Raw genomic sequence first — 111591 nt, forward strand, 5'->3', positions numbered from 1 at the left:
GTCACGACGGCGCCCACGGGGATGTCGCCGGCTGCCGCAGCCGCTTCCGCGAGCTCGAGGGCCCGCGTCATGCTGCGGATGTCGCCAGCGGATGCCGTCAGGGTCACGGCACCAGCGTAGAGCCGAGGAGACGGGGACCGTCCGCGTAGGATCATTCACATGCGTGTTCACGTCGCCGACCACCCCCTCATCACCCACAAGCTCTCGGTCCTGCGCGACAAGAACACCACCTCGCCGGTGTTCCGCCAGCTCACCGAGGAGCTCGTCACCCTGCTCGCGTACGAGGCCACCCGCAACGTCCGCACCGAGCAGGTCGAGATCGAGACGCCCGTGACCCGGACGACGGGCCTCGCGATCGCCAAGCCGCGGCCCCTCGTGGTGCCGATCCTGCGCGCCGGGCTGGGCATGCTCGAGGGCATGACCAAGCTCCTCCCCACCGCCGAGGTGGGCTTCCTGGGGATGGCGCGCAACGAGGTGACGTTCGAGCCGACCACGTACGCCGAGCGCCTGCCCGACGACCTCAGCGACCGCCAGTGCTTCGTGCTCGACCCGATGCTCGCCACGGGCGGGTCGCTCGGCGCCGCGATCGACTTCATCTTCAAGCGCGGCGCGCAGGACGTCACCGCGATCTGCATCCTCGGCGCTCCCGAGGGCCTCGCCGCCATCGAGAAGCAGGTCGGCGACCGCGACGTGACCCTCGTCCTGGGCTCGCTCGACGAGCGTCTCGACGAGCGCGGCTACATCGTGCCCGGTCTCGGCGACGCGGGCGACCGCCTCTACGGAACCGTCGACTGACCCGCGCCCGCACCTCCACCCCACCCCACCCCACCCCGGGTATCGAGCGCACTTTCGCGGATGAGGCGCGGTTCAAGCTGCGCCTGTCGGTGGAAAGTGCGCCCGATAAGCGCGAGCCGCGCGTTTCAGACCGCTCCGACGAGGCGAGCGAACGCACTCATCCGCGCCACCCCCTCGGGCGTGCGCGGCAGATCATCGAGGATGCCGGTGCCGTAGACGATGTACGCCGTGTGCTGCGCGCGTGAGACGGCGACGTTGAGGCGGTTCTGCAGCAGCAGGAACTCCAGTCCCCGCGGTGCGTCGCGACCCGAGGATGCCGCGAGCGACACGATCGCCACCGCCGCCTCCTGCCCCTGGAAGCGGTCGACCGTTCCGACCGGCACCTCGGTGTAGCCCGCGGCGGCGAGCGCCTCCTCGACGAGCACCTGCTGTGCGTTGTACGGCGTGACCACGATGATGTCGCGCTGCCCGAGCGGACGCGGTGCGAGCGCCGGATCGGGCAGCCACGCGCGGCCGAGGAGATCGGCGACCAGGCGCACGACGACCTCGGCTTCCTCGGGCGAGGCGGTGGCATTGCGCCGGTGTGCGACGGGCAACGGCACGACGCCCGGAGTCACACCCGCGAGCATCCGGTCCGCGGTCGAGACGTGCGCGGCGAGACGTCCGTCATAGGCCAGCACGGAGACCGGCTCGGCGACCTCCGGCCGCATTCGCCGGGTCTCGGCCAGGAAGAACCCGCGGTCGGCGGGAATGACGTGAGCGCCGTCCATGATCCAGCCGAGAGCGGACGTATCGACCGGCTCGGGGTGCGTGCCCTGGCTGACCTGCGGCAGCTGCTGGGGATCGCCAAGCAGGAGGAGCCGGGATGCCGCGACCGACACCGCGATCGTCGAGGCGAGGGAGAACTGACCCGCCTCATCGATGACGAGCAGATCGAGGCTGCCGCGCGGGATGCGGCCCGCGTGGGTGAGATCCCATGCTGTACCGCCCACCACATAGCCGTCGGGACGTGTCGCGGTGAATTCGGCGACGCCGTTCTTCGGGATGACGGTGAAGGCCTCGTCACCGGTCGGCTCGCCCTTCACCGCCTTGGCGATCTTCTCGCGAGGCACGCCCGCCGCCGCGATGCGGTCGAGCATGTTCTCGACGACGGCGTGCGACTGCGCGACGACTCCGACGCGGTATCCGCGTTCGCCGACCAGACGCGCCACGACGTGCGACCCCACATAGGTCTTGCCCGTTCCGGGAGGGCCTTGAACGGCGAGATAGCTGCGGTCGAGGTCGAGGATGGCGCGCGAGATATCGGCGACGGGGTCGGATCCGTCGCCGGGCAACCCGCCGGAGAGCGTTCGCGGCGGCCGGCGCAGCAGCAGATCGGTCGCGGGATCGGTGGGCAGGTCGGGCGTCGCGGCGATCACCCCGTCGGCCCACGCATCGATCGCCGCCTGCTGGCTGCCCGCGGGAGGCGGGGCCGCGGGGGTCAGCGCGATCGGCAGCTCGGACCACATGTACGCCCCCGCGGCGAGCTCCTCGACGATCGCGCCGTCATCGAGCACCTCGACCACCCGGACGCGCCGGTCGGCGTGGATGAAGCGGGGCCGCGGTTCGGTCGGGAACGGCGCGGGCGACTCGTAGATCGCGAAGGGCGACGAATCGACGCTCAGCCGCGTGCCCGGCGCGACCTCGCCGCGGAGCTCGAGGATGCGCCGGTCGGTCCGGGCACCCTCGGGGCGATGCCAGTCTTCGAGCACCCGGCTGCGCTCCGCCGCGACGGCGACGACGTCGCGGGTGTCCTCCCACATCGAGAGCGGTTCGCGCAGGCGAAGGAAGTGCGTGGCCCAGAACGACTTCGCCTCGCGCGGGTAGTAGTCGATCGCCGCCGCCCCGAGCCGGAGCGCAACGGCGGCCGGAGCCTCGGCGCCGGCAGGATCGTCGGTGGCAGCGGCATCCGCGAGCCGTGAGAGAGCCGTCGCCCGCGGCGACGGCTCGTAGGCGCGCTCTTCGGGCTCGACGTCGGCAGACGGGCGGAGCTGCGCCTCGCGCGCGCGGTCGACGAGCCAGTCGCGCAGTCGACGCGTCGACACGCAGTCGTAGCGGTTGTAGTCGGCGAGGTCGGCGAGGATCGCGGCGGCACCGTCGGTGTCACCCGCCTCGGCGAGCGCCCGCGCCTCGACGTACCGGACGATCGAGTCGTCGCCCTTCTGGACATCGCTCGTCCGGACCTCGGCGCCCATGTAGAGGGGTTCGAGCTTCTTGATCGAGTACGAGCGCGAGCCCACGCGAAGCGCCCGGCGGACGATCGGATACAGGTCGACGAAGACACCGTCGCGCAGCAGCCGGTCGACCTCCGCTTCGCCGACGCCGTAGCGCGCGGCCATCGCGAGGAGATGCGTCGGCTCGTACGGCGCGTAGTGGTAGATGTGCATCGCGGGATGGGCGGCGCGCCGCACGGCGACGAACTCGAGGAAGGTCTGGAACGCCGCCTTCTCCTCGTCGAACGTGTGAGCCCACAGCGCGGAGTACTGCTCGCGCAGATCGACCCACCCGAACAGGTAGTCGATGCCCCAGTGGCGGCCCGCGCCCTCGGTGTAGAGCGGGTCGCCCTCGAAGTCGAAGAACAGGTCGCCGAGATCGGGCCGGGGAAGCGCGCCGAGGGCCTGCGGGAAGACGACCTCGTAGGTCGGCAGGGGCGCCGCGCTCGGGGCGGTCTCGGTCTCGCCGTCGGGCGCGGTCGTGACGCCGCCCGCCGGGCTGTCGAGCTGCAGCCGCGCCTGGGTGCGGAGCCCGGTGAACGTGTCCCACGACATCCGGGCCGGCGTCTCGCGTGCCGCCGCGAGCTCGTCGATGGTGGTGATGCCGGCGGCCCGCAGCCGCTCGCGCTGGATCGGCCGCATCCCGGCGACGAGCAGCAGGTCGCGCGCGGCCACGACCTCGAGATCGCAGGTCGCGCACCGTCCGCAGGCCGCGACCCGAAGGTCGCCGCGGTCGTCTCCCCACGCGATCGGCCGACCCTCGGCCCCCGCAGCGACGTCACGGTCGGCGATGAGCGAGCGCAGGCGCTCGCGGCGCAGGACGAACACCGGCGCGATGTCGGCCCGGGCGTGCCGTGACACCGTGCCGTCGCCGAGCAGCAGCTCGACCTGGTCGGCCACGCGCGCGCCCTCGCGGTCGAGCTGGACGGCATACGCCTCGAGCTGCATCAGCGCGGTGACGCGGGCGTGACGCGCGAGCTTGGTGTCTTGCACGACCCACCGGTCGTCGTCGTCGCGCAGCAGGAAGTCGGCGAACCCGACGAAGTCGGTGTCGGCGAACGCGGCCTGGTAGATCACCCGCGCGTCCGATGCGAGAGCCTCGCGCGTGAGCGCGACGGCCCGCGCCAGGCCCGCGGCATCCGATGATCGCGTCTCGGGGATCTCGGCCACACGATCACCGAATTCGGCGCGGTACGCGGCGAGCTGACGTTCTTCGTGCCGGTCGCCCAGACGGCCGGCCCGCTCGAGCGTCGGGTCGTCGGGCTCGTCGACGGCGGCGACGCGTCCGAGCTTGGCGTCGATCGCGCGCAGCCAGGCGAACTCGCACTCGGCCGCGGCCTTGAGGTCGCTCGCGCTCCAGACGATCCGGCCTTCGTCCTCGATGTATCGCATGATCCCCTTCCGTTCAATGACCCTAACCGCGGGGTGCGACACCGCCGGCGCCGGTGCCAGACTGAGGAGGGTGAACGAGTCGCTCCCCTTCGCCAGCGCGTACGCCCACGGCTTCGCGCGGATCGCCGCCTGCACCATCCCGGTGGCCATCGCCGATCCCGCCGCCAACGCCGAGGCCGTGCTCGCCGAGGCGCAGGCGTGCGACGCCGACTCCGTCGCGGTCGCGGTGTTCCCCGAGCTGTGCCTCACCGGCTACGCGATCGACGACCTCGTCCTGCAGGACGCCGTGCTGGATGCCGTCGACGCGGCGATCGAGCGCATCGTCGCGGCATCCGTCGACCTGATGCCGGTGCTGGTGGTCGGTGCCCCGCTCCGCCACCGCAGCCGCCTGTACAACTGCGCCGTCGTCATTCACCGCGGCGAGATCCTCGGCGTCGCCCCCAAGGCCCACCTGCCCACCTACCGCGAGTTCTACGAGCGCCGCTGGTACGCCGCCGGCGAGGAGTGGGACGGCGAGAGCATCCGCATCGGCTCGCACGAGACCGTGTTCGGGACGAACCTCCTCTTCGACATCCGCGACGTCCCCGGCCTCGTCCTGCATGCCGAGGTGTGCGAGGACATGTGGGTTCCGGTGCCGCCCTCGTCCCGCGCGGCTCTCGCGGGAGCGACGGTGCTCGTGAACCTGTCGGGCTCTCCCATCACGATCGGCCGGGCCGACGACCGCCGCACGCTCGTGCAGTCGCAATCGCTGCGGTGCCTCGCCGTGTACGCCTACGCCGCGGCAGGCCTCGGCGAATCGACCAACGACGTCTCGTGGGACGGCCAGACCATGATCTACGAGGGCGGCTCGCTCCTGGCCGAGACCGAGCGCTTCCCCGACGGTCCGCGCCGCAGCGTGGCTGACGTCGACCTCGACCGGGTGCGGCAGGACCGGTACCGACAGGGCACCTTCGACGACAACCGCCGCACGACGGGAACCGACTTCCTCACCGTCGAGACGTTCCTGCACCCGCCCGCCGCGGACATCGGGCTGCGGCGCACACTCGACCGCTTCCCCTTCGTCCCGGACGACCCCGCCCGCCTCGACCAGGACTGCTACGAGGCGTTCAACATCCAGGTCTCCGGACTCGAGCAGCGGATGCGGGCCATCGGCGGTCCCCGCCCCGTGATCGGCGTGTCCGGCGGGCTCGACTCCACTCACGCCCTGCTCGTCGTCGCCCGCGCGATGGATCGCATGGGTCGCCCGCGCAGCGACATCCTCGCGTACACGATGCCCGGATTCGCCACGAGCGACCACACGAAGTCCAATGCCGTCGCCCTTGCCGAGGCGATCGGCGCGACGATCGAGACGATCGACATCCGTCCCGCGGCGAACGAGCTCCTGCGCGGCATCGGACACCCCTACGCTTCCGGCGAGCCCGTCTACGACGTGACGTTCGAGAACGTCCAGGCCGGTGTCCGCACCGACTTCCTGTTCCGGCTCGCCAACCGCCTGAACGGCATCGTCATCGGCACCTCCGATCTCTCGGAGCTCGCGCTCGGCTGGGCCACGTACGGCGTCGGCGACCACATGAGCCACTACGCCGTGAACGTCGGTGTGCCCAAGACGCTCATGCAGCACCTCATCCGCTGGGTGATCGCGCACCGGGAGGGCACGGGAACCGACCTGACCGACGAGGCCGTGGCGGTGCTGCAGTCGGTTCTCGACACCGAGATCAGTCCCGAGCTCGTGCCCGCGGGCGAAGACGGCAAGGTGCAGTCCACGGAGTCGACGATCGGGCCCTACGCCCTCCACGACTTCGCGCTGCACCACGTCCTGCGCTACGGGTTCCGTCCGTCGAAGATCGCCTTCCTCGCCCAGCACGCGTGGTCGGATGCGGATGCCGGCGACTGGCCGGTCGGCTTCCCGCGCGACAGTCGCTACGCGTACGACCTCGCCGAGATCACGCACTGGCTGCAGGTGTTCATCAAGCGGTTCTTCGGCTTCGCGCAGTTCAAGCGCAGCGCGATCCCCAACGGGCCCAAGGTCGCCGCGGCGGGGTCGCTGTCGCCGCGGGGCGACTGGCGTGCACCGTCGGACGGCAACCCCGAGGCGTGGCTCGCCGAGCTCCGGCGGGCACTGCCCGACCTCGTCGACTGACCCGGGCCGACCGGGGAGGCGCGGATCAGGCCGTCGGCAGGGTTCCGTAGGCCAGCGTGATGAGCCACCCGTCGCGCGAGATGTCGACGAGGGTGTACTTCATCTTGCGATCCGGGATCCAGCCGCGGTGGCGGCCCGGGTCGAGCCGGACCTGTTCCGGTGCGACACGGACGCCGCGGCCGTCGGCCTCGAGCACCGCCTGCACGTGAACCCAGTGGTCGACGAGGTCGAGGGTGTCGGCGCCGGCGAAGAGCCGCGAGTGCTTGCGCATCCGGGCCAGGTCGGCGGGTTCGGGATGCGCGTCGCGGATGTCGATGCCCACCGGCAGTCCCGGGTCGCTGACCGCGACGACCGTCGCCGCGCGGAAGCTCGCCGTCGTGATCGCCAGCGGCACCTCGACGCCGTCGCGTGAGGCGATGAGGCGCGTGTGATAGCCGAAGCCGCGGGGCGCCTCGCGTTCGATGCGCACGTCCTTCTCGTCGCACCCGAGAGCCTGGGCGACGAGCTCGCGCGCGATCATCCGCCGCCGGTGATGGACCGTGATGGCGGGATCCCACCCGAGCCGCGCGGTGATGCCCGCGGGCGTATCGAGAAGTACCGTCTTCATGCCGTCGCTCCCGCCTCTGGATGGTCTGACCTCAGCTCGAGTCTAACGATCAGGCGCGAGGGCACCAGGGCGCACGACCGGGTCAATCCGGTTCCCGGCCCGCCCGGGCATTCGTCGACGAGACCTCGCCTAGGCTGGCGGGATGAGCCTCGACAACGGCGACGACAAGCGGCCGTCCTCCGCCCGCATCGCGATCTGGGTCGTGGTGGGCGGCATCGGCGCCTACCTGCTGATCTCCGGCATCCTCGGCATCCTCGCTCGGGGCGGTGCCTGACCGTGCGACGGCTCTTGGTCGTCGCCCACCGCGATGAGCTGATCGGGTTCCCCGCCGACATCCCGGGGTTCGACATCCTGCTCACGGGACCGGGCAAGCTGCTCGCCGCGCATGAACTGACCCGCGCACTCGACCGCACCGCGTACGACGAGATCGTCGTCGTCGGGACGGCGGGAGCGGTGGCCGGTGCTCTCGGGCCCGGCATCTACGAAGTCGGCGACGCCGTCCAGCACGACGTGTTCGACCTGGCCGGGGTTCGCGGCCGGCACCTCTCGATGCCCGAGCGCGTCGAGGCCGGCGGCACCGGGGTGCGCATCGCGACGGGTGACGTCTTCGTCGACGACGCCGAGGCGGTCGCCCTCATCCAGTCGCTGGGAGCCCAGCTGGTCGACATGGAGACCTACGTCTACATCTGGGTCGCGCAGCGCTTCGGCATCCCCATCCGCGTGCTCAAAGCGGTGTCGGATGATGCCCAGGACGGCGCGACGACCGGGTGGGACGAAGCCGTCGCCGCGTGCAGCCGCGCCCTGTACGAGCGGATCCGCGCCGACTACGGCGTCTGATCGCCGCTGCGCGCGAACAGCCGGCGCAGCAGCAGGAACACGACGAGGGCGACGACCGCGACGAGCCCGAGCTTGACCGCGAACACGGCCAGGCGCAGCACGATGTCGACGATCACCCACGCGACGAGGATCGCGGCGATCACTCCGACGACGGTCCAGAAAGTCCTCACGACGCCAGCCTAGTCGCGCTCGCTGAGCGCCTCCTGCCGGATGATGCTCGGGCCCTCGCGCGTCGCCTCGACGACGATCTGCGCGGCGAGCTGCTCCTTCATGCCCTCGACGTGACTGATGACGCCGACGGTCCGGCCGCCCGCGCGCAGCTCGTCGAGAGTGCGCATCGCGAGCTCGAGGGTCTCGGGATCGAGCGACCCGAAGCCCTCGTCGACGAAGAGCGTGTCGAGACGGATGCCGCCGGCGCGACCGGTGACGACCTCGGCGAGACCGAGCGCGAGGGCGAGGGAGGCGAGGAAGGTCTCTCCTCCCGACAGCGATTGCGGCGAACGCAGACGGCCGGTGTGCGCGTCGAGCACCTCGAGCCCGAGTCCGGATGCTGCGCCACGGGCCTGCAGCGCGTCGCTGTGATGGAGGGTGTACCGCCCTGACGACATGTCGCGCAGGCGCAGGTTGGCGGCGGCGACGATCTCTTCGAGCTCGGCCGCGAGCACGAAGGTCTCGAGATCCATCTTCCGGGTGTTGGGCGCACGGCCGGCGACGGTGTCGGCGAGGCGGGTCACCGTCGCCGTCCGCTCGGCGAGACCGGCCACCGCGACGAACGCGTCGTCGATGCGAAGGAGGAGATCACGCATCGTGTCGGCGGCGTTGACGGCATCGCGGTGCGCAGCGATCGCCGCGCTGCGGGCGCGGTCTCCGGCGGCGACCGCCTCCGCAGCGGCCTCGAGATCGGGCCGCTCGTCGGGAAGCCCCGCGGCAGCGAGCTCGAGTTCGAGCAGGCGGGCGCGCGTGGCCGCGACGTCCGCGGCGTGTTCGGCCACGCGCCGCGTGAGGGCGGTCCGCTCGGACTCGGGAAGCAGCGCCGCGCGCACCTCACCGACGTCGGCGAACACCGATGCCTCGATCCGCTGCGCGCGGTCGTTCGCCGCATCGGCCGCGGTCGCCTCGCTGTGAGCGAGCGCCCGCCGCCCCTCGAGCACCCCGCGCGCGAGGTCACGCTGCTCGGTCGCCGCCGCGATGCGCTCAGCGACCGTCGCGAACGGACCCCGCGCGTCGGCCACGTCTCTCTCCAGTCGGGTGAGCGTCGTGGTGGCCACGGCGGAGCGCTCGCGTGCATCGGCCAGGGCGGTCGCGAGGCGCGTGCGCTCCTCGGTCGCCTCCGCGTCGAGACGGTCGAGCACGTCGCGCTTCTCGGTGAGAGCGGTGACACGCTCGGCGGCGCGTTCGGCGGATGCCAGCTCGTCCCGCGCCTGAGCGAGCAGGCCCGCGAGCTCATCGCGCCCGCGTCCGCCCGCGCGCGCCGTCGCAGCGGCATGGTCTGCGCGAAGCAGGGCGGCGCGCTCCCCCGCACCGCGGGCCTCGGCTGCGGCAGCATCCCGCGCCGACTCGGCGTCGGCCAGATCGTCGTCCGTCACACCGTCGTCCGCCGGGGGCGCGGGATGCGGGTGCTCGAGCGCCCCGCAGACCGGGCAGGCCGCGCCATCGGTCAGCTCGGCGGCGAGCTCTCCCGCCCGCCCGGCCACCCGTCGCCGCAGCAGGTCGGTGACGGCGGCGGCCGCTGCCTCCGCGGCGCCGCTCGCACGCAGATAGGCTTCCTCGGCCTCGCCGAGCTCATCCGCGAGCCGTTCGGCCTCACCGGCCGCCTCGGCCTGAGCGGCGAGCTCGGCCACCCGGGCACGCTGCTCGTCGCCGCGCGCCGCCGCAAGGGTCGCCGCTGCGAGCTCGGTCGCGAGTCGTTCGCGCTCCGCGGGCAGGAGCGCGTGCTGCTCCTCGAGCAGCGTCGCCTGCTCCTCGAGAAGGGCGATCTCTGCCGCGGTCGCGTCTCGCGCATCGAGGGCATCCGTCAGCTCGTGCTCGCGCGCGAGCGCGTCCGTCCAGCGCGCGATGTCGCCCGTGAGGGTCTCGACGAGAGCGGCGATGTCGTCGTCGACGCTTCCGCCGGCCGCCGTCCAGCGCCTCTCGGCGCGCTCCGCCGCGACGCGGGCCTCGCCCGCCGCTTCGTCGGACCGGTCGGCCTGCTCCAGCGTCGCGCGGAGCGCTTCGGCGGCACGTGCACGCTCGAGTCGGCGTTCACCCGCGGCCACCTCGCCGGCGATCGCATCGAGGTCGTCCAGGCGTCGCCGCGCCGTGGCGAGGTCGTCGAGCACCCGCGCCTGTTCGACGAGCTCGGCGTGCGCCGCCACGAGAGCGGCCTGCCGCGACTCCGCCTGCTGGCGGAGCTCGTCGGCCTGCTCCACGCGATAATCGGCGCGACGGTGTGCTCGCTCGACGGCATCGCGTCGACCGGCGAGGTCGAGCGGGGCCGGCTCGTCCGTCGCACCGTCGTCGCCGATGGCGCTGCTCTGCTGCGTCATCGCCGCTTCGGCGAGCTCGAGAAGCGTACGCACCTGATCGCCGGCGGCGTCGAGCTCGCGCTGCGCCGTGCGCCGGCGTTCCTCGAGGTCGTCCTTGTACTGCTCGAAGCGCTTGGTGCCGAACAGGGTGCGCAGCAGCTGCTGCCGCTCGTCGTTGCGAGCGAGGAGGAACCGCGAGAACTTGTTCTGCGCCAGCAGGATGACCTGCTGGAACTGCTGCGCGTTCAGGCCCAGCACCTCGTCGAGCAGCAGGGCGACCTCGCGGGGTTTCGCAGCCCGCCCCACCCATTCGCCGTCGACGTGCTGCTCGAGCTCGGCGCGCGCGATCTCGGTCGTGAGCTTGTCGCCGCGCTTCGCGGGCCGCTCGTACTCCGGCGCCCGGGTCACGCGCCAGCGCTGCCCGCCGACGGTGAACTCCAGCCGGACCTCGGTGGGGTCGCCCAGGAAGCTGTGGTCGCTGCGGAGGCGCCGTTCGCCGTTGTCGTACCGCGGGACCGAGCCGTAGAGCGCGAAGCTCACCCCGTCGAGGATGCTCGACTTGCCCGCGCCGGTGCGGCCCGAGATGAGGAAGACGCCGTCGCGATCGAAGGCGTCGAAGTCGACGGTCTGCTTCTCGCGGAACGGACCGAAGCCGGTCAGCTCCAGGCGATGGAGCTTCACGCCATCGCCTCCACGCGGACCCGCTCGTCGAGGACGTCGGCCAGCAGCTCGCGCTCGCGCTCGTCGGCCCCGGCCCCCTCTCGGACGTGCACGAGGAACGCTTCGACGAGCTCGGCGTCGCTGCGCGCGGCGCGGACGCGGTCGACGTAGGTGCGCGCGACGCTCGGCGCGGCATCCGCCGGGGCGTGCACGACCTTCGCGCAGAACGGGAAGCGTTCCTGCAGGCGACGCATCGGATCGCGTTCGGGCAGCGTGTCGGTGTACTCGACGCAGACCCACGCGTCGGCATGCTGCTCGTGCGCGGGATCGGCGAGAACGTCGGCCAGCGGACCGCGGAGGGTGACCACCCGACGCGGGACCGGCAGCTCGAGCCATCGCGCATCGGCGAAGCCCTCGGCGTCGAGCTCGACCAGCCACGAGCCCCGGGGCTTGTCGCCCTCGCCGAAGCTGTAGTGGAGCGGCGCGCCCGCGTACCGGACGGCGGGAGCGAGCTGCTGACGTCCGTGGATATGCCCCAGCGCCATGTAGTCGACGCCCGAGAACGCGGACAGCGGCACGACGTCGAGACCACCCTGCTGGATGTCTCGCTCGAGGTGCGGCGTCGGCTCGACCCCTGCGGCGAAGCAGTGGGCGATGGCGACCGACCGGCCGCCGCGCACCGCCAGGTCGTCGCGCACGAGCCCCATCGCGCGATCGATCACGGCGGCCTGCGACCGGGCCTCGGGCCACAGGTGTCGCAGCAGCGCCGGCTCGAGGTACGGGATGCCGTAGAAGTGCACCGGCCCGTCGGCATCCGCGATCGTGATCGGAGTGCCCACGGCGGCCGGGTCGGTGAGGACGTGGATGCCCTCGCGCAGCAGCGCCGCCTGGAACCCGAGGCGGGCGGCGGAATCGTGGTTTCCGCTCGTGACGATGACGCGAGCGCCGGTGTCGGCGATACCGCGCAGCGTGTCGGAGAGGAGGGCGTAGCAGCCCGCCGCCGGCGCGGCCGAGTCGAACACGTCGCCCGCCACGACGACGACGTCGACCTCGTGCTCGCGCACCTGGGCGGTGAGCTCCTCGAGCACGCCCCGCAGCGCGTCGAGCGTCGAATGACCGTGGAAGGTCCGCCCGATGTGCCAGTCGGAGGTGTGGAGGATCCGCATGCCGACCAGGGTAGGAGGAGGGTCGGACATCGCCGTGGTGCCCCGCGGGGAAGCCGCCAGACTCAGGCTCGCGCCGCCCGCCGCCGGGAGGTGAGATCGGCGACGCCCAGCACGAGGGCGAGCGCGAGGAACAGGCCCACCGAGACCATCCCGAGGGCGTAGGCGTCGTGATAGACGTCGATCCGCGGCGTCGAACCGCCACCGAGGCGGTACACCGTGGAATAGAACAGCGACAGCGCGACCGCCGTTCCGACGGCGGTTCCGATGCGCTGCACGAGCTGACCAACGGAGCCTGCCAGGCCGCCTTGCTTCACGGGGATGTCGGCGAGGGTCAGGGTCTGATTGGGCGAGATGACGAGACCGCCGCCGAAGCCGCCGACCGTCAGCACGCCCGCCATCGCGAACTCGACGATCCCGGGCGGCACGAAGTATGCGACGAGGGCGAGCGCGACGACCGCCGCGAGCATGATGACCAGTCCCCCGACCACCAGCGGGCGCCCGACCCGCGTCACGATCCGGCCGCCGACGTACGAGGCGCCGGCGCTGGCGATGGCGTACCCGATCGACACCATTCCCGCGAACACCGGCTCGAGGCCCACCCCGAGCTGCAGGAAGAGCGTCGTGAGCAGGAACATGGCGGGGAGCGCCATGAAGTACACGGCCTGGATGAGCGTGCCGTTTCGATACGACGAGATCGCGAAGAGGTCGAGCGGGATCAGGGGGTGCTTGCCGGATGCCGCGTACCGCCGCTCCCACCACACGAACAGGGCGGCGAAGACGCCGAAGGCCACGAGCGACCACCAGCGCTGCGGGTCATCGCCCTGTGCGCCCGTGGTGAGGAGGAACGGGGCCATGAAGGCGATCACGACGAGCGCGAAGAGCAGGAGGCCGACCGGGTCGAGCTGCAGCCGGGCCGGCCGCGATTCCCGGGTCCTCGGAAGCAGCCAGATCACCCCGGCGAGGACGGCGAGGGTCAGCGGGACGTTCATCCAGAAGATGTACCGCCATCCGTCCTCGGCTCCGCCGAGCGCGATCATGAGGCCACCGAGCGTCGGGCCGAATGCCGTCGAGATGCCGATCGTGGCGCCGAAGAGCCCGAAGGCCTTCCCGCGCTCGGCCCCCTGGAACATCTCCTGGGCGAGACCGATGACCTGGGGCATCTGGATTCCGGCGGCGACGCCCTGCACGAGCCGGGCGGCCAGGAGCACGTCCGTGTCGGGCGCGAGCGCGCACACGACGCTCGTCACGGCGAAGAGCGAGAGCCCGATGACGAACAGCGCCCGTCGCGAGCGCTGATCGCCGATGCGACCGGCCGGTACGAGGGTGAGCCCGAAGGTGAGCACGTAGCCCGACACGATGAGCTGCAGCTCCGTCGAGCCCGCGCCGAAGGCCTTCTCGATCGAAGGCAGCGCGACGTTGACCTTGGTCAGGTCGAGGATCGTCAGCGCCGCAACCGCGACGCAGACCCAGAAGGCCCGCCACCGCTGGTGCGCCGACAACGGGATGCTCGCCGTGTCACTCATCGTGGGTCAGGCTATGCCCGGCGGGACGTGCCGGGCGCGGCCTTGCGCTGTCGGCCCGGGGCATTCGCGATGTCGTCCCTCAGTCGACGGCGAGGTCGTCGACGATCCGTGCGATCTCGTCGTCGTCGACGCTCAGGCCGACCTGCGAGATGCGCTGGCGCACGTACTGCTCGACCGTCGCCCGGTTCTCACCCGGAAGATCCGCGCGCAGCTGCGCGACGAGCCCGTCGAGGCGCTCCTGCTCGGTCGTGTCGTGCATAGACAGCGCCGGGCCGTCCTGCACCCCCGGAGGCGAGACCGGCGTGTCCTCCTTCGGAGGCGTCACGTCGCCGCCGGTGCCCGCGGCGGTCGCCCGCGTGCCGCCGCGACCCGTCTCGGGCGCGTCCTGCGTCGCGGAATCCGAGACGCTCGAGTCGATCTCGTCGGCCTGACCGCTCATCGCTGCTCCTCCTCGTCTGCCTGTTCGTCGGTGACGAGGTCGGGGTCCAGGCCCTGCTGGATCTCGGCGCTCTCGACGAATCCGTCCGCGCTGTCGCCGTCGGGCATCGGGACGTCGGCGGGGCTGTCCGCGTCGCGGACGGCGTCGTCTTCGGCTTCGCTCGCGGCGAGCGAGGTGGCACCGGCACCGTCGGGGTCGACGACGCCCTCGGGAAGATCGCGGTTCATGGCTGTCTCCTTCGATCGATCGCCCCAGTCTGGCCCCGGCATCCGTTCACGAGCACCGTCTTGACAGGCGTACGCCGAGCGACGTATCCCGGCCGCATCGGCACGACGCGGCGGTCAGCTGCGCGGCTTCAGGATGCCCGCGCGCTCGGGGTGGGCCTCGAACCAGTCGGCGACGTACCAGCAGACCGGGATGATCGTCCGGTCGCCGAGAGTCTCGATGTCGGCCACGGCGCGCTCGACGACCTCCGCCGCATAGCCGTGGCCGCGGAAAGTGGGAATCGTGTAAGCACGAGTGAGCGCCACGGTGCGCCCGTCGTCGCGGTAGTCGAGCACGCTGACGAGGTCGTCTCCCCGGTGCAGCGCGTAGCGCGAGGCATCCCTCTGGTTCGTGAAGGTCAGTTCGCTCATGGGCCCACGCTACGCCCGGCCGGCGGCAGCGAGGCCAGCCAGGCCTCGATCTCCGAGCGATCACGCAGCCGCACGATCCGCTCCCCCGCCGCGATGCGCCCGAGCATGCGCTCGCGCGTGACCGGATGGTTGGTCCAGGCGAACCGGATGATGTTCCGCTCGGGATGCCATCGGAAGAGGTTGCGCGCACGCTCCCGGTTCCCGTGCCAGAGCTCCTCCCGCCGCACCACACGGCGCAGCGTGCGCCCGATGACCTGGCGCATCACGCGTCGGCGCGGCAGGTCGAGCCAGACGACCGTGTCGGCGCCGTCCGGCGAGCCCGGATCGAGCATGTCGCCCAGACGCGACGTCCAGTTGCCGTCCGCGACCCACCCCTCCGGATGCTGCCGCACGAACTCCCGGACCCGGGCGCGGGCCTCGTCGAGGTCGCGCATCCGCCAGTCGGCGTCCCAGAAGACGGCGTCGAGCTCGAGCCGCGGCACCCCGGTCCGCGCCGAGACGCGGTCCGCGAGCACGCTCTTCCCCGAGCCGGAGGTGCCGACGATCCGGATCCGCGTAGCCACGATCGTGCACGGTAGCGACGATTGAGCAATCTGTCACATTCCGTCATCGAGCGACGCCCGACGCTGGTGTGTTTGACACATCCGGACACGGATCGTCATAATCAACCCCATGACTGACATCGCACGCACTCTGTCCGCCCGGGAGGCGAACGGAACTGCCGACATCATGATGATGTCGCAGCGTGCTGTCATGTGTTGCCGAATGTGCCGCTGACAGGTGAACCCCGCCTGATCCTCCGCCGCTTCTGAACGCGGCCGCGGATCCCCGAGTTCCGATGGACGGCCCACAACGCCGCATCCGGATGCTCGCTCACCGGCCCCCGCTGGGCCTCACGCAACGCACACCCGAACCCGCCGCCGGCTGCTGACAGCCCGGGTTCACGTTCCGAGGACGAACCTCCCATGTCGAACACCGCTCTTCTCGCCCCCGCCGCCCCCGCTCGTCACCTCCGCGCCGTCGAGACTCCTCCCCCGGCCGCCGCGGCCTCAACCGCACCCCGCGGCTTCGCCCTGTACGTCGGCATCGACGAGGCCAAGGCCGCCGCCGACGGCGTCTCGCTCTCGACCCTCGTCGAGGCGCTGCGCCGCACGCTGGGCGAGCTCGCCCCCCACGCCGAGACCTACGCGACCGTCGCCCTGGCACCCGTCGGCGCCGGCGGACGCGACGTCGACGTCGTCCGCCTCGCGCTGCACGAGCCCAGCGCGGTCGCCCGCACGAAGCAGGACGTCCCGGCGGAGGACCACGTCCCCGGCGGCGTGACCGTCGACATCTCGCGCAAGCGCGTCTTCATCGACGGCGAGTCGGCGGCCTTCACCTTCAAGGAGTTCGAGCTGCTGCAGTACCTCGTCCTCCGCGAGGGACGCACGATCGAGCGCTCCGAGCTCGTCGAGTCGCTGTGGAACAACGGTTCCGACGAGGAGGCACCGGGCGAGCGCACGATCGACGTCCACGTCCGCCGTCTGCGCGCCAAGCTCGGGCGCTACGAGGACATCGTGCGCACGGTGCGCGGCGTCGGCTACCGGTTCGACCGCCACGCCGACGTGGTCATCCGCTACGGCCACGGCACGCCGTCGCCCGACCGCTTCTGACTCGCGCCGCCTCACCCCGACGCCGATCGGCGTCGCTCACGGCGGGATGTCGGAGGTTCCGACGTAGGGTGTCGGCATGAGCGCGGTGACGACGGGGCCGATGCCGGGTCGCCGACCGGCGATCCGCGAGCGCGCTGCCGCGCCGGCGTCGCCGCCCCCGATCGAGACCGAGTACCGACCGGCTGCGCCGATCGACGTCGCCCGCGCCGTGCGTCACCAGCAGCACGGGGCCCACGATCCCACGATGACCACGTCGGGCGAGGTGATCTGGCGCGTCAGCCGCACGCCGCACGGCGTCGCGACGCTCGCCCTGCGGGTGAGCCGCTCGCTCGTGAGAGCAGCCGCGTGGGGTCCCGGCGCCCAGTGGGCGATCGAGCAGCTGCCGCGGCTGTGCGGCGGTCACGACGATCCCGAGGGTTTCGACGGGACGCGGCATCCGCTCATCGCCGACATCCACCACCGGCATCCCGACATCCGCCTCGGCGCGACCGACCTCGTCTTCGACGACCTCGCGAGCGCCGTCTTCGAGCAGAAGGTGACGGGCCTGCAGGCGTTCGGCGCCTGGCGCGCCATCGTCACCTGGTACGGCGAGCGCGCCCCCGGGCCCACACCGCGTCCGATGTTCGCGCCGCCCGCCGACTGGCACCTCATTCCGAGCTGGGCGTGGCATCGCGCCGGCCTCGAGCCGCCGCAGTCGCGCACCGTCGTGCGCGCGGCACAGCGGCGCGCATCGATCGAGCGCGCGGTCGCCGGGGCCTCCGACGGCGACGAGCGCGAGCACATCCTGACGTCCCTCCCGGGCGTCGGGCCGTGGACGTCGGCCGAGACCCGCATCCGTGCCTTCGGCGATCCCGATGCCGTCAGCGTCGGCGACTACCACCTGTGCCACACCGTGGGCTACGCCCTGACGGGCCACCGCGTCGACGACGACGGGATGCTCGAACTGCTCGAGCCGTGGCGGGGCCACCGGCAGCGCGTCATCCGGCTCATCTACGCGGGCGGCGTCTTCGAACCGCGCCGCGGCCCGCGGCTGCATCCCGAAGACCATCGCGACCGCTGACGCCGCCGCGTCGTAGGCTCGAGGCATGGCGAATCGGGGATGGCAGCGCGGACACACCTACTGGGCGCTCGGCGCAGCCCTCGTCTTCGTGCTGGGCTTCGTGTTCGGCCTCGTGATGAACAACGTGTGGCTCGGCCTCGTGCTCGCCGCGGCGATCTCGGTGGGATGGCTCATCGCCTACGAGTCGCGCCGCGGACGCAACGAGGGCGTCTACGACCGCGACGACGACGGCGCACAGCTCTGATCCGCCGCGCGAGCCGCTTCACCTGACACGTCCCGCCCCTTCCACACGCCGGATGCGGCCACGACTGCCAGGTGAACCATCTTTGGCAGGTCGCGGTCAGCGGAAGTACACCGCGAGCGGATACTCGCCGTCGTCGCGGACTGCGATCGGCGTCTGGAAAACGCCCTCCAGCACATCGGGGCGCATGATCTCGCTCGGTGTCCCCGCGCACGCCACCGTTCCCCCGGTGAGGGCGACGATGCGGTCGGCGTAGGCGGCGGCGAAGTTGATGTCGTGGATGACGACGACCACGGTCTTGCCCAATTCATCCGCTGCGCGCCGCAGCTGCCGCATCATCCCGACGGCGTGACGCATGTCGAGGTTGTTGAGCGGCTCGTCGAGCAGGATGCACTCGGTGTCCTGCGCGAGCACCATCGCGACGTAGGCGCGCTGGCGCTGCCCGCCGGAGAGCTGGTCCAGGTAGCGGTGCGAGAGGTCCTGCAGATCGAGGAAGCGCAGCGCTTCGTCGACGTGGCGCCGGTCGTCGGGGGTGAGGCGTCCCCCGGAGTGAGGGAAGCGCCCGAAGCCGACGAGGTCGCGCACCGTGAGCCGCGTGACGAAGTGGTTCTCCTGTCGCAGGATCGACACGACACGCGCCAGCTCGCGGCTCGGGGTGCGCGCGACATCGAGGCCGCCCACCGTGACGGTGCCCGTGGTCGGTTCGGTCAGGCGACCGACGATCGTGAGCAGCGTGGACTTGCCGGCGCCGTTGGGGCCGACGAGGGCCGTCACCCCGCCCGCCGGGATCTGCAGGTCGATCGGGCCGAGCACGCGGAGGCCCCCGTAGGACTTCGAGACGTCGGTGAGGGTGATCACAGCGCGCCCTTTCGCAGAAGGTAGACGATGAAGAAGAGACCGCCGACGAACTCGATGATGACGGTGAGCATGCCCGCGGCGTAGAACACGTGCCGCAGCACGAAGTAGCCGCCGAGCAGCGTCGCCGCCCCCAGCAGTGCGGCGAACGGCAGCACGACGGCGTGCCGGGACGATCCGGCCAGCTGGTAGGCGAGGGTCGCGACGATGAAACCGAAGAAGGTCATCGGGCCGACGAGCGTCGTGGAGACCGAGATGAGCACGGCCACGAGGATCAGCAGGACGGTGACCTCGCGCTTGTAGGCGAGCCCGAGGTTCGTGGCCACATCGCGCCCGAGCGTCAGCACGTCGAGACGTCGACGGCGGCGCCACACCACGACGAGGACGATCGCGACGATGACGGCGGCCCACGGCAGATACTCGGGGTTCGAGTTGCTCAGGTTGCCGAACAGCCGCGCCGAGAGCAGATCGAAGTCGCTCGGCGTCAGCAGCCGCTGCATCACCGTGGAGAGCGAGCCGAACCCGACCCCCAGCACGATGCCGATCAGCAGCATGATGTGCAGGTTTCCCCGCTTGCCGGCGAAGAGCCACCCGTAGAGGAGGGTCGCGAAAGCCACCATCAGCAGGCTCTGGAGAGCCACCTTCGCGAGACCGTCGGTGGCCGCGAGCGCAGCTCCCCCGAAGAAGAACACCAGGCCGGTCTGCATCACGACGTACAGCGCGTCGAACCCCATGATCGAGGGCGTGAGGATGCGGTTGCCCGTGGCGGTGTGGAACAGCACCGTCGCGACCGCCTGGCAGCACGCCACGATCGCGACCGTCGCCACCGTCGTGACCCGCAGATCCACGGCGAGCCAGTAGCCGCGTTGGGCCGGATCGAGGGGGATGTTCCAGGTCAGCAGCAGGACGGCTGCCGCGGCGACCACGACGGCGAGAACGACGAACCGCAGCCACACCCGCGGCCGCCGGTCAACGGGGGCCGGCGACGAGACGGCAACGGTGCCGCGCAGCGTCTCAGCCATCGTGCCCTCGCTGCCGCAGGAGCAGGCCGACGAACACGGCAGCACCGAGGACGCCGAGGATCATCGAGACGGGCACCTCGAACGGCATCCGGATGACGCGGCCGACGATGTCGCAGACGACGATGACAGCCACGCCGCCCAGGCACACCCAGGGAAGGTTCGCGCGGAGATTGTCTCCCCGCCACATCGACACGAGGTTGGGCACGATGAGCCCGAGGAACGGGAGGAAGCCCACGACGACGGTCGTGACCCCGGTCGCGACGGCGACGAGAGCCGTGCCGAGGAGGAGCACCCGGTCGTAGTCGACGCCGAGCGTCGTCGCGACATCTTTGCCGAGGCTCGCCGCCGTCAGCCGGTCGGCGAAGAGTGCGACGAGCACGACGACGATGCCGACGACCCACAGCACCTCGTAGCGACCGCGGACGACGGCGGTGAAGCTGCCCATGAACCACGTGCCCAGCATCTGCAGGGCGTTCGCGCTGACGGCGAGGTAGGTCGTGAAAGACGAGACGACGGCGCCGAGCATGATGCCGATGAGCGGCACGATCAGCGACGAGCGCAGCTGGATGCGGCGCAGGATCGCGAGGAAGACCATCGTGCCCAGGAACGCTGCGATGCTCGCGAAGACCATGCGCACGACCAGCGGCGCGTCGGGCACCAGGAGCACCGTGGCGAGGAGGCCGAGAGCTGCCCACTCGGTCGTGCCGGTGGTGGTGGGCTCGACGAAGCGGTTCTGGGTCAGCAGCTGCATGACGAGGCCGGAGACGGCCATCGCGCAGCCGGCGAGGACCAGGGCGAGCGTGCGCGGGATCCGCGTGATCCACAGCATCCCGGAGCCGACGCCGTCGGAGGTGAGGTCGTAGACGCCCACGAAGAGCGAGAGCACGATGAGACCGACCACGACGATGATCGCGGCCGGGAGGGCGAGACGCCCGCGGATGCGGGCGGGGGCGGTGAGCGCAGTCATGACGGATCAGGGGAGCCCCGCCCGGCGGTACCGGACGGGGCTCCCCGGGACGACGATCAGGCCGCCGCGGCGAACGCCGTCGCGATGTCGGCGTAGAGCTTGGTGTACGCCTGGATGCCCTCGTCGAGGTAGAAGCTCGGTGCGAGGTAGACGATCTGCCCCTTCTGCACGGCGGGGACGTTCTGCAGAGCCTCGGATCCCTCGATGAGCTCCTTCGCCGAGACGTAGCCGTCCTCGCCGAACATGGCGTCCCGATCGAGCACGATCAGCCACTCGGGGTTCGCCGCCGCGATCGCCTCGACGCTGATGTCGTCGCCGTGCGAGGCGTTCTCCGCTCCGCGGTCGATGCCGGGGACGAGCCCGAGCGTGGGGAAGACCGCACCGACCCCGCGCCCCTCCCCGGGCGCCGCGAACGAGATCTTGCCGCCCGAGGTGAGCAGGCCCACGACCGTGTCGGTGCCGTTGTAGGCCGCCTTCGCGTCGGCGACGGCGGCGTCGAGGTCGTCGGCGAGCTTCTTCGCGTCATCCTCCCGATCGAAGACCTGTCCGAGGATCTCGACCTGGCGCTTCAGCTCGGCGACCTGCTCCTCGCCCTCGCGAGCACTGGTCTCGATCGTCGCGGGCTGAATCGCCCTCAGGTCGTCGTAGATGTCGCGGAAGCGGTAGCCCCCGACGATGAGGTCGGGCTGCGCCGAGATGATCGCCTCGAGGTCGGGCTCGCGGTGCAGCCCGACGTCGAGCACGTCGTCGCCGCCGGACAGGTTGGGCCACAGGTCGTACATCAGCGGCTTGGGCGCCGCCACGAGGTCGATGTCCCAGTCGCTCAGCGTCTGGAACGTGGTGTTGTCGAGCGCGACGACGCGTTCGGGCGCGACGGGCACCTCGATCTCGCCGTGGTTGTCGGTCACGGTCACGGTCGCGGCCGAGGTCGCGACGCCGCCGGGCGCGGCATCCGGGCTCGCCGACGACGCACACCCGGCGAGGCCGAGCGCTGCGACGAGCGCGATCGAGACGAGTGCGGGACGGCGGAATGCATGGCTCACGTGACGTATCTCCTGGTGCGGTGCGTATCGGATGCTGGTCGACGGCGCGACCGGATGCCGGGATCGAGACCCCGACGGCTGTGTAGGTTAGCCTAACCTTCATGTCCGCATCGACCGCAACCCCCTCGTTCCGGATCGCTCGCCGAGCGCTCGACCTGCGTTTTCGCTTCGTCCGCCTGGCAGCCCGACAATGGCTCACTCCGGCCTACGTCCGGGTGCGGCTCGAGGGTGCCGATCTGCGGGACTTCGATTCCCCGGGCTGCGACGACCACGTCCGCGTCTTCTTCCCCGAGGTGGCCCCCGAGAGCATCGACGAGATGCGGGCGGCACCGAGCCGCGAGTACACCCCGCTCGCCTGGGACGCCGACGAGGGCTGGCTCGACCTCGAGTTCGCTCTGCACGGCGACGGCGTCGCGGCGGGGTGGGCGGCGACGGCGGAGATCGGGTCGACGATCGGCATCGGCGGACCGCGCGGATCCGCTGTGCTCGCCGGACGCCCCGACGGCTGGTTCCTGGCGGGAGACGAGACAGCCGTCCCGGCGATCCGCCGGTTCGCCCATCACATGGATGCCGCCGCCGTCGGGCGCGTGCTCATCGAAGTGCCCGACGCCGATCACGAGCTGCCCATCACCACGCCGCCGGGGGTCGTCGTCGAGCAGGTGCACCGCGGATCGGCATCCGCCGGCGCTGCCCTCGCCGCGCGCCTCGACGCGCTCGGCGACGAGGACCGACCGGCGGGCGCCGTGTTCGGTTTCGTCGCGGCCGAGCAGTCGATCGTGCGCTCCGCGCGGACGCTGCTCCTCGACCGCTGGCGCCTCGACCCCGAGCAGATCACCGTCAAGGGCTACTGGAAGCGCGGCGAGCCCGAGTATCACGCACCCCACTGAGCGTTCGGAGTCGGTTCATCTGGCACTCCCCGCCCCCTCCCCGCGCGGGATGCGGCCAGAACTGACAGGCGAAGACCGCGCCGCCCCGCACCGCTCCGCTAGCATCGCGGGATGGAGGCCGTCTCGACAGCACCGCTGCCGAACGCTTCGCTGCCCCAGGCGATGCGACGTTTCGTCGCGCACGCCTTCCGGCTGCGCGGCCGCGCGAGTCGCAGCGAGTACTGGTGGTGGATGGCGGTCGGTTTCGCCGTCGCCGTGGTCTTGCTTCTCGTGATCCCGCGGATGCTGTCGGGACGCTGGCCGCAGCTGGATCTCGCGCTGCACCCCTTCGGCTGGTGGGGATGGCGCGGCCTCGAGCTCTTCGGGCCGATCGCCCCGACGGATCCGCTCTCCACTCTTCTGGGCGTCTACCTCTGGGCCTCGGCCGTGTGGGTCGCCCTCACGGTCGTCCCCGGTTTCACCGTGGCGGTCCGGCGGCTGCACGACTCGAACCTCTCGGGATGGTGGGTGCTGCTGAACCTCCTGCCGGTGGGCGGCTTCGTCCTGCTCCTGCTCGCCCTGCGACGGTCGCGCCCCGAGGGCGCTCGTTTCGACGGGGATGCCGCACTGCGCGAGCGCGCCGCCGGCTGGCTACGGGCCGAGGTGGTGTGATGCCTTTCCTCTCCGTGCTCCCGATGCTGCTGTCGGTCGTCGGCGCCCTGTCGCTCGGCGACTCGAGCGGGCTCGCAGCGGCGACCGCGGTGGCGCTGCTCGCGATCGCGATCGCGGTCGTCTCGGTCTCGGCGACCGCCGCGACCACGGGGGCCGCGGGCTCGCGACGACCCCACCCCCGGCGGTCGATCTCACCCTCGACGCTGCTGGCGCAGAGCGACCCGGACGCTCCCGGAAGACGCCGCCCCCGCGCCCCGGGGCTCGCGGCTCCAGCCGCGTAGCCACGTCCGGAACGGCTCCACACCCGCGCGCACCCGCGCCCGATGCCTCGCGCATCGCGCCGTCCGGCGTCCCCTCGCGGCTGATCCCCGTGTTCAGCTTTCGTCGATCGGACTCCTCATGGACCTGTATTCCTTCCCGCCCCTCGCCGCCGCGCTCAACGCCGTGGCCTCGACCCTCGCCGCGCTGACCGCGGCACTCGAACCCGCACTCGGCGGCCTCGCCGCCGCGGCATCCGTCCTCCTCATCACCGTCGTCGTGCGCACGGCACTGATCCCGGCCGGCGTGGCCCAGGCACGCGCCGACCGCGCTCGTGCACGGCTCGCTCCCCGGCTGCGCGAGCTCCAGCGGCGTCACCGCAACGATCGCGAGAGGCTGCAGCGCGAGACGCTCAAGCTGTACCGCGACGAGAACGTCTCTCCGACGGCGGGCTGTCTGCCCCTGCTCGTGCAGGCGCCCGTCGTGGCGCTGCTGTACGGCGTGTTCATCCATCCCACGATCGCGGGGCACGCCAACGGGCTGCTCGCCGAGACGCTTCTCGGGGTCCCTCTCGGGTCGAGTCTCGCGGGCACCATCGCGTCGGGAGCCCTGCCACTCGCCGCCGCCCTCGTGTTCGGCGCCGTCATCGCCTCGATCGCGCTCGTCGGCGAGCTGACGCGGCGAGCCTTCCGGGTGACGGATGCTCCGGCCGCCCTGTCGGGAGTGCTCGGGGTCGCGCAGTTCGCGACGGCCGTCATCGCGGTGTTCGTCCCGCTCGCGGCGGGCCTGTACCTGGTGGTGACGGTCGCCTGGACGCTGGGGCAGCGGCTCATCCTCCGCCGCATTCTCCCGCCCGTCGCCGCGTGAACCCGTTCATCTGACAGGAGTGGCCCCCTCCCAGGCGCGGAACGGGCCACTTCTGTCAGGCGAGCGCCGCAAGGCGCGACTGAGACGCGACTCAGGCGCGGGCGGGCAGATTCTCCTCGAGGAACGCGAAGACCGTCTCGTACCAGACCCGCGCGTTCTGCGGCGAGAGGATCCAGTGGTTCTCGTCGGGGTAGTACAGGAACCGGTGCGGGCTCGTGCCGTCTTCGGCGGCGTGATGCTCGTTGAGGTCGGCCCACAGCCGCAGGCCCTCGCCGATCGGCACGCGGTAGTCGCGGTCGCCGTGGATGACGAGCATCGGCGTCCGGATGTCGGCGACGAAGCGATGCGGCGAGTTGGCGACCGCGCCCTCGGGGCTGAAGATGCTCTGCCAGTACGGCGCGAAGTCGGTCGTGCCGGCGAATTGGTCGAACGCCCACAGGCTCGCGTGGGTCACGATCGCGTCGAAGCGGTCGGTGTGACCCGCCACCCAGTTCGCCATGTAGCCGCCGAACGAGCCGCCCATCGCGGCCGTCCGGGTCTCGTCGATGTCATCGCGCGCGACGACGGCGTCCGTGATCGACATGAGGTCGGTGAAGGGCGCCGCACCCCACGCGTCCCACCCGCGCGCGATGAAGTCGAGCCCGTAACCGGTCGACAGCGCCGGGTCGGGCAGCAGCACGGCATAGCCGCGCGCCGCGGCCAGCAGCGGGCTCCACCGCCAGCTCCACGCGTTCCAGCTGTTGAGCGGTCCGCCGTGGATCCACAGCAGAAGCGGCGCCGGGCTTGCGGCATCCGCCCCCTCGGGCAGCACGAGCCAGCCGCGCACGCGGACTCCGTCGTCGGCGGTCGTCTCGACCTCGACCATCGAGGCGGTCGTGGCCGGCGACGGCGCCGGGTTCGCCAGCGGCGTGACAGAGCCGTCGGCGGCGACACGGACCGGATGCGGCGGCGTCATCCAATTGGAGCGGAGCGCGATGACGTCCGTGGTGCCCGAGACCGGCTCGACGTGCGTGTACGCGAAGTCGTCGTGCGTCGTCTGCGCGACGCCGCCCCCGTCGATCGGCACGATGAAGACCGGGCCGCGACCGTCGTGGTCGGCGGTCACGACGAGCGCCGCGTCGTCGTCGGAGAACCGGATGCTGCCGGGCCACCGGTCCCAGTCCGACGCCAGGCGCTGCGGGTCGGCACCGTCGAGGGCGCTCGCCCACAGCTCCTGATCGGCGGGCCCCTCGGGGGTGGACTTCGCCGTGCGGACGTAGGCGACACGGGCGCCGTCGCGGCTGATCGCGGGCATCTCGACGTCGACGTCGACCTCGTCGCGGATGACGCGCAGCTCGCCCGTCGCGGTGTCGATCGCGACGAGACGGTACCGGGCGTCACGCCCCTGCGGCTCGGGCACCGAGGCGACGAGGGTCGCACCATCGGGCGTGAGCGCCATCCCGGCCGTCGCGGCCGCGCGACCGCGGAGCAGGACGCGCGGGCGCGGCAAACCCGCGGGGTAGGGCTCGTCGGCGGCCTCCCCCGTTTCGGCGCCACCGCCGACGACCTCGTCGACAGCCTGGTCGGCGGTCGCGATGACGGCGGGCGCGTCGGCCAGCTCGTTCAGGTCGAGGGCGAACAGCGCGGGCTCGTGCGGACCCAGGTCGTGATCCCAGTACCGCACGGGGTACGTGTCGTGGATGATCGCCGAGACCTTGAGCTTCTTCCGCTCCGCCCGCAGCTTCGCGTCGGCCTCGATCGTGGCGGCCTCGGGAAGCAGCGACGACGCGATCACGATGCGGTCGGAGTCTGCCGCCGTGACGACCGCCGAGACGCCACCGGCCAGCCGGGTCACCGGGCGCGCCTCGCCGCCGGCGGCCGGGAGCAGCCAGAGCTGAGCGGGGGCGCCGTCCGCAGCGTCGTTGTCGGGGCGCGCCGAGACGAACAGCAGATCGCCGGAGGAGGTGAACACGGCCCCGGACTCGCCGGTCGTCGAACGGGTCAGCCGGCGCGGCGCACCGGTGCCGTCAGCGGGCACCGACCACAGCGAGCGCTCGTAGCCGGTGCGATCCTTCGTGAGGGTCGCGACCGTCAGCACGACGTGCGAGCCGTCGGGCGAGGTCGCGGCCGCGTCGATGCGGGGAAGGGCGTAGTAGTCGTCGAGAGAGTCGAACGGCGTCGTCATGCCTCCACGCTATCCGGCGCGGACTACATCTCCTCGTGGGTGTCGGGGTCGCCGTCCCAGAGCCGGCCGCGTTCGAGGGCGCTGATCGCGGCGATCTCGTCGCCGGTCAGCAGGAAGCCGAAGACGTCGGCGTTCTCGCGCTGGCGGGCCGGATCGGCCGACTTCGGGATCGGGGTCGACGACAGCTGCGTGTGCCAGCGCAGCACGACCTGGGTGCCCGTCACGCCATGGGATGCCGCGATGTCGGTGATCACCTGCTCGTTCAGCAGCTCGCTGCGCCGCGCCAGGGGGCTCCAGCTCTCGGTGCGGATGCCGTGCGCAGCATGGAACGCGCGCAGACCCGACTGCGGGAAGTAGGGATGCATCTCGACCTGATTCACCGCCGGGGCGACTCCGGTCTCCTCGATGAGGCGCGCGAGCATCGGCTCGGTGAAGTTCGACACCCCGACCGACCCGACCTGCCCCTCATCACGGAGCGCCAGCATCGCGCGGTAGGTCTCGAGCCACTTCCCCTGGCTGGGGTTCGGCCAGTGGATGAGGTAGAGGTCGATCTTCTCGACGCCCAGCCGGCCCAGCGACCCCTCGGCGCTGCGGATCGTCTCGTCGAAGCCGTGGTCGCGTCCCGGCACCTTCGTCGTGATGATCAGCTGGTCGCGGATGCCGCTGCGGCGCACGGCCTCGCCGACCTCCGACTCGTTCTGATAGTTCACGGCGGTGTCGAGCAGGCGGTACCCGGAGTCGATCGCGGCGGCGATGGCGTCGACGCCCTCCGGGCCGCGCAGGTTGTAGGTGCCGAGCCCGAGCTCGGGGAAGTCGGAGCCGTCGTTGAGCGAGACCGTGGGAATCGTGACCATGCCGCACACGCTACGCCGTCACCGCGGTCTGCGCCGCGGGCTTGCGCAGAGCGATCCCAACGCTCAGCGCGCGAGGAACTCCTCGATCACGGTGAGCACTCCCGCCTCGGTGTGCGAGGGGGCGCTGTAGCGTGCGACCGCCGCGATCTCGGGGTGGGCCTCGGCCATCGCGTACGAATAGCGCGCCTGCTGGAGCAGCTCGAGGTCGTTGAGGTAATCGCCGAACGCCATCGTGTGCTCGGGGCCGATCCCGAGCGTCTCCTGCAGCCGCGACAGCGCCCGCCCCTTGTTCACCCCCGGGTTCATGATGTCGACCCAGTGCTGCCCCGACACCACGACCTGGTGCGTCTCGCGGAGGTCGAACAGCTCGGGTGCGACCGAGTCCTCGGCACGCGCGAAGTCGTAGACGGCGAGCTTGAGGATCTCGTCGTCGACCGACGTCAGGTCGTCGACGACAGCGAGCTCGGCGTAGTACTTGTCGGCCTCGGCGAAGAAGACGGCGTCCGCGCGCTCGATGTACGCCGAGCGCTTGCCGCAGACGACGAGGCCGACATCAAGGTGGTCGAGGCCGCGGATGCGCCGAACGACGGATGCCGCGAACTCCGCGTCGACGGCATCCGAGCTGACCTCCGCGCCGTCGCGCACGACGTAGGCGCCGTTCTCGGCGATGTAGTCCAGCTCGACCGGCGCATCGGCGAACTGCCGCCGGAGCGTCGCGAGCTGCCGCCCGCTCGCGGGAGCGAAGACGATGCCCCGGTCGCGGAGCCGCGGCAGCAGCCGCCACAGCCCGTCCGGGATGCGGCCGTCCGCGTCGAGGAGCGTGCCGTCCATGTCGACGGCGATCAGGCGGATGTCGGGAGAGGTCACTCCCCCATCCTCGCCGACACGACCGGCCGGTGCGGCCGCGCCCTCCCGGGGGATAACCCGAAGGCGAGTCTCCGGACCGCTCGCCTGCGCGGCACCCGGCCGCGGTCCTAGCGTGGAGCCATGACCACAGCCGTCGCCAGCACCGCCCCTCCATCCCGCGCCCTGACGTGGGCGCGCCCGCTCGGGGCGCTCGCTCAGCTCGCCGCCCTCGGCTTCGCGGGCACCGCCGCGTTCACCGTCATCCTGACGCTCATGGCGGTCGGCATAGGCCTCACTCCGGCGCTCGGCCTCGGCCTGCCGATCCTCGTCGGCTTCGTCTATGCGCTCTGGCTGACCGGTTGGCTCGAGTACGCCCGCGTCGATGGGTTGTACGGGTGGGGACTGCCGCCGCTGTCGGCGCGCAGCAGCGGCCGGCCCGGGTTCGGCGGGTGGCTGCGCACGGTCTGGCTGCAGTTCACCGACGGTCGCATGTGGCGCGGTGTGGCTCACTCGGCGATTTCGACCGTGCTGGGCCTCATCGTGCTGAGCCTGGCGAGCCTGCTCGCGTCGGGTGTCGCCCTTCTCTTCGCGCCGCTGTACGCCACCAGCGACGTCACGATCGGGTCGACCTGGATCACCGTGCCGCTCGAGGGCGCCGTCGTGGCCGGCGTGCTGATGGTCATCGTGCCGGCAGCCGTGCTCGTGGGCATCGCTCTTCTGCACGGCGTCCTCGCGAAATCGATCCTCGTCCCCTCTCGTGAGGCCCAGCTCGTCGAAGCCGCACGCACCGCGGGGGTGCAGCGCGAAGGCGCGGTCCGCGCCGGTGAGCTCGAGCGCACCCGCATCGAGCGCGACCTGCACGACGGCGTCCAGCCCCGTCTGGTCTCGGTCGGCATGACGCTGGGACTTGCTCAGCAGAAGATCGACGACGACCCGGATGCCGCGAAGGAATTGCTCGCCGAGGCGCACACCTCGACGAAGGCAGCCATCACCGAGCTGCGTCAGCTCGCCCGCGGCATCCACGCCTCGGTGCTCGACGACCGGGGGCTCGACGCGGCGCTGTCGGCCCTCGCCGCCCGCTCGCACGTCCCTGTCAGCCTCGACGTGCGGGTCGATCAGCGATGCAGCCGCACCGCCGAGGCGGCCGTGTACTTCGCCATCGCGGAGTCGCTCACCAACGCCGCCAAGCACTCGCGGGCCGGAGAATGCCGCGTGGTGGTCCGCCATCGCGACGACCACACCCTCTGGGCGCGCGTCGAGGACAATGGCGTCGGAGGCGCCCGGGTCGTTCCCGGAGGCGGGCTCGACGGGATCATCAACCGCATCACCGCGGCCGGCGGCACGACGCGCCTCGACAGCCCGGCCGGCGGTCCGACGGCTCTGGAGGTGAGCGTCCCGTGCGCATCCTGATCTGCGAGGATTCCACGCTGCTGCGCGAGGGACTGGTGCGGCTGCTGGCCGACTCGGGCCACGAGGTCGCCGCCGCCCTCCCCGACGCCGAGGGCCTGTCGGCCGCCGTGATCGAGACCGCCCCCGACCTCTGCATCCTCGACGTCCGGCTGCCGCCGACGTTCACCGACGAGGGCATCCGCGCGGCCCTCGCGCTGCGCGCCGAGAACCCGCGACTGCCGATCCTCGTGCTGAGCCAGTACGTCGAGGAGCGTTACGCGAGCGAGCTCATCACCTCGCAGGGAGCAGCCCTGGGCTACCTCCTGAAGGACCGTGTGGCCGACGTCGGCGAGTTCCTGGCGACGATCGAGCGCATCGGGTCGGGAGCCACGGTCCTCGACCCCGAGGTGGTCGCGCAGCTCCTGACGCGACGTTCACGCGATGAGCGGATGTCGCGGCTCACCGAGCGCGAGCGCACGGTGCTCGCGCTCATCGCCGAAGGGCGCAGCAACCAGGCCATCGCCGGGGCGATGTTCCTCAGCGAGGCGAGCGTCGAGAAGTACATCACCTCCCTTTTCCAGAAGCTCGATCTCGAGCAGGACGAGCACGGCAACCGTCGCGTGCTCGCCGCGCTCGTCCACCTCGAACACGGCGGCTCGCAGCCGCAGAACGGAACAGTCCGATGAGCACGACCCTGAACCCGCCTCCCGCCACTCCGCCGGGGCCCCCGGTCGAGCCGCCGACCACGGGCGACATGCCGCCGGCCGGGTCGGCACCGGCACCGTCGCCATCGGCTCGGGTGATCGCCGGACTCACGATCGCCGCAGGAGCAGCCGTCGTTCTATTCACCGCGGGCACCGGTGTCGTGTCGACCATCGTCAGCGGTGGTGCGGCGACCTCGACGATCTCGGCGCCGACCACGGGCGTGAACATGCTCGAGATGGATGCCGCAGCGGCCGACGTCGAGGTCTCCTTCGGCGACGTCGACGAGGCGACGCTCACCGTGACCGGCACGGGAGGCGCCGAGGCGTGGGAGCTCGCCCGCGAGGGCGACCGCCTCGTGGTCGACTCCGACCGCGACTGGTGGAGCGGATGGCGCCTGTGGGGCGGATCGTCGCGGGCGACCCTCGTCCTGCCCGCAGGCCTCGCCGGGCTCGACGCCCAGCTGAGCGTCGGGGCGGGAGCGCTGCGTGCGGACGGCGAGTTCGGTGCGCTCGCGCTGCGAGCCGACGCCGGATCGGTCGACGCGGCCGGCTCCGCCACGAGCCTCGACGCGCGGGTGTCCGCCGGACGCGTGTCCGTCGACCTCGACGGCGTCCGCGAGGCGACCGTCGACGTCAGCGCCGGCCGAGTGTCGGGAGCGCTGTCGGGCACCGCACCGACGTCGGTGACGATCACCGCCGAGGCGGGCGGGGCCGACCTGACGCTGCCCCGCGGCGGCTACGCCGTCAGCTCGAACCAGGAGGCGGGCTCGTTTGTCAACGGCCTCACCGAGGACCCGGCATCGCGCAACCGCGTCGAGGTCCGGGTGTCGGCAGGCTCGGTCGTCCTGCGCGAGGGACGCTGAGGGCGACGGGCGTTTCTGAACGATCCCTATGCACCGCTGATGAGAACCGCTCATCCGTTGCATCCCGTTATCTGGCCGTTATAAATTCGAGGCACGCAGTTCCCCCGACTGCGCGGTGTGATCTCTGGTGCAAGGGATGACAGGGCCGGTCGACGATTCTGAGTCGACCGGCCCTTCTCACGTCCGGCGGGCGATGACGGCAGTCGTAGGCTGGCCGGGTGCGTGCGTTCACCGGTCATCTCCCCGGCTCGCCCGCCTACCGCCGGCTCATCGCCGGACTCTTCTTCGCCGGCGTGGCGACCTTCGCCCAGCTGTACTCGCCGCAGGCCGTGCTGCCCTTCATCGGCTCGGAGTTCGGGGTCGAGCCGGCGACGGCAGCCCTGGCGGTCTCGGTCTCGACCCTCGGTCTCGCCGTCAGCGTCATCCCCTGGTCGGTCGTCGCCGACCGCATCGGCCGCGTCCCCGCGATGGCGATCGGGGTCATCGCCGCGACGGTGCTCGGCCTGCTCGCCCCGCTCGCCCCCACCCTGCCGCTGCTGCTCGGCGCCCGCCTGCTCGAAGGTGCGGCGCTCGGCGCCGTGCCCGCCATCGCGCTGGCGTACCTGTCGGAAGAGGTCGACGCGGCCCACACCGCGACGGCGGCGGGCAGCTACATCGCCGGCACCACGATCGGCGGGCTGCTCGGGCGGCTCGTCGCGGGCCCGTTCGGCGACGTCGGGCTGTGGCGCGGCGGGGTCTTCGCGGTCGCAGCGGTGTGCGCCGCGTCGGCCGCGCTCTTCCTCTGGCTCACGCCGCCGGCGCAGGGCTTCGCGCCGCAACGCCGGCGCGGCGCCTCGGGCCCCTCGCTGGTCGCCCGGCTCGCGACGAACCTGCGGGACCGCCGTCAGCTGGCCCTCTACGCGCAGGGGTTCCTGCTCATGGGCGGCTTCGTCGCCGTGTACAACTACCTCGGGTTCCACCTGGTGGCGCCGCCGTACTCGCTGCCGCTGTGGATCGTGAGCTTCCTCTTCCTCGCGTACCTCGCCGGGACCGTCGCCTCGCCGTGGGCCGGATCGCTCGCAGGGCGGTTCGGCCGTCTGCCGGTGCTGCTGGCAGCGCTCGTGGTCATGTCCATCGGCATCATGGTGACGGCCATACCCCACGTGATCGCGGTGCTCGTGGGGCTGCTGATCCTGACCGCCGGCTTCTTCGGCGCTCACGCGATCGCCTCGGGCTGGGCGCCCGCCGCGGCCACATCGCAGACGAGAGCTCAGGCCGCATCGCTGTACTACCTCGGGTACTACGGCGGCTCGAGCCTGTTCGGCTGGCTCCTGGGATACGCCTTCCACGACCTCGGGTGGGCCGGCGTCGCCGGATGCACCCTCGCGATGGTCGCGGTCGCCGCGCTGCTCGCGGTACTCGGGCTCAGGGCGCCGCGTCGGACTGCCTGACCGCGCCTGCGACCGGGACCGCCGGCGCGGGCTCGGGCGGTGGCGCATCGGCGTACGCCCGGCTCAGCCGCCGGTACTGCGGCGAGGCGAACGCGAGGATCACGACGAGGAGCATCACGACGCTCGCGGCGACGAAGGCCAGGGCGATGCCGCGTGCCTCACCACCGCCGAGCAGCCAGCCGAAGCTGCGGTCTCCGGCGTCGCTGCGCATGAACGGGATGAGGCCGAACTGCGCGAGGGGTCCGATGAGATACGCCGAGATCGGCGACGCCGCCGACTCGACCGACGCCGCGAACCCGAAGACGCGGCCCTGGGTGCGGTACGGCACGACTCGCTGGATGACGGTCTGCTCGGCGGCCTCGGCGACGGGCATGAGCATCATGAAGACGAAGATCCCGAGGGCGTACAGCCACCACCACTCCCGGATCGCGAACGTCATGCCGAGCACGGCGACGCCGACGTTGACGAGCAGCAGCGTGCGCACCGGATTGCGGCCGAGGCCGCGGGCGGCCACGAGCGCGCCGCCGAGGATGAAGCCGGTGCCGGTGACCGCGAGCACGACACCCCACGCCTCGACCGTGAACAGCGTCAGCCCGTACGGATCCATGAGCGCCATGAACACCCCGCCGACGAGGTTGTTGAGGGTCGTGAACAGGATCAGGGCCAACAGCCCGGGCACCGAGCGGATCGCCGGGAGGACACCGCGGAACGTGAAGGCGGGCGTCGCTGCCCCGTGCGCCGGGGTGACGCCGCGCTCGGGGATCGAGACGAAGGTCAGATGGGCGAGGGCCGACGCGGTCGCCACGACCGCGATCACGACGGTCCATCCCATTCCGAGGAGGCCGATCGAGAGGCCGGAGAAGACGCTCGTGACGATGAACGCGACGCCCTGGACGGTTCCGACCAGGCCGTTCGCCCGATCCCGCCGGTCGCTCGGCACGAGCAGGGTGACGGTGGTCGACAGCGCGATGTTGCGCAGGTTCTCGACCACTCCCCCGACGAGGATCAGCCCCGCGAAGACCCAGAACCACGGCCGACCCCAATCGACGAGCACCGACTCCGGGAACAGCAGGTAGATCGCGCCGGCGCCGAGATAGGTCGACAGGGTGATGAGGCTCGAGAGCACCATCACGGCCTTCTTCTTCATGTGGTCGACGAGGGCCCCGAAGACCACGCCGAACACGGCGACGAGCAGCATGTACGACCCGCCGATGATGGAGGTCGCCAGCACGTTCTGCGTCGCGAGGTAGGCCCAGAACGTCAGGGCGAACCAGAGGAAGCTCGAGGTCACGTTCGCGAGCAGGGTGTTGCCGAGCACCTGGCGGAACGCGCGCATGCGCGAGGTCTCCAGCGCGCTGAGCGGGGCGGTCATGGGACGAACAGTAGACCCGGTCGCCGACACGGAGAAGAGCGGATTCCGAGTGGCCCGTCAGGCTCGCAGCGCGGGATCGGCGAGCGACCACTTCTGGGCGGTCTGCATCATCCAGAACACGAGGAACAGGGCGAGGGCGATGAGCTCTCCCGCCAGCACGACGGGGAGGTCGAACAGTACCGCCGACACGACGGTCGCGGCGAGATCGAGGAGGAGTGCGACGGCGACGACGACGTACCCGATCCGCATCCGCGTCGCCGGTGGATGCGTATCGGAGGGCCGCAACGCCTCGGCCAGCGCGACGAGGGCGATGATGATGAAGAAGCCGAACGCCGCGACGGCGTGGCCGTAGCGGACGAGCAGCTCCGGCGCGAGCGTCCACACGAGGGCCACCCCCGTCAGCACCGCAGCCGCGAGGGCGAGAGTCGGCCCCGTGTCGCGGAGGGCGACGTCGCCGCGTCGCGCCAGCACGAGGCCGATCGCGAGCACGACGGCGCCGATCACGAGATACGTCGCCAGGGCGTTGTCGAGGTCGTCCGTGAAACCGGCGGGCACGCACGGGGCGGCGCAGTCGACGACGAGGCCGGGCACCTCGCCGGCCGAGATCGGCGTGGGGATGATGGCGATGAGCGGAGCCAGGAGCGCCGCGACATCCAGCAGCACCCGCTGCGGGCCCCGCCCGGAGAGGGCGAGCAGACAGGCCGCGGCCGCGACCAGGGCGGCGGAGAAGACGGTGCGGGCCGAGCTGTAGAAGTAGTGGCTGACGCTGGGGAGCACTCCCGCGTCGGGGATCGCGAAGAGCACCGCGAGCATGATGGCCACCGGCGCGCCCGCGAGGGTCAGGCGCAGGTAGCGATACGTGCGCTGCGAGGTCGAGACGGCCGCCACGACGCCAGGCTAACGGCGGCTGGGGACGTCCGCCGCATCCGCCCCGGTGACAGGAGCGGATGCGGCGGACGGGCGCGTCAGGAGACGGCGGCGATCTCGTTCGGAACGTGCGGCAGCTTCACGGTCTGCACGATCTCGCCCGTCGTGAGGTCGACGGCGACGAGTTCGCTGTCGGCCGGGTCGGTGACGTAGGCGATGTCGCCCGCGACCTTCACGGCGGGGTGCGGAGCCTGCCACTCGGCCGGCCCCTCCCACGGGTCGATCACGGGCAGCGACTTCGTGATGCCGCCGGTCGCGGGGTCGATCCAGTGCAGCGATCCGTCGGTGCCGATGAGCACGGCCTCGGCGGCCGGCCCGCGCGCGATGCCCCGGAAGGTGTACTCGACGCCGGCGGGCAGCGCGACCTTGGTCAGCGACTTCGCCTCGGTGTCGACGAGGGCGATGTTGCGCAGCAGGTAGCCCTCGGCGTCGGGGTCGTCCTTGTAGTCCATGACGACGAGCGGGCTGTCCTCGGCGACGAAGGCGTTGCCGATGCGGCCGTACGAGTCGGGCGAGGTGACCTTGGTGATCTCGCCGCCGTCGTAGATGATCGCGCCGTTCTCGCAGCCGAACACGACGCGCTCGCCTTCCGCGGTGCCCTCGCCGTGGACGCCCGGGCAGTCCGCGTTCGAAGCGATCTCGGCGCGGTTCGCGTCGAGCACGCGGATGCCGGTGCGCCCGGCCTCGCCGCCGACGGTGGTCAGCAGCGTGCCGTCCTCGAGCTCGACCGAGACGCCGTGGTGCGCCTCGACGCCGGGAACGACCTCGGCGTCGGGCAGCTCGCCGCCGAGCTGCGCGAGGGCGGCGGTGTCGAAGATCGTCGTGTCGCTCGTCGCGTCGTCGTAGAGCACGGTCTTGCCGCCGTGGACGACGACGTGGCCGGCGGCGGCCGCCGGGACGACGAGATCGGTGAGCTCGGGCTGCTGGACATCGAGCAGCTGGAAGCCCTGTGACGTCGTGACCATCACGTGACGGCCGTCACCGGCCGAGTTGAGCCGGATGAAGTCCTCGGAGTCGAAGTCGCCGATCACCTCGAGCTCATCGCCGCCGAGGACGAGCACGCCGCCCTCGTAGCCGAGCGCGACCCGGGGACCGGCCGGCGCGGACGCCTCGGCCGATGCGTCGCCAGACGGGCTGGATGTCGCGGAGGGTGAGGACGAGCATCCCGCCAGCACCAGGGCTGCGGCGCCGGCGAGGGCGCCGAACTGCAGGGTTCTCTTCATGGGGTGGGTTTCCTTTCCAGGGAAATGCCTCATCGGGTGAGGCCGTCGGTGATGCGCTGGAGGTTCTGGCGCATCATGTCGAGGTAGGTGTCGCCGGGTTGCCCCTCCGGGGCGAGCGACTCGGTCAGCAGCGGCACGACGGACACGTCGCGCCCCGCCTCGTCGGCGAGGACGCGCATGAGCCGGTCCGGCTGCGACGAGTCGGCGAAGATCGTGCGCACCCCGGCGCTGTCGATCGCGTCGACGAGCTCCTGCAGGTCGGAGGCGCTGGGGGCCGCGAGGGTCGTGCCGCCCGGGACGGCGGCGCCGAGGATGCGCACGTCGTAGCGGCGAGCGAGGTAGCCGAAGACGTGGTGGTTGGTGACGAGGGCCCGGTGCTCGGCGGGGATGGCCTCCAGGCCGGCGGCCATCTCGGCGTCGACCGTCTCGAGTTCCGCGACGTACGCGTCGGCGGCATCCGTCACGGCCTGCCCGCCGTCGCCGGCGAGGTCGGCGAGGACCGGAGCGAGGGCGTCGACGACACGAGCGGTCTGGGTCGGATCGGTCCAGAAGTGCGGGTCGACGGCGTCGGAGTCGAGGTAGCCGAGGGTCTCGACGTGGTCGCCCGCGACGAACTGAGCCACGCCGTCGGCGGCGGACGCGTCGACGTGGTGCTGCACGCCCTCTTCGAGCCCCAGTCCGTTCGAGACCACGAGGTCGGCGCTGCGCATCGCCGCGGCGTCCTGCGCGGAGAGCTCGAACGAGTGCGGATCGGCGTCCCGGGGCATGAAGGTGACGACGTCCAGTTCGCCGGCCGCGATCGTCTCGACGATGTCGCCGAGGATGTTGGTCGTCACGACGACGCTCGGGCGGTCGCTCCCGCCCGCGGTGCACCCGGCGAGCGCGACGACACCCGCGACGACGAGGCCGAGGGCCAGGGCCGCGCGCCTCATCGTCCCGTCTCCGTGAAGAGGGCGGGCGCGTGGTCGACGGTGAAGGTGCGGGCGACGCGACCGCCGTCGGCGGGATCGAGCTCGAAGAGGGAGCGCTCCGCGGGTGCGTTGAGGTAGGTCCGCCGCTGATCCGCGACGAGGTCGACGCCGGCGGACAGCGCCGGGTCGCCCAGCGACACGGCGACGAGCGGCTCCGTACGCGAGAGCTGCTCACCCGTCGCACCCGAGATGACGATCACCGAGCCGTCCGCGGCGAGCGCGACGACGGTCTCGTCGGCGTCGTCGACGGCTGTCACGCGGACGATGCGCTCGCCGGCGTCGTGCGACGTCCACGAGCGCTCGCGGGTGTCGAGCAGCCAGAACGCCGACGATTCGGTACGACCGGCCACGGTGGGCCGGCCCTCGCGATTCGCGAACGACAGGGCGCGGCTCGGCCCGCCCGCGGGATACGGGATGCGCTCGAGAGTCGTGCCCGCGGCATCCGAGACGGCGAGCACGGCACCGTCGGCGCAGCCGACGACGACGCCCACGTTGGTCGCGATGGACCCCGCCGGCTCGACGCACGGCGTGGTGTCGAGTTCCGCCCCCGAGGCGTCGACACGGCGGATCTCGCCCGAGCCGGCATCGGCGATCAGCGCTCCCCCGGGAATCGGCGCGACGAACGAGCCCGGCGCGTCGAGGTCGAGACGGAAGCTCTCGACGATGTCCCCCTTCTTCAGCGCGTCGAAGTCGAGCAGCACGGCTTCGCCGCCGCGGTCGCCGTCGTCGAAGTAGACGCCGGCCCCGAGGTCGCTCGTCACGGTGCGCGGCGTCCCGGATCCCTCGAGCTCGCCGAGGATGCGGGACGGCGCCTCGTAGTAGTGGAAGTGGTCGATGTGGTTCCACGTCCACACGCCGCTGTCGATGATCGACACCTCGCCCTCGCGGCCCGCGAAGAGGAAGCGGCCGTCGCTGTCGAGGGTGTCGGCGGGAGCGATGTCGCCGAGGACCTCTGACTGCTCGTCGATCAGGTCGAGGTGGTGCACGGTTCCGTCCGTGCCGATGCTGGTCAGGTGCAGCGCAGGCTCGGAGAGCTCGCGTGCCCCGGCGATGGCGCCGTGACCGTCGCCGAGAGCTTCGCCGCCGGCGGTGGCGTCGGCATCGGGCGAGGCGGCTGAGCCCGATGGAGTGGCTTGGCAGCCGGCGAGCAGGGCGGCACCGGCCGTGAGGGCAACGAGCGAGAGAGGTGCACGAGTTCTCATGCGGTCCTTTCCGGGGTGTTCGGGATGACGGATGCCGGCGCGCGGCGCCCGTCCGGGCGGGTCAGGGTGCGGACGAGGGCGCGGATGCCGGTCGAGACGGCACCCGAGCAGATCGCGGTGAAGGCGACCGTGGCCCCGGCGGCGGTGGCGGCGTGCCACGACACGAGGAGGCCGACGGCGACGGAGAGGGTGCCGATCAGAGCGGCGAGGATCATCGTGGGGACGATGCGTCGTGTCCACTGCCCGGCCGCGACGGCGGGCCCGAGGAGCATGCCCACCACCAGGAGCGACCCGACCGCCTGGTAGGCCGAGACCACCGCGAGCGTGACGAGCCCGACGAGGACGATGTGAGCGGTGCGGGGGCGGAGCCCGAGCAGCTGCGCCTGACGCGGGTCGACGGTCAGCGCGACGAACGAGCGGTGCCCGAGCGCCGCGACGGCGACGGTGACGGCGAGGGCGACCCCGAGCGCGACGAGATCAGCCGACCCGATGGCGAGGATGTCGCCGAAGAGGATCGCCGAGGCATCCGTCGCGAAGCTTCGCGAGGCCGAGATGACGATGATGCCGAGCGAAAGGCTCGCGACGAACAGGAGTCCGATGCTCGTGTCGGCGGAGAGCCGGCCCCGGCGCTGCAGTGCGCCGACGCCGAGCGACATCGCTGCGGCGCTGACGGCCGCTCCCGCCATGGGCGGGAAACCCGTGAGGGTCGCGACGGCGACGCCCGGGAGCATTCCGTGAGCCATCGCCTCACCGAGGAAGGCCATGCCGCGCAGCACGACCCAGGTGCCGACGATGCCGCACACGATGGCCACGAGCGCGCCGCCGAGCAGAGCGCGCTGGACGAACGTGACGGCGAAGGGGTCGAGGAGGAAGGACACGGTCGACGACGATACATGAAAGTGAGAACCGTTTTCATTTGCAATACTGGGCGGATGTCCAGCTCCACCCCCGCATCCGTCCCCCGTGGCCCCGTCGTCGCGCTGCGCGAGGTGACCGTCGCCTTCGACGGGCACCTCGCCCTCCGCGACGTGGATCTCGATGTGGCAGGTGGCGAAGTCCATGCGATCGTGGGCGCCAACGGGTCGGGCAAGTCGACGCTGATCGCCGTCGCGGCCGGCCTCCTCTCCCCCACCTCGGGAACGGTGCGCCGGGAACCCGGCATCCGCGTCGGTCTCGTGCCGCAGACCTCGAACGACGGCGCCCGCCTGCCGCTGACCGTGGCCGACCTCGTCGCGATGGGCCGCTGGCGCGAGCGGGGACCGTTCCTGCCGCTGCGCCGCAGCGACCGCGCGCGCATCGCGGAGGCGATCGAGACCGTCGGGCTGACCCCGCTCGCCCGGCGGCCGCTCGGGCTGCTCTCGGGCGGCCAGCGCCAGCGGGCGCACATCGCACAAGCCCTCGCGCAGGAAGCCGACCTGTTGCTGCTCGACGAACCGATGAGCGGACTGGATGCGGCATCCCGCGACGCCGTGGCATCCGCTCTGGCCGCCGTGGCGCGCACGGGCACCGCCGTCGTCGCCGTCACGCACGATCTGTCCGAGCTCGGCGAGGTCGACGCCGTCTGCCGACTCGTCGACGGGCGCGTCGTCGAGAGTTCTCCCGCCGCGCCGCGTGGACGCGGACACGGCGGCGCGGCTACCGTGAGAGCGTGACCGCTGCTCCCATCGATGCCACCACCACAGCCGCCTGGACCGACCTCGAGTCGCTGAAGAACGGCTTCGCCCCTGACCTCCGCGCCTGGTTCGACAGCGATCCCGGACGCGTCGAGCGCCTGAGCCTGCCGCTGGCCGACCTGCACGTCGACCTGTCGAAGAACCTCGTCACCGACGAGATCGTCGCAGCCCTCGTGCGCCTGGCCGAGCAGACCGGCGTCGCCGAGCGCTACGCGGCGATGGTCTCGGGCGAGCACATCAACACCAGTGAGGACCGCGCGGTGCTGCACACCGCGCTGCGCCGCCCCGCAGGCGCCTCCCCCGAGCTCGTCGTCGACGGGCAGGACATCGACGCCGACGTGCAGGACGTGCTCGAGAAGATGTCGGCCTTCGCCGACCGCGTGCGCTCCGGTGAATGGACCGGCATCACCGGCAAGAAGGTGACCCACGTCGTCAACATCGGCATCGGCGGCTCCGACCTCGGGCCGGTCATGATCTCCGAGGCCCTCCGCCCCTATGCCACGGCCGGTATACAGGCGCGGTTCGTGTCGAACATCGACCCGTTCGACATCGCGAACAAGACCGCCGACCTCGACCCCGAGACGACGCTGTTCATCGTCGCCTCGAAGACCTTCACCACGCTCGAGACCCTCACCAACGCGCGCCTCGCCCGCGACTGGCTGTGGGCCGGACTGCAGAAGGCCGGCGCCATCGACGACAGCGAGGCGAAGAAGACCGACGCCGTCGCGCACCACTTCGTCGCCGTCTCGACGGCGCTCGAGAAGGTCGAGGCCTTCGGGATCGACCCCGCCAACGCGTTCGGGTTCTGGGACTGGGTGGGCGGCCGCTACTCCGTCGACTCGGCGATCGGCCTATCGCTCGTGATCGAGCTCGGCCCCGAGGCGTTCCGCGACCTGCTCGCCGGCTTCCACGCGGTCGACGAGCACGTGGCATCCACCCCGCTCGAGAAGAACGTGCCCGTTCTCATGGGCCTGCTCAACGTCTGGTACACCAACTTCCTCGGCGCCCAGACGCACGCCGTGCTGCCCTACGCGCAGCAGCTGCACCGCTTCGCGGCCTACCTGCAGCAGCTCACGATGGAGTCGAACGGCAAGTCGGTCCGCTGGGACGGCACCCCCGTCACCTCCGACACCGGCGAGGTCTTCTGGGGCGAGCCCGGCACCAACGGCCAGCACGCGTTCTACCAGCTCATCCACCAGGGCACGCGCCTGATCCCCGCCGACTTCATCGCCTTCGTCAACCCGGCCCACCCGCTCACCGACGGCGGGCGCGACGTGCACGGACTGTTCTTGGCGAACTTCCTCGCGCAGACGAAGGCGCTCGCGTTCGGCAAGACCGCCGAGGAGGTCGAGGCCGAGGGCACGACCGGAGCGCTCGTCGCCGCACGCACGTTCGCCGGCAACCGTCCGACGACGTCGATCTTCGCGCCCGCGCTCACGCCGAAGGTGCTCGGCGAGCTCATCGCGCTCTACGAGCACATCACCTTCACGCAGGGCACGATCTGGGGCATCAACTCGTTCGACCAGTGGGGTGTCGAGCTCGGCAAGCAGCTCGCCTTGCAGATCGCGCCCGCGATCGAGGGCGACGCCGACGCGCTCGCCGCGCAGGATGCCTCGACCCAGGCTCTCCTGTCCTACTACCGCACCCACCGCGATTCCTGACCCCCCACCCCCAACCGTCGACTCGCCACAGAACGCGGATGCCGGGGTACCGGCATCCGCAGTTCTTGGCGAGTCGACGTGTAAGGGGGGCGGGGTCAGGAGGGGGCCGTCAGGGTGTGCATGCGCTCGCCGGCGGCGTTGAAGATGCTGATCACCTCAGCCGGACGCGTGCCCACGGCGCTGATGGAATGCGGTGTGCGGGTGTCGAACTCCGCAGCCTCGCCCCGCGAGAGCGTGAGTTCCTGGTCGCCGAGAACGAGCCGGATGCGGCCGCTCAGCACGTAGAACCATTCGAAGCCGTCGTGGACCCGCGGGGCCGGTGCCTCGTCGGACGGCGGAAACGTCACCTTGTAGGTCTGCACGGGTGAGCTCTCGCGCGTCAGCGGCGCGACGACATGGCCGTGCCGCCTGGTCGCGGGCCGACGCACGCGGGGGTCGGGATGCTCGGCGGGCACGAGATCGTCGATGCGGATGCCGAGCTGCCGCGTGAGCGGCACGAGCAGCTCGAGGTTCGCCTGGCGCTTGCCCGACTCGAGCCGCGAGAGCGTGCTCGTCGACACGCCGGCCCGCTCCGCGAGATCGTCGAGGGTGAGTCCGCGTTCCTGCCGCGCCGCACGCAGGCGCGGGCCGATCTGATCCAATCCGGTCATGGGTCCAGTTTGCCATTTCCGCAAACTGGTTTGCCACTGTGCACCTGGACAGGGATGCTGTCGGCATGCAGAACCTCGATCAGGACGTCGTCATCGTCGGTGCCGGACCCGCCGGCCTCAGCGCCGCGCAGATGCTCGGACGGGCCCGCCGCCGCACCCTCGTGCTCGACTCCGACAGCCCGCGCAATCGTTTCGCCGAGCACATGCACGCCGTCGTGGGCTTCGACGGGACCTCGCCCGCCGAGCTCCGCCGGCGTGGTCGAGAAGAGGCAGAACGCTACGGCGTCGTCTTCCGCTCAGCGCGCGTCGCATCGGTGACCGAGGTCGACGGCGGCCTGGAGGTCGCCCTCGCCGGCGGCGGCGAGCGGATCACGACGCGAGCGCTTCTCGTCGCGACGGGCGTCTCCGACCGCATGCCCGACGTTCCCGGCCTCGCGGAGCGATGGGGCCGGACCGTGCTGCACTGCCCCTACTGCCACGGCTGGGAGGTGCGTGATCGCCGCATCGGCGTGCTGGCGACGTCGCCGATGAGCCTGCATCAGATCGAGCTCGTGCGGCAGTGGAGTCCGGAGGTCGTGGCGTTCACGGCCGCGGCGGGCGACCTCGGCGATGACGTCCGGGAGCGGCTCCGCGCCCGCGGCATCCGGACCGTCGGGTCGCCGGTCGTGGCGGTCACCGGCGCGGCGGGCGCGGCGGCCGCGGCGGGCGGCGGGGATGACGCCGACGATGCCGCGATCGGCGCCGTCGTGACCGCCGACGGGCAGCGCATCCCGGTCGACGCGATCTTCACCGGCGGTCGCCTCGAGCCGCGCGACGGCTTCCTCGCCGGGCTCGGCCTCGCGCGCAGCGACGGACCGGCGGGATCGTTCATCGCCGTCGACGCAGCCGGCGCGACGAGCCATCCCCTCGTGTGGGCGGCGGGCAACGTCGTCGCGCCCATGGCCAACGTGCCTCTGTCGATGGGTGCCGGGTCCATGACCGGCGCAGCGGTCAACGCCGCGCTCGTCGCCCTCGACGCCGCAGCAGCGGTGGAGCGCCGCCGCGGTCACGCCGCCGACTGGGAGGCCCGTTACGCCGAGACGGACCGGGTGTGGTCGGGCCGCGTCAACGAGACGACCTCGACGATCATCGCCGAGCTCGAGGCCGCGGGATCCCTCACTCCGACCACCGCGCTCGACCTGGGCTGCGGCGAGGGCGGTGACGCCCTGTGGCTCGCGTCGCGCGGCTGGTCGGTCACGGGGGTCGATCTGTCGCCCACGGCGGTCGCGCGCGCCCGAGCCGCCGCCCGCAACGCTCAGCTCGACGCGACCTTCGTCGCGGGCGAGATCGACGCCGCGGAGCTCGGGGAGTTCGACCTCGTGACGACGAGCTTCCTGCACTCGTGGGACCCGGAGTTCTCCCGCATCCCGCTCCTGCGCGCAGCTCTCCGCCACGTCGCGCCGGGCGGGCGACTGCTCGTCGTCTCGCACGCCGGCGGATCGCCCGCCGAGCCGGGAGCGCCCGACGCGCAGGAGCATCCTCCGTTCCCCACGCCCGCGGAGGAGCGCGCCGCACTCGACCTCGATCCCGCCGAGTGGGTCGTCGAGCGCGAGGAGGTCATCGAGCGCCGGGAGATCCGCGAGCGCCGCGCCCCCGCAGCATCCTCCCCCGCAGCATCCCGTCCCCCACACCTGCTCGACGGCGTCCTCCTGCTCCGCCGCCTCCCCTGACCCCGCAGCACAAAACGTCGACTCGCCAGAATCTGCGGATGCCGGAGGCACGGCATCCGCGATTCGTGGCGAGTCGACGTTTCGGGGAGGGAGGAGCGGGGTTACTTCTCCAGGATCAGGAGGGGGGCGCCGGCGGTCGTCGGGCCGAGGCCCACGGGGTCGACCGTCGCGAAGGCGTCGCCATTGAGGACGATGACCGGCGTGATCAGCGGGTAGCCCGCCTTCTCGATCACCGAACGGTCGAACGTCACGAGCGGCGTGCCCTGCTCGACGCGGTCTCCGGCCTTGACGTGGACCTCGAAGCCCTCGCCCTTCAGGTTGACGGTGTCGATGCCGACGTGGATGAGCAGCTCCGCGCCGTTGTCGAGCTCGAGTCCGAACGCGTGACCGGTCGGCTGTGCAGCCGCGACGGTTCCGGCACCGGGCGAGACCACGGTGTTTCCCGTCGGCTCGATCGCGACACCCGGGCCCATGACGCCGCCGCCGAAGACCGGGTCGGGCACCTCGGAGAGGGCGACGACCGTGCCATCCAGAGGCGACGCGATCTCGAAGGCCGCCGACACCTCGTCGGTGGCGCCGGGCTTGTCGAGGGTCGCGGTGGCGGTTCCCGGAGCGGTCTGCGCGGGGGCCGCCGTCGACGAGCCCGAGGCAGCGGCAGCCGCCGCGGGGGCCGCTGCAGCACCGGCAGCCGTCGCGCCGGCCTTCGCCTCGGCCTTGTCGCGCTGCGCCTCGAACTCGGCGCGCTGCTCGGGCGTGCGGTAGTCGCTGATGATGACGAGCACCATCGCCACGACGAACGCCGACAGCACCGCGATGCTGTAGAGCACGACCGAGTCGAACGCGGGGATCGTCAGGAGCGACGTGAACACGAACGCCTGCGTCTTCACGCCGCCGCCGATGCCGATGATGAGGCCGCCCACGAGGCAGCCGACGAGCATCCGCGGGTAGATGCGCTTGAACCGCAGGTGGATGCCGTACAGCGACGGCTCCGAGATGCCACCCAGCAGACCGGCCGCGAGGGCTCCCGTCGCCGTCTGGCGCATCTGCTTGTCACGGGCGCGCCACGAGATCCACAGCACACCGGCGGTCGCGCCGAAGCAGGCGAAGTTCCACGCGCCCATGGGGCCCTGGATGAAGTCGTAGCCGAGGGTCTGGATGTTCAGCAGCATGATCGCGTTGATCGGCCAGTGCAGGCCGAGCGGCACCATGAAGGGGTACGCGAGCGGGATGACGACGGCGAAGATGAACGGCGAGAAGTCGTTGATCGAGCTCAGGACGTTCGCGAGGCCGGCACCGGCGTACACGCCGATGGGTCCGATGAGGAAGGCCGTGAGCGGGATCATGATCAGCATCGCCAGGAACGGCACGAAGATCAGCTGGATGTTCTCGGGGATGACCTTGCGCAGCCCCTTCCACAGCAGGCCGAGGGCACCCGCCATCAGCAGCGGCGGGAACACCTGCGAGCTGTAGTCGAAGATCGTCAGCGGCAGGCCGAAGACCGAGACGGTCGTGATGTCCGAACCGAGGAAGTTGATCTGCTGAGCGCCCTCCTGAGTGGCGAGGCCAGAGAACTGGGGCAGCATCACGACCGCCATGATCGCGAACCCGACCCACGGATCGGCACCGACCTTCTTGGCCGCGTTGTAGGCGACCATGAGCGGCAGGAAGATGAAGACGCACTGCCACATCAGGTTGACGAACTGCCACGACGGGTCGAGGACGACGCCCGGGGCGTTCCAGGCGGGGATGACGCCGAGCGTCGCCATCAGCGCCATGAAGGTGATGAACAGCGATGCGCCCAGCAGCGCGCCGAGGATCGGGCGGAACGAGTCCGACAGGAACTCGAACAGGGAGTCGAGCCAGGCGACCTTGCCGCGCGGGCCCTTGGCCCGTTCGCGCGCCTTCACCGAGTCGATGTCGTCCTCGTCGACGGCGCCGCCGCCGGCGCCCGACATCGAGGGGAGCGCGTTGATGTCGTTGTAGACGTTCTGGACGGCCCCGCCGATGACGACCTGGTACCGGTTCCCGGCCTGCGGCACGGCGCCCATGACGCCGGGGATCGCCTCGACCGTCGACTGATCGACGGTCGAGGAGTCGCGCAGTTGGAAACGCAGCCGCGTGGCGCAGTGCGTCAGACTCTCGATGTTTCCCGGACCGCCGACGGCGTCGACGATCGATTCAGCGGGGCTTGTCGCCATGGCTCATCTCCTGTTGTCCGACGGGTGGCCGGAGTTCTTCGCCCGGAACTTTACCCTGGGAGATCGCCGGGAACGAGGGGTTGACCCGTCATGGCCTGACCACACTCGCTTCCGCTCCCCCGGAGGAAGATCTCCGCGCGCGACGGGCACGGAACCCCTGCACGACCGCGTCGCCGATCACGAAGGCCGCGAGCGGCAGGCCGACGAGAGGCAGGAAGTACCCGATGCCGATCGCGACCGCCACGACGAGCGCGACGCCCCACGACGGCGCGGCCGGAAGGGCCTCGCCGGGAACCGCACCCATCCGGCGGGCGGGGTCGCGGGTGGGACGGCGCTTCCACCACATGAGGTACCCGAGCACGACCATCACGGCGATCCCCGCGGCGACGACGAAGAGGACGAGCTGGTTCACGATCCCGAACATCGATCCCATGTGGAGGTCGACGGCCCAGCGCGCGAGCTTCGCCATGAACGGGTAGTCGGCGAAGTCGACCCGGTCCACGACCTCGAGCGTGTCGCCGTCGATCGCGACACCGTCGACCTCGGTCGGAAAGCTGCGCTGGATCTCCTGGACGACCCACGCCTGACCGGCAGCCGACGGCGGCCGGATCTCGATGAGTCCGACGTTGACGTTCTCGGTCCGGGCGACAGCGAGCACGTCGTCGAACGTATCGGGCGACACCGCGGCCGTCGGGGCCGCGACGACGCCGTGATCCGCGTGCGCGCCCGCGGCGGCGGGGCCGTCGTCGCCGAGCGCTGTCGACAACGCGGGGTTCTGCCACGAGAGCGCGGCCCGCAGCGTCGACACGTTGGCGCCGCCGTAGGTCGACCACGTGATCCCCGAGGCCGAGAGGAAGAGCGCCCCGACGACGAGCCACACCCCGAGTGACGCGTGCCATCCGAAGAGGCGTCGATACCCCGTCGCGCCGCGCTTGGGGCGGAGCAGGTCCGCCTTCACGCGCGCCCTGCGCAGCCGCACGACCCAGAGCGCGAATCCCGCGACCACGACGATGCCGAGCCACGACGCGGCGAACTCGCTGTAGAGGCGGCCCGGCTCGCCGAGGTGGAGGTTGCGGTGCAGGTCGCTGACCCACGCGCGAAGCGGCAGCGCGCCGCTCGTGCCGTAGACCGTCAGGTCGCCCCGGATCTCCCCCGTGCCCGGGTCCACGAACACGGCGCGGGTCTCGCTCGGCCCGAGCCCATCCTGGGCGAACATGACGCGCGTGGTGTCGCCCGCCGCGGGCGCGGGCCGGACGGCCGCGAGCGAGGCGGCATCGCCGATGTACCCCTCGGCGATGCGGACCTGGTCGCCGATCGACAGCGTCGTCTCGCTGATCGGTGCGCTGAGCTCGTGGGCGTAGACGACGCGCTCGAGCTGCGGCGTCACGACGTAGATCGCCCCGCTGACGGCGGCGATCAGGATGAACGGGCCGACCAGGATGCCGGCGAAGAAGTGGATGCGCAGCAGCAGTGGCATCGCCCACGCGCGCGGTCGCCGGGGCGGCGCGTGTTCGCGGGACGGGGTGGCGGGCGCGCCGCCGGAATCGGGGGCGCCGCCGGCGGGCGTGCGCGACTCGGTGATGGACATGAGACTCCTCGGTCGTCGGAATGCCGGCGCAGAGCCTGATCGGCACGCGCGGCGAATCGCCCCGACGGTCGCCGAGGCGTCAGAGAACGAGGAGAGCGGGAGGACCCCGACGCGCGGGCGCCGCGACGAGGGCGCGGCGGCGCGGCATGCGGACGCTCGACACGAGCGGGCGAACCCGCAGCGGTGCCGGGGCGGAAGGGACGGCACCCCGCGCCACCGAGCGCAGACGCACGGCGATGCGCCGAGCGAGCCCGACGAGTCCCGCGAGCAGCCGCTCGCCGCGGTGCAGGAGGAGGGTGGTCGCGACTGCGGCCAGCACGTGGGCGCCGATCATCGCCGCATCCGGCGCCACCGCCGAGAGTGCCCCGGGCGCGGACACGGATGCCGGGAGCGACATATGTCCCGCATGCAGGCTCATCGGCCCGGTCTGGCTCGTCCCGCCCGTCGAGACCCCCGCTGATCCTGCAAGCGGGACGACGCCGAGCGCGAACATGACGTGGAAGAGCACCTGAGCCGCCGTGACCGCGACCCCGAGCCGAACCACGGAGAGCCGACGCCCGACGATGACGAGGCTGACCACCAGCGAGAGAGCCCACGGCAATGCGGCTCCCAGCGCCGAGGGCGGCTCACCTCCCGCCGCCACATGCGACAGCAGAGCGACGAACGTGGCCAGCGTCGCGGCCGCGCTGGCTCTCAGCGCGCGCTGGTGGCGAGGGGAGGTCACGTCGAGGTGCTCGGACGGCCGGTCGGTCGCGGGGCCGTCAGACTCCGACGCGGGAGAAGGCGTCGAGGCTGATGCCCTGATCGAGCACGGTCTTCGACCACTCGCGGGCCGAGTGCAGGGAATGGTCGCGGTAGTTGCCGCACTCGAGGGCGGAGACGCCCGGGATGTCGGACTCGACCGCTTCGTCGGCGATGAAGCGCAGGCTCCCCGTCAGCGCCGCGACGACGTCGGCGACCTCGGGCTCGCCCCACATCAGCAGGTGGAATCCGGTGCGGCATCCGAAGGGCGAGATGTCGATGACGCCGTCGATGCGGTCGCGGAGAAGGCCGGCGAGCATGTGCTCGATGGTGTGGATGCCGGCGGTCGGGATCTCGCCTGCGTTGGGCTGCACGAACCGCACGTCGAAGTTCGTGATGGTCCCGCCGCCGGGACCGTGCTCGACGCCGATCCGCCGCACATAGGGGGCGAGCACGGCGGTGTGGTCCAGCGTGAAGCTCTCGATTTCGGCCATGATTTCCTCCCTCGGCACGGACGGTCGGACGGCTGGCACGGCCCGCCGCTCGGGCCAGATTAACCCGCCGCGTCACCGGGTCGGCCCGCCTCGGCTCTCAGGTTACGTCCAGGGGCTGTCCGGGACTCGTCCAGACTCACCCCGCAGACTCGGGGAGTTTTGTGCGTCCGCCCGAGACGCCCGCCGCGTGCTGCGGTGCCCGCAAACATCGAAGGACCGCCCCTGTTCGCATGACTTCTTCGTCAAGCCAGCCCACCCGCCGCGACCTGCGGCGTTCCACCACCTCCACCTCCACCTCGGCATCCCGCCGCTTCGTCCGCCCCGCCGCCCTCACTCTGGGCCTGGCCCTGGGCCTGACCGCGGTGGTGGGAACGACGGCCTCTGCCGCGCTGCCCACGGCATCGGGTCCCGCTCCCGTCATGCAGCGCGCCGCACTCGTCACCGCCGCTGCCACGTCGACCGCGAAGCCGCTGAGCGCGATCGAGCAGGCCACGAGCGACGCGGTCGCCGCGGCCGAGGCATCCGTCGTGGACGCCGCCACCGTGACCGGCGATGTGTCGGCAGCGGCACTCCCCATCGAGGGCGACACGACGATCGACACGTCGCAGCTGCGCGAGCGCATCGAGGGCCTGAAGGACACCGACGTCATCCCGACGCTGCTCCTGCCCGATCTGACCGACAAGCTGACCGACGCGACCGATGACGTGCAGGCCGCGACGGCCGACCTCCGTGGACGCCTCGAGGCCGCTCAGGCGCAGAAGGCCGCCGAGGAGGAGGCCGCGCGGATCGCCGCCGAGGAGGCTGCGGCCGCCGAGGCAGCCGCGAAGGCGAAGGCCGAGGAGGAGGCCGCTGCGGCAGCCGCCGCGCAGCGTTCGAACAGCTCGCGCTCGTCATCCTCGTCGTCGTCCGCGCCGGCCGCTTCGGCCGTCGCCTCGACGGGCGACAACTCCCCCGGCGCCGCGCAGCAGGCCGCGAGCAACATGCTCGGCGAGTTCGGCTGGGGCCAGGACCAGTTCTCGTGCCTCGTGTCGCTGTGGAACAAGGAGTCGGGCTGGAACTACCAGGCCTACAACAGCGGCAGCGGTGCGTACGGCATCCCGCAGGCGCTTCCCGGCAGCAAGATGGCTTCGGCCGGCGGCGACTGGCAGACCAACGCGGTGACGCAGGTGCGCTGGGGCCTCGGCTACATCTCCGGCCGCTACGGCTCGCCCTGCGGCGCGTGGGGCCACTCGCAGTCGACCGGCTGGTACTGATCACCGCTCGCTGACGGTTCGCGAAAGCGCACGTCCGCACGGTCCGCTCATGCGGAGACCGTGCGGACGTGCGCTTTCGCCGTTCCGGATGCGGGTCAGTCCTCGTCGAGGGGGTCCTCGTCGAGGGGGTCCTCAGCCGTGACCTCGAGCGTCGGAGCTTCCTCGATCGGGTCGATGGGCATCTCACCGGGTGCGACGAAGGGCACGTTTCCATTGAGGCTCATGGTGGTTCCTCCCTGCGGTTGCTGAGTCGCCTACGGTACGACGACGCCGGCGAGCGGTCAGCCCCGTTGCCTTCCGGCGATGCCGGGTGTAGCCGCTGTCGGAGGGCGGGGGTGCCGTCGGTCGCGACGAAAAGGTCACCGGCGCGAAGCGGGGGCGCAACCGCCTGCACATCGACGTGTCGGTCGCACCCGTTGACGGTGCTCGCCGCGCGACGGCCGAGGCCGTGGATGCCGAGAAGGATCGTCTCGTCGGGCTCGGGGCGAGCGTCGTGCGGCTGGTGGAACAGCAGTGGGGTGCGTGGCCCGAGCGGTATTGGCAGATGCGAGACCCCGAGGGCAACGAGTTCTGCCTCCAGTGATCGTCCGGCATAGGGTCGAGGGCATGGCCCCCCGCATCCTCGCCGTCGTGAACGGCCGCATCGTCCCCGTGTCCGCACCCGTCATCGAGGGCGGGACGGTGATCGTCACCGACGGCGTGATCACCGCCGTCGGCGGAGCCGAGACGCGCGTTCCCGAGGGCGCGGAGGTCGTGGATGCCGCGGGGCGCTGGGTCCTGCCCGGGTTCGTCGAAGCGCACGGCCACCTCGGAGTCCACGAGGACGGCGAGGGATGGTCGGGCAACGACACCAACGAGATGACCGATCCGAACGGTGCTCGCTTCCGCGCGCTCGACGGCATCGACATCGACGAGGTGGGGTTCCGCGACGCGCTGCGCGGCGGTGTCACCTCCGTCGTCATCAAGCCCGGATCGGGCAACCCGATCGGCGGACGCACCGTCGCGATCAAGACCTGGGGCGGGCGCACCGTCGACGAGCAGGTGATCGCCGAGAACGTGTCGGTGAAGTCGGCCCTCGGCGAGAACCCCAAGCGCGTCTACGGCGACAAGAAGCAGACGCCCTCGACCCGGCTGGGCGTCGCCTCCGTTCTGCGGGATGCGTTCGTCGGTGCGCAGAACTACGTCGCCAAGCGGGATGCCGCGGCAGCCAAGGGCGAGCCGTTCGAGCGCGATCTCGGCAAGGAGACGCTCGCCGAGGTGCTCGACGGCACACTGCTGTGGGACCAGCACAGCCACCGGCACGACGACATCGTCACCGCGATCCGTCTGGCCGAGGAGTTCGGTTACCGGCTCGTCGTGAACCACGGCACCGAGGGTCACAAGATCGCCGACGTCCTGGCCGAGAAGGGCATCCCCGTGATCTTCGGCCCCATGCTCACCTCGCGCTCGAAGGTCGAGCTGCGCGACCGCGCGATCGGGGCGCTCGCCCTGATCGCCGCGGCGGGCGTCACGGTCGCGATCACGACCGATCACCCCGTGGTGCCGATCGACCAGATCCGGCTGCAGGCGATCCTGGCGGTGCGCGAGGGGCTTCCGGCGGATGTCGCGCTGCAGGCGCTGACCACGAACCCCGCCAGCATCCTGCGGCTCGACGACCGCGTCGGCGCCCTCGAGACCGGCCGCGACGGCGACCTGGTCCTGTGGTCGGGCGACCCGCTCGCGGTCGAGTCGCGCGTCGAGCACGTCGTCATCGGCGGCACCACGGTGCTCGAGTCGACCGGCGACGGCGACGTGCGCATCGTCGAGCGGTGGGAGCGGTTCGGCCGGTCCAGCTGGCTCCGTTGAGACGGGCCCGGAGCCGGTTCCGGGCGCGAACGCAAGCGGTACACGCGCCCGCCTGATCGGGTGTGCACTGAGGGGATGTCGAACCTGCCCTTCTGGCTGCTCCTCCTGGTGTTCGCCGCGGCCGCCGCCGTCGTGTGGGTCGCCGGCATCCAGCTCTCGAAGTCGACCGACGTCCTCGACGATCGCTGGCGCATCGGCAGCGCGTTCGGCGGACTGATCGTGCTCGCCGTGGCGACGAACCTTCCCGAGATCGCGATCACGGTCAGTGCCGCGATGTCGGGGAACCTCGAGGTCGCCGTGGGCAACATCCTCGGCGGCATCGCCCTGCAGACCGTGGTGCTGGTCATCCTCGACCTGTTCGGCAAGCGCGGACACGGGGTGAGGCCGGTGACGTACCGTGCCGCATCCCTCGTCCTCGTGCTGGAAGCCGTCGTCGTTGTCGCCGTCCTCGCGGTGGTGATGGCGGGGAGCCAGTTGCCCGGAGACCTCGTGGTCGCACGGCTCACTCCCGACGTCGTGCTCATCGCGGCGCTGTGGCTCGCGGGGCTCTTCCTCGTGCAGCGCGCCGGGAAGCACCTTCCCTGGCACGAGAACGGCACGTCGCCGGGCGCGAGCGAACACCGTCCGGGGCACCGGCGCGCGAAGCCGCAGCATCCGCATCACGCGATGAGCACCCGCGCGGTCGTCGCGATCTTCGCCGTCTCGGCGCTTGCGACTCTGGGTGCCGGTGTCGTGCTCGAACGGGTCGGCGACGCGATCGCCGACGAGATCGGGCTGTCGGGGGTGCTGTTCGGAGCGACGGTCCTCGCGCTGGCGACCGCGTTGCCGGAGATCTCGACAGGGCTGCAGGCGATCCGCCAGGGCGACGACAATCTCGCGATGAGCGACATCTTCGGCGGCAACGCCTTCCTGCCCGTGCTGTTCCTCGTGGCCACCCTGATCTCGGGGAAGGCCGTGCTGCCGCAGGCGAATGGAGCCGACATCTACCTCACCGCGCTGGCCGCGCTGCTGACGCTCGTCTACGTCGTCGGGCTCATCTTCCGGCCCGCGAAGCGCGTGGCCGGGATGGGCGTCGATTCGCTGACCGTGCTCGTCCTGTACGCCGCCGGGGTGGCAGGGCTCTTCGCCGTCGCGGGGTGATCCGGCCGTGACGTGGTCGGGCTCAGACCTCGTCCGAGCGCGGCGACCGCACCGCCCATCCGACCCGCCGCAGGGCATCGGCCAGACGTGCGGCCTCGGTCGCCGCGACATCCCAGGACACGTCCGAGCACACGTCGACCGCCAGCGGGGGCGGGTCGGCGAACTTGGGGATCTGCACCTCGGCCCACACGTCCCGCCCGAGTCCCACGCGCGGGAACGCGGTGCCCGCGCTCTCGATGACGCCGTCCGACACGAACGCAATGGTCTCGAGAGCGTCGGGTTTGGCGATCGGAAGGTCGACGACGAGCGTGACCACGAAGGGTCCGCTGGCGGTGTCTCGGCCGTGGGCGTGCACGCGCTCATCCTGACAGACGTGGGAGTAGCGGAGGCCGAAACTGGATGCCGTCGAGGCGCGGCCTCGGCATTTCCGATGATTACGAAGAGATAACGGAAAACCCTTGCTCGTCGTTACCTCGTCGTTATAGAGTGCTCGCACGGTAGCTGTTTTGCTGTGGCAGCCACCGGCATGTGATTGCAGGAAACTCTTGGTGCAAAGGGACGAGGGCCCGACCGGATGCCTCTTCGGTCGGGCCCTCAACTGCGTCCGCGAGTCGTGGGCCGGCCGCGGGTGACGGGCGCTCAGGCGCCGCCGCCACCGCCACCACCGCCTCCCCCACCGGCGGATCCGCCGCCGCTCGAGCCGCCCGACGTCGACGACGACGAGGACGCGGCCGACGACAGCGTGCCGATGCCCGCGGAGAAGGACGAAGCATCGAAGCCACCCGACCCGGAGTACCAGATCGGCGCACTCACACCCGCAGCGGCATAGGCCGCCGTCAGATGCTCGGCCCACTCCTTCTCGCGGCCGAAGAGCACGGCGTACGGCAGCAGGCGCTCGTAGATCCGCAGGACCTCGCGGGGGTCGTCCGTCGCGACCGGCTCGCGCTCAGCGCCGGTCGGCGACTGCAGCATCCGGATGCGGTCGGCTTCGGCCCACCGGATGAAGAGGTCGAGCCCGCGCAGGTGGTCGCGGACCTCAGCCCCCGCGGCCGACAGCGGATCGCCGGCGACGGCGAAGATGACCACGAGGAAAGACACCCCGGCCAGCACGATGCCGATGATGGGCAGCGCCGGGCGGACGTACGCGTTCAGCGCGAGCGCCCCGAACAAGATCACCAGACCGGCCGCGATCGCCCACGCGGCGACGGGCCAGCCGCGCACTGCCGCCGGCACCGGCTTGTACATGCCGCGTCCGCCGAGGCTGTCCTTCGCCATCTTCAGCGCCCGCTGGGTCTCGGTCGACAGCCGGGTGTCGGAGGTCCCGAAGCGGTAGATCTCACCTCGACGGTGATACGGGAACATACCCCACAGGAGTCTGCGCCCGTTCTCGTCGGCGAGCCGGGGGTCGACCAGCTCGGCCTGCAGCTTCGCGCGCCCCCAGCGGCGCTTCCCGTCGTCGACGATGCGAATGGCGCCGACCAGCGCCAGCTCGAGGATCTCAGCCGGGATCGCTTTCGACGTCTTCTGGAGCAGTACCGCGGCGTCGATCGCATCGATGCGACGCGGCGGCGCGTACTCCGCGATGATGGTCGGGCGCCCGGGCTCGTCGCGGAGGTACCGACGGCGGTTGCGCAGAGCCCACCCGGTAGCGCCGGCGAGGAGCACCGCAGCCCCGGACTGGAGCCACCCGAGAGGCGACGCCAGGAATCCGGTGTCGTACACCTCGAACGTGCCCTCGTCGAACCCGACGGCGAAGGTGAGCGTCTCGTGCGGTGCCAGGTCGGTCGCCGAGGCGGTGATCGTGGTTCCGTCCGGTGAGGCGATGATCTCGGGACACGGGGTCGTGCTGTCCTGCTCGCCGACGTAGCAGGCCTGGCGCCCCGCGAGCGAGGTCGCGAGGCTGGGATCGATGTGGAGCGTCGCGGTCACCTGGCGGAACGGCTAGTTCCAGTCGGTGCCGTTGACGTCCCAGTAGAACTCGAGCCCGGTGTCCGGGAAGTCCCACACGACGTTCTCGAGGTCGTAGGTGAAGACGAAGGTGTTCCGCCCGTGCAGGTACTCGGGCCCGCGCGTCAGGATGCCGAGAGTGCCGTCCTCGCTGTCCGTCTCGACGGGGCGGGCCTCCCCGTTCTCGTCGGTGACGGAGATGAGCTGCGGCTGCATCGGCTGCCCGTTGTACGTCTCGGGCAGAAGGCGGCGCATGCCGCGGTTCTGATCCGACTCGGGGAAGTCGGCGACGAAGGTCTCGACGACCCGCATCCTGGCCGTGCCGTCCTCGGCGCGGCTGAGGGTGTAGTCCACGGAGAGCGAATCGAAGACGAACGCGTCGAGATCAGCGGATTCCTCGGCGGATGCCGCGTCGGGGGCCGCCAGCCCGAAAAGGCCTGTGATCAGCACGAGGACCACGACCGCGAGTGCCGCCCGGGTGCGACGCATCATGCCGACCAGCTTAGGCGCGCAGTAAAGTTGTCGCCATGAGCGATCGTCGTCGTGCCGTGGCAGCGTGGGAGAGCCTGTTCCGCGCGCAGCACGAGATCTTCGACGACATCAGCAACGACTTCGCCGGCGATGAGCTCACGCAAGCCGAGTACGACGTGCTTCTGACGGTCGTGCGCGGCGCAGGTCATCGGGCTCGGCTGCGCGATGTCACGGCCAACATGCTCATCAGCCAGCCGAGCGTGTCGCGCCTGGTCGACCGGATGGTCTCGCGCGGGCTCATCACCAAGTGCGGTGACCCCACCGACGGTCGGGGCGCGATGCTCACCGCGACGCCGGAGGGCGTCTCGGCATTCCGCCGGCTCGCTGCGGCCCACGGTCGCTCCATCGCGGAGCGGATGTCGGTGCTGTCGACCGAGGAGCTGGAGCAGCTCGAGCAGCTGACGACGAAGCTGCGCCGCCTGCCCTGACGCCCGGCGCGGTCCGGGGGTTCCTCCCCTGGCCGGATCGATGCTCCGGCTTTCCCCATCGAACAGAGTTTCGATTTCCATGTCGTACCCCACTGTCATGATGGGAACATGACAGCGAATGGCTCGGGTGGCGAGGTGGGACGCGAAGCCCCCGCGCCGTCGCAGGCGCTCGCTTTCTCGCGGTACGCCGAGGCGCTCGACCTCTCCCACGCCGCCGACATCGCCCGCACCCGGGCCCTGGCTGATCTGGGTCACGCGGCGCTGCACGACGCGCGTCGCGATGGGGTTCGTGGAATGGCGTCCGACATGGAGCTGCGGTCGGTCGCAGCAGAAGCCGCCGGGATGGCGCGGCTCACCGACCGCAGGTTGCAGGGTGAGATCGACCACGCGATGACCGTCATTGACGACTATCCCGCGGTGTTCGAGGCGTGGGTTGCGCGGCGGATCGAGCGCGGCCACGTCGATGTGGTCGTGCGGGTCGGCGCGGGGGTGCCGGCGGAGGTGCGGGATTCGTTCGCGGAGGCCGCGGTCGGGGTGTGCGAGCGGGACGTGCCGTCGCGGGTGCGCGGTGCGCTGGAGGCTCTGGCGGCGAAGTTGCACCCGCAGGTGTTCACCGAGCGGCACAAGACTGCGGCGGCGGAGCGGTGCGTGCGGGTGTTCCACGGCACGGACGGGATGTCGAACCTCGTCGCGAACCTTCCGACGGTGATCGCCGCGGGGATGCTCGACCGGCTCACGCAGATGGGGCAGTCGGTGAAGGACGCCCGGGTCACGACCGGTCCGGAGGGCGGGGTGGATGCCGCGGCTGTTGCTGGCGCCGGCGGCGCGGGTGGCGCAGGCTTGGCCGCGGACCCCGACACGCGAACGATGGATCAGCTGCGGGCCGACATCCTCGGGGACCTCGTCCTCGGCGGGGCGCCCGTGGTGGATCCGACCTACGGGACCGACCGGGCCGGTGGGCTCGGCGCCATCCGGGCGCGCGTTCAGGTCGCCGTCACCGCCGAAACGCTGATGGGGCGGGACGAGAACCCCGCGGAAGCGGTGGGCGCGGGGCTTGTCGATGCCGACACGGTCCGCCAGCTCGCGGGGCAGGTGTCGGAATGGGACCGGTTGTTCATCGACCCCGTCACTCGCACCCCGGTCGAGATCGACAAGTACCGGCCGACCGCGTCGATGAAGAAGCTTCTGATGGCGCGGGATCAGCATTGCCGGTTCCCCGGATGCCGGCGGGCCGCGATCCGGTGCGAACTGGATCACACCATCGATCACGCCCTCGGCGGGCACACCCACATCTTCAACCTCGCCCACCTCTGCCAGCGACACCACTCCATGAAGCAATTCACGAAGTGGGAAGTCCGGCAGGTCGGCGGCGGGGTCCTGGAATGGACCTCACCCCTCGGCCGGGTCTACCGCGAAGACGTCCCCATACCCGCCGTGTGCTTCACCATCGACACCGCGGACCCGCCACCGGATGCCGCACCCGGCGGACCACCGCCGGATGAACCGCCACCCTTTTGAGTTCCGGGCACGAGCCCGAGCACGGGCCCGTGCACGTTCCGAGACCGGGCCCACCCGAACTCGCGCGCACCCGACTCACTGGCGACGCATCGGCCCCCGCCGGCAGCGCGTCGGGTCAACGACGCATCGACTCACCGGCAGCGCGATCGGCATCGACCCGCATGCGAAGGGCGGCCGCCGCCCCCGGAGGAGCTGCGGCCGCCCGTCATTCGGTGCGTTCGAGGTGCCGCGAAACGCGTCACGAAACGCGTCGCGGCAGCGTCGGCGCGATCAGTTCTCGATCGGCACCACCGGGGTGGCGGCGTCGGTCGTGACCTCGACCTTGCGCGGCTTGGCCTTCTCGCTGACCGGGATGGTGACGGTGAGGACGCCGTTGTTGTACGTCGCGGCAATGCCCTCCGTGTCGACGCCCTGGCCGAGGTTCAGCTGACGAAGGAAGCTCGCGGCTTCACGCTCGCGCGTGATCCACTTCACTCCGTCGCCGCTGGTGAGCGTGCGCTCGGCGCGGATCGTCAGCAGCTGGCCGTCCACGTCGATGTCGACCGAACCCGGGTCGATGCCGGGCAGGTCGGCGGTCATCACGTAGTGGTCGCCGTCACGGTAGAGGTCCATCGGCATGCGACGAGGGCCGCGGCGCGTGTCGAAGAGGCTCGAGGCGATGCGGTCGAGGTCGCGGAACGGGTCGTAAGTAGCCATCGATCTTTCCCTTCTCTGGATGCGTGGTAGTGAAATCTCAAAGTTGAGTCTTATCGGCTCAACTGCATCCAGATTAACACTCGCTCCCGCGCGGTACCAGTGGTTCTCGCACGGCGAACAGCGCCCCGGAGACGGGGCGAACGAAGGCGTATCAGCACTCGACGACGTTGACGGCGAGCCCGCCCTCGCTCGTCTCCTTGTACTTGTGCGACATGTCGATCCCCGTCTGCCGCATCGTCTCGACGACGGCATCCAGCGAGACGTAGTGCTGCCCGTCGCCCCGCAGCGCGAGGCGCGCCGCGGTGACCGCCGTCGACGCGGCGATCGCATTGCGTTCGATGCACGGGATCTGCACGAGACCGCCGACCGGGTCGCACGTGAGTCCGAGGTGGTGCTCCATCGCGATCTCCGCCGCGTTCTCGATCTGCGCGCTGCTGCCACCCATGACCGCCGTCAGGCCCCCGGCCGCCATCGCGCATGCGGACCCGACCTCGGCCTGACACCCGCCCTCCGCGCCCGAGATCGAGGCGTTCGCCTTGAAGAGCGAGCCGAGCGCCGTCGCGGTCAACAGGAACCGCCGGATGCCGCGCCGACGGTCGAGATCCTCCGAGGCGAGGCGCGACTCCGCCGCGAACCGCCACCAGTACATCGCCACCGCGGGAAGAATGCCCGCGGCCCCGTTGGTGGGCGCGGTGACGACGCGTCCGCCCGACGCGTTCTCCTCGTTGACGGCGAGCGCGAACGCACCCAGCCACTCCCCCGGGAGCTCCCGTCCACCCGCGGCTTCGGCCTCCTCGAGCTGCGCCCGCATCGTGCCCGCCCGACGCCGCACCCGCAGCATCCCGGGCAACGTGCCCTCGGCGCGCAAGCCCGCGTCGACGCACCCCGCCATGGCGTCCCAGATCGCGTCGAGCCCCGCGGCGACCTCCGCCTCGGGCCGGAGCGCCTCCTCGTTGCGGCGCGCGAGCCCGGCGATGCTCAACCCCTCGCGCTCGCACAGCTCGAGCAGCTCCGCCGCGGTGCTGAACCGGTACGGCCACGCGACATCGCCGCTCGCTCCCGCTCCCCTCGCGCCGGCGTCTGTCCCGGCCCGGCGGATGAAACCGCCCCCGACCGAGAGGTACGTGTCGGACGCGACGAGATCGCCCGCGGCATCCCAGGCGCTCAGCGTCATCGCGTTCGGATGCTCCGGAAGTCGCGTCCGCGGCTCGAAGCTCACATCGCCTCGCGAGAACGGCACCGGGTGCCGGCCCGCGAGCAGGAGAGGCGAGCCATCCGTCCAGCTCGTCCACGCCGCACGAACCACATCGGGATCGACCGTCTCGGGCGCGTGGCCCTGCAGCCCCGCGACCACCGCGTCGGGAGTGCCGTGCCCGATGCCGGTCGCTCCGAGCGACCCGTACAGCACGCAACCGACGCGCACGACCTCGGGCAGCCTGCCGCCGGCTTCGAGCCCGACGGCGAAAGCTCGGGCGGCGCGCAGCGGGCCGACCGTGTGGGAGCTCGAGGGTCCTACACCGATGGAGAACAGCTCGAACGCCGAGACGTAAGCGCTCACGCCTCCAGGCTACGCCAGCATTTGCCGTACGCACCGGGCGACGTCAAGGGCGTGCCGTCGGGCGCGCCGTGCGCCTATCGTCCCGATCGATGACCACCCCACTCCACCCCCGCCTGGCGTCGCTCAAGGCCGCCGCGCGCACCGCGGGCGGCGAGGCCTTCGCCGTCTCGCGCCTGCTGCTCGCCGCCAAGACGGCCCTCGCCGCCGCGATCGCCTGGTACCTCGCGCCGTATGTGCCGTTCGCGCACGACGAGTACTCCTACTACGCGCCGCTCGGCGTGCTCGTGAGCATGTACCCGACGATCGCCGACTCCGCCAAGGCCGGCCTGCAGGCGCTCGGAGGCCTGGCCATCGGCATCGCGATCGGCCTCGCGGGACTGTGGATCGTCTCCGGGCCCAGCCCGCGCATCGTCGGGGTGGCGATCGTCGTCGCCGCGGGCGTGGCCGTCGGCGGCATCCGGGCACTCGGAACCGGCAGAGACTGGATCGCCATCGCCGCGCTGTTCGTGCTGCTTCTCGGTGCGAACGACGCCGGCGGCTTCTCGGTGTCGTACCTCGTGACGATGGCGTTCGGCGTGCTCATCGGGGTCGCCGTCAATCTCGCGCTCGTCCCGCCCCTGTACCTCCGGCGGGCCTCCACCCGCCTGTCGCAGCTGCGAGACGCGGTCTCGGACCGGCTCGAGATGCTGGCGAGCTCGGTCGCCGACGGCGCACCCACCGATTCGAACGGCCAGCGCTACCTCGGGGAGATCCTCGACGCCGTCTCGGCCGACGTGCGCGAGGCCGCCCGCAGCCGCAAAGCGCATCCGCTCGCCCGCCGCCGCCGGGGCATCGAGGCCGAGAACGACCGTCGCTTGAGAGCGCTCGAGAACACCGTGCGCCAGACGATCGAGCTCGGCGACGGCATCGACGGCCTCCCCCTCACCCCCGACGCCGCACCGCTGCGCGCCGAGCTCGCGGACGCCGTGCGCGCCACGGCGCGGGCCGTGGCGCGCCCGCTGGACGACCCGACGGCAGCGGCCACGGTCGAGGATGCCGAGAAGGCTCTCGCCCGCGTCGTCGAATCGGCGCCCGCGCACAGCGATGGTCGCATCTCGCCGTGGACGCGCACCGCCGTCGACCTCAGCCGGATCATCGAGGCGTCCCGCCCGTTCACCTGAACCGGCGGATCAGCGAGCGGCGATGCCCAGCACCCGCTCGAGATACGGACCCGAGAACTTCCCGCTCGGGTCGACACGCGCCACGAGCTCGCGGAAGTCGGCGAGACGCGGGAGCGAATCCCCGACGGGCATCGAGAAGACCTTGCCCCAGTGCGGGCGGGGGTCGAATGGCGCGAGCACGCGCTCCACGTGCGAGATCGCCTCGCGCACCGCATCCGGTTCGTTCTTCCATGTGAAGTGGATGCACACGCTGTCGCGCCCGAACCCGGGAGAGAGCCAGAGGTCGTCGGCGGCGACGGTGCGCAGCTCGGTCACGAGAAGCGCGGGCTCGACCCGATCGGCGACCGAGCGGACGGCCGCGATCGCCTCGACGGCCACCGCACGGTCGACCCAGTACTCGGTCTGGATCTCGTCGCCGTTGGACGGGGTCGCATCGATGCGGAAGTGCGGCAGACGCTCGCACCAGTCCCCGGGGATGCCGCCCTGCTCGGTCGTGTTGTCGACCCCGTCGGCCGCGGGCGAGTCCGCTTTGACCCTGACGCGCCGAGCGCTCAGCACGCGCTCAGGCATGTCGGCGGCCGATGCGTCGTCGAGGCGCTCTTTGATCCAGACCTCCCCGACATCGGGCGTGTTCCAGCGGGTGAAGACACTGACGCTGTAGCCGGACGCCGTCACCTCGTCGAAGCGCTCGAAGAGATCGTCCCACGTGAGCCCCGCGTAGGTGTCCTGGCGCACCTGGTAGGTCGGCTCGATCACGAGCGTCAGCCGGACGACCGGCCCGAGCGCGCCGAGGTGCACGACGCTGCCCGCGAAGTCGGCGTCGCCGGCCGAGACGGTGCGCAGCTCGCCGTCCGGGGCGATGAACTCCAGCGCCCTCACCGCCGTCGCGAGCGACCCGTTGCCGTCACCCGACCCGTGGGTCGACGTCGCCGTCGCACCCCCGACGGAGATGTGCGGCAGCGAACCCATGTTGTGCAGCGCCCAGCCGTGATCGGCGAGGTGCCGCGCGACAACGGCATACCGCGTTCCGGCTCCCACCGTCACGGTCCGCGCGTCCTCATCGACGACGATGTCGGCGTCGAGCCCGGTGAGATCGAGCAGGACGCCGGCGGTGTCGGCGAGGTCATTGAAGGAATGCCGCGTGCCCAGCGAACGGACGCGGTCGTGAGACGCGACGATCCGCTGCGCCTCGGCGATCGTCGTCGGCGCGAGCACCCCCTCGGCAGTGAAGGTGTGTGTTCCGGCCCAGTTCCGTTCGGTCACGATCCCCACGCTACGCGATGAGCGTCGAGAATGTATAGAAACACAACAAAGTCGTCGGGTGCACGCGACAACAAAGAAGCCCCCGCAGAGCGGAGGCTTCTCGTTCACTGTCTCAACACAGTGTGCGCCCGAAGGGACTCGAACCCCTAACCTTCTGATCCGTAGTCAGATGCTCTATCCATTGAGCTACGGGCGCATGGCCTCGGAATCTCTCCCGGGCCGTCGTCAAGCATAGCCCGCTCTCGCACAAAGAGCGAATCGAGCGCGGAACGGCTAATCGATCACCGGCGCAGCCGCGGAATCCACGGCCTCGTCGCGCTCGAGCACCTGCCGGTGAGCGTTGCGACGCTGCGACCGGAGGCGCGGGAGGTCGACCATCCGCAGAGCCTGCATGCGCGCCGTGCGCATGCGCTCGTAGTCGGGTTCGAGATCCGGCCGCGCCGCCTCGATGCGAAGCGTGCGGTCGATGTTCCCGGCGACCTCCGCCCACGCGGCCTCCCGCGCGTCAGCGATGAGCTTGCGCAGCTCCGCCTCGTCGGCCGCTCGCTCGCGCAACTCCTTGGCGATGCGCAGCGACTGCTTGCGGCGTCGACGCAGATTCGACACGTCGCGGCTGCGGTAGTCGTGCGTTCCGCTCGAGTCGCTGTACCGGCCGCTCGCGGCCTTGCGTTCGCGATGGGTGCGTTCGGCATCGGCCTCGGCCTCCTCCGCGAGGGAGATGAGCGCATCGCGTGCGTCGTCGAGGAAGCGGTCGGCCTCGAAATCGCGGCCGTCGGCGAGGATGTCGACGAGGATGGCGTTCTTGAGCGCGAGGCGGGTCGCCGCGGAGGCGATGTACAGCCCTTCGGCGACGATCTCCGAGCTCTTGGTACGCGCTTGACGGGTGGCCAACGCTGCCCCTCCTCACCTCACCCCAATCCTACGGGGCGCGCACGTCAGCCGAGCTTGGCGATGATCGCCGCGATCCTCCTCGCACGGGTCTCCGGCGCCTTCGCGGACTCGACGTTCCCGACGTGCGCCTTCCGCGCGCTCGGCGACAGCCGGTCGAATGCTTCCCGCGTCCCGGCGTCCGTCAGAGCGGCGGCGAGATCGGCCGGCACCTCGACCTCTCGCGGCGCCTCGTCGAGCTCGATGTCGACGATGATCGCATCGCCTCCCGCGAGGCCGCTCTCGCGCCGCCGCTCCGCGGAGAAGGGGATGAGCGCGAGCCCCCGCATCGATCCCACCGTGCTGCGGAAAGCGAAGCCGTTGACCGTGACCGAGACGGCGGGGCGACGGCCGCCGCCGAGGGCGTCCAGGACCGAGAACGGCACCTCGATGCCGGTGTTGTTTCCGAACTGGGACAGCGTCGTCTCGAATCGCACGCTTCTCACTACCACCGCGGCGCCCGAACGCACAAGGAGGGTGAGCCGTGAACTCGCTGACCGTAGCCTCGCGTCACGGCCTGGGCATTACTCCCCATCGATATCGACGACTCACACAAGATCGGACGCCCCGGGCTCCGTCAGAGGCAAACCGATCTGCCACTGTCACCGAACAACCGCAGCACCGCGACATCCGTCGCCCAATGGGAGGGAACCCTCATGCGTACATCACCGAACCGCCTCGTGGCGATCATCTTCGGCGCCGTCTACATCCTCGTCGGCCTCCTCGGCTTCACCGTGACCGCGGGCGTCGACTTCATCGCCACCGAGGGCGGCCTGCTGCTCGGGATCTTCGAGGTCAACCCGCTGCACAACATCGCGCACCTCCTGATCGGTGCCGCGCTGCTCATCGGCGGCCTCTCCGGCGTCCGCGCCGCGAAGGGCGTCAACGTCACCGTCGGCGCGGCCTACCTGCTGCTCGGCATCGTCGGCTTCTTCATTCAGGACAGCGCCGCGAACGTGCTCGCCCTGAACACCGCCGACCACTTCCTCCACCTCGCCAGCGCCCTCGTCCTGCTCGGCGTCGGCCTCGGCACCGACCGCGCGGTCGACACCCGCCGCACCGCCGTCGCCTGATGAACGCCGCCGCGCTCACCCGCTCCTGGCCCACGCTCGCCGCGTGGGGGGCTGGTCTGCTCCAGCTCGGCGTGGGCGCGGGCATGATCACCCAGGGCACCGGCGCCGCCGATCGCGGCGTCGGTGTCCTGGCGGTCGCGGTCGGGGCGGCCGCCCTCGGTTGGGGCGTCGCCGCCCTGACGCGCGGCCACCTCGTCGCTCCCCGCGTCGCGATGGCTATCGCCGTCGTCGGCACGATCGCATCGGGGCTCGCTCTCGCAGCGGACCCGATGCGGATCAGCGTTCACGCCGTCGGCGTGACTGTTCTCCTCCACGTCGCCTACGGCGTGGCCGCAGCGGCTGTCGTCCGCCGGGCGCGCTCGATCACCGCGGACGCTGCGCGTCCCGCCGATGCCCGCGCCACCCCGCGGACGAGCGTCGTCGGGCTCGTCGCCGGCTGCGTCATCGTGGCCGGACTCGTCACGCCGGCACTCGGGGCGACCGAGGCCGGCCGCAACGCCCCGAGCCACTCGGACCACCCGCTGTTCTCCACCGAGCACAGCCACTGAGCCGGCGAGCCTGGCCGCGAGATCAGATCGCGCTGATCCGCCAGGATGCCTCGACCGTGCCGGCCGGCTCGATGAAGATGAGCCCCGCGTCGTAGTCGTACCGCGCGGCGTTGAAGGCATCCGGGGCGCACGTCATCGGCTCCACCGCCAGACCCGCGCGGTGTCCCGGCTGGGCCGGTCCCCCGGGCAGGTCGGCGGTGTGAACCTGGACCCACGGGCACGCGGCATCCCACGAGATCGCGACCCCGGTTCCCGACGGATCCGTCACGCGCACGGATGCCACGCCGTCCTCGTCACGTGACAGCGCGGTGAACGCGTGGTCGATCTCCACCGAGCCCAGCGTCCGCGGTTCGCGGAAGTCGAACTCGGCGACATCCGCGACATCCGCCAGCCCGACCGGCGAGAGCCGATCGGGGGTGACCTCGAGCACGCGGTCGGCGGGCAGCTCGAGCGTCCACTCGTCCAGCGGCGCCGATCCGGCGACGAGGTACGGGTGCGGGCCGGTGCCGAAGGGCGCGGCATCCGCGCTCTCGTTCGTCGCCCGCACCGTCTGGGTCAAGCCGTCGGCGCCCAGACGGTAGGTCGTCTCGATGCGGACGGTCCACGGGTAGGCGGTCTGCGCGACGATCGTGGCGCCGAGCGTCACGTGGTCGGCCGCGACGGCCACGGGCTCGAAGTCGAGCCAGGCCGCCAGTCCGTGCAGCGCGTGGTGGCGCTCGGGCTCGGTGAGCGCGAGGCGGTAGCGGGTGCCCGCCACCTCGTACTCACCGTCGACGACGCGGTTCGGCCACGGCGCGAGCGTCGCACCGCGGTATCCCGGGCGCACCTCGTCCTCGCCGTAGGGCACGACGAGGTCACGTCCGGCGATTCGGAAGGAGCGCAGCGATGCCCCCACGCTCGCCACGATCGCCTCGGCGTCGCCGAATCGCAGCACGTACGACGTTCCGGATGCCGCCACGGGCGTCCCCTCTCGGTTCTGGTCCTCGGAGCTCACAGTCCGCGGGCCAGGCGGTAGTAGGCCTGGTTCCAGCGGAGCTCCTTCTGGAATCCTCGCACCGTCGTGTCCTCGTCGATGACCACGAGCTCCGTGCCGGCGATCTCGGCGAAGTCGCGGAACACCTCGATGCCGACGGCCGTCGTCATGACGGTGTGGTGGGCGGCGCCGGCGGCGAGCCAGCACGCGGCCGACGTGGCGAAGTCGGGGGCCGGCTTCCAGATCGCGCGGCCCACCGGCAGCTTCGGCAGGTCGGGGGCCTCGACGTTCTCGACCACGTTCGCCGTCAGGCGGAAGCGGTCGCGCATGTCGCTCATCGCCACGACGAGGGCGGGACCCGGGTCGGCGGTGAAGACCAGGCGCACCGGGTCGTCCTTGCCGCCGATGCCGAGCGGGTGGATCTCCAGCCGCGGCTTCGCGGTCGTCAGCGACGGCGAGACCTCGAGCATGTGCGCCCCGAGGATGCGCTCCGAACCGGGAACCAGGTCGTAGGTGTAGTCCTCCATGAGGCTCGCCCCGCCGGGCAGGCCCGAACCCATGACGTTGGCGACGCGCACGAGGATCGCGGTCTTCCAGTCGCCCTCGGCGCCGAAGCCGTACCCCTCGGCCATGAGGCGCTGCACGGCGAGGCCGGGCAGCTGCGTGAGCTCGCCCAGGTCTTCGAACGACGTCGTGAACGCGCCGAACCCGCCGGCCTCGAGGAACGAGCGCAGGCCGATCTCGATCGCCGCGCCGTCGCGCAGCGACTGGTGGCGCTCGGCCCCGGGGAGGAGTTCCTCGGCGACGTCGTACTGCGCGAGGTACACCTCGACGAGCGCGTCGATGTCGGCGTCGGAGGCCGCGGCGACGGCATCCGCCAGCTCGTTCACGCCCCAGGTGTTCACCTGGACGCCGAACTGCAGCTCGGCCTCGGTCTTGTCGCCCTCGGTCACGGCGACGTAGCGCATGTTGTCGCCGAAGCGCGCGAGCTTGAGCGTGCGGGCGGCCTGCCACCCGGCCGCGGCTCGCTGCCAGTCCTCGATCTGACGCGTGACCTCGGGGTTCGAGACGTGGCCGACGACGGTCTTGCGCGAGACGCCGAGACGGGTCTGGATGTAGCCGAACTCGCGGTCGCCGTGAGCGGCCTGGTTGAGGTTCATGAAGTCGAAGTCGATGTCGGCCCAGGGAAGCTCGACATTGGCCTGCGTGTGCAGGTGCAGCAGCGGCTTGCGGAGGGCGTCGAGGCCCGTGATCCACATCTTGGCGGGGCTAAAGGTGTGCATCCACGCGATGACGCCGATCACCGAGTCGTCGGCGTTGGCGTCGAGCGCAAGTCGGCGAATCGACTCCGAGTCCTTCAGGACGGGCTTCCACTCGACGCGCACCGGCAGCCCGGCGAGGCCGGCGACGACCTGCTGCGACTGCTCGGCGACCTGGCGCAGGGTCTCCTCGCCGTAGAGGTTCTGGCTGCCCGTCACGAACCAGACGGTGTACTGCTCGAGAGAGGTGGAGAGGGTCATTGTTCTTCTTCCGGTGAGGTCGGACGGGTCAGGAGAGGGCGGTGACGGCGGCGCGCTCGACGGCGAGCCCCGCGTCGTAACGGTCGAGGTAGGCGGCGAAGCCGGCGGCATCCGCTGCATCGGGCTCGGCGACGTCGATCGACGCCGACGCGAAGACGCGCTCGCGGAGGTAGGCGTCGAGATCGAGGCCGTCGCCGTGGATGAGGTAGTCGGCGAGGACGGCGATGCCCCAGGCTCCGCCCTCCGAGGCGGTGTCACCGACGGCGACCGGGGCGCCGAGGGCCGCCGCGAGGAACCGCTGGGCGACCCCGGCGGTGCGGAACATGCCGCCGTGGGCGAACATCCGGTCGAGCTGCACCCCCTCGCGGTCGAGCACGCGCATGCCGAGCGCGAGCGTGCCGAACACGCCGTACAGCTGCGCTCGGATCGCGTTGGCGAGCGTGAACCGGCTGTCGGGGGTGCGCACGAAGAGCGGGCGACCCTCGTCGGTGCCGGCGATGGGCTCGCCCGCGAGGTGGTTGTAGGCCAGCAGGCCGCCGGCGTCCGGGTCGCCCGTCAGCGCCTCTCGGAACAGGGTGTCGTACACCGCGTCCGCGTCGAGCGTCGATCCCGATGCCGCGGCGAACCGCTCGAACATCCCCACCCAGGCCGCGAGCTCGCTGGCCCCGTTGTTGCAGTGGACCATCGCGACGAGGTCGCCCGCGGGGGTGGTGACGACGTCGATCTCGTGGTGCGTGCTCTGCAGCGGGCGCTCGAGCACGACCATCGCGAAGATGCTCGTGCCGGCGCTGACGTTGCCGGTGCGGGGCGCGACGGCCTCGGTGGCGACCATGCCGGTGCCCGCATCGCCCTCGGGCGGGCAGAACGGGATGCCGGGCCGCAGCGCTCCCGACGGATCGAGCAGCGCGGCACCAGCCGCGGTGAGTGACCCGGCGGCCTGACCGGCGACGCGGACCTCCGGCAGCAGGGAGCGGAGGTCCGCCGGGAGTCGCCCGGCGGTGTGCGCGTCGAAGAGGTCGACGCGGCGCTGGTCGTAGTCACGGGTGACCGGGTCGATCGGGAACATCCCCGACGCGTCACCGACCCCGAGGACCTTCTCGCCCGTCAGGCGCGCGTGCACATACCCGGCGAGGGTCGTCACGTGACGGATGTCGGCGACGTGCCCCTCGCCGTCGAGCACGGCCTGGTGCAGATGGGCGATCGACCACCGCAGCGGGATGTTGATGCCGAGCAGCTCCGTGAGCTCGGCCGCGGCCGCGCCCGTGCTCGTGTTGCGCCACGTCCGGAAGGGCACGAGCAGCTCGTCGTCGGCGTCGAAGGCGAGGTAGCCGTGCATCATCGCCGAGACGCCGATCGCGCCGAAGGTCTCGGGCACGATGCCGTACCGGGACTCGACTGCGGCCGCCAGGTCGGCGTAGGCCGCCTGCACGCCGGACCAGACGTCCTCGAGGGCGTACGTCCAGCGGCGCTCCTCGAAACGGTTCTCCCACGCGTGCGATCCGGTCGCGAGAACCTGGGTCGGATCCGAGCCGACGAGGCACGCCTTGATGCGGGTCGAGCCGAACTCGATGCCCAGGCTCGTGCGACCGGCGAGGATGTCGTCGCGTTCGGCGGATCGGTCGCGCGTGGCGGTGTGGGTCACGGATGCCTCCATTGGTCGTGCCGCGGTGAGATCATGTTACCGGTAACACCCGGTCGACGCGAGTGTCGGCGGCGACGGATCGACGACCGTCAGATCCGGCGGGTCGAGTCGCGCACCACGAGCCGAGGCGGTTCCGGACCGGCCGGGGCGTCAGCGCCCAGCAGGATCCGGACGCACCGCTGCGCCTCCCCTGCGATGTCGAGACGCACCGTGGTGAGAGCGGGCCGGTAGAAGGCGGCATCCGGGTGGTCGTCGAAACCGACCACGCTGACGTCCGCGGGAACATCCACACCGAGTGAAGCGAGTCCGGAGATCAGGCCGAGCGCCATCTGATCGTTCGCGACGACGATCGCGGTCGGCCCGGCCGCCTCGCCGACCGCTGCGGCGATGCGGGAGGCGATGTCTGCACCCGAGCCGGCGGACCAGTCGCCGCGCCATCGGCCGGCGAGCTGCAGTCCCCGGCGCGCGAGTGCAGACTCGACACCGGTGTCGCGAGCGACGGCCTCGAGCCAGGCAGCCGGGCCCGACAGCTGAGCGATGCGGCGGTGCCCTGCGTCCAGCAGGTGATCGACGGCGAGCGCCGCTCCCTCGGCGCCGCGGTCGCCGCCCCCGCTCGCGTGCTCCCCCGCGGCATCCACTCGTGCGTGCAACGGCACGACGGGAACGCCGAGGGATGCCGCAGCAAGAGTCTCGAGGGCGGCGGTATGCGGCGCCACGACGACGATCCCGTCCACCCCCTGGGCGAGCAGGTGATCGGCGGCAGCGGTGACGCTGGCGGCATCCGCGCCGTCGGCGTACGCCGTGGCGATCCACCGGCCCGCCGCGCGCGCCGCTCGTTCGAGTGCGCCGATGCCCGCCGCGGGGCCGTACAGATCGGTGTCGGAGGCGATCACCCCGATCGTCCGCGTCGTCGCGGTGCCGAGGGCACGGGCCGCGTTGTTGACGCGGTAGCCGAGCTCGGCCATCGCCGTGATCACGCGCTCCCGCGTCTCGGGCCGGATGTGGGGGTGGTCGTTGATGACTCGCGAGACCGTCTGCGTCGACACGCCCGCGGCGGCCGCGACATCCCGCACGCCCACTCGCGCCCGCCCGGGCATCGCTTCGCTCACTGCGCCAGGCTAGCGGGCACGCCGAAGGGCGGCACCGGCCGAAGCCGCGTGCCGCCCTTCGAGATCTCTCGGTCGGACCGGATCCAGTGGATCAGCGGTCGCCGAGGATGCCGCCGACGAGGTCGTCGACGTCGGAGGTCACATCCGAGGTGATGCCGCCGACGAGGTTGTCGACGGTGCTGCCGATTCCGCTCGTGACGTCGCCGGTGCTGACCTCACCCGTGCTGACGTCACCGGTGCCGACATCCGTGCCGTTGCCGAGGTCGGTGTCGGTCTGGTTGCCGTTGCCGACCTCGTTGCCGTTACCGGTCTCGTTGCCCGAGACGACGGGGGCATCGACCGGGGCCTCCACGGCGGTGTCGTTGCCCGAGGCGATCGGCGTGTCGTTGCCCGAGAGCAGCGCACCGTTGCCGACATCGCTGATCAGCGGACCGTTGACGAGGCCGCCCTCAAGTCCGAGGTTGCCGACGTTCGCGTTCTCGCCCACGCCGTTGCCGTTGGCCTCGAGGACGCCGTCGATCCACGTCGACAGCGCGTCGAACGACGACGCGACATCCGTGGTGGTGGTCGTGTCGGTGGTGGACGAGTCGACTGCGGTGGTGTCGTCAGCCGACGCGGGCAGGGCGAATCCGGCGGTGGCGATCGCGGCGGCACCCAGGCCCGCCGTGCCGAAGATTGCTGCTCGCTTCAGGTTCGTACGCATGTCTCTTCCTTCCGTCACGTGCGCTGGATTGCGGCACGTGGGGCTATCCGGGACGAGCCCGGATGCGGATTGGACACCTCGAGCGAAAACCGTGCATCCGCCACCGTTTGGAGCGTCGGCGATCCGCGCCCTCATGCGGATCGCGGCGGTTTCCTGGCAGTCGCCTGAGAGCGCGGCATCCGGCCCGCGTAGGCTCTGCGTCATGCGCGCAGAGCTCGCCGATCGCCGTGACACGAGGGCGACCGCCACCTCTGGTCGGTCGCGCTGGTCCGCGGGGAGGGAGCGCAACGGGGTCTGGTCTGGCTGTCGGGTTACGACTACGACGACACCCCGACCGACGGCGTCGAATGGCAACGTCGTCGCGAGATGCAGGATCGCTACCTGATGGCGCGTTCCCGTCGCGGCGAGCCGCCCGTGCTCCCCGACGGACGGCGCGTCATCCGCATGTTCTCGGGATGGGCCTCGAGCCCGCTGTGGGAGAGCTTCACCGACGATTACGTCGTCGACCCGCGCAGTCTCGGGATCAGCGATGACCTGACGCGAGAGCTCCTCGCCTGGGACGGCGCGATCCAAGACGCGGGACCCGACGGCCCGGTCCCCGCCGACTCGTTCGAGACCGGCCTGGCGATCTGGCGCCGCCTGCGCGACGAGCTCGCCCCCATCGCCGAGGTCCGCCCCGACTTCTGGGCTACCGGGTGAAGGCTCGGCTGAACTCAGGCTTTGACCGGGCGCCCGCGCTTGGGCTTCTCCGTCGACAGCTCGATCGCGATGGCGCGGCCGGGATGCTGCGCGAGGCGCTGCTCGGTGTGATCGAGCCACCGCACCTCGGCCTCGGCCGCGAAGACCATGGAATCGACCACGAGCGACCAGGCGAGCTCCTCGGGGCCCTCGGGGTTCGCGCCGGCGTACTCGGAAGTGCGGAGCTCCTGCAGCCTCGCGAGCGAGGAGCGACGCTGCGCCGCGATCACCTCGCCGACGTCGACTCCGGGGAGGGTCGCCGCGACCGCGAGCTTGATCGCGAGCTCATCCCGTGTGCCCGCCGGCCGTTCGACGGGCGAGCCCAACCATGACGCGACCTCGGCGCGCCCGGCATCCGTGATCTGCCAGTAGACGTGGCCCTGCCCGTCGACCGACCCCTTCTCGACGAAACCGTCCCGCTCGAGCCGATCGAGGGTGTTGTAGATCTGGCCCACGTTCAGCGGCCACGTCGACCCGGTCCGACGGTCGAACTCCGCCCGCAGCTGATAGCCGTAGCAGGGGCCTTGATCGAGGATCGCCAGAAGGCTGAGTCGAACCGACACGGTCGTCCTTTCGCATACCGGGTATGTAGTTTGCGAGTATATGCATACCGGGTATCGAACGGACTATCGCCGCGGGCCCACCACGATCACGCTGCTGAGGATGCCGAGCCCGACACCCACCGCGGTGTCGACGACGCGCTCGACCGCCAGCTCCGGGCCGCCGGCTCCCGCCGCGCTCAGGATGAGCAGCACCAGCGGGGTGATGAAGACGAGCGCGAGCGCGTAGTGGCGGACGACGACGAGCTCGATGACGAACTGCAGCGCACCGAGCACGAGACCGAGCACCACGCCGCCGAGCGGCACGACGCTGATGGCGAGGAACACGGCCGCCCCCGCCGCGGTGCCGAGCGCCCGGTGGATGCCGCGCGACAGCGCGACGCGGCGACTCGCGCTGACTCCGAGGACGGCGATCCCTGCCCCGACGATCCAGTAGGCGCGCTCGGGATCGACGAGCAGCGCGATCACCGTGCCGACGAGCGCGACCGTGGCGGTGCGCACGACGAGGGTCCGCGTCGTCGCCTCGTGCCCGGCCGCGGGGAAGAGCGAGCGCATCGACCGAGGCTTCGTGCCGCGGTGCGAGCGCCGTACGAGAGGGGCGGCCGTGACCAGCCACCCGAACAGCAGCGACGCCGCGAGGACACCGAGATACAGCGCCGGGTTCACCGCGTGCGACGACTGCGGCGCCGTGACGTGCGCCGACAGGCCGTAGATGAGCACCGCGAACAGCGGGCCCGGCGGACCGACCGAGCGGCCGAAGACCAGAACGGATGCCGCGACGGCGACCACGACGAGGCCGATAGCCACCGCGACCGGGCCGATCATCGCGGCCACGACCCCGACCGCCGCGCACGACCACAGCACCGCCGCGACGATCGGGACGAAGCGCAGGCGCTCGCGCGGCGAGAGACGACCACCGTAGAGCGTCGCGAACGCTCCGGTCGCCGCGAGCAGCGCGATGCTCTCGAGCCCCAGCGCGGAGAGCACGACGACGGGCAGCGCCATGGCGAGCGCAGCCTGCAGCCCCAGATGCCAGCGTGGTCCCGGCGACGGCCCGAATCGTGTCAGGCTGCGGCCCAGCTCGCCCGCCTCACGCCGCCACCGGCCGGAATCGTCGGGCGTCGGTGCGGGCGAAAACGGCATTACCCCATTGTCTCGCGAGAACGGCGACGCCCGCGCGTCGGCACGTAGCCTGGAGGCGGAGAACGACATGAGCGACGATTCCCCCGCATCCCCGCCGCCGGAGACGCCCGCGCCCGGCGCGCGCGAACGAGCCGCCTACATCGAGACGGCGATCCAGCAGGCCATCCGCCGCGGCGACTTCGACGATCTGCCGGGAGCCGGCAAGCCCATCGCCGATCTCGGCCCGCACCACGATCCCGACTGGTGGATCAAGCGGAAGATCCGCGAGGAGCAGCTCACCGGCCTGGGTCCGCCCGCACTGACGCTGCGCATCGAGCACGCCGAGTTCGACGCCCGCGTCGACGCGCTCACCCGCGAGGACGATGTGCGCGAGTACGTCACCGACTTCAACCGGCGCGTCATCGAGGCCCGCCGGCAGCTGCAGGGCGGACCGCCCGTGGTCACACCGACGCACGACATCGAGACGGAGGTCACCGCCTGGCGTCAGCGTCGCACCGAGGCCGCCGCCGCGGCCTCGGCCGCTCCCCCGGCGGAGCCGCGGCGGCGCCGGCGGCTGTTCCGACGCTGAGCGGCCCTCCGGCTCCGCGAGGTCAGCGCAGCGCCTGCTCCACGTCGGCCAGCAGATCGTCGACCGACTCGATGCCCACCGAGAGCCGCACGACCTCGACCGGCACGGCGGCCTCCGTACCGCGGACCGAGGCGTGGGTCATCGCATCGGGGTAGTTCACGAGCGACTCGACCCCGCCGAGCGACTCGGCGAGCTGGAACAACCGCGTCGACTCGGCGAAGCGACGCGCCGCCTCGCCGGACTCGAGCGCGAGCGAGAGCATGCCCCCGAACCGGGTCATCTGCGACGCGGCCAGCTCGTGTCCCGGGTGCGAGGCGAGCCCGGGGTAGAACACGCGGGCGACGCGATCGTGTCGCTCCAGGAACGCGGCGATGGCCCCGGCGTTCTCGCTGTGGCGCTGCATGCGGACATCGAGCGTCTTGATGCCGCGCGTCGTGAGCCAGGCATCCATCGGTCCCGACACGGCTCCCGCGGCGTACTGCAGGAAGCCGATCTTCTCGGCGAGCGCATCGTCGTCGAGCACGAGCGCGCCGCCGACGACGTCCGAGTGCCCGCCGAGGTACTTCGTCGTGGAGTGCACGACGACATCGGCCCCGAGCTCGAGCGGACGCTGGAGCGCGGGGGTCGCGAAGGTGTTGTCGACGACGACGAGCGCGCCGGCCTCGTGTCCGATGGCCGCGAGGCCGGCGATATCGGTGATGCGCAGCAGCGGGTTCGACGGTGTCTCCACCCACAGCACGCGCGGCGCGCCCTCGGCGACCGCAGCCCGCACCGCGGCGAGGTCGCTCATGTCGACGACGCGCAGCTTCACACCCCACGGGGCCAGGACACGGGCGATGAGACGATGCGTGCCCCCGTAGACGTCGTTGCCGAGAAGCACCTCGTCACCGGGACTCAGCGCGGCGCGCAGCAGCACGTCCTCGGCGGCCAGCCCCGAGGCGAACGAGAAGCCGTGCGCCCCGCCCTCGAGCGCGGCGAGCTGCACCTGGAGCGCCGTGCGGGTCGGGTTTCCCGAGCGACCGTACTCGTAGCCGCCGCGGAGCCCGCCGATGCCGTCCTGTGCGAACGTCGTCGAGAAGTGGACCGGCGGGATGACCGCGCCGGTGGTGGGGTCGAACTCCTGGCCGGCGTGGACGGCGAGGCTCGCGAGGCCGCGGGCGGAATCGTGCGTGCTCATGCGTCGCTCCTGGTGTCGTGGGTCGTGCGGTGATCGGGGGTGCCGGTAGCGGGCTCGTCGACGAGATCGGCGAACCCGTGGGCGCGCATCCAGTCGTCGTCGTAGATCTTCGAGAGGTATCCGCGGCCGTGGTCGGGCAGCAGCACGACGACCACGTCATCGGGTCCGAGGTCGCGTGCCGTCCGAAGCGCGGCGACGACGGCCATGCCCGACGAACCGCCGACGAGCAGGCCTTCCTCGCGTGCGAGGCGGCGGGTCATCGCGAACGACTCGCGGTCGCCCACCCGCTCGTAGCGGTCGACCACGGACGGATCGAAGGTCTCGGGCCAGAAGTCCTCGCCGACGCCCTCGACGAGGTAGCGGCCGATCTCGCCGCTGTAGATGGACCCGTCGGGGTCGGCGCCGACGATCGTGACGGCTCCGCCGGAAGCCTCGCGCAGGTACCGCCCCGTGCCCGTGATCGTGCCGCCGGTGCCGACACCGGCGACGAAGTGCGTCACGCGCCCCGCCGTGTCGCGCCAGATCTCGGGTCCGGTCGTCTCGTAATGCGCCCGCGGCCCGGCGGCGTTGGCGAACTGGTTGGGCTTGAAGGCGCCGGGGATCTCCCGCGCGAGCCGGTCCGAGACGCTGTAATACGAATCCGGATGCTCCGGCGGCACGCTCGTGGGGGTCATCACGACCTCCGCGCCGTACGCCTTCAGGACGGCGACCTTCTCGCCCGCGAACTTGTCGGGCACGACGAAGACCATCCGGTAGCCGCGCTGCTGCGCGACGAGGGCGAGGCCGACACCGGTGTTGCCGCTCGTGGGCTCGACGATCGTTCCGCCGGGGCGCAGCAGCCCGTCGCGCTCGGCGGCCTCGACGATCCTCGCGGCGATGCGATCCTTCGCGGAGCTGCCCGGATTGAAGTACTCGATCTTGGCGAGCACGGTCGCCCGCGTCGAGGTCGCGACGCGGTTCAGGCGGACGAGCGGGGTGTTGCCGACGAGTTCGGCGATGTTCTCTGCGTAGCGCACGAGGGTGTCCTCACGGTGTCCGCGCGCTCAGAGGCGCGGGTGCTGTCGGGGTCGTCTGAGGTGAGCGCGGCGGCGCTCAGCGACAACAACGACAGGTCTGCACCCGTCCACCCTAAGCCAGGGCCCGACCGCTGTCGAGGGTTCCGCTCGCCGGATCAGCGCGACGTCAGCCCGCGGCGTTCGAGGGAGCGACGCATCGTGTGGCGCCCGTGCAGGCTCGCGGCATCCCGCACCCGGGCGATCGCGGCACGCAGCCAGCCCCGCGGCTCGCCCTGCGTGCGGTAGTACCCCGTGACGGCCTCCTCGTACGCGGCGATCTCGGCGTCATCCGGCAGGCGATAGATCTCGCGGTGGCGGACGACCTGCTGCGGCAGCCGCGGCTTCACCCCCGCCCGGTCATCCGGATCGGGGCGCCCGAGCACGACGCCGAACGCCGGGAAGGCCCCGTCGGGAAGCTCGAGCACGTCGGCGATCTGCTCCGGGTGGTTTCTGACGGCGCCCACGTAGACGGCTCCCAGACCCAGCGATTCAGCGGCGACGACGGCGTTCTGGGCGGCCAGCGCCGCGTCGATGAAGCCGACGATCGTGCTCTCCATGTACTGCACGGCATCCGACGGCTCCCCCGCGCGATGCGCGAGCTCGCGCGCACGCGCCCAGTCGGCGACGAAGACGAGGAAGACGCCGCCCCGGCGGATGAAGTCCTGGTCGCCGGCGAGCTGTGCGAGGGCGTCGAGCCGCTCGGGCTCGCGCACCTCGATCACCGACCATGCCTGAAGGTTCGAGCTCGTCGAGGCCGACTGGGCGGCCGCGATGATCGCGGTCAGCGTCGCATCGTCGATCTCGCCGGGCACGAACCGCCGCACGGAGCGATGGCGGTAGAGGAGCTCCAGCACGTCGTTGCGCGGAAGGCGCTCGGGCGCGGCAGAGCCGTACCGCCGAGACCAGCCGTCGTGTGGTTCCGTCGTCACGCGGGGAACGTTACACGGCGTCATCGACCGTCTCCGACGTTCACGGAACATGTGATGGGCCGTCGTGGTTACTAACGTCGTGATCATGTCGCAGCCGAACATCGACCCGTCCGCGGAGCACCCCTCCCGTCATCTGGGCGGCTCGCTGTCCGCCGATGAGTTCAAGACGCTCTTCCGCGGGCACCCCGGCGGGGTCGCCGTCATCACCGCCGACGCGGGTGACGGCCCGGTCGCGCTGACGGCGACCTCCGTCTCGTCGGTGAGCGCCGACCCGCCGCTCCTGGTGTTCTCGGTGTCGGCTCAGTCTTCCGCGTCGGCGGTGCTGTCCACCGCCGAGACCGTCGTGGTGCACCTGCTCGACGCCGACGATCTGCCGCTGGCGAAGCTCGGCGCCACGAGCGGCATCGATCGCTTCGCCGACACCTCGGCCTGGTCGCGGCTGACGACGGGGGAACCCGTGTACCGCGGCGTGCGGGCGTGGGTCCGCTGCGCGGTCGTGTCGCGGATGGATGCCGGCGGGTCCATCGTCATCGCCGGCCACGCCCTGCAGTCGCACGTCGAGCGCGACGTCGAGCCGGGCGGTCACGGCGATGCGCTGGTCTACCACAACCGCACGTGGCACCGTCTCAGCGACGATTCCGCCATCCGCGACTGATCCCGTCAGACGACGCCGATCGCCGCCGCCGGGCTCGCCCCCGTCGCGACGGGCCGGCCGGGGTCACGGGACCACTGGCTCCACGATCCCGCGAACACGCGCGCCCGGCCGTAGCCGGCCACCGCGAAGGCCAGCGAGGTGTGCGCCGAGGCGATACCCGAGCTGCACGTGATGACGACATCCGTGTCTTGGCCGATCCCCACCGCCGCGAGCGACGTGCGGATCTCGTCCGGACCACGCAGGAGACCGTCCGGCGCGATGTGGGCCACCGTCGGGAGGTTGAGGGCTCCGGGGATGTGCCCGCTGACGGGATCGGTGCCCACCGCCTGACCGCGGTAGTGCTGGGGGGCGCGCACGTCGAGCAGCACCCCGCGAGCGGGGGCGACGGCCGCCTCGTCGATGGTGGCGAGACCGCCGCTTCCCTCGGGGAGCGACACATCGCCCGCCACGGCGGCGCGGTCGCTGTGCTCCAGGCGACGCCCCGACGCGACCCAGGCGCGGAAGCCGCCGTCGAGCACCCGGACGTCGAGGCCGTGACGACGCAGCAGCCACCACGCACGCGCAGCGGCGACGCCGTCGTTGTCGTCGTACGCGACGAGCCGGTCGCCGGCGCTCACGCCCCAGCGACGGGCCGCGGCCTCGAGATCGGCGCGGTCGGGCAGCGGATGCCGTCCCTGCTCGGGAACCCCGGGACGCGCGAGCTCGCGTTCCAGATCGACGTAGACGGCACCGGGCAGATGACCCAGCAGATAGTCGGGGCGTCCTTCGGCGCGATCCAGTCGCCACCGGACATCCAGCAGACGCACGGGAGCGTCCGCAGCGAGTTCGGCGGCGAGCTCGTCGACGCTCACCAGGGGGGACATGACCCCATGGTCGCCACGACACGATCCCGCTGTGAACGCAGCCGAAACAGTCGGAAACGGGAGAACACAGAGCGACACACGACGGCGGCCGCGCGCTACCGCGTGACTCTGCATGACGACACGGAAGCGCCGCCGAGGCAGCCCGCCGTACTCTTCCCCCCATGCCCGGTCTCGAGAACCACCCCGAATCCCTCGCCTTCGCGACGCGTCAGCTGCACGCGGGCGCCCGTGGCTTCGACGCGTACGGCTCGCGCGCGACCCCGATCTACCTGACCGCCGGCTTCGAGTTCGACGACATCGCCGACGGCGAGGGCCGCTTCGCCGACCCCGCGACGGGTTTCAGCTACACGCGCGTCGGCAATCCGACCGCGGCGGCGGCTGAGCGGCGCATCGCCGACCTCGAGGGCGGCGTCGGCGCGCTGCTCGTCGGCAGCGGCCAGGCCGCGACGACGACGGCACTGCTGACGATCCTCGAGTCGGGAGACCACATCGTCGCGGCCTCTGCGATCTACGAGGGCACGCGCGAACTGCTGCGCTCCGAGTTCGGGCGCCTCGGCATCACGACGGACTTCGTCGACGATCCGCGCGACCCCGCCGCCTGGGAGGCGGCGATCGGCCCGCGCACCCGTGCGCTCGTCGCCGAGACCATCGCGAATCCGCGCGGCGGCGTGCTGGACATCCCGGCCGTCGCCGAGGTCGCGCACCGGCACGGCATCCCGCTCGTCGTCGATTCGACCCTCGCGACGCCGTACCTGCTGCGCCCGCTCGAACTCGGCGCCGACATCGTCATCCACTCCGCATCGAAGTTCCTGTCGGGCCACGGCACCGGCCTGGGCGGCGTCATCATCGACGGCGGACGCTTCGCCTGGGATGCCGTACCGGGCCGGTTCCGCCAGATCGCGGCCGAGACCGGGCCCGACGGCCGGACGTTCGTCGAACGCTCGGGCGAGCGCGCCTTCCTCGACACCGCGCGCCGCGTCGCGATGCGCTTCGGCCCCTCGCCCTCGCCCCTCAACGCCTTCCTGCTGCTGCAGGGCATCGAGACCCTGTCGCTGCGGGTCGAGCGCCAGTCGCAGACCGCGGCGACTCTCGCCGCCTGGCTCGAGGCCCGCCCGGAGGTCGCCGGCGTCGACTACAGCGGACTCGCGTCGCATCCCGACCACGATCTCGCCGTACGCCTTCTGCCGGCGGGACAGGGAGCGCTGTTCTCCTTCACCCTCACCGGCGGACGGGCAGCGGCGGAGGCCTTCACCCGCAGCGTGCGGCTGTTCACCCCGATGACCCACCTCGGCGATGTGCGCTCGCTCGTGCTGCATCCGGCGACGACCACCCACGCGAGCCGCGACGACGCCGACCTCGCGCGCATCGGGGTCGGTCCGGGGCTGCTGCGCATCTCGGTCGGGCTGGAGGATGCCGGCGACCTCATCGCCGACCTCGAGCGCGGACTCGACGCCGCCCGCGCTGCGACCGGCGTCGTGCCGGAAGACCTGCCGGAAACCGTGTCGGCATGACGCGCACCCAGCACTTCGGGTGGTTCCTCTCGCGCGGGTTCGGGCCCCACGGCTGGGCGCGGCCGTACCAGCGGTGGAACTGGCCGTGGCAGAAGCCCGACCTCTACCAGCACTCGGCCCGCGAGCTCGAGCAGGCGGGCTTCGACTTCGTCCTCATCGAGGATGCGCTCTCGGTCGGCATCACGCCCGAGACGCTGAACCTGCGGGTGCGCAAGGCCTACGGCGGTCCCAAGCACGACCCGTGGACGCTCGCACCGTATCTGTTCGCCGCGACGCAGCACCTCGGCGTGATCCCCACGGTCAACCCGGCCGCCTGGCCGCCGTACCTCGCCGCCCGCCAGTTCGCGTCGCTGCAGCACCTGAGCGGCAGCCGGCTGGGCCTGAACGTCGTCACCGACGTCGGGTCGGCGCATCATTTCGGCACCGAGCGCCTCGGGCACGACGCGGCGTACGACCGCGCCCAGGAATGGCTCGATGCGCTCCGCCTGCTGTGGCACAGCTGGGACGACGACGCCCTGATCGCCGACCCCGACACGCAGATCTACGCCGACGGCTCGAAGATCCGCGCCGTCGAGCACCGGGGCGAGTACTACTCGTTCGACGGTCCCCTCAACGCCGAGCCCCTGCCCGCGGGCGACCCGATCGTCGCCTCCCCCGGCGGCTCGCCGCGCGGCATCGGCTTCGCCGGGGCGAACTCCGAGATCCAGCTCGCCCTGTCGAACCTCGATCCCGCGAGCATCCGCGCCTACCGCACCCGGGTGCGCGAGGCGGCGGTCGCGGCGGGACGGGATGCCGACGCGATCAAGACTCTCTTCGTCGTCAAGCCGATCGTCGCGAGCTCGGCCGACGAGGCCGAACGCATCGTCGAGGCGTCGCGTCATCCCGACGAGGCGACCCTCCTCGAGGTCGCCGAAGCGTGGTCGAGCGACCTCGAGACCGACCTGACGTCGCTCGTCCTCGACCGCCCGCTCGATCCCGCGATCTTCGGCGATCACGTCTCGAAGGGCACCATCCGGGGGCTGCTCGGGCGATACTCCGACTTCTCCGAGGCGCCGCTGCGCGACATCCTCGCCGGAAAGGCGCGGCTGGGACGCGTGACCGACGGCGCGGGAGGAACGGTGGGAACCGCGGAGGAGATCGCCGACGTCATCCAGGCGCTGGGCGACGACGCCGACAACGATGGCCTGATCTTCTCGGGCGACTTCCACCCCGTGACCCTCCACCGCGCGCTCGACGAGCTCGTGCCGGTGCTGCGGCGGCGCGGCATCCTGCGCACCGAGCACACCGGTCGGGGCCTGCGCGCCGACCTCGACGCGTTCTGACCCCGACCGGCGCGCTCAGACGTGCGGGTGGGTGCGCTCGAGCTTGGCACCCTCGACGTCGACATCCGGCAGGATGCGGTCGAGCCACCGGGGCAGCCACCACGCGCCGCGCCCGATGAGGTGCATGAGCGCCGGCATGAGCAGCATCCGTACGACGAGCGCGTCGACGAGGATGCCGAAGGCGAGGCCGAAGCCCATCGAGCGGATGATCGTCGCCTCGGCGAAGATGAAGCCGCCGAAGACCGACACCATGATCAGCGCGGCCGCGATGACGACCGAGCGCCCGGCGCGGAAGCCCTGCATGACCGCCAGGCGCGCCTCGGAGCCGTGCACGAACGCCTCGCGCATCCCCGACGCGAGGAACAGCTGGTAGTCCATCGCGAGCCCGAAGAGGATGCCCACGAGGATCACCGGGAGGAAGTTCAGGATCGGGCCGGTCGTGTGCAGGCCGATGAGCTCGGCGCCCCACCCCCACTGGAAGACGGCGACGACGGCGCCGTAGGTGGCGAACAGCGACAGGATGAAACCTCCCGTCGCGATGAGGGGGACCACGAGCGAGCGGAAGACGACGATCATGATCACGAGCGAGAGCCCCACGACGACCGCGAGGTAGATCGGCAGGATGCCGACGAGCCCCTCGGAGATGTCGATGTTGATGGCGGCCTGACCGGCGACGCCGAGCGCGTACTCGCCGTCGACCGGAGGCAGTGAGCGCAGGTCGCGCACCAGGTCCTCGGTCGCGACGCTGCTCGGCCCCTCGGTGGGGATCACCTGGAACGCGGCGATCGACCCGCTGTCGGAGACGGCGATCGGGGCGACGGCGCTCACATGCTCGCGCCCGGCGATCGCTTCGGCCACCGCGACCTGTGCGCGCAGACGCCCGGCGTCGTCGAGGCCCTCCGGGAGGCTCGCGGTCACGAGCAGCGGCGAGTTCGCGCCGGGGCCGAAAGCGTCCTCGGTGAGCTCGAACGCACGCTGGCCGTACGACCCTTCGGGCTCGGATGCTCCATCGGGAAGGCCCACCCGCATCGACAGTGCCGGAACCGCGAGGGCGAGCAGCAGCCCGACCGACACGACGGCGGTGGTGATCGCGCGCCAGGTCGGCATCGCGCGCGTCGGGGTCGATACGGCGTCGGGGGCTCCGACGCGGGCGCGGGCACGGCGACCGAGCACACGCATCCCGAGCAGCCCCAGGAGCGCCGGCAGCAGGGTGATCGCGATCAGCACCGCAATGGCGACGCAGACGGCTCCCGCCGTCCCCATGAGACCGAGGAACGGGATGCCGGTGATGTTGAGGGCGAGCAGGGCGACGACGACCGTCGATCCGGCGAACACGACGGCGTTGCCGGCGGTGCCGCCGGCGAGGCCGATCGACTCGTGCAGGCCGATACCGCGCAGCAGCTGCTTGCGGTGCCGGTTGAGCACGAACAGGGCGTAGTCGATCCCGACCGCGAGCCCGAGCATCACACCCAGCACGGGCGTCACCGACGCCATCTGCACGACTCCCGACAGTGCGAGCACCCCGAGCACGCCGACGCCCACTCCGACGATGGCGGTGACGAGCGGGAGGGCGGCGGCGATGAGGCTGCCGAGCATGACGAGGAGCACCACGGCGGCGACCGCGACGCCGACGGCCTCGCCGACGCCGAGGATCTTCGGCACTCCCTGCGAGATCTCGGTCGAGAAGCCCACCTCGACGCCGTCGATCGGCTCGGCGGTGAAGTGCTCGACGACAGCGTCCTTCGCGTCCTGCGGCAGCTCGAGGCGCGGCAGGGTGAAGGCGACGTTCACGGTCGCGGTCGAGCCGTCCGGCGAGACCAGCGCGATGCCGTCGGCGAGGTCGAGCAGGCGCCCGCCGAGGTCGGCGGTCTCGGCCTGCGCCTCGAGCTCGGCCCGGCCGGAGTCGAGGGTCGCCTGCTGCCGCTCCAGCTCGGCGCGCCCGGCGTCGAGCTGGGCCTGCTGGGCGTCGAGCGCCGCGAGCTGCTGGGCGGGGGCGCCCGCAGCCTCGAGCTGGGCCCGCGCGGCGTCGAGCTGGGCCTGGCCCGCCTCGAGCTGCGCGGTCCCCTGGTCGAGCTTCTCCTGTCCGGCGTCGAGCTGGTCGCGCGCGGAGGAGATCTGAGTCTGGCCGTCGGCCAGCTGCTGGGCCTGCGCCGCTCGCTGCGCCTCGGCCTCGAACGGGTCGTTGACCGTCGCGACGTCGGGCAGATCCGTGGCGGAGGCGACGAGATCGGAGATCGCCGCGCGCTGGTCGTCGGTGAGCGCGCCGTCCTCGGCGTGGAACACGACCGTGCCCGCCGCGCCGGCGAAGTCGGGCAGCTCGTCGGCCAGCTGGTCGGTGACCTTCGATGACGCGGTCCCCGGGATGTCGAAGCTCGACGAGAGCCCGCCGAAGCCGAGCGCGAAGGCGCCGCCGGCGATACCCAGCACGGCGACCCAGGCGACGACGACGAGCCAGGCGCGGCGGGCGGCTCCCTTGCTCAGGCGGTACAGCAGCTCGGCCATCGGCGACTCCTTCGGGATGCGGACGCCTTGACGAGACGCGACGTCTCGTCAACCCTAACCCGGTACGAGGACGTGGACGATCGCCCGGATGCTGTCGGGCGTCGGGGCAGCGCCCAGGAGCGCCTGCATCATCATCCAGCCCGCGATCGCGTCGCCGATCTCGACCGCGGCGAGAGTCGGATCGCCGTGCGCGACGACGCGCGCCCGGATGCCGCCGTCGGCGCTCAGCCGGTCGCGCATGAGCTCACCGATCGCGGCGTGCTCGGTCGCGGCCGCGACGAGCGACCGCAGCAGCAGACGCCCCTGCGGGGCGTCGAGCACGGTCCACACCCGCGACATCCACTCGGTCAGGTCGCGGCGGAGGTCCCCCGTGTCGCGCACCGCGAGCTGCTGCCGGAAGATCATCCCTTCCAGCAGCGCTTCGGTGAGGATCGCGGCGCGAGACGGCCACCACCGATAGATCGTCTGCTTGCCGACGGCGGCGTGCCGGGCGATCGCCTCGATCGTGAGGTTCTCGTATCCGCTCTGCGCGATCAGCTCGGCCGCTGCCGTCAGCACCGCCAACCGAGCCTGTTCGCTGCGCCGCGGACCGGCCCGGTGCTCGTCCATCCCTCCACCGTAACGAGCCGGGCGCTACGGTGGAGCCCATGCTCGCCGTGCTCGTCCTGGCTGACCACGACCTGGTCCGCCGGGGCGTCGCCGACCTGATCGACGCGGCGACGGGCCTGCAGGTCGTCGCCGAGGCGGCCACCGCCCGTCAGGCGGCGGCCCGCGCCGAGGTGACGCGGCCGGATGTCGCGATCATCGGGTACCGGCTCGCCGACGGCGACGGCGCGCAGGTGTGCCGCGCCCTGCGGGCGGTGGACCCGCACCTGCGGTGCATCGTCCTCAGCGCCGCGGATGACGACGCCGCGCGCACCGCGAGTGCCGCCGCGGGCGCCGCGGCCTTCCTTCTCGAAGACGTCGCCGCGGGCGAGCTCGTCGAGGCCGTGCGCCGGGTCGGGTCGGGGCACCCGTTGAGCGCGACTCTGCGGGCCGCCTCACCCCCGGCATCTCCGCCGGAGGCCCTCCCCCGCCGCCAGCGGGAGGTGCTCGCCCTGGTCGCGCGCGGACTGTCGAACCGCGCCATCGCGACCGAGCTCGGCGTCGCCGAGAAGACGGTCAAGAACCACCTGACCGGCATCATGCGCACGCTCGGCGTCACGAGCCGGACGCAGGCCGCGCTGCTCGCGGCGCAACCCGAGCACGAATGAGCGAAGGCGCGGACCCCGGTGGGATCCGCGCCTTCGGCGGGGCGACTCGGTGTCAGACGAGCCACCGGAAGCGCTGCACGAGAGGCAGCTTCTTCCACATGGCGCCGAGGCCCCACGTGTCGCCGGCGTGGAGCACGGCGATCACGATCAGTGCGAGCGCATAGACGATGTGGTAGTCCACGAGGGGGTTGGTGGATGCCGCACCCCACGCGAACGGCCACTCGGCGAGGTACATCAAGAGCATGACGAGGGTTCCGGCGACCGCTGCGACGCGGAGACCGATGCCCGACATGACGGCGACTCCGATGGCCAGCATGCCCGCCATGAACAGGATGTCGGCGAGCGGGCTCGCCATGCTCTGGAACCAGGGCTGGAGCGGTCCGGTCACGGCAGGGCTGTTGAGGAAGCCCTGCGCCGGGGTGCCGCCGTTGATCCACGCCCGCTCGAACGGCGTCGAGAAGCCGAGGCCGAGCAGCTTGTCGAGGAACGCCCAGAGGAAGATGAAGCCGGTCGCGTAGCGCAGCGCAGCGAGGGTGCGGCGGCCGGTCAGCGAGGTCACGATCTCGTCCTGGCGGGCGATCGCCTGAGTGCGGGTCCGAGCCTCCGTGCGGGGGATGGCTGCGTGGACCGCGTGCGTGGTCATTTCTGTCTCCTTCGTCGTATGTGGTCTGACCACATAACTATCTCGCGAACGAGCGGTCATGGATAGGGACGAAAGTCCCAATCCGCATCCGGTGTCTCCCGCGTGTACCACCGCGCCGGACCGGGGACAATCCCCGCGCCCGTGGCCCGTCGCGGTGCTTAGGGTCGCGCCAGGAGGAGATATGACCCACATCGAGGAACTCGCACGCCGCGCACAGGAGACGGGCACCGTGATCGCCGTCGCGGAATCGCTCACCTCGGGCAACCTCGCCGCGACGATCGGCGCCGCGGAGGGCGCGGGCGATTGGTTCGCCGGCGGGGTCGTGGCTTACCGACTCGAGACGAAGCACCGGGTCCTGGACCTGGCCGAGGGCATCGATCCCTGCTCGCCGGAGTGCGCCGAGCAGCTGGCCCGGGCGGTGCGCGACCTCACGGGAGCCGACCTCGCGGTATCGGCGACCGGCGTCGGGGGTCCCGAGCCCCACGACGGGCACGAGCCGGGCACCGTCTACCTCGGGTGGAGCGACGGCGACGCCACCGGGCACGTGCTGCTCGAACTCGACGGCGAGCCCGAGCAGGTCATCGACGGCAGCGTCAACGCGGCCCTCGGGCTGCTCATCGATCGGATGCGACGCTGAGCGCGCTCGCGGCTCAGGCGGTCGACAGCGGCGGGCGGTGCGCGATGGGGATCGGCTTGGTCGCGAGGGGCGAACCGGTGCGGCGCGACGCCGCATGCCGCTCGGAGATGGCGAACGCCGCCTCGCCGATCGCGACGAAAGTCTCGGTTCCCGCGGTGCCGCACAGCCACACCACCTCGTACACGCCGTCGCGGCGTCGCTCGACGTAGGCGACGACGGCAGCGGCATCGGAGGACGGGCGAGCGGGATCGCATACCCGCCAGGCATCCTCAGCGATCTCGTCCCAGCGCAGTCCCGTGTGTTGCATGGTCCGAGCCTGCGTCACGGCCCCGGCGGAACCCCAGGGCCTTGACAGCACGACCCGCGGATGCGTCAGCCGGCCGCGGCGCGACGGATCCGTTCGAGCGTGCGCAGCGTCGCCGACGTGCGAGCCTGATCCTCGTCGGGTGCCGCCGCACCGCCGACGAGCTCCACGAAGCGCGCGACCTCGCCGTCGAGGGTGTCGACCGCGGCGTCCGAGGTCCATTCCGACGACGCACCGGACGCGTCGATGCGCGTGATCCGACGCGGGCTGGCCAGATGATCGATCAGGAGCGTCGCGGTCTCACCCTGGATCTCGCTCGGTCTGGCCGCCGTCGTGATCTTCGAGTAGCCGACGTCGACGATCAGCCCCGGGTACTCCAGCATCGCGAGGCCCGCCCCGTCGGCTCCGGTGGCGATCGTCACCGCGGACGCGGACACCCGGGCGGGCTCGCCGAACAGGAGGACGGCGGCGTGCACACCGTACACGCCGAGGTCCGCGAGCGCGCCGCCACCCATCGCGGGATCGAAGATGTTCGGAGTCTCGCCGGCGAGCACGGCGTCGTAGCGAGAGGACCGCTTGGCGTAGTGGAACGAGGCGCGGCGGAGGGTGCCGAGCGACGCGACCCGGTCGCGGACGGCGACGATGCCGGGGTCGTAGGCCGTGCGCATCGCCTCGATGAGCACCACCCCCGCACGTCGGGAGCGCGCGACGAGATCGTCCCACTCGCCGGCGGAGCCGACCGCAGGCTTCTCGACGAGCACGTGCTTGCCGGCCGCGATCGCCGCGGCGACCTGTGCCCCGTGCGCAGAGTTGGGCGAGCCGATGTAGACCGCATCGATACCGGGATCGGCGAGAGCGGCTTCCAGGCCGGCGAACGCTCCCTCGACGCCGAGGCGATCGGCATACGCCCGCGCGTTCGCGCCATCGCGCGATGACACGGCCACCACCTCGATACCGGGCGTACGGGATGCCGCACCGATGAAGGCGTCGGTGATGACGCTCGTGCCGACGGTCGCGATCCGGATCATGCCCTCCAGCCTAGGAGGGGGTGACCGGGGCTCCGGACGGAGTCAGTGGCGCCGGGTCGAGCGCAGCGTCTGCACCGCCTCGTCGAAACGAAGCGTCTGACGCAGTTCGACGGCGGCGGAGTACCAGGGTCCGCCGAGGGCCACGAACACAGCACCCACGACGTCGATGTACCCGAGGATGACCTCGCCCTCGCGCACCTCGTAGCGATCGACGTCGACGAGCTCCCACCGCACGTCCGCCTCGGCGCTGGGGGCCTCGGGCCGCCGGGTGGGCAACTGACGCAGAGCGCCCGACGTGGCCAGCCTCACCGCGCTGGGCTTGCGGGCGATCGGTGACATATCCAAGACCATGACCACTCCCGTCGCTCTGCATCGAGTGTCCCGCCCCGGATCCGCCGCACCTACCGGCTTGACAGAAGTTCACACGGGGTTTACACGGCGTCAACACGGCCTACCTAGTTCGCCTAACTAACCGGAATTAGTTAGGCAGAACCGGGCCACTACCCTCGCGTGCGTGGGAACACTCGTTTACGGAAGCCAGGGGCGGACGTTCGACATCGAGGACCGTCTGCTCGCTCATCTGCGGGTGGTCTTCATGAACAAGCTGCGTCGCAACGAGCCGTTCATGTTCCACCGCTCGACCGACAGCGGGCTGTTCAGCGTCTGGGTGCACCCGGCCGTCCCGATGGTGTTCCTCTTCAGCGGCAGCCGGCCGCCGACGATCAATCGGCACTGGGTCGAGGCCCTCATGCTCGAGGCCGGCGGCACGAACGGCCTGCGCGTGATCCCGGAGCCGGCGACCGCCGACGCCTGACGACGTCGCCTGCCTCAGCGGCACTCCTCATCGACCGCGTCCGCGATCGCGTCGAGGAGCGTCGCCAGCTTCGCCGCGGTGTCCTCGTCGAGTCCGCGCGCGATGTCGCGGACGCGGAGCGTGAGCGGGTCGATGCCCTCGACATCGGCGTTGCGGTCCGTCGGAACGACGTACTTGCTCCGGCCGTCGTCGGGATTGCGCTGGAACGCGACCAGTCCCCCGTCGTGCAGCCGCTTCAGCATCGTGGTCGCCGTCGGCGTCGAGATGCCGAGCGTCGCGGCGATGTCGGTCGGCGTGACGCGCTTGCCGGCATCCGCGCTGTCGTACACGACGCGCATCGCGGCGCGCGCGGTCTCGCTCGGACCGCAGTCGCTCTGGCGTCGCCGCGCCAGGCTGGCCTCTGCCAGGCGCAGCCGTTCGACCGCGCGTGCGACGGATTCGGGCTCGGACGCACCGGACACCATGGGACCTCCCGCAGACGTCGATGATGCGTCCACTGTAGGAGCGCCGAGATTCGGCGGTCTGCCGCTTGACTCCGCGGCCGGCCGCCCGTAAAGACGCGTCACAGACGCGGCGAGAGGTCGGGACGCGTGCGCACGCCGAACTCGTGCCGCAGCGCGCTCAGGGCCGCCCACCAGCCACCCAGCCCGTGGACGCCCGGCCCGGGGCTGGTCGACGAGGAGCACAGGTAGACGCCGCCCATCGGTGTTCGCCACGGGTCTCGTGCGAGCACGGGGCGCGCGATCAGCTGGTCGAGCGAGGGCACCCCGGCGGAGATGTCGCCGTCGGGATAGTTCAGGTTGCGGGCGGCGACCTGCCGCGCGGTCTCGGAGTGAGTGGCGACGATCGTCTCCCGGAAGCCCGGCGCGAAGCGCTCGATCTGCCGGACGATCGCCTCGGTGCGGTCGACCTCGCTGCCGGCGGGGACGTGCGTGTACGCCCACAACGTGTGGTGTCCCGCCGGAGCGCGGGTCTCATCGAACAGCGACGGCTGGGCGACCAGGACGTAGGGCGCGTCGGGCAGGCGCCCCTCCCGCACCGCATTCTCGGACGCGGCGATCTCCGCCCGCGTACCGCCGACGTGGACGGTGCCGCTGCGCGCGATCGCCGGATCACGCCAGGGCACGGGCGCCGACAAGGCGAAGTCGACCTTCGCGACGGCGTCGCCGTAGCGGAAGCGCTCGAGACGGCGGCGGTACCGGGCCGGCATCCGCTCCCCCGCCATCCCGATGAGGGCCCGCGGAGTGACGTCCAGCAGAACGGCGCGGGCGCTGGGCAGCTCGTCGAGGGAGCGGATGCGGCGCCCCGCGAACAGCTCGCCCCCGTGGGCGCGGATGTCGTCGACCATGGCCTGGACGATGGCCCCGCTGCCGCCGATCGGGATCGGCCACCCCCGCGCGTGACCGTATGTGGCCAGTGCGAGCCCGCCGCCGGCGGCGGCGAGACTGGGAAGCCCCAGGATGGTGTGAGCCGCGACCCCGGACACGAGCGCCGGGGCGGCCTGCTCGCGGAACCGCATGTTCCATGCCGGCGTCCCCTGCTCGAGCGTGCGGAGGCCGAACCAGGCCGCGGCGATCGGATCGCCGGGAACGCGCAGCAGCGATCCCCCGGTGAAGTCTGCGATGCCGCGCACGCGTTCGACGAGCGGCGCCATCAGCCGGGCATACGCGCGGCCGTCGGCACCGAGCCCCTCGGCGGTGCGGTCGAGGTCGCGGTACGCCAGCGCTGCGCCGCCGTCGAGAGGGTGCGCGTACGACACCTCAGGCACGACGAACTCGACGCGGCGGCGCAGTCCGAACTCGCGGAAGAAGGCGGATTCGAATGCGAGCGGGTGCACCGCCGAGCAGAGGTCGTGCCGGTAGCCCGGAAGCGTGATCTCGCCTGTCGCCGCGCCACCGCCGACGTGGTCCTCGGCTTCGAACACCGCGACCGAGAGCCCCGAGCGCGCCAGGGTGACGGCCGCCGCCAGCCCGTTCGGCCCGGAGCCGACGATGACGGCGTCGTAGTCCATCGTCACCGTCCTGCGCCGCCCTCCGCCAGGTGCGCGAGCCGGCGCAGCGTCTCGGCGTTGCGCACGTGCAGCGGCAGGTCGAGCAGCGGTTGCGGGATGAACGATCCCGGCCCCTCCGCAGCCACCTCCTGAATGCGCACGACGCAATCGTCGCCGCGCGGCTTGACGTCGATGGTGATGTGGGCCTCGCCGATCGGCCAGCCGCGCGCCTGCAGCACCATGCGATGCGGCGGATCGAATTCGAGCACCGATGTGCTGTCGTCGATGACGAAGGGCCAGACCCCGAACGAATGGTGCAGGCGCGACCCCTTCTGAGGCCAGGCCGGGCTGACATCGCGCATGCGCGACGCACCGACGACCCAGGCCGGGAACAGCCAGCCGTCGTTCAGGACGGCGAAGACGTCTTCGGGGGCGCAGTGCATGAGTCGGACGTTACGCGACATGACCGTCTCCTCTCCGGAGCGGAGTCACGGCTGCAGCACCACCTTGATGCAGCCGTCCTCCTTCTTCTGGAAAGTCTCGTAGAGGCCCGGCGCGTCCGCCAGCGGCGCGCGGTGGGTCGTCAGATCCATCACCCCGAGCGGGTCGGCGGGGTCCTCGACGAGGGGCAGCAGATCGTCGATCCACCGCTTGACGTTGCACTGGCCCATCCGCAGGCTCAGCTGCTTGTCGAACATCGTCTTCATCGGCATCATGTCGGCCTCGCCGGCGTACACGCCGCTGATCGATACGGTGCCGCCGCGGCGGACGATGTCGATCGACGAGTGCAGTGCGGCCAGCCGGTCGAGCCCGCCGGTCTCCATGACCTTCTGAGCCAGGGCATCGGGCAGCAGCCCCACCGCCTTGTGCACCGCCGAGACGGCGGGGTTCCCGTGGGCCTCCATGCCGACGGCATCCACCACCGCGTCCGCGCCGCGCCCGTCGGTGAGGTCACGGAGCTCCTCCACGACCGAGTCGGTCAGGTCGAAGACGTCGGCGCCGTGCCGCTCGGCCATCGCGCGGCGCTCGGCGACCGGATCGACCGCGAGCACGCGATAGCCGCGATGCACGCCGACTCGCGCGACGAACTGACCGACGGGACCGAGGCCCATGACCGCGAGAGTGCCGCCCTCGGGAACATCGGCGTACTCCACGCCCTGCCACGCCGTCGGGAGGATGTCGCTGAGGAAGAGGTACCGGTCGTCGGGGAGGTCGGCGCCGACGCGGATGTGGTTGTAGTCGGCGAGCGGAACCCGCAGATACTCCGCCTGGCCGCCCGCGACCTGGCCGTACAGCTTCGTGTAGCCGAACAGCGACGCGCCGCTGCCGTACTCGGTGACCTGCGTCGTCTCGCACTGCGACTGCAGGCCGCGGCGGCACATGAAGCAGTGCCCGCACGAGATGTTGAACGGCACGACGATGCGGTCGCCGACGGCGAGGTTCGTCACCGCCGACCCGACCTCGACGACGACACCCATCGGCTCGTGGCCGAGCACGTCGCCGCTGTCGATGAACGGTCCGAAGATCTCGTAGAGGTGCAGGTCGGACCCGCAGATGGCCGTCGAGGTGATCCGCACGATCGCGTCGGTCGGCTCGAGGATCTCCGGGTCGGGCACGGTCTCGACCGAGACTTTCCGGCGTCCCTGCCAGGTGAGGGCCTTCATCGCGCCTCCTCCGTCTCGTCGCCGTCGGCTTCGGGCGTGCCGGGGCCCGGCCCCGGCCGCACGGCGGCGGTGTCGGCGATGTCGATGCGCGTGACGCCGTCGTGTTCGCTCGTCTCGATCCGCGGCGCGGCGTCGGCCTCGGTCGATCCGCCGGCGCGCAGCAGTTCCTCGCGGCGGGCGTCTTCGTCGGTCAGGGATTCGGATGCGTCGGACATGGGCCGACCGTAAGCACGTCCGCCCCGCCGGGGCGAGGGGATGGCGAGGGCCGGACAAGCGTGGTAGCCAGAGACGACAAGCCCATCCCGGAAGGAGACCGTCGATGTCACGAGACGACGCGAAGCCCAGTCAGGCCGAAGGCGCCGACCCCGAACACCCCGACACGGGCGAAGCCCCGGAAGAGGCGACGGGACACCCCTCGCAGGCCGAGGGCGAAGACAGCTGACACGACGAAGCGGGGGCCGGCACCACTGATATGGAGCCGGCCCCCGCTTCGTTTCCGGGAGTCAGGCGCTGCGTTCGGCGACGCCGTCGAGAGCGGAGGCGAGGAGGTCCATGACCTCGGCCGCGATGGCGGCACGCTCGGGGTCGAGCTCGTCGATGACGGTCACGATCGCCCGGTGATGGGCGGCGAAGGCGGCATCCACTCGCTCGACGGCCGCGTCGGTCGGAACGAGGTAGTGCGCACGCCGGTCGGTGGGGTGCTGGACGCGTTCGACCAGCCCCTTCGAGGCCAGACGCTCGACGACGTTGGTCACGGTGGCGCTCGAGGTGGCGAGCATGACGATGAGGTCTTTGGGGCCCAGATCGCGGCCGTCGCGGTGGCCCTGGACGAGGTATCGCAAGGCCGTCAAGTCGATCGCCGACAGCTCGGATGCCCGGACGGCGAGCCCTGCTTGCACCTGCTCGGCGCGGCGCAGGCGCAGCACGGCGTCGCTCAGCCGACGGCCGACCTCCTCGCGAGGTTGATCCGCATAGAGATGAAGTCCTTCATGCAGGACGACGTTTTGAGGCATCGGGTTGCCACCTCCTCCGACAGCATCCTAGAACACTAGCTCGGCTTGACAGATTCTGTCTTTCACAGATGGTGAGATACATAGGATCTAAGAATTGACAGGAACTGTCTTGTCTGGCTAGATACTTAACGAGGGAACCAACGCTTTCCTCGCTCATCGACGATCTCAGGAGGACAGCATGGGACAGCTCCACTACGGAAACTCCGACACCCGAATCGAGATCCCGGACCGCCTGCTCGCGCACCTGAAGGTCGTCATCGCGACGAAGCTCCGGCGCAACGAGAGCTTCATGATGTCGTGGACGACCGACGAGGGCCGTTCATCGATCTGGCTGCAGCCGTCCATCCCCCTGCGCTTCGTCTTCGAAAGCGCGGACATGGAGATCCTGAACCCCGCCGCCGTCCGCGACCTGGCCAATGCCGCGACCTCGTCGGCCGGTCTGGTGGTCGCGCTCGACCAGGAGATCCCCGAGGCCCCGCAGCGCGAGCCGCGCCCGGTCACCGCCGGGGTGCCGCGACTGAAGGTCCCGGCGTAACCCGTACCGAACACTTCACGCCGTCGTCGGTCGTTCCTATAATCGGAACGTCCGGCGGCGGCGTTGCCGTCGGTGCTCGAAAAATGGGCACGAAGCGGCATCCGCGCGTGAGACACATACGGCCTCGATCACCGTTCCGTCTCGAAAGGCATCGTCATGCCCTCCGTCTCCGCGCACGTCTCCGCCACCCTCTCCCGGCACGTCTCGCACGTCTTCGGCGTGATGGGCAACGGCAACGCCCACCTGCTCGACGCCCTCGAGCGCTCCCCCGGGGTCACCTTCACCGCGCTTCGCCATGAGGCGGGCGGCGTGGTCGCCGCCGACGCCCACTATCGGGCCGGCGGAGGCCTCGCCGCCGCGACCGCGACGTACGGCGCGGGTTTCACGAACACGCTGACGCCGCTGGCCGAAGCGGCACAGGCCCGCACCCCGCTGGTCCTGGTCGTCGGCGATGCGCCCACGTCGGGACCGCGCCCCTGGGACGTCGACCAGATCGCCCTCGCCTCGGCCGTCGGGGTCCGCACCTACACGGCGGGACGGACGGATGCCGCGGCCACCACCGTCATCGCGATCGAGCACGCCCTGGCATACTCCTCGCCCGTCGTCCTCGCGATCCCCTACGACGTCGCGAAGGCCGACGCCGGCCCCCTCACCGAGACGCCCGAGCCGCGACGCGCGCCGGCGCTCGCCCCCGCCACGCCGTTCGCGACCGGAACCGTGACCCAGATCGCGCGCGCCCTCGCGAGCGCGCAGCGTCCCCTCCTCCTCGCCGGACGCGGCGCCTGGCTCGCCGGAGCGGGGCCCGCGCTCGGCGCCATCGCCGACGCCACGTCAGCGGTGACCGCGACCACCGCCCTCGGGCGCGGGCTCTTCCCGCGGGAGGAGTTCGACCTCGGGGTCACCGGCGGTTTCGGTGCCGAGGGTGCCATGTCGCTCATCCGCGAAGCGGATGTCGTGGTCGTCGTCGGCGCGTCGCTGAACCAGTTCACGATGCGGTTCGGGACCCTGTTCTCCCCCGGCACGATGGTCGCCCAGGTCGACACGGCCCCCACGGCGACGCACCCGCACGTCGGGCTCTACCTGCGCGCGGACGCGGCCCTCGCCGCCCGGGCGATCGCCGACGAGCTCACCGCGATCGGCGCTCCGGCGAGCGGCTGGCGCGAGTCGCTCGACATCGCCGCTCTGCGCGACCGCCACCCCGGCGACGCGCTCGCCCCCGACGGACGCCTCGACCCGCGGTCCGCCGCCCGCCGGATCGGAGAGCTGCTGCCGGACGACCGCGTCGTCGTGTCGGACGGCGGCCACTTCATCGGGTGGGCGAACATGTACTGGCCCGTGTCGTCGCCCGAGCGGATGATGATGGTCGGCACCGCTTACCAGTCGATCGGCCTCGGCTTCCCCTCCGTGCCCGGCGCGGCCTGCGCCCGCCCCGACGCGACGATCGTGCTGACGACGGGCGACGGCGGCGGCCTCATGGCGGTCAGCGACCTGGAGTCCGCAGTCCGGGTGGCGGGAGGCCGCGGGCTCGCGGTCGTGTGGAACGACCGCGCATACGGCGCCGAGGTGCACCTTTACGGCGCACAGGGGCTCGCGCCCGCCCCCATGCTCATCCCCGAGGTCGACTTCGCCGCGCTGTGCCGTGCGGTCGGCGGCGAGGGCGTCGTGGTGCGCACGCTCGACGATCTCGAGGCCCTCGCCCGGTGGCGCGATCGCCCCGCCGATGAGCGCCCGTTCCTCCTGCTCGACCTGCGGGTGTCGGCGACGATCCGCGCCCCGTACCAGGAGGAGATCCTGCGGGTGAACTCCTAGCGCGACCTCCTAGCGCGGCAGGAGGGCTCCCGCGAAGAAGGCGGCGAGCTCGTCCGTCGCCGTCAGCGGCAGCACAGCCGCGACGTACTGGTCGGGGCGGACGACCACGACGACCCCGTCGCGCGAGAGCCCGCGCTCCTCGAAGATGTCGGAATCGTGCCACGCGCTCGGTGCCGCGGCGTACACCTTCTCCCAGTCCGCCAGACCGAGCGGCCCGGTACGGGGGCGGAAGATCTCGGGCACGAGCGGCAGCTCGATCTCGTCATACCGCTGCTGGTACACGACCTTGACGTCGAACACCGCGTCGACGTCGGCGCCCGCGGGGGTGTGCACGGACACCGGCGACGCGCGCGACGCGAGCCACCGCGCGAGGTCGCCGAGAGCGGACGGCGCGCCCGGCAACGGGGCGTCGGCGAACGCGTAGATGCGCCACCGCCCGTCGGCGCGGGCATGGTGACCGAGGTGCACGGCGTTGCCGTCGGCGACGCGCGCGACCTCGACCGACGCGAATCGCATGCCGATCGGGAAGCCCGAAGCGAGGTCCTGGTGCGTGTCGTCCGCGACGATCTCCGACGGGTCGTACCGGGTGCGGAAGCCGGAGGGGAACTCCGCCGTCGCGAGGTAGTGGGTCGCGAGATCCTGCGGGTCGGTGATCTCCTCGGGCTTGCGCGCCATGAGGGCCGACCACTCCCGGTCGAAGTCGATCAGCTGCTGCGCGACGGGGCGTCGTTCCGCCCCGTACGTCGACAGCAGCGAGGGCGCCGCCAGACCCGTCAGGACGTGGCCGAGCTTCCACCCGAGGTTGAAGCCGTCCTGCATCGAGACGTTCATCCCCTGCCCGGCCTTCGCGCTGTGGGTGTGGCAGGCGTCGCCGGTGAGGAACACGCGCGGCGCACGCGGGGCACCCGCCGGGACGTCGTCGAAGCCGTCGGTGACGCGGTGCCCGACCTCGTAGACGCTGTGCCAGGCGACTTCCTTCACGTCGATCGAGTAGGGGTGCAGGATCGCGTTGGCGCGCCGGATGATCTCGTCGATCGGGGTCTGCCGCACGCGGTGATCGTCGTCGGGGGCGACCTCGCCGAGGTCGATGTACATGCGGCTGAGGTAGCCGCCCTCGCGCGGGATGTGCAGGATGTTGCCCGCCGCGGAGTTGATCGCGCACTTGATGCGCCAGTCGGGGAAGTCGGTGTTCACCAGCACGTCCATGACACCCCAGGCGTGCGCCGAGACCGCGCCGACGTGGACCCGGCCGATCGCGTCGCGCACGCGGCTGCGCGCGCCGTCGCACCCCGCGACGTACTTCGCGCGGATCGTGCGCTCCTCCCCCGCCCGGGCTCCGGCGACATGGCGCACCCGCACCTCGACGGGGAACTCGCCCTCGTCGCCGACGGTCAGTCCGAGGAACTCGACGCCGTAGTCGGGCACGACGCGCCCCGGTCCCTGCGCCGCGGCCTCGGCGAAGTAGTCGAGCACGCGCGCCTGGTTGACGATCAGGTGCGGGAACTCGCTCATCCGCAGCGCGTAGTCCTCCGTGCGCATGGTGCGCACGATGCGCGCCGGATCGTCGGGGTCGGGCGCCCAGAAGTTCATCCAGCCGATGTTGTAGGCCTCGGCGATGATCCGCTCGGCGAACCCGAACGCCTGGAAGGTCTCGACGCTCCGCGGCTGGATGCCGTCGGCCTGCCCCAGCTCGAGTCGCCCCTCGCGACGCTCGATCAACCTCACGTCGACATCGGGGAACTGCGACAGCTGCGCCGCCAGCAGCATCCCCGCCGGTCCCGAGCCGACGATGAGGACGTCGGTCTGGTCGGGCAGCTCGGCGGGGCGGTGCAGCCCGCGACCGGCTGCCGGCTGCACCCGCGGATCTCCCGAGACGTAGCCGTGATGATGGAACTGCATCGTGCCCTCCTCGCGGCTGCGTTCAGCGCCGGCCGGTGCCGACGATCGGACTCACCGACTGCTCGGCCTCGTGGTCGGGGTCGAGCGGGATGCCGCTGCGGTCGCGCAGCAGCAGCGTCGCGGCGAGCCCGAGCACCGTCATCCCGGCCAGATACCAGGTCACCGACATGGTCGATCCCGTCGCCTGCACGAGCGCGGTGGCGATCGTCGGCGCGAACGCGCCGCCGAGGATGGCGCCGATGGCGTACGAGATCGAGACGCCCGAGAACCGGATGGATGCCGGGAAGAGCTCGGCGTACAGCGCGGCCTGCGGGCCGTACGTCAGGCCCAGGCCGATCGTCAGGATCGCCAGCCCGGCGAAGAGGAGGCCGATGCTTCCGGTGTTCACGAGCGGGAAGAGAGCGAACACGCCCGCGAGCTGGAGGATCCAGCCGGCGATGTAGGTCGTGCGACGCCCGATGCGGTCGGAGAGGAACCCGGCGATGAGCGTCGTGACGAGCCAGGTGACCGCCGAGCCGGCGACAGCCCAGAGGACCGGTTCGCGGTCGAACCCGAGCGGTCCGTCGGGGTTGGTGGCGTAGTTCTGGATGTAGCCGCCGGTGGTCATGTAGCCGACGGCGTTGTTCCCCGCGAAGACGAACGCGGCGATGATCACGAGAGCGGCGTGCTTGCGGAAGAGCTGCACGATCGGCATGTGGGCCTTCTCGCGCCGCTCGGCGAGCTCGGTGAACACGGGGCTCTCCTCGACGCGGCGACGCACGTACCAGCCGACGAGGATGAGCACGACGCTCAGGAGGAACGGGACCCGCCAGCCCCAGGCCAGGAACGCCTCGCCGGGAGCGATCATGGCCATGAGCGCCATCACGCCGGACGCGAGGAGGAGACCGAGCGGCACGCCGATCTGCGGCGACGCGCCGAACGCGCCACGGCGCGTCTTCGGGGCGTGCTCGACGGCCATGAGCACGGCACCGCCCCATTCGCCGCCGGCCGAGATTCCCTGGACGATGCGCAGCAGCACGAGGATGACCGGCGCGGCGAGGCCGATCGTCTCGTAGGTCGGCAGGAGGCCGATCAATGCCGTCGCGACGCCCATGAGGATGAGCGTCCACATCAGCACGAGCTTGCGTCCCAGCCGGTCGCCGAGATGGCCGGCGAGGAAGGCGCCGAGGGGCCGGAAGAGGAAGCTCACCCCGACGGTGGCGAAACCGATCAACGCGCTGTTGGCGCCGAGCGGAGCGAAGAAGAGCTGGCCGAAGACCAGCCCGACCGCCGTGGCGTAGATGAAGAAGTCGTACCACTCGACCGTCGTCCCGACGACGGTGGCGAAGACCACGCGGCGGCGGTCGGCGGCGGTGGCGATGGTCCCGGTCGGGGTGAAGCCGCTGCGTGCGGCCGGACCGGGGGTGGATGTGGGGGTGCTCATCTTCGTGCTCCCGAGGTGTCGACGACGTTGTCTGCAGACGTTGTTCTGCTGGCGATGATCATATACGATTTCGAATATGAGACAAGAGCGAGGAAGCTCCGGTCGACCGGGCAAGATCATCGCGGTTCACCTGAGCTATGCATCCCGGGCCGCGCAGCGCGGGCGCACGCCCGCCGCCCCCTCGTACTTCCTGAAGGCGTCGAGCTCGATCGCCGGGACCGGCGACACGGTCGAACGCCCGGCGGGCACCGAGCTGCTGGCGTTCGAGGGCGAGATCGCGCTCGTCATCGGGCGCGACGCGCACCGGGTCGGCCTCGCCGAGGCCTGGGACCACGTCGCCGCCGTCACCGCGGCCAACGACCTCGGCGTCTACGACCTGCGCGCCGCCGACAAGGGATCGAACCTCCGGTCGAAGAGCCGTGACGGCTTCACTCCCCTCGGCCCCGAACTCATCGACGCCCGGACCGTCGACCCGCACCGGCTCCGCGTCCGCACCTGGGTCAACGGCGACCTCGTGCAGGACGACACCACCGGCGGCCTGCTGTTCCCGCTGGCGCAGATCGTCGCCGACCTCTCGCAGCACCTGACCCTCGAGACCGGCGACGTCATCCTGACCGGCACGCCGGCCGGATCGTCGGTCATCGTCCCCGGCGACGTCGTCGAGGTCGAGGTCGACGCGCTCGACACCGGCGCCACGTCGGGACGACTCGTGACGACCGTCGTCGCCGACGCGGGCGCCGCGTTCGATCCCGCGCTCGGCTCGCTTCCCGCGGTCGACGACATCCAGCGCGAGGAGGCGTGGGGATCGCGGGAAGCTGCCGGGCTGCCGGACGAGCCGGCATCCGGCCTCACCGACGATCTCCGGGCCAAGCTCGAGCGCGTACCCGTCGCGGCACTGTCGCAGCAACTGCGCAAGCGCGGGCTCGACGACGTGACGATCGACGGCGTGCGGCCGATGCACCCCGCCAGCAAGCTCGTCGGAACCGCCGCCACGCTGCGATTCGTCCCATTCCGCGCCGACCTCTTCGCCCGGCACGGGGGCGGCTTCAACGCGCAGAAGCAGGCGTTCGACGCGGTCTCGCCCGGCGAGGTCATCGTCATCGAGGCGCGCGGCGAGACGGGCTCGGGCACCCTCGGCGACATCCTGGCCCTGCGCGCCCGTACCCGGGGAGCGGCCGGCGTCGTCACCGACGGCGGCGTGCGCGACTACGCCGCCGTCGCCGAGATCGGGCTCCCCGTCTACACCGCGGGCGCGCATCCGGCCGTCCTCGGGCGCAAGCACGTGCCGTGGGAGGCGGGCGGAACCATCGCCTGCGGCGGCGCGACCGTCCAGCCCGGAGACGTCATCGTGGGCGACGCCGACGGGGTCATCGTCATCCCGCCGTCTCTCGTCGCCGAGGTCGTCGATGCGGCCCTCGCCCAGGAGGACGAGGACGCCTGGATCGCCGCGCGCGTCGCGGAGGGCGCCTCGGTCGACGGACTGTTCCCGATGAACGCGGCCTGGCGCGCCCGGTACGAAGGCGAGCGCGGCGCATGACATCGCCGACGCCTCCCCTGCCCGAGACGCAGAGCAAGTCGCAGCGCGCGTATCACTGGATCCGCGAGCGCATCGCCGAGCAGGAGTTCACCCCGGGCTACCGGCTCGTGCTCGGCACGATCGCGGGCGAGCTCGACATGAGCGTCGTGCCGGTGCGCGAGGCGATCCGCCAGCTCGAGGCCGAGGGCCTCGTGACGTTCGAGCGCAACATCGGCGCCCGCGTGGCGATGGTCGACGACTCGCAGTACCGCTTCAGCATGCAGGCACTGTCGATCCTCGAGGGCGCCGCGACCGCACTCGCCGCGCGTGCTCTCGACGTCGACGACATCCGACGGGCGCGCGAGATCAACGAGCTGATGACGGAGTCGCTCGACCACTTCGATCCGCGCTCGTTCACCCGCCTGAACCAGGAGTTCCATGCCGCGCTGTTCGAACGATGCGCGAACCCCCGGATGCTCGAGCTCGTGCAGGCCGAATGGGCACGGCTCGGTCACCTGCGCGACTCGACCTTCAGCTTCGTCCCGGGTCGCGCGCAGGAGTCGGTGCGGGAGCACGAGCACATCCTCGCGCTGATCGAACGAGGGGCGCCCCTCACCGAGATCGAGCACGCCGCGCGGCGACACCGCTCGGCCACCCTCGACGCCTACATGACCCACGAGCACCCCGATCAGGCGCTCGGCCTGCCCAACTTCTGACCGCCCCCCCTGCTGCAAGGACGCACGAGATGACCGACACGACGCTCACCGCCCCCCACACGCCCGCGGACCTGCCCGGTGCCATTCGTCACTACATCGACGGGTCGCTCGTCGACTCGGTCGACGGCGCGACCTTCGACGTGCTCGATCCCGTCACCGGACGCGTGTACCTGCAGGCGGCCGCCGGCAAGAAGGCCGACGTCGATGCGGCCGTCGCGGCAGCCCGCCGCGCCTTCACCGAGGGGCCGTGGCCGCGGATGCTCCCGCGCGAACGCTCGCGCGTGCTGCACCGCATCGCCGACCTGGTCGAGTCTCGCGACGCCCGCCTCGCCGAGCTCGAGTCGTTCGACTCCGGACTCCCCATCACGCAGGCGCTCGGGCAGGCCCGGCGCGCGGCCGAGAACTTCCGGTTCTTCGCCGACCTGATCGTCGCCCAGGCCGACGACACGTACAAGGTGCCCGGCCGTCAGATCAACTACGTCAACCGCAAGCCCATCGGCGTCGCGGGGCTCATCACGCCGTGGAACACCCCGTTCATGCTCGAGTCGTGGAAGCTCGCCCCGGCACTCGCCACCGGCAACACGGTCGTGCTGAAGCCCGCCGAGTTCACGCCCCTGTCCGCGTCGCTGTGGGCGGGCATCTTCGAGGAGGCGGGACTGCCGCCGGGGGTGTTCAACCTCGTCAACGGCCTCGGCGAGGACGCGGGCGACGCGCTCGTGAAGCACCCCGACGTGCCGCTCATCTCGTTCACGGGCGAGAGCTCGACGGGTCAGCTGATCTTCGCCAACGCCGCACCGCACCTCAAGGGGCTGTCTATGGAGCTGGGAGGGAAGAGCCCGGCGATCGTCTTCGCCGACGCGGATCTGGACGCCGCGATCGACGCCACGATCTTCGGGGTGTTCTCGCTCAACGGCGAGCGCTGCACGGCGGGCAGCCGCATCCTGGTCGAGCGCTCGGTGTACGACGAGTTCGTCGAGCGCTACGCCGCGCAGGCCGAGCGGGTGCGCGTCGGCTACCCCCACGACCCGGCCACCGAGGTCGGCGCGCTCGTGCACCCCGAGCACTTCGAGAAGGTGATGTCGTACGTCGAGCTCGGAAAGAGCGAGGGCCGGCTCGTCGCCGGCGGCGGACGGCCGGAGGGGTTCGAGACCGGCACCTTCGTCGCACCGACCGTGTTCGCCGACGTCGCCCCGACCGCGCGGATCTTCCAGGAGGAGATCTTCGGCCCGGTCGTCGCCATCACCCCGTTCGACACGGATGCCGAGGCCCTGGACCTCGCCAACGACACGAAGTACGGGCTCGCCGCCTACGTCTGGACCAACGACCTGAAGCGGGCGCACAACTTCTCGCAGGCCGTGGAGGCGGGAATGGTGTGGCTCAACTCCAACAACGTGCGCGACCTCCGCACCCCGTTCGGCGGCGTCAAGGCGTCCGGTCTCGGCCACGAGGGCGGCTACCGGTCGATCGACTTCTACACGCACCAGCAGGCGGTGCACATCACCCTCGGCGCGGTCCACAACCCGACCTTCGGCAAGAGCTGAACCGCAGCCCGCAACCGCCGCACCCACCCCGACATCGAGAGCAAGGACGCTGTCATGACCCACCGCGACCAGATGACCCGGACCTCCTCGGGCTACTTCGTCAGCCAGGAGGCGCCGATCACCTGCGCCGACCCGATCCCGACGCCGACGGCTCCGGCTCCCGACATCCTCCGCTGCGCGTACATGGAGCTGGTCGTCACCGACCTCGCCGCCTCGCGCGAGTTCTACGTCGACGTGCTCGGGCTCTACGTCACCGAGGAGGACGACGAGGCGATCTACCTCCGCTCGACCGAGGAGTTCATCCACCACAACCTGATCCTGCGCCAGGGGCCGGTCGCCGCCGTCGCGGTGTTCTCGTACCGCGTCCGGTCGGCCGACGACCTCGACCGCGCCGTCGCGTTCTACACCGAGCTCGGATGCCGGGTCGAGCGGCGCCCGGAGGGATTCGTGCGCGGCATCGGCGACTCGGTCCGCGTCGAGGATCCCCTCGGCTTCCCGTACGAGTTCTTCTTCCAGACCGAGCACGTCGAGCGCCTCTCGTGGCGGTACGACCTGCACACGCCCGGCGAGCTCGTGCGTCTCGATCACTTCAACCAGGTGACCCCGGACGTCCCGCGCGCCGTGCAGTTCATGCAGTCGCTCGGGTTCCGGGTGACCGAGGACATCCAGGACGACGCAGGCACGGTGTACGCGGCGTGGATGCGGCGGAAGCCGACCGTCCACGACACCGCGATGACCGGCGGCGACGGCCCCCGCATGCACCACGTGGCCTTCGCGACGCACGAGAAGCACAACATCCTCGCGATCTGCGACAAGCTCGGCGCGCTGCGCCGCTCCGACGCGATCGAGCGGGGGCCGGGGCGCCACGGCGTCTCGAACGCGTTCTACCTCTACCTGCGCGATCCCGACGGACACCGCGTCGAGATCTACACGCAGGACTACTACACCGGCGACCCCGACAATCCCGTCATCACGTGGGACGTGCACGACAACCAGCGCCGGGACTGGTGGGGCAACCCCGTCGTGCCCTCCTGGTACACCGAGGCCTCCCTCGTCCTCGACCTCGACGGGAAGCCCCAGCCGCTGCGCGCCCGCACCGACGACTCCGAGATGGCCGTCACGATCGGCGCCGACGGGTTCTCGTACACCCGGCCGGGCGACGATGGGCTGCCCGAGTACAAGCAGGGCGAGTACAAGCTCGGCAACCAGCTCTGATCTGCAACCAGCTCTGAGAGGACGCTCATGCTCTCCCCCGACGACATCGCCGCCATCGCGGACGAACTGGCCGAGGCCGATCGCACGCACGGCGTCATCCCGCGCATCACGGCGCGGTACCCCGGCGCCACCGTCGAGGACTCGTACGCCATCCAGGGCGTGTGGCGCGACCGGATGATCGCCTCGGGCCGCCGGCTCGTGGGACGCAAGATCGGCCTGACCTCGAAAGCGATGCAGCAGGCGACCGGGATCACCGAGCCCGACTACGGCGTCATGTTCGACGACACGGTCTACGGCTCCGGCGCCGAGATCGCCACCGAGCGGTTCTCGAACGTGCGCGTCGAGGTCGAGCTCGCCTTCGCGCTCGCCCGCCCCCTCGCCGGGCCGGGCTGCACGCTCGACGACGCGCTCGACGCGATCGACTATGCCGTCCCGGCCCTCGAGATCCTCAACTCGCACATCGAGCTCGAGGGGCGCACGATCGTCGACACGATCGCCGACAACGCCGCCTACGGCGCGATGGTGCTCGGCACCGAGCGGCGACGCGCCGACGAGATCGACCTGCGGTGGGTGCCGGCGCTCCTTTCGCGCAACGGCGAGATCGAGGAGACCGGGGTCGCCGCGGGTGTTCTCGGACACCCCGCCGCGGGGGTGGCCTGGCTCGCCAACAAGGTGTCGCAGCACGGCGCGCGCCTGGAGGCGGGCGAGCTGATCCTCGCCGGGTCGTTCACGCGGCCGATGTGGGTGTCGCGCGGCGACGAGGTCCGCTGCGACTATGGCCCGATGGGAGTGATCGCATGCCGTTTCGTCTGACACCGACCTTCCGCGACGCCCTCGCTCACGCGGACCGCCCCCTCGCGGGCATGTGGGTGTGCTCCGGGTCGCCGCTGGTCGCCGAGATCTGCGCCGGTGCGGGACTCGACTGGCTGCTCATCGATATGGAGCACTCCCCCAACGGCCTGGAGTCTGTGCTCGCCCAGCTGCAGGCTGCCGCGGCGACACCGGTCACGACGATGGTGCGGATTCCGACCGCCGATCCGGTCGTCATCAAGCAGGTGCTCGACCTCGGCGCGCAGAACCTGCTCGTGCCGATGGTGTCGTCGGTCGCCGAGGCCGAGGCGGTCGTGCGCGCGGTGCACTATCCGCCGCGCGGCATCCGGGGCGTCGGTTCCGCCCTCGCCCGTTCGGCCCGCTGGAACCGCGTCGACGACTACCTGGCCGATGCCGAGCAGCACGTGTCGCTCGTCGTGCAGATCGAGACCGCCGCGGGGGTCGACGCCGCCGCGGGCATCGCTGCCGTCGACGGGATCGACGGCGTCTTCGTCGGCCCGAGCGATCTCGCCGCCTCGATGGGGCTGCTCGGACAGCAGACGCACCCGGATGTCGTCGCCGCCGTCCGTCGCGTCTTCTCCGACGCCCGATCCGCGGGCACACCGGTGGGCGTGAACGCCTTCGACCCCGCGCTCGCCCGCGACTACGCCGACGCCGGCGCGGACTTCCTGCTCGTCGGAGCCGACGTCGCGCTGCTGGCGCGCGGGTCGGAAGCGCTCGCGACGGCGTGGGTGCCCGAGGCCGACCGCACGACCCGCGCCGGATACTGACGCGATACACCCGTCGGACCGCCGAGGCTGGTGAGACTTCTCACACGGTGCGAGTTGATTCCAGCCCCACCTGTCCGACGGATGTATCGGGGCACAGGCGCGGGTGGGACGATGGGAGCATGACGCAGACGCATCTCATCACGGGCGCGGGCTCGGGCATCGGCCTCGCGATCGCGCGCCGGCTCGCCGACCGCGGCGACCGGCTCGTGCTCCTCGGCCGCAACGACGCCCGCGCGACCGAGCTCGCGGACCTCTTCCCGAACGCCGTCGGCGTCGCTGCGGACCTGCGCGAGCCCGCCGACCTCGCCGGCGCGCTCGCTGATCGCCTGCCGGAGGCGATCGACACCGTCGTCCACGGCGCGGGAGTCGTCGAACTGGGGCCCGTCGCCGACCTGCCCGTCACCGCGTGGAGCGATCAGCTCACGGTCAACCTCATCGCCGCCGCTGAGCTCACCCGGCTCGCCCTGCCCGCCGTGCGGGCTGCGCGCGGCCAGATCCTCTTCGTCAACTCCGGCGCGGGCCTCACCGCGCACCCGTCCTGGAGCGCCTACGCGGCCTCGAAGCACGGGCTCAAGGCCCTCGCCGACGCCCTCCGAGGCGAGGAAGGGCCAAACGGCGTCCGCGTGACGACGGTCTACCCGGGCCGGACCGCCACGCCGATGCAGGCGGAGGTCCACCGCCAGGAGGGCCGCGACTACGACCCCGCCGCGTTCATCGACCCCGAGTCGGTGGCGTCGACGGTGCTCGCGGCGCTCGACCTTCCGCGCGACGCCCTCGTCCCCGACGTGTCCGTGCGCCCCGGCCCGCGGTGACGACGACGTGGCCGGCTCCGACCTCCCTCCCGGGCGACACCTCGCACTGACCTGGGGCATCGCCGTTCCCTACGGGGGCATGACGACCGCCCTGCTCGACCGCAGCCGCCTCTTCGCCGAGGCCGGAACACCGGTCGACGTCCTCACCCTCGACGACCGCGCCTTCCCGCTGCCGCCGATCCCCGGAGTCGGCGCCGGCACCTCGGTGACCATCCGCAACCTCTACGACTGGCCGCGCTCGAACGAGGTCGCGGCCCGCTCGGGGCCGCCCGACGCCCCGGCGCCGCTCGACCCCGAGGACGACGGCGTCATCTCCGACGCGGCCGGCGGCGTGGTCCTCCGGCGGCTCCGGCTGGGCGCGAACGGCAAGCCGGTCGACGTCGACCACCTCCGGCCCGACGGCACGATCGCCCTGTCGGAGCGGCGCGTGGGCACGCGCGGCCGCATCCTTCTGGCGCGCGACGCCGGCGGCCGGCCGATCCGGGCCTGGCGCCGGCGCTACGACTTCTACGCCGACTGGCTCGACCACCTCGTGGGCGACGACGAGGCGTTCCTGATCGTCGACAGCAAGACCGTCGCCCCGTTCGCGGCAGGCTACCGCCGTCGTCGCGTGACCACCGTCCATGTCGTACACGGCTCTCACCGCGGCCCCACGCCCGGCTCGGTGCGGGCGTCGCGCCAGGCGGTGTTCTCCCGGCTCGCCGACTTCGACGCGGTCGCCTTCGCGACCGAGGCTCAGGCCGCCGACGTCCGCGACATCGTGGGCCCCCGCCCGTTCCTCACGAGCATCGCCCACCCGGTCTCCGCCGTCGACGAGTCCGCTCTGCCGCCGGAGTCCGAGCGCGCCGGAGCCGTCGTCATCGCCCGCCTCGAGCCCATCAAGCGCGTGGAGGATGCCGTCGCCGCGATGCGCCTCGTCCACGACTCCGACAGCCCCGAGGTCCGGCTCGACGTCTTCGGCACGGGATCGCGTGCCGACGAGCTCGCCGCCCTGTCCGCGGACGATGACGCGATCCGCTTCCACGGCCACACCGACGACCCGGCCACGGCCATGGCCGCCGCGAGCCTCCTTCTGCTCACCAGTAGATCCGAGGCGTTCGGTCTCGTCCTGCTCGAAGCGATGGCCGCGGGCTGCCTCCCCATCGCGTACGACATCGCCTACGGACCGGCCGAGCTCATCCGCGACGGCGAGAACGGCTGGCTCGTCCCCGACGGCGACGTCGAGGCGCTCGCCGGCGCGGTGCGCGCCGCGGCGGGGCTCGATCCCGCCCGGCGAGCCGCGATGCGACGGAACGCGCGGACGACCGCATCCTCGTACAGCGACGCCCGTATCCGACACCGCTGGGCGAGCGTCCTGCGGACGGCGCGGCGCCGGCGGCGCATCCGCGGCGGGCAGCGCCGGTTGTCGGCCACGGTGCGCCGCCTGGCCGGGGGCCTGCGACGCCGCCTGCGACCGAAGCACGGTTGACCCCCGCCGTTAGCTCGCGCTCCATCAGCTCGTCAAGGGCCACTCGCAACGGCGAACGGGTGATGCACCCTGTCGTGGCACGAGGGAGGCGAGGGCCGCGATGGGACTGCTGCGATACGGATCGGACCTGATCGCCATCCCCATGCCCGACGACGTGCTCGCGCACCTCCAGCTCGTGATCGCGGCGAAGCTCGGCGCAGGTGAGGGGTTCACGGTGAGCTGGAGGCACGGCGACGGACAGGGGCGGAGCACGCTGTGGCTGGAGCGCTCCATCCCCCTGCGTTTCGACTTCGCGTCGTCGCACCCGGTCACCACGGACCCGCGGCGCGTGCGGGCCATGCTCACCGAAGCCGCCGCTGTCACCGGCCTCTCGCTCGGCACCCTTCCTGTCGAGGCGTCATGACCAGGGTGCTCACGTCGCAGGCCGAGACCCGCTGGCTCGTGGGGACGTCCGAGTACGCCGGAGTCACCGGATACACCGGCGGGATCGGCCGCCACTACGCCGCTCTCCTTCCGGCCCTCGCCCGCCAGGGGGTCGCCGTCGACCTCGCGATCGAGACGGGCGCGGAGCTCGTGTCCGACGACCCGGGCCCCGGCGTCCGGCTGGTCGACGGCGGCGTCCGACGCGCATACCGCGCCCACCGTCATGACGTCGTCTTCGCCCCCGAATGGGGCGGACTGGCCGCGGCGCTTCCCCGCACGGCGCCGCTGCTGACCAACCTCGCGACCGGCATCCGGCTCGCCGACCGGGTCTCCGGGTTCACACCGGCCGACCTGCCCATCGGGCAGCGGATCGTGCGCGCACGGCAGGCTGCCGCCGAGCGACGTCAGCTGTACCGGTCGGCAGGCCTCATCGCCATCTCCCGCGCGATGCTCGACCGCACCAGTGACCTCTACCCCGGACTGCCCCCGGCCCGCATCGTGCGCAACTGCATCGACGTCGATGCCGTCGCCGCAGCGGCGGCGCGGGCCGAGGCCCCGATGGGGTGGCCCGAGGACGACGCGCCGATCGTCCTCTTCCTCGGCCGGTCCGAGCGCCGCAAGGGAGTCGAGGACGCGTTCGCGGCCTTCGGGCGCGTGCACGAGGACGTCCCCCGCGCATGGCTCGTGCTCGCGGGCGCCGGCGGCGACGCCCGCTACGAACCGACGCGTTCCGCGCTCCTCGAGATGCTGCCGCCGTCGGCGCGCGACCGGGTGATCTGGCTCGGGCATGTGCCCGGCGACGAGCTCTACGGAGCCATCGCTCGCGCAGACGTGGTCATCTGCCCCTCGCGCTGGGAGGGGTTCGGCAACGTCGCCCTGGAGGTCAAGACGATCGGCACGCCCCTCGTGGTCACCTCCGGGAGCGGATACGACGAGTTCTGCACGGACGGGCAGGACTGCCAGAGCGTGCCGCCCGCCGACCCGGAACGCCTCGCCGCAGCCATCACGGTCGCGGTGCGGCATCCGGCGTGGGCTCGCACGCTCGCCGAGCACGCCCGGTCACAGGTGGCGGACTTCGCGCCCGATCCCGTCGCCCGCGACCTGCTCGCCGCCGCCGCGGAGCTCCTCGCCGGCGCGGTCAGGCCGAGACTCGACGCCAGCCGTCGCCCTCTCTGACGACGGCTCCGGCTCGTTCGAACGCCTCGAGCCATCCCGTCATGGGCCACTCGCCCCACTTCCGCGCGAAACGGCGGCCGTTGCGCAGGATGTCGTCGAGGTGCTGCCAAGGCGGTGACGAGGTCTCGTGATGCTGGTGATAGGCGTCGGCACCGCCCACCCAGATCATCGGGACCCCCGCCCGGCGAAGCGAGAACGCGAAGTCGGTGTCCTCGCCCCCGTACCCCTCGTACTGCTCGTCGAAGCCGCCGACGGCCCGCCACACGGCGGGCGTGGTCGCGAACGACAGCGACCAGAACAACGGGTACTCCTCCGTCGCAGCGCGCTGCAGGACGCCCGGCGGCGGCGCCGGACGCGCCGCGTGGGGCGCGGTGGCCGCGCGGAGGGATGCCGTGTCGAGCGCTGCGCCTGCAGGCAGGTACGTCACCGGCCCGCAGAGGACCGCATCGGGGTGCTCTGCCGCCGCATCGCGGTACCGCTCGACCAGCTCGGGGCCCGGGATGCAATCGGCGTCGAGGAACACGAGCAGGCGCGCCCCCAGCGCCTCGGCCGCACGCGCACCCGCGTTGCGGGCCGCCGCGAGCCGCAGACCGGCCGGCCCCGGCGGCACGTGCACGACGGACTCGGCGTCGAGCGAGGGAGCGTCGTCGTCGCCGATCCAGACGACCACGCGCGGAGTGCCCGCCGTCGCGCGCAGCTGATTGCGCAGGTGCTCGAGGCGCGGCGCCGAGCAGAGCGTCACGATCGCGATGTCGCTCATCCTCTCCCTCCCGCGTCCGCCTCGGCACGGATGACGGCCGCTGCCCGCCGGGCGGCGCCATCGGTGCGCCACGCCGCCCATCCGTCGCCGCCGCCACCCGCCGACGCCTGCGCGAGCAGCTCGGGCCAGCGCGCGGGCTCCGGCCACGCTGTCAGGGCGACGGCGAGCCCGGATCGGCCGAGCGCCGACGCCGTCGCGCGCTGCTCGGCGAAGGGACGCTCCTGCGGGATGACGACGGCCGGCGCGCCGGCGGCGGCCAGGTCGGCGACGGCGTTCTGGCCGCACCACGACACGACGACGGATGCCGTCGTCAACGCATCCCACGGGTCGGCCGTCCACGCTCCGGAACCGGCGCCGAGCACACGCCAGGGGCGTCCCGACGCCCGCTCGGCGGCGGCGATGTCGGCCGTGGAGACGTCGGCCCCGCCGCCACCGCCGAGCAGGACGACCTCGTCACCGCGCGGCCGCGGGGGCCGGTCACGACCGGCGAACCGTGAGATCCCGCCGACGAACGCGACGCGGTCGCCGAGGTCGGTCACGTGCTCCGGCGCGTAGATCTCCTCCGGCCACGGCGCGATGATCCGCCGCGCGGCCGCGAAGGCCAGCCGGTGGGGCTCGTCGACGCGGTCACCGGGCTGCGTGATGATCACCACGGGCACACCGAGGAGCCGGAGGAAGAGCGTGACCTCGGCCGAGACGTCGACGACGAACGCCGCGACATCGCCGGCCGCGACCGCCGCGGCGATGACCGCGAGCCGGGAGCGGTGGCCGGCGTGGCGCAGCGGGGCCCAGTGCAGCATCCCTCCGGCCGTCGGGTCGTCGGCCGGGAGGGCGGGCGCGGGCCGATCGTCGCGCGCGAGCTCGACCCACGAGACGTTCGCGGGCAGATCGGCGGGAACCGGCAGTGAGCTGAAACAGACGACGTCGGCATCGAGGTGGGGCGCGATCGCCCGCATCCGGGTCAGGTGCCCCTGGCCGTGGTGATGCACGTACCAGCCGATGCGCCGCGTCATGCCGGCAGCTCGGCGGGTGCCGCCTCCGTGCTCAGCGACGCGAAGATGTCCTCGAGGGCCGTCGTGCGCGCATCGAGCGAGAACCGTTCCACCGCGCGGGCGCGGACGGCGCGGCGGAAGCGCGGATCGCGAGCCTGCTGCCACATCTGCTCGACCGCATCCGCCATCGCCGCGACGTCTCCCGCGCCCACGAGGCGCATCCCGATGCTGGCGGCGGCGATCTCGGGCACCCCGCCCACGGCGAAGCCGACCACGGGCGTCCCGCACATGAGGGCCTCGGGACCGACGAGTCCGAACGGCTCCGCCCACGCGGGAGTAGCGAGCGCGACCGCCGAACGGCCGACGAGGCGGGCGAGCTCGGGGGGCGTG

114 protein-coding genes and 1 tRNA gene (2 of these 115 only partly in view) are annotated in these 111591 nt (G+C 71.6%); 48 read left to right on the forward strand and 67 right to left on the reverse strand.

What is annotated here, in order from left to right:
- Nucleotides 1-71, reverse strand: the 5' portion of a protein-coding gene (locus CI089_RS15065) for a nucleoside deaminase (protein WP_094262528.1). Its footprint begins 361 nt before the window's first position; 71 of the gene's 432 nt are visible here — the first part of the coding sequence; the start codon lies at nt 69-71; its stop codon lies beyond the left edge, outside the window.
- Nucleotides 72-159: 88 nt separating this feature from the next.
- Here CI089_RS15065 and upp point away from each other — a divergent pair, with 88 nt between their 5' ends.
- Entirely contained in the window at nt 160-795 is a 636-nt protein-coding gene (gene upp, locus CI089_RS15070; RefSeq protein WP_023952235.1) for a uracil phosphoribosyltransferase, read from the forward strand.
- Between the two features lie 125 nt (nt 796-920).
- Here upp and CI089_RS15075 read toward each other — a convergent pair whose 3' ends face one another.
- Nucleotides 921-4439: a TM0106 family RecB-like putative nuclease gene (locus tag CI089_RS15075; protein ID WP_094262241.1), complete on the reverse strand. Its 3519-nt coding sequence runs from the start codon at nt 4437-4439 to the stop codon at nt 921-923.
- Between the two features lie 70 nt (nt 4440-4509).
- On the opposite strand from CI089_RS15075, the gene CI089_RS15080 reads away from it, so the two are divergent.
- Nucleotides 4510-6579, forward strand: coding sequence for an NAD(+) synthase (locus CI089_RS15080; protein WP_094262242.1), 2070 nt, complete (start codon nt 4510-4512; stop codon nt 6577-6579).
- A gap of 25 nt (nt 6580-6604) precedes the next feature.
- Here the strand turns inward: CI089_RS15080 and CI089_RS15085 are convergent, their stop codons facing one another.
- Nucleotides 6605-7186, reverse strand: a complete 582-nt coding sequence (locus CI089_RS15085) for a hypothetical protein (protein WP_094262243.1) — start codon at nt 7184-7186, stop codon at nt 6605-6607.
- Between the two features lie 142 nt (nt 7187-7328).
- Here CI089_RS15085 and CI089_RS16655 point away from each other — a divergent pair, with 142 nt between their 5' ends.
- Both CI089_RS16655 and CI089_RS16660 read left to right on the forward strand, forming a co-directional pair.
- A complete protein-coding gene (locus CI089_RS16655) occupies nt 7329-7460 on the forward strand; it encodes a hypothetical protein (RefSeq protein ID WP_023952243.1) in 132 nt (43 codons plus the stop codon).
- A 2-nt stretch (nt 7461-7462) separates the two neighbouring features.
- A complete protein-coding gene (locus tag CI089_RS16660) occupies nt 7463-8023 on the forward strand; it encodes a phosphorylase family protein (RefSeq protein WP_256978026.1) in 561 nt (186 codons plus the stop codon).
- Here the strand turns inward: CI089_RS16660 and CI089_RS15095 are convergent.
- From CI089_RS15095 to CI089_RS15130, 8 genes are all read right to left on the reverse strand, one after another.
- On the reverse strand, nt 8011-8193 hold the full coding sequence (locus tag CI089_RS15095; RefSeq protein WP_094262244.1) for a hypothetical protein: 183 nt from the start codon (nt 8191-8193) through the stop codon (nt 8011-8013). The two genes, CI089_RS16660 and CI089_RS15095, sit on opposite strands and share 13 nt — an antisense overlap.
- A gap of 9 nt (nt 8194-8202) precedes the next feature.
- Complete coding sequence (locus CI089_RS15100; RefSeq protein WP_094262245.1) at nt 8203-11208, reverse strand: AAA family ATPase; 3006 nt, start codon at nt 11206-11208, stop codon at nt 8203-8205.
- Entirely contained in the window at nt 11205-12353 is a 1149-nt protein-coding gene (locus tag CI089_RS15105) for an exonuclease SbcCD subunit D (protein WP_094262246.1), read from the reverse strand. The genes CI089_RS15100 and CI089_RS15105 overlap by 4 nt, the downstream gene beginning before the upstream one ends.
- A 62-nt stretch (nt 12354-12415) precedes the next feature.
- Nucleotides 12416-13876, reverse strand: a complete 1461-nt coding sequence (locus tag CI089_RS15110; protein ID WP_094262247.1) for an MFS transporter — start codon at nt 13874-13876, stop codon at nt 12416-12418.
- Between the two features lie 79 nt (nt 13877-13955).
- On the reverse strand, nt 13956-14315 hold the full coding sequence (locus CI089_RS16665; protein WP_256978027.1) for a hypothetical protein: 360 nt from the start codon (nt 14313-14315) through the stop codon (nt 13956-13958).
- Complete coding sequence (locus CI089_RS15120) at nt 14312-14542, reverse strand: hypothetical protein (RefSeq protein ID WP_256978028.1); 231 nt, start codon at nt 14540-14542, stop codon at nt 14312-14314. The genes CI089_RS16665 and CI089_RS15120 overlap by 4 nt, the downstream gene beginning before the upstream one ends.
- A gap of 114 nt (nt 14543-14656) precedes the next feature.
- Nucleotides 14657-14950: a GNAT family N-acetyltransferase gene (locus tag CI089_RS15125; protein WP_094262249.1), complete on the reverse strand. Its 294-nt coding sequence runs from the start codon at nt 14948-14950 to the stop codon at nt 14657-14659.
- Entirely contained in the window at nt 14947-15513 is a 567-nt protein-coding gene (locus CI089_RS15130) for a toxin (protein WP_256978029.1), read from the reverse strand. Before CI089_RS15130 ends, CI089_RS15125 begins: the two co-directional genes overlap by 4 nt.
- Before the next feature lie 402 nt (nt 15514-15915).
- Between CI089_RS15130 and CI089_RS15135 the strand changes: the two genes are divergently transcribed.
- From CI089_RS15135 to CI089_RS15145, 3 genes are all read left to right on the forward strand, one after another.
- Nucleotides 15916-16602 carry a winged helix-turn-helix domain-containing protein gene (locus tag CI089_RS15135; RefSeq protein WP_094262251.1) on the forward strand — a complete coding sequence of 229 codons (687 nt, stop codon included), beginning with the start codon at nt 15916-15918 and terminating at the stop codon, nt 16600-16602.
- A 100-nt stretch (nt 16603-16702) separates the two neighbouring features.
- On the forward strand, nt 16703-17662 hold the full coding sequence (locus CI089_RS15140; RefSeq protein ID WP_094262531.1) for a DNA-3-methyladenine glycosylase family protein: 960 nt from the start codon (nt 16703-16705) through the stop codon (nt 17660-17662).
- A 25-nt stretch (nt 17663-17687) separates the two neighbouring features.
- Nucleotides 17688-17906, forward strand: coding sequence for a hypothetical protein (locus CI089_RS15145; RefSeq protein ID WP_094262252.1), 219 nt, complete (start codon nt 17688-17690; stop codon nt 17904-17906).
- Between the two features lie 96 nt (nt 17907-18002).
- Here the strand turns inward: CI089_RS15145 and CI089_RS15150 are convergent, their stop codons facing one another.
- The 4 genes from CI089_RS15150 to CI089_RS15165 are packed head-to-tail and all read right to left on the reverse strand — an operon-like array spanning nt 18003 to nt 21790.
- Nucleotides 18003-18761 (reverse strand): iron ABC transporter ATP-binding protein, encoded by a 759-nt coding sequence (locus tag CI089_RS15150; protein WP_094262253.1) that lies wholly within the window; start codon nt 18759-18761, stop codon nt 18003-18005.
- Nucleotides 18758-19780 (reverse strand): iron chelate uptake ABC transporter family permease subunit, encoded by a 1023-nt coding sequence (locus tag CI089_RS15155; RefSeq protein ID WP_094262254.1) that lies wholly within the window; start codon nt 19778-19780, stop codon nt 18758-18760. Before CI089_RS15155 ends, CI089_RS15150 begins: the two co-directional genes overlap by 4 nt.
- The gene (locus tag CI089_RS15160; RefSeq protein WP_094262255.1) at nt 19773-20747 is read right to left on the reverse strand and encodes an ABC transporter permease; all 975 of its coding nucleotides are present in this window, start codon (nt 20745-20747) and stop codon (nt 19773-19775) included. Before CI089_RS15160 ends, CI089_RS15155 begins: the two co-directional genes overlap by 8 nt.
- Before the next feature lie 56 nt (nt 20748-20803).
- Nucleotides 20804-21790, reverse strand: coding sequence for a siderophore ABC transporter substrate-binding protein (locus CI089_RS15165; RefSeq protein ID WP_094262256.1), 987 nt, complete (start codon nt 21788-21790; stop codon nt 20804-20806).
- A gap of 101 nt (nt 21791-21891) precedes the next feature.
- Here CI089_RS15165 and CI089_RS15170 point away from each other — a divergent pair, with 101 nt between their 5' ends.
- The 4 genes from CI089_RS15170 to CI089_RS15185 all read left to right on the forward strand — a co-directional run bounded on the left by CI089_RS15170 (nt 21892) and on the right by CI089_RS15185 (nt 24453).
- The gene (locus tag CI089_RS15170) at nt 21892-22677 is read left to right on the forward strand and encodes a siderophore-interacting protein (RefSeq protein WP_094262257.1); all 786 of its coding nucleotides are present in this window, start codon (nt 21892-21894) and stop codon (nt 22675-22677) included.
- A gap of 111 nt (nt 22678-22788) precedes the next feature.
- On the forward strand, nt 22789-23328 hold the full coding sequence (locus CI089_RS15175) for a DUF805 domain-containing protein (protein ID WP_094262258.1): 540 nt from the start codon (nt 22789-22791) through the stop codon (nt 23326-23328).
- On the forward strand, nt 23328-23609 hold the full coding sequence (locus CI089_RS15180; RefSeq protein WP_094262259.1) for a DUF6412 domain-containing protein: 282 nt from the start codon (nt 23328-23330) through the stop codon (nt 23607-23609). The genes CI089_RS15175 and CI089_RS15180 overlap by 1 nt, the downstream gene beginning before the upstream one ends.
- Before the next feature lie 118 nt (nt 23610-23727).
- Nucleotides 23728-24453: a YidC/Oxa1 family membrane protein insertase gene (locus CI089_RS15185; RefSeq protein WP_094262260.1), complete on the forward strand. Its 726-nt coding sequence runs from the start codon at nt 23728-23730 to the stop codon at nt 24451-24453.
- 91 nt (nt 24454-24544) lie between these two features.
- Here CI089_RS15185 and CI089_RS15190 read toward each other — a convergent pair whose 3' ends face one another.
- The 3 genes from CI089_RS15190 to CI089_RS15200 all read right to left on the reverse strand — a co-directional run bounded on the left by CI089_RS15190 (nt 24545) and on the right by CI089_RS15200 (nt 28338).
- On the reverse strand, nt 24545-26617 hold the full coding sequence (locus tag CI089_RS15190) for a S9 family peptidase (RefSeq protein ID WP_094262261.1): 2073 nt from the start codon (nt 26615-26617) through the stop codon (nt 24545-24547).
- A gap of 23 nt (nt 26618-26640) precedes the next feature.
- Nucleotides 26641-27471, reverse strand: coding sequence for an aldo/keto reductase (locus tag CI089_RS15195; protein ID WP_094262262.1), 831 nt, complete (start codon nt 27469-27471; stop codon nt 26641-26643).
- A 63-nt stretch (nt 27472-27534) separates the two neighbouring features.
- A complete protein-coding gene (locus tag CI089_RS15200) occupies nt 27535-28338 on the reverse strand; it encodes a Cof-type HAD-IIB family hydrolase (protein WP_094262263.1) in 804 nt (267 codons plus the stop codon).
- Nucleotides 28339-28458: 120 nt separating this feature from the next.
- Here CI089_RS15200 and CI089_RS15205 point away from each other — a divergent pair, with 120 nt between their 5' ends.
- The 4 genes from CI089_RS15205 to CI089_RS15220 all read left to right on the forward strand — a co-directional run bounded on the left by CI089_RS15205 (nt 28459) and on the right by CI089_RS15220 (nt 32703).
- Nucleotides 28459-29727 carry a sensor histidine kinase gene (locus tag CI089_RS15205; protein ID WP_094262264.1) on the forward strand — a complete coding sequence of 423 codons (1269 nt, stop codon included), beginning with the start codon at nt 28459-28461 and terminating at the stop codon, nt 29725-29727.
- On the forward strand, nt 29715-30392 hold the full coding sequence (locus tag CI089_RS15210) for a response regulator (RefSeq protein ID WP_094262265.1): 678 nt from the start codon (nt 29715-29717) through the stop codon (nt 30390-30392). Before CI089_RS15205 ends, CI089_RS15210 begins: the two co-directional genes overlap by 13 nt.
- The gene (locus tag CI089_RS15215) at nt 30389-31273 is read left to right on the forward strand and encodes a hypothetical protein (protein WP_094262266.1); all 885 of its coding nucleotides are present in this window, start codon (nt 30389-30391) and stop codon (nt 31271-31273) included. The genes CI089_RS15210 and CI089_RS15215 overlap by 4 nt, the downstream gene beginning before the upstream one ends.
- Before the next feature lie 218 nt (nt 31274-31491).
- The gene (locus tag CI089_RS15220; RefSeq protein WP_256978031.1) at nt 31492-32703 is read left to right on the forward strand and encodes an MFS transporter; all 1212 of its coding nucleotides are present in this window, start codon (nt 31492-31494) and stop codon (nt 32701-32703) included.
- Here the strand turns inward: CI089_RS15220 and CI089_RS15225 are convergent.
- The 6 genes from CI089_RS15225 to aztB all read right to left on the reverse strand — a co-directional run bounded on the left by CI089_RS15225 (nt 32678) and on the right by aztB (nt 39276).
- Complete coding sequence (locus tag CI089_RS15225; RefSeq protein WP_306426980.1) at nt 32678-34075, reverse strand: MFS transporter; 1398 nt, start codon at nt 34073-34075, stop codon at nt 32678-32680. The genes CI089_RS15220 and CI089_RS15225 overlap by 26 nt on opposite strands.
- Before the next feature lie 57 nt (nt 34076-34132).
- Nucleotides 34133-34963, reverse strand: coding sequence for a hypothetical protein (locus CI089_RS15230; protein ID WP_094262267.1), 831 nt, complete (start codon nt 34961-34963; stop codon nt 34133-34135).
- Nucleotides 34964-35040: 77 nt separating this feature from the next.
- Complete coding sequence (gene aztD, locus CI089_RS15235) at nt 35041-36225, reverse strand: zinc metallochaperone AztD (RefSeq protein WP_094262268.1); 1185 nt, start codon at nt 36223-36225, stop codon at nt 35041-35043.
- Nucleotides 36226-36254: 29 nt separating this feature from the next.
- Nucleotides 36255-37157 (reverse strand): metal ABC transporter substrate-binding protein, encoded by a 903-nt coding sequence (locus CI089_RS15240; RefSeq protein WP_094262269.1) that lies wholly within the window; start codon nt 37155-37157, stop codon nt 36255-36257.
- A complete protein-coding gene (locus CI089_RS15245) occupies nt 37154-38398 on the reverse strand; it encodes a hypothetical protein (RefSeq protein WP_094262270.1) in 1245 nt (414 codons plus the stop codon). Before CI089_RS15245 ends, CI089_RS15240 begins: the two co-directional genes overlap by 4 nt.
- Nucleotides 38395-39276, reverse strand: a complete 882-nt coding sequence (aztB, locus tag CI089_RS15250) for a zinc ABC transporter permease AztB (protein ID WP_094262271.1) — start codon at nt 39274-39276, stop codon at nt 38395-38397. The genes CI089_RS15245 and aztB overlap by 4 nt, the downstream gene beginning before the upstream one ends.
- Before the next feature lie 54 nt (nt 39277-39330).
- Here aztB and aztA point away from each other — a divergent pair, with 54 nt between their 5' ends.
- Both aztA and pgi read left to right on the forward strand, forming a co-directional pair.
- Entirely contained in the window at nt 39331-40050 is a 720-nt protein-coding gene (aztA, locus tag CI089_RS15255; RefSeq protein WP_256978034.1) for a zinc ABC transporter ATP-binding protein AztA, read from the forward strand.
- The gene (pgi, locus tag CI089_RS15260; protein ID WP_094262272.1) at nt 40047-41732 is read left to right on the forward strand and encodes a glucose-6-phosphate isomerase; all 1686 of its coding nucleotides are present in this window, start codon (nt 40047-40049) and stop codon (nt 41730-41732) included. The genes aztA and pgi overlap by 4 nt, the downstream gene beginning before the upstream one ends.
- Nucleotides 41733-41827: 95 nt before the next feature.
- Here the strand turns inward: pgi and CI089_RS15265 are convergent, their stop codons facing one another.
- Nucleotides 41828-42382: a helix-turn-helix domain-containing protein gene (locus CI089_RS15265; RefSeq protein WP_094262273.1), complete on the reverse strand. Its 555-nt coding sequence runs from the start codon at nt 42380-42382 to the stop codon at nt 41828-41830.
- Between the two features lie 65 nt (nt 42383-42447).
- On the opposite strand from CI089_RS15265, the gene CI089_RS15270 reads away from it, so the two are divergent.
- Nucleotides 42448-44091: a bifunctional NAD(P)/FAD-dependent oxidoreductase/class I SAM-dependent methyltransferase gene (locus CI089_RS15270; RefSeq protein WP_094262274.1), complete on the forward strand. Its 1644-nt coding sequence runs from the start codon at nt 42448-42450 to the stop codon at nt 44089-44091.
- 101 nt (nt 44092-44192) lie between these two features.
- Here the strand turns inward: CI089_RS15270 and CI089_RS15275 are convergent, their stop codons facing one another.
- The 4 genes from CI089_RS15275 to CI089_RS15290 all read right to left on the reverse strand — a co-directional run bounded on the left by CI089_RS15275 (nt 44193) and on the right by CI089_RS15290 (nt 49112).
- Nucleotides 44193-46289, reverse strand: coding sequence for a glucose PTS transporter subunit IIA (locus tag CI089_RS15275; RefSeq protein ID WP_094262275.1), 2097 nt, complete (start codon nt 46287-46289; stop codon nt 44193-44195).
- An 88-nt stretch (nt 46290-46377) separates the two neighbouring features.
- Complete coding sequence (locus tag CI089_RS15280) at nt 46378-47877, reverse strand: PepSY-associated TM helix domain-containing protein (protein WP_094262276.1); 1500 nt, start codon at nt 47875-47877, stop codon at nt 46378-46380.
- Nucleotides 47878-47956: 79 nt separating this feature from the next.
- Nucleotides 47957-48601: a hypothetical protein gene (locus CI089_RS15285; RefSeq protein ID WP_094262277.1), complete on the reverse strand. Its 645-nt coding sequence runs from the start codon at nt 48599-48601 to the stop codon at nt 47957-47959.
- 37 nt (nt 48602-48638) lie between these two features.
- Nucleotides 48639-49112 (reverse strand): S-ribosylhomocysteine lyase, encoded by a 474-nt coding sequence (locus CI089_RS15290; RefSeq protein ID WP_094262278.1) that lies wholly within the window; start codon nt 49110-49112, stop codon nt 48639-48641.
- 230 nt (nt 49113-49342) lie between these two features.
- On the opposite strand from CI089_RS15290, the gene CI089_RS15295 reads away from it, so the two are divergent.
- Nucleotides 49343-50365 carry a lytic transglycosylase domain-containing protein gene (locus tag CI089_RS15295; protein ID WP_256978036.1) on the forward strand — a complete coding sequence of 341 codons (1023 nt, stop codon included), beginning with the start codon at nt 49343-49345 and terminating at the stop codon, nt 50363-50365.
- Nucleotides 50366-50460: 95 nt separating this feature from the next.
- Here CI089_RS15295 and CI089_RS16670 read toward each other — a convergent pair whose 3' ends face one another.
- Nucleotides 50461-50589: a hypothetical protein gene (locus CI089_RS16670; protein WP_256978038.1), complete on the reverse strand. Its 129-nt coding sequence runs from the start codon at nt 50587-50589 to the stop codon at nt 50461-50463.
- Nucleotides 50590-50765: 176 nt separating this feature from the next.
- Between CI089_RS16670 and CI089_RS15300 the strand changes: the two genes are divergently transcribed.
- The 3 genes from CI089_RS15300 to CI089_RS15310 all read left to right on the forward strand — a co-directional run bounded on the left by CI089_RS15300 (nt 50766) and on the right by CI089_RS15310 (nt 53350).
- Nucleotides 50766-50948, forward strand: a complete 183-nt coding sequence (locus CI089_RS15300; protein ID WP_094262279.1) for a VOC family protein — start codon at nt 50766-50768, stop codon at nt 50946-50948.
- A 23-nt stretch (nt 50949-50971) separates the two neighbouring features.
- Nucleotides 50972-52210, forward strand: coding sequence for an amidohydrolase (locus CI089_RS15305; RefSeq protein WP_094262280.1), 1239 nt, complete (start codon nt 50972-50974; stop codon nt 52208-52210).
- A 75-nt stretch (nt 52211-52285) separates the two neighbouring features.
- Nucleotides 52286-53350, forward strand: coding sequence for a sodium:calcium antiporter (locus tag CI089_RS15310; protein ID WP_094262281.1), 1065 nt, complete (start codon nt 52286-52288; stop codon nt 53348-53350).
- Between the two features lie 22 nt (nt 53351-53372).
- Here the strand turns inward: CI089_RS15310 and CI089_RS15315 are convergent, their stop codons facing one another.
- The 3 genes from CI089_RS15315 to CI089_RS16770 form a co-directional block, all read right to left on the reverse strand.
- Nucleotides 53373-53705 carry a hypothetical protein gene (locus CI089_RS15315; protein WP_094262282.1) on the reverse strand — a complete coding sequence of 111 codons (333 nt, stop codon included), beginning with the start codon at nt 53703-53705 and terminating at the stop codon, nt 53373-53375.
- Nucleotides 53706-53989: 284 nt separating this feature from the next.
- Nucleotides 53990-55279 carry a DUF2207 family protein gene (locus CI089_RS15320; RefSeq protein WP_373441603.1) on the reverse strand — a complete coding sequence of 430 codons (1290 nt, stop codon included), beginning with the start codon at nt 55277-55279 and terminating at the stop codon, nt 53990-53992.
- 12 nt (nt 55280-55291) lie between these two features.
- The gene (locus tag CI089_RS16770; RefSeq protein ID WP_373441604.1) at nt 55292-55789 is read right to left on the reverse strand and encodes a DUF2207 domain-containing protein; all 498 of its coding nucleotides are present in this window, start codon (nt 55787-55789) and stop codon (nt 55292-55294) included.
- Nucleotides 55790-55824: 35 nt separating this feature from the next.
- Here CI089_RS16770 and CI089_RS15325 point away from each other — a divergent pair, with 35 nt between their 5' ends.
- A complete protein-coding gene (locus tag CI089_RS15325) occupies nt 55825-56256 on the forward strand; it encodes a MarR family winged helix-turn-helix transcriptional regulator (protein ID WP_094262283.1) in 432 nt (143 codons plus the stop codon).
- Between the two features lie 108 nt (nt 56257-56364).
- Nucleotides 56365-57774, forward strand: coding sequence for an HNH endonuclease signature motif containing protein (locus CI089_RS15330; protein WP_094262284.1), 1410 nt, complete (start codon nt 56365-56367; stop codon nt 57772-57774).
- Between the two features lie 270 nt (nt 57775-58044).
- Here the strand turns inward: CI089_RS15330 and CI089_RS15335 are convergent, their stop codons facing one another.
- Nucleotides 58045-58470, reverse strand: a complete 426-nt coding sequence (locus tag CI089_RS15335) for an Hsp20/alpha crystallin family protein (protein WP_094262285.1) — start codon at nt 58468-58470, stop codon at nt 58045-58047.
- A gap of 151 nt (nt 58471-58621) precedes the next feature.
- Nucleotides 58622-60028 carry an L-serine ammonia-lyase gene (locus tag CI089_RS15340; RefSeq protein WP_094262286.1) on the reverse strand — a complete coding sequence of 469 codons (1407 nt, stop codon included), beginning with the start codon at nt 60026-60028 and terminating at the stop codon, nt 58622-58624.
- 89 nt (nt 60029-60117) lie between these two features.
- Between CI089_RS15340 and CI089_RS15345 the strand changes: the two genes are divergently transcribed.
- Nucleotides 60118-61188, forward strand: coding sequence for an FUSC family protein (locus tag CI089_RS15345; RefSeq protein ID WP_094262287.1), 1071 nt, complete (start codon nt 60118-60120; stop codon nt 61186-61188).
- Between the two features lie 9 nt (nt 61189-61197).
- On the opposite strand, the gene CI089_RS15350 is transcribed toward CI089_RS15345, so the two are convergent.
- The 4 genes from CI089_RS15350 to CI089_RS15365 all read right to left on the reverse strand — a co-directional run bounded on the left by CI089_RS15350 (nt 61198) and on the right by CI089_RS15365 (nt 63815).
- The gene (locus CI089_RS15350) at nt 61198-62451 is read right to left on the reverse strand and encodes an FAD-binding protein (protein WP_094262536.1); all 1254 of its coding nucleotides are present in this window, start codon (nt 62449-62451) and stop codon (nt 61198-61200) included.
- Nucleotides 62452-62574: 123 nt separating this feature from the next.
- Nucleotides 62575-62647: transfer RNA gene (locus tag CI089_RS15355), tRNA-Arg, on the reverse strand.
- 77 nt (nt 62648-62724) lie between these two features.
- Nucleotides 62725-63342: an asparagine synthase gene (locus tag CI089_RS15360; RefSeq protein ID WP_094262288.1), complete on the reverse strand. Its 618-nt coding sequence runs from the start codon at nt 63340-63342 to the stop codon at nt 62725-62727.
- A 44-nt stretch (nt 63343-63386) separates the two neighbouring features.
- The gene (locus tag CI089_RS15365; protein ID WP_094262289.1) at nt 63387-63815 is read right to left on the reverse strand and encodes a YdeI/OmpD-associated family protein; all 429 of its coding nucleotides are present in this window, start codon (nt 63813-63815) and stop codon (nt 63387-63389) included.
- A gap of 219 nt (nt 63816-64034) precedes the next feature.
- Between CI089_RS15365 and CI089_RS15370 the strand changes: the two genes are divergently transcribed.
- Nucleotides 64035-64451, forward strand: coding sequence for a DUF4383 domain-containing protein (locus CI089_RS15370; protein WP_094262290.1), 417 nt, complete (start codon nt 64035-64037; stop codon nt 64449-64451).
- A complete protein-coding gene (locus tag CI089_RS15375) occupies nt 64451-64999 on the forward strand; it encodes a hypothetical protein (RefSeq protein WP_094262291.1) in 549 nt (182 codons plus the stop codon). The genes CI089_RS15370 and CI089_RS15375 overlap by 1 nt, the downstream gene beginning before the upstream one ends.
- A gap of 22 nt (nt 65000-65021) precedes the next feature.
- Here the strand turns inward: CI089_RS15375 and CI089_RS15380 are convergent, their stop codons facing one another.
- The 5 genes from CI089_RS15380 to CI089_RS15400 all read right to left on the reverse strand — a co-directional run bounded on the left by CI089_RS15380 (nt 65022) and on the right by CI089_RS15400 (nt 70946).
- A complete protein-coding gene (locus CI089_RS15380; RefSeq protein WP_256978041.1) occupies nt 65022-65957 on the reverse strand; it encodes an aldose 1-epimerase family protein in 936 nt (311 codons plus the stop codon).
- A 32-nt stretch (nt 65958-65989) separates the two neighbouring features.
- The gene (gene araA, locus CI089_RS15385) at nt 65990-67492 is read right to left on the reverse strand and encodes an L-arabinose isomerase (RefSeq protein WP_094262293.1); all 1503 of its coding nucleotides are present in this window, start codon (nt 67490-67492) and stop codon (nt 65990-65992) included.
- Nucleotides 67493-67520: 28 nt separating this feature from the next.
- On the reverse strand, nt 67521-69134 hold the full coding sequence (locus CI089_RS15390; RefSeq protein WP_256978042.1) for a xylulokinase: 1614 nt from the start codon (nt 69132-69134) through the stop codon (nt 67521-67523).
- 89 nt (nt 69135-69223) lie between these two features.
- Complete coding sequence (locus CI089_RS15395) at nt 69224-70243, reverse strand: LacI family DNA-binding transcriptional regulator (protein ID WP_256978044.1); 1020 nt, start codon at nt 70241-70243, stop codon at nt 69224-69226.
- Nucleotides 70244-70334: 91 nt separating this feature from the next.
- Nucleotides 70335-70946, reverse strand: a complete 612-nt coding sequence (locus CI089_RS15400; RefSeq protein ID WP_094262296.1) for a hypothetical protein — start codon at nt 70944-70946, stop codon at nt 70335-70337.
- Between the two features lie 384 nt (nt 70947-71330).
- Here CI089_RS15400 and CI089_RS15405 point away from each other — a divergent pair, with 384 nt between their 5' ends.
- Nucleotides 71331-71645 carry a hypothetical protein gene (locus tag CI089_RS15405; protein WP_143739017.1) on the forward strand — a complete coding sequence of 105 codons (315 nt, stop codon included), beginning with the start codon at nt 71331-71333 and terminating at the stop codon, nt 71643-71645.
- A gap of 14 nt (nt 71646-71659) precedes the next feature.
- On the opposite strand, the gene CI089_RS15410 is transcribed toward CI089_RS15405, so the two are convergent.
- A complete protein-coding gene (locus tag CI089_RS15410; protein WP_094262298.1) occupies nt 71660-72247 on the reverse strand; it encodes a PadR family transcriptional regulator in 588 nt (195 codons plus the stop codon).
- A 63-nt stretch (nt 72248-72310) separates the two neighbouring features.
- Complete coding sequence (locus CI089_RS15415; protein WP_143739018.1) at nt 72311-73387, reverse strand: FUSC family protein; 1077 nt, start codon at nt 73385-73387, stop codon at nt 72311-72313.
- 67 nt (nt 73388-73454) lie between these two features.
- Between CI089_RS15415 and CI089_RS15420 the strand changes: the two genes are divergently transcribed.
- Complete coding sequence (locus CI089_RS15420; protein WP_094262300.1) at nt 73455-73955, forward strand: J-domain-containing protein; 501 nt, start codon at nt 73455-73457, stop codon at nt 73953-73955.
- Between the two features lie 22 nt (nt 73956-73977).
- On the opposite strand, the gene CI089_RS15425 is transcribed toward CI089_RS15420, so the two are convergent.
- The 3 genes from CI089_RS15425 to CI089_RS15435 all read right to left on the reverse strand — a co-directional run bounded on the left by CI089_RS15425 (nt 73978) and on the right by CI089_RS15435 (nt 77116).
- Nucleotides 73978-75132, reverse strand: coding sequence for a cystathionine gamma-synthase (locus CI089_RS15425; RefSeq protein WP_094262301.1), 1155 nt, complete (start codon nt 75130-75132; stop codon nt 73978-73980).
- Nucleotides 75129-76148 (reverse strand): pyridoxal-phosphate dependent enzyme, encoded by a 1020-nt coding sequence (locus CI089_RS15430; RefSeq protein WP_094262302.1) that lies wholly within the window; start codon nt 76146-76148, stop codon nt 75129-75131. The genes CI089_RS15425 and CI089_RS15430 overlap by 4 nt, the downstream gene beginning before the upstream one ends.
- A 155-nt stretch (nt 76149-76303) precedes the next feature.
- Nucleotides 76304-77116, reverse strand: coding sequence for a nitroreductase family protein (locus CI089_RS15435; RefSeq protein WP_218823044.1), 813 nt, complete (start codon nt 77114-77116; stop codon nt 76304-76306).
- Nucleotides 77117-77201: 85 nt separating this feature from the next.
- On the opposite strand from CI089_RS15435, the gene CI089_RS15440 reads away from it, so the two are divergent.
- Nucleotides 77202-77771 (forward strand): flavin reductase family protein, encoded by a 570-nt coding sequence (locus CI089_RS15440; protein WP_094262537.1) that lies wholly within the window; start codon nt 77202-77204, stop codon nt 77769-77771.
- Between the two features lie 5 nt (nt 77772-77776).
- On the opposite strand, the gene CI089_RS15445 is transcribed toward CI089_RS15440, so the two are convergent.
- Complete coding sequence (locus CI089_RS15445; RefSeq protein ID WP_094262304.1) at nt 77777-78634, reverse strand: sulfurtransferase; 858 nt, start codon at nt 78632-78634, stop codon at nt 77777-77779.
- A 161-nt stretch (nt 78635-78795) separates the two neighbouring features.
- Here CI089_RS15445 and CI089_RS15450 point away from each other — a divergent pair, with 161 nt between their 5' ends.
- Both CI089_RS15450 and CI089_RS15455 read left to right on the forward strand, forming a co-directional pair.
- Nucleotides 78796-80145 (forward strand): O-acetylhomoserine aminocarboxypropyltransferase/cysteine synthase family protein, encoded by a 1350-nt coding sequence (locus CI089_RS15450; RefSeq protein WP_094262305.1) that lies wholly within the window; start codon nt 78796-78798, stop codon nt 80143-80145.
- A complete protein-coding gene (locus CI089_RS15455) occupies nt 80142-81467 on the forward strand; it encodes an NtaA/DmoA family FMN-dependent monooxygenase (protein WP_094262306.1) in 1326 nt (441 codons plus the stop codon). Before CI089_RS15450 ends, CI089_RS15455 begins: the two co-directional genes overlap by 4 nt.
- Nucleotides 81468-81482: 15 nt before the next feature.
- On the opposite strand, the gene CI089_RS15460 is transcribed toward CI089_RS15455, so the two are convergent.
- Both CI089_RS15460 and CI089_RS15465 read right to left on the reverse strand, forming a co-directional pair.
- Entirely contained in the window at nt 81483-83969 is a 2487-nt protein-coding gene (locus CI089_RS15460) for an MMPL family transporter (protein WP_094262307.1), read from the reverse strand.
- A gap of 54 nt (nt 83970-84023) precedes the next feature.
- Entirely contained in the window at nt 84024-84578 is a 555-nt protein-coding gene (locus CI089_RS15465) for a TetR/AcrR family transcriptional regulator (protein WP_094262308.1), read from the reverse strand.
- 38 nt (nt 84579-84616) lie between these two features.
- Between CI089_RS15465 and CI089_RS15470 the strand changes: the two genes are divergently transcribed.
- Nucleotides 84617-85222 carry a LuxR C-terminal-related transcriptional regulator gene (locus CI089_RS15470; RefSeq protein WP_094262309.1) on the forward strand — a complete coding sequence of 202 codons (606 nt, stop codon included), beginning with the start codon at nt 84617-84619 and terminating at the stop codon, nt 85220-85222.
- Between the two features lie 52 nt (nt 85223-85274).
- On the opposite strand, the gene CI089_RS15475 is transcribed toward CI089_RS15470, so the two are convergent.
- Nucleotides 85275-85865 carry a DoxX family protein gene (locus tag CI089_RS15475; protein WP_218823045.1) on the reverse strand — a complete coding sequence of 197 codons (591 nt, stop codon included), beginning with the start codon at nt 85863-85865 and terminating at the stop codon, nt 85275-85277.
- Between the two features lie 181 nt (nt 85866-86046).
- Between CI089_RS15475 and CI089_RS15480 the strand changes: the two genes are divergently transcribed.
- Nucleotides 86047-86502: a CinA family protein gene (locus tag CI089_RS15480; protein WP_094262310.1), complete on the forward strand. Its 456-nt coding sequence runs from the start codon at nt 86047-86049 to the stop codon at nt 86500-86502.
- Nucleotides 86503-86515: 13 nt separating this feature from the next.
- Here the strand turns inward: CI089_RS15480 and CI089_RS15485 are convergent, their stop codons facing one another.
- The 3 genes from CI089_RS15485 to CI089_RS15495 all read right to left on the reverse strand — a co-directional run bounded on the left by CI089_RS15485 (nt 86516) and on the right by CI089_RS15495 (nt 88173).
- The gene (locus tag CI089_RS15485) at nt 86516-86809 is read right to left on the reverse strand and encodes a hypothetical protein (protein WP_094262311.1); all 294 of its coding nucleotides are present in this window, start codon (nt 86807-86809) and stop codon (nt 86516-86518) included.
- 65 nt (nt 86810-86874) lie between these two features.
- Nucleotides 86875-87834: a Gfo/Idh/MocA family protein gene (locus CI089_RS15490; protein WP_094262312.1), complete on the reverse strand. Its 960-nt coding sequence runs from the start codon at nt 87832-87834 to the stop codon at nt 86875-86877.
- A 42-nt stretch (nt 87835-87876) separates the two neighbouring features.
- Entirely contained in the window at nt 87877-88173 is a 297-nt protein-coding gene (locus CI089_RS15495; protein WP_052007611.1) for a hypothetical protein, read from the reverse strand.
- A gap of 175 nt (nt 88174-88348) precedes the next feature.
- Between CI089_RS15495 and CI089_RS15500 the strand changes: the two genes are divergently transcribed.
- Nucleotides 88349-88648, forward strand: coding sequence for a DUF7882 family protein (locus CI089_RS15500; RefSeq protein WP_094262313.1), 300 nt, complete (start codon nt 88349-88351; stop codon nt 88646-88648).
- Nucleotides 88649-88662: 14 nt separating this feature from the next.
- Here the strand turns inward: CI089_RS15500 and CI089_RS15505 are convergent, their stop codons facing one another.
- The 5 genes from CI089_RS15505 to CI089_RS15525 form a co-directional block, all read right to left on the reverse strand.
- Nucleotides 88663-89112 carry a MarR family winged helix-turn-helix transcriptional regulator gene (locus tag CI089_RS15505; RefSeq protein ID WP_094262314.1) on the reverse strand — a complete coding sequence of 150 codons (450 nt, stop codon included), beginning with the start codon at nt 89110-89112 and terminating at the stop codon, nt 88663-88665.
- A gap of 98 nt (nt 89113-89210) precedes the next feature.
- Complete coding sequence (locus tag CI089_RS15510; RefSeq protein WP_094262315.1) at nt 89211-90659, reverse strand: phytoene desaturase family protein; 1449 nt, start codon at nt 90657-90659, stop codon at nt 89211-89213.
- Between the two features lie 2 nt (nt 90660-90661).
- Nucleotides 90662-91102, reverse strand: coding sequence for an SRPBCC family protein (locus CI089_RS15515; RefSeq protein WP_094262316.1), 441 nt, complete (start codon nt 91100-91102; stop codon nt 90662-90664).
- Nucleotides 91103-91126: 24 nt separating this feature from the next.
- Nucleotides 91127-92302 (reverse strand): zinc-dependent alcohol dehydrogenase, encoded by a 1176-nt coding sequence (locus CI089_RS15520; RefSeq protein ID WP_094262317.1) that lies wholly within the window; start codon nt 92300-92302, stop codon nt 91127-91129.
- A complete protein-coding gene (locus CI089_RS15525) occupies nt 92299-92517 on the reverse strand; it encodes a multidrug transporter (protein ID WP_094262318.1) in 219 nt (72 codons plus the stop codon). The genes CI089_RS15520 and CI089_RS15525 overlap by 4 nt, the downstream gene beginning before the upstream one ends.
- A gap of 104 nt (nt 92518-92621) precedes the next feature.
- On the opposite strand from CI089_RS15525, the gene CI089_RS16675 reads away from it, so the two are divergent.
- On the forward strand, nt 92622-92744 hold the full coding sequence (locus CI089_RS16675) for a hypothetical protein (protein WP_023952386.1): 123 nt from the start codon (nt 92622-92624) through the stop codon (nt 92742-92744).
- 61 nt (nt 92745-92805) lie between these two features.
- Here the strand turns inward: CI089_RS16675 and CI089_RS15530 are convergent, their stop codons facing one another.
- Nucleotides 92806-93315: a MarR family winged helix-turn-helix transcriptional regulator gene (locus CI089_RS15530; RefSeq protein ID WP_094262319.1), complete on the reverse strand. Its 510-nt coding sequence runs from the start codon at nt 93313-93315 to the stop codon at nt 92806-92808.
- A gap of 178 nt (nt 93316-93493) precedes the next feature.
- Here CI089_RS15530 and CI089_RS15535 point away from each other — a divergent pair, with 178 nt between their 5' ends.
- On the forward strand, nt 93494-93850 hold the full coding sequence (locus CI089_RS15535) for a DUF7882 family protein (RefSeq protein ID WP_094262320.1): 357 nt from the start codon (nt 93494-93496) through the stop codon (nt 93848-93850).
- Between the two features lie 156 nt (nt 93851-94006).
- Nucleotides 94007-95659 (forward strand): thiamine pyrophosphate-binding protein, encoded by a 1653-nt coding sequence (locus CI089_RS15540; RefSeq protein WP_094262321.1) that lies wholly within the window; start codon nt 94007-94009, stop codon nt 95657-95659.
- Between the two features lie 9 nt (nt 95660-95668).
- Here CI089_RS15540 and CI089_RS15545 read toward each other — a convergent pair whose 3' ends face one another.
- Nucleotides 95669-97558 carry an FAD-dependent monooxygenase gene (locus CI089_RS15545; protein WP_094262322.1) on the reverse strand — a complete coding sequence of 630 codons (1890 nt, stop codon included), beginning with the start codon at nt 97556-97558 and terminating at the stop codon, nt 95669-95671.
- Nucleotides 97559-97580: 22 nt separating this feature from the next.
- On the reverse strand, nt 97581-98981 hold the full coding sequence (locus CI089_RS15550; protein WP_094262323.1) for an MFS transporter: 1401 nt from the start codon (nt 98979-98981) through the stop codon (nt 97581-97583).
- Nucleotides 98982-99057: 76 nt separating this feature from the next.
- On the opposite strand from CI089_RS15550, the gene CI089_RS15555 reads away from it, so the two are divergent.
- From CI089_RS15555 to CI089_RS15600, 10 genes are all read left to right on the forward strand, one after another.
- Entirely contained in the window at nt 99058-100518 is a 1461-nt protein-coding gene (locus CI089_RS15555) for a fumarylacetoacetate hydrolase family protein (RefSeq protein ID WP_094262324.1), read from the forward strand.
- Nucleotides 100515-101213 carry a GntR family transcriptional regulator gene (locus CI089_RS15560; protein ID WP_094262325.1) on the forward strand — a complete coding sequence of 233 codons (699 nt, stop codon included), beginning with the start codon at nt 100515-100517 and terminating at the stop codon, nt 101211-101213. The genes CI089_RS15555 and CI089_RS15560 overlap by 4 nt, the downstream gene beginning before the upstream one ends.
- Before the next feature lie 29 nt (nt 101214-101242).
- Nucleotides 101243-102754: a 5-carboxymethyl-2-hydroxymuconate semialdehyde dehydrogenase gene (hpaE, locus tag CI089_RS15565; RefSeq protein WP_094262326.1), complete on the forward strand. Its 1512-nt coding sequence runs from the start codon at nt 101243-101245 to the stop codon at nt 102752-102754.
- 54 nt (nt 102755-102808) lie between these two features.
- Nucleotides 102809-103969, forward strand: coding sequence for a 3,4-dihydroxyphenylacetate 2,3-dioxygenase (hpaD, locus tag CI089_RS15570; RefSeq protein WP_094262327.1), 1161 nt, complete (start codon nt 102809-102811; stop codon nt 103967-103969).
- Between the two features lie 27 nt (nt 103970-103996).
- Nucleotides 103997-104782 carry a 2-keto-4-pentenoate hydratase gene (locus CI089_RS15575; RefSeq protein ID WP_094262328.1) on the forward strand — a complete coding sequence of 262 codons (786 nt, stop codon included), beginning with the start codon at nt 103997-103999 and terminating at the stop codon, nt 104780-104782.
- Nucleotides 104767-105570 (forward strand): HpcH/HpaI aldolase family protein, encoded by an 804-nt coding sequence (locus CI089_RS15580; RefSeq protein WP_094262329.1) that lies wholly within the window; start codon nt 104767-104769, stop codon nt 105568-105570. The genes CI089_RS15575 and CI089_RS15580 overlap by 16 nt, the downstream gene beginning before the upstream one ends.
- A gap of 119 nt (nt 105571-105689) precedes the next feature.
- Nucleotides 105690-106382, forward strand: coding sequence for an SDR family oxidoreductase (locus CI089_RS15585; protein WP_094262330.1), 693 nt, complete (start codon nt 105690-105692; stop codon nt 106380-106382).
- Between the two features lie 79 nt (nt 106383-106461).
- A complete protein-coding gene (locus CI089_RS15590) occupies nt 106462-107850 on the forward strand; it encodes a glycosyltransferase (RefSeq protein WP_143739019.1) in 1389 nt (462 codons plus the stop codon).
- Nucleotides 107851-107950: 100 nt separating this feature from the next.
- Nucleotides 107951-108253: a DUF7882 family protein gene (locus tag CI089_RS15595; protein ID WP_094262332.1), complete on the forward strand. Its 303-nt coding sequence runs from the start codon at nt 107951-107953 to the stop codon at nt 108251-108253.
- Complete coding sequence (locus CI089_RS15600) at nt 108250-109449, forward strand: glycosyltransferase family 4 protein (protein WP_094262333.1); 1200 nt, start codon at nt 108250-108252, stop codon at nt 109447-109449. Before CI089_RS15595 ends, CI089_RS15600 begins: the two co-directional genes overlap by 4 nt.
- On the opposite strand, the gene CI089_RS15605 is transcribed toward CI089_RS15600, so the two are convergent.
- The 3 genes in view from CI089_RS15605 to CI089_RS15615 are tightly spaced (each overlapping or abutting the next) and all read right to left on the reverse strand, a layout consistent with a single transcriptional unit that may run on beyond the window.
- Nucleotides 109412-110209, reverse strand: a complete 798-nt coding sequence (locus CI089_RS15605) for a glycosyltransferase family 2 protein (RefSeq protein ID WP_094262334.1) — start codon at nt 110207-110209, stop codon at nt 109412-109414. The genes CI089_RS15600 and CI089_RS15605 overlap by 38 nt on opposite strands.
- Nucleotides 110206-111222, reverse strand: a complete 1017-nt coding sequence (locus CI089_RS15610; RefSeq protein WP_094262335.1) for a glycosyltransferase — start codon at nt 111220-111222, stop codon at nt 110206-110208. The genes CI089_RS15605 and CI089_RS15610 overlap by 4 nt, the downstream gene beginning before the upstream one ends.
- On the reverse strand, nt 111219-111591 hold the 3' end of the coding sequence (locus CI089_RS15615; protein WP_094262336.1) for a glycosyltransferase. It continues 746 nt past the right edge of the window; 373 of the gene's 1119 nt are visible here — the last part of the coding sequence; the start codon falls outside the window, past its right edge; its stop codon occupies nt 111219-111221. Before CI089_RS15615 ends, CI089_RS15610 begins: the two co-directional genes overlap by 4 nt.

Origin of the sequence: Microbacterium sp. Yaish 1 (genome assembly GCF_002245215.1) — a bacterium.
Classification (GTDB): Bacteria; Actinomycetota; Actinomycetes; order Actinomycetales; family Microbacteriaceae; genus Microbacterium.

Coding starts and splice junctions, on each gene's coding strand:
- CI089_RS15510 (WP_094262315.1), bottom strand. CDS start 90,659: ATGGACTACGACGCCGTCATCGTCGGCTCCGGGCCGAACGGGCTGGCG.
- CI089_RS15520 (WP_094262317.1), bottom strand. CDS start 92,302: ATGAAGGCCCTCACCTGGCAGGGACGCCGGAAAGTCTCGGTCGAGACC.
- CI089_RS15375 (WP_094262291.1), top strand. CDS start 64,451: ATGAACGCCGCCGCGCTCACCCGCTCCTGGCCCACGCTCGCCGCGTGG.
- CI089_RS15585 (WP_094262330.1), top strand. CDS start 105,690: ATGACGCAGACGCATCTCATCACGGGCGCGGGCTCGGGCATCGGCCTC.
- CI089_RS15485 (WP_094262311.1), bottom strand. CDS start 86,809: ATGCAACACACGGGACTGCGCTGGGACGAGATCGCTGAGGATGCCTGG.
- CI089_RS15575 (WP_094262328.1), top strand. CDS start 103,997: ATGCTCTCCCCCGACGACATCGCCGCCATCGCGGACGAACTGGCCGAG.
- CI089_RS15215 (WP_094262266.1), top strand. CDS start 30,389: ATGAGCACGACCCTGAACCCGCCTCCCGCCACTCCGCCGGGGCCCCCG.
- CI089_RS15190 (WP_094262261.1), bottom strand. CDS start 26,617: ATGACGACGCCGTTCGACTCTCTCGACGACTACTACGCCCTTCCCCGC.
- CI089_RS15345 (WP_094262287.1), top strand. CDS start 60,118: ATGACCACCCCACTCCACCCCCGCCTGGCGTCGCTCAAGGCCGCCGCG.
- CI089_RS15180 (WP_094262259.1), top strand. CDS start 23,328: ATGCCTTTCCTCTCCGTGCTCCCGATGCTGCTGTCGGTCGTCGGCGCC.
- CI089_RS15175 (WP_094262258.1), top strand. CDS start 22,789: ATGGAGGCCGTCTCGACAGCACCGCTGCCGAACGCTTCGCTGCCCCAG.
- CI089_RS15280 (WP_094262276.1), bottom strand. CDS start 47,877: ATGTCCATCACCGAGTCGCGCACGCCCGCCGGCGGCGCCCCCGATTCC.
- CI089_RS15505 (WP_094262314.1), bottom strand. CDS start 89,112: ATGGTGTCCGGTGCGTCCGAGCCCGAATCCGTCGCACGCGCGGTCGAA.
- CI089_RS15450 (WP_094262305.1), top strand. CDS start 78,796: ATGCCCGGTCTCGAGAACCACCCCGAATCCCTCGCCTTCGCGACGCGT.
- CI089_RS15225 (WP_306426980.1), bottom strand. CDS start 34,075: ATGACCGCCCCGCTCAGCGCGCTGGAGACCTCGCGCATGCGCGCGTTC.
- CI089_RS15170 (WP_094262257.1), top strand. CDS start 21,892: ATGTCCGCATCGACCGCAACCCCCTCGTTCCGGATCGCTCGCCGAGCG.
- CI089_RS15370 (WP_094262290.1), top strand. CDS start 64,035: ATGCGTACATCACCGAACCGCCTCGTGGCGATCATCTTCGGCGCCGTC.
- CI089_RS15530 (WP_094262319.1), bottom strand. CDS start 93,315: ATGCCTCAAAACGTCGTCCTGCATGAAGGACTTCATCTCTATGCGGAT.
- CI089_RS15590 (WP_143739019.1), top strand. CDS start 106,462: ATGACGACCGCCCTGCTCGACCGCAGCCGCCTCTTCGCCGAGGCCGGA.
- CI089_RS15515 (WP_094262316.1), bottom strand. CDS start 91,102: ATGTCGCGTAACGTCCGACTCATGCACTGCGCCCCCGAAGACGTCTTC.
- CI089_RS15245 (WP_094262270.1), bottom strand. CDS start 38,398: ATGAGAACTCGTGCACCTCTCTCGCTCGTTGCCCTCACGGCCGGTGCC.
- CI089_RS16655 (WP_023952243.1), top strand. CDS start 7,329: ATGAGCCTCGACAACGGCGACGACAAGCGGCCGTCCTCCGCCCGCATC.
- CI089_RS15595 (WP_094262332.1), top strand. CDS start 107,951: ATGGGACTGCTGCGATACGGATCGGACCTGATCGCCATCCCCATGCCC.
- CI089_RS15580 (WP_094262329.1), top strand. CDS start 104,767: ATGCCGTTTCGTCTGACACCGACCTTCCGCGACGCCCTCGCTCACGCG.
- CI089_RS15400 (WP_094262296.1), bottom strand. CDS start 70,946: ATGCGTACGAACCTGAAGCGAGCAGCAATCTTCGGCACGGCGGGCCTG.
- CI089_RS15105 (WP_094262246.1), bottom strand. CDS start 12,353: ATGCGGATCCTCCACACCTCCGACTGGCACATCGGGCGGACCTTCCAC.
- CI089_RS15240 (WP_094262269.1), bottom strand. CDS start 37,157: ATGAGGCGCGCGGCCCTGGCCCTCGGCCTCGTCGTCGCGGGTGTCGTC.
- CI089_RS15495 (WP_052007611.1), bottom strand. CDS start 88,173: ATGTCACCGATCGCCCGCAAGCCCAGCGCGGTGAGGCTGGCCACGTCG.
- CI089_RS15325 (WP_094262283.1), top strand. CDS start 55,825: ATGAGCGATCGTCGTCGTGCCGTGGCAGCGTGGGAGAGCCTGTTCCGC.
- CI089_RS15335 (WP_094262285.1), bottom strand. CDS start 58,470: ATGGCTACTTACGACCCGTTCCGCGACCTCGACCGCATCGCCTCGAGC.
- CI089_RS15475 (WP_218823045.1), bottom strand. CDS start 85,865: ATGACCACGCACGCGGTCCACGCAGCCATCCCCCGCACGGAGGCTCGG.
- CI089_RS15460 (WP_094262307.1), bottom strand. CDS start 83,969: ATGGCCGAGCTGCTGTACCGCCTGAGCAAGGGAGCCGCCCGCCGCGCC.
- CI089_RS15125 (WP_094262249.1), bottom strand. CDS start 14,950: ATGAGCGAACTGACCTTCACGAACCAGAGGGATGCCTCGCGCTACGCG.
- CI089_RS16665 (WP_256978027.1), bottom strand. CDS start 14,315: ATGAGCGGTCAGGCCGACGAGATCGACTCGAGCGTCTCGGATTCCGCG.
- CI089_RS15550 (WP_094262323.1), bottom strand. CDS start 98,981: ATGAGCACCCCCACATCCACCCCCGGTCCGGCCGCACGCAGCGGCTTC.
- CI089_RS15265 (WP_094262273.1), bottom strand. CDS start 42,382: ATGACCGGATTGGATCAGATCGGCCCGCGCCTGCGTGCGGCGCGGCAG.
- CI089_RS15420 (WP_094262300.1), top strand. CDS start 73,455: ATGAGCGACGATTCCCCCGCATCCCCGCCGCCGGAGACGCCCGCGCCC.
- CI089_RS15140 (WP_094262531.1), top strand. CDS start 16,703: ATGCCGGGTCGCCGACCGGCGATCCGCGAGCGCGCTGCCGCGCCGGCG.
- CI089_RS15560 (WP_094262325.1), top strand. CDS start 100,515: ATGACATCGCCGACGCCTCCCCTGCCCGAGACGCAGAGCAAGTCGCAG.
- CI089_RS15310 (WP_094262281.1), top strand. CDS start 52,286: ATGTCGAACCTGCCCTTCTGGCTGCTCCTCCTGGTGTTCGCCGCGGCC.
- CI089_RS15135 (WP_094262251.1), top strand. CDS start 15,916: ATGTCGAACACCGCTCTTCTCGCCCCCGCCGCCCCCGCTCGTCACCTC.
- CI089_RS15465 (WP_094262308.1), bottom strand. CDS start 84,578: ATGGACGAGCACCGGGCCGGTCCGCGGCGCAGCGAACAGGCTCGGTTG.
- CI089_RS15295 (WP_256978036.1), top strand. CDS start 49,343: ATGACTTCTTCGTCAAGCCAGCCCACCCGCCGCGACCTGCGGCGTTCC.
- CI089_RS15155 (WP_094262254.1), bottom strand. CDS start 19,780: ATGGCTGAGACGCTGCGCGGCACCGTTGCCGTCTCGTCGCCGGCCCCC.
- CI089_RS15270 (WP_094262274.1), top strand. CDS start 42,448: ATGCAGAACCTCGATCAGGACGTCGTCATCGTCGGTGCCGGACCCGCC.
- CI089_RS15290 (WP_094262278.1), bottom strand. CDS start 49,112: ATGGCCGAAATCGAGAGCTTCACGCTGGACCACACCGCCGTGCTCGCC.
- CI089_RS15085 (WP_094262243.1), bottom strand. CDS start 7,186: ATGAAGACGGTACTTCTCGATACGCCCGCGGGCATCACCGCGCGGCTC.
- CI089_RS15075 (WP_094262241.1), bottom strand. CDS start 4,439: ATGCGATACATCGAGGACGAAGGCCGGATCGTCTGGAGCGCGAGCGAC.
- CI089_RS15425 (WP_094262301.1), bottom strand. CDS start 75,132: ATGAGCACGCACGATTCCGCCCGCGGCCTCGCGAGCCTCGCCGTCCAC.
- CI089_RS15145 (WP_094262252.1), top strand. CDS start 17,688: ATGGCGAATCGGGGATGGCAGCGCGGACACACCTACTGGGCGCTCGGC.
- CI089_RS15415 (WP_143739018.1), bottom strand. CDS start 73,387: ATGCCGTTTTCGCCCGCACCGACGCCCGACGATTCCGGCCGGTGGCGG.
- aztD (WP_094262268.1), bottom strand. CDS start 36,225: ATGAAGAGAACCCTGCAGTTCGGCGCCCTCGCCGGCGCCGCAGCCCTG.
- CI089_RS16770 (WP_373441604.1), bottom strand. CDS start 55,789: ATGATGCGTCGCACCCGGGCGGCACTCGCGGTCGTGGTCCTCGTGCTG.
- CI089_RS15445 (WP_094262304.1), bottom strand. CDS start 78,634: ATGTCCCCCCTGGTGAGCGTCGACGAGCTCGCCGCCGAACTCGCTGCG.
- CI089_RS15195 (WP_094262262.1), bottom strand. CDS start 27,471: ATGGTCACGATTCCCACGGTCTCGCTCAACGACGGCTCCGACTTCCCC.
- hpaD (WP_094262327.1), top strand. CDS start 102,809: ATGACCCACCGCGACCAGATGACCCGGACCTCCTCGGGCTACTTCGTC.
- CI089_RS15330 (WP_094262284.1), top strand. CDS start 56,365: ATGACAGCGAATGGCTCGGGTGGCGAGGTGGGACGCGAAGCCCCCGCG.
- CI089_RS15540 (WP_094262321.1), top strand. CDS start 94,007: ATGCCCTCCGTCTCCGCGCACGTCTCCGCCACCCTCTCCCGGCACGTC.
- CI089_RS15455 (WP_094262306.1), top strand. CDS start 80,142: ATGACGCGCACCCAGCACTTCGGGTGGTTCCTCTCGCGCGGGTTCGGG.
- CI089_RS15605 (WP_094262334.1), bottom strand. CDS start 110,209: ATGAGCGACATCGCGATCGTGACGCTCTGCTCGGCGCCGCGCCTCGAG.
- upp (WP_023952235.1), top strand. CDS start 160: ATGCGTGTTCACGTCGCCGACCACCCCCTCATCACCCACAAGCTCTCG.
- CI089_RS15205 (WP_094262264.1), top strand. CDS start 28,459: ATGACCACAGCCGTCGCCAGCACCGCCCCTCCATCCCGCGCCCTGACG.
- CI089_RS15525 (WP_094262318.1), bottom strand. CDS start 92,517: ATGTCCGACGCATCCGAATCCCTGACCGACGAAGACGCCCGCCGCGAG.
- CI089_RS15470 (WP_094262309.1), top strand. CDS start 84,617: ATGCTCGCCGTGCTCGTCCTGGCTGACCACGACCTGGTCCGCCGGGGC.
- CI089_RS15480 (WP_094262310.1), top strand. CDS start 86,047: ATGACCCACATCGAGGAACTCGCACGCCGCGCACAGGAGACGGGCACC.
- CI089_RS15610 (WP_094262335.1), bottom strand. CDS start 111,222: ATGACGCGGCGCATCGGCTGGTACGTGCATCACCACGGCCAGGGGCAC.
- CI089_RS15305 (WP_094262280.1), top strand. CDS start 50,972: ATGGCCCCCCGCATCCTCGCCGTCGTGAACGGCCGCATCGTCCCCGTG.
- CI089_RS15160 (WP_094262255.1), bottom strand. CDS start 20,747: ATGACTGCGCTCACCGCCCCCGCCCGCATCCGCGGGCGTCTCGCCCTC.
- araA (WP_094262293.1), bottom strand. CDS start 67,492: ATGACCCTCTCCACCTCTCTCGAGCAGTACACCGTCTGGTTCGTGACG.
- CI089_RS15275 (WP_094262275.1), bottom strand. CDS start 46,289: ATGGCGACAAGCCCCGCTGAATCGATCGTCGACGCCGTCGGCGGTCCG.
- CI089_RS16675 (WP_023952386.1), top strand. CDS start 92,622: ATGTCACGAGACGACGCGAAGCCCAGTCAGGCCGAAGGCGCCGACCCC.
- CI089_RS15600 (WP_094262333.1), top strand. CDS start 108,250: ATGACCAGGGTGCTCACGTCGCAGGCCGAGACCCGCTGGCTCGTGGGG.
- CI089_RS15545 (WP_094262322.1), bottom strand. CDS start 97,558: ATGCAGTTCCATCATCACGGCTACGTCTCGGGAGATCCGCGGGTGCAG.
- CI089_RS15185 (WP_094262260.1), top strand. CDS start 23,728: ATGGACCTGTATTCCTTCCCGCCCCTCGCCGCCGCGCTCAACGCCGTG.
- hpaE (WP_094262326.1), top strand. CDS start 101,243: ATGACCGACACGACGCTCACCGCCCCCCACACGCCCGCGGACCTGCCC.
- CI089_RS15440 (WP_094262537.1), top strand. CDS start 77,202: ATGTCGCAGCCGAACATCGACCCGTCCGCGGAGCACCCCTCCCGTCAT.
- CI089_RS15555 (WP_094262324.1), top strand. CDS start 99,058: ATGAGACAAGAGCGAGGAAGCTCCGGTCGACCGGGCAAGATCATCGCG.
- CI089_RS15490 (WP_094262312.1), bottom strand. CDS start 87,834: ATGATCCGGATCGCGACCGTCGGCACGAGCGTCATCACCGACGCCTTC.
- CI089_RS15120 (WP_256978028.1), bottom strand. CDS start 14,542: ATGAACCGCGATCTTCCCGAGGGCGTCGTCGACCCCGACGGTGCCGGT.
- CI089_RS16670 (WP_256978038.1), bottom strand. CDS start 50,589: ATGAGCCTCAATGGAAACGTGCCCTTCGTCGCACCCGGTGAGATGCCC.
- CI089_RS15405 (WP_143739017.1), top strand. CDS start 71,331: ATGGCGCGTTCCCGTCGCGGCGAGCCGCCCGTGCTCCCCGACGGACGG.
- CI089_RS15110 (WP_094262247.1), bottom strand. CDS start 13,876: ATGAGTGACACGGCGAGCATCCCGTTGTCGGCGCACCAGCGGTGGCGG.
- CI089_RS15535 (WP_094262320.1), top strand. CDS start 93,494: ATGGGACAGCTCCACTACGGAAACTCCGACACCCGAATCGAGATCCCG.
- aztA (WP_256978034.1), top strand. CDS start 39,331: ATGTCCAGCTCCACCCCCGCATCCGTCCCCCGTGGCCCCGTCGTCGCG.